Source organism: Pseudoxanthomonas sp. GW835-FHT14C01 (genome assembly GCF_058793715.1).
This window is the reverse complement of sequence record NZ_JBXAGB010000001.1, coordinates 1-113,815: the sequence shown is the minus strand read 5'-3', so window position 1 is coordinate 113,815 and position 113,815 is coordinate 1. Positions and strand designations below refer to the sequence as shown.

Here is a 113,815-nt window from a genome sequence, read left to right as displayed (position 1 = left end):
CACCGCCGGCGATGATGCCGGGCGGGCGGACGACCGGTGGCAACAACGCCCCGTCGGCCACGCCGACCGTGGCGTCGCCCACCGCGCCCGTGCAGGTGCCCGCCCCGGTCGCCATGCCAGCCCCGTCGGGCACCGCGCCGGCCGCTTCCGCCGCGCCCGCCGCCACGGTGGACGAACAGATGGAAGCCATCCGCCAGCGCATCGAGCAGCGCCGCGCGCAGCTGCGCCAGCAGCAGGCGCAACCCACCACGCCGCCGGCAACGCCCGGCAAGACACAGTAGAGTGCCGGCATGACGTTACGTGCGATCCTGTTTTCCCTTTGCCTGGGCCTGCTGGCCGGCTGCGCCAGCGCGCCGTCGCCCGACGTGCGCCGTACCTCGCCAGGCGCGGGCGCGGTGACGCCCGGCAGTGCGCAGACCGATCCACTGAAGGACAGCGAAGCGCCGGTAACCGGACCGCAGGCGCAGATCCGTCGCGGCAACGGGCAGATGATCAACCGCAGTGCGGCTGCCGCGCCGGTGCCTTCGCTCGGCGGCGCCAGCAGCGGTTCGGCCACCTTCAACTTCGAAGGCGAATCCGTCCATGCCGTCGTCAAGGCGATCCTCGGCGACATGCTCGGACAGAACTACGTCATCGCGCCCGGTGTGCAGGGCACGGTCACGTTGGGCACACCGAAACCGGTGTCGCCCGCCGAGGCGCTGAACCTGCTGGAGATGGTGCTGGGCTGGAACAACGCCCGACTGGTCTACAGCGGCGGGCGCTACAACATCATCCCCGCCGACCAGGCGCTGGCCGGCAGCGTGGCGCCGCGCACCGGTCCGGCCTCCAGTGCGCGCGGCTACGAAGTGCGCGTGGTGCCCCTGCGCTTCATCTCCGCCAGCGAGATGAAGAAGGTCCTGGAGCCGTATGCGCGGCCGAACGCGATCGTCAACGTCGACGGCACCCGCAACGTGATCACGCTCGCGGGCACGCGGACCGAACTGGAGAACTACCTGCGGACGGTGGAGATCTTCGACGTCGACTGGCTGTCCGGCATGTCGGTGGGCGTGTTCCCGCTGCAGACCGGCCGCGCCACACGCGTGGTCGCGGACCTGGAAAAAGTGTTCGGCAACGACAGCAAGACGCCGAGCGCCGGCATGTTCCGCTTCATGCCGCTGGAAGGCGCGAACGCGGTGCTGGTGATCACGCCGCAGGCGGCCTACCTGGACCAGATTCAGCAGTGGCTGGAGCGCATCGATGGCGCAGGCGAGGGCAGCCGGCTGTTCTCGTACGAGTTGAAGTACATCAAGGCGCGCGAACTCGCGCAGCGGCTGGCCGAGGTCTTCGGCTCGTCGGGTGGAAGCAGCGGCGGCGACGGCCGCTCCAGCGGCGGCCCCGGCAATGTATCGCTGATGCCCGGCACGGACCCCGTGCAGATCAACGACGGCGGCATGAACAGCACCGGCGGCAGTGTCGATTTCGGCGGCGGCAACAGCGGCAGCGGTTCGAGCGGCGGAGGCCTCGGCAGCGGCACGCTGTCGCTCAACCAGCGCGACGGCGGCAATGGCGCGGTCACGCTGGAGGTCGACGGCAACCGCGTCGGCGTTGCGGCCGTGGAAGAGACCAACACGCTGCTGGTGCGCGCCAGTCCCAGCGCCTGGCGGTCGATCCGCGAAGTGGTCGAGAAGCTCGACGTGATGCCGATGCAGGTGCACATCGAAGCGCAGGTCGCCGAGGTGTCGCTGACCGGCGACCTGAGCTATGGCGTCAGCTGGTTCCTCGAGCGCGCGATGACCGACAACGGACTGGGTCCGTTCGCAGCGCCGGGCGCTGGAGGCCCCAGCAAGTGGAGCACGCTGGCCGGCAGCATCGGCGGCGTGGGCGGTGCGGGCGCCGTGTGGACGCTCGTCAAGAACGATGCGGCCGCCGTCATCACCGCGCTGGACGAAGTGAGCGACGTGCGCCTGCTGCAGACGCCGTCGATCTTCGTGCGCAATAACGCGGAGGCCACGCTCAACGTCGGCAGCCGCATTCCGATCTCGTCGGTCACCGTCAATCCCGGCCTGGGCGGCGACAGCACCTACAGCCAGGTGCAGTACCTCGATACCGGCATCATCCTCAAGGTGCGTCCGCGCGTGACCAAGGACGGCATCGTGTTCATGGAGATCGTGCAGGAAGTCAGCACGCCCGGCGACGTGCCGGACGAGAACGGCAACGTGCGCATCAACAACCGCCGCTTCAAGACCGAAGCCGCCGTGCAGGCGGGCAACACGGTCATGCTGGCGGGCCTGATCAGCGACACCGCGACGAACGGTTCCGCCGGCATTCCCGGGCTGAGCCGCATCCCGATCATCGGCGGCCTGTTCGGCAGGAAGACCACCAGCTCCGAGCGCAGCGAGGTGATCGTGCTGCTGACGCCGACCATCGTCGCCAACCCGCAGGAAGCGAACGACCTGACCGACGAGTACGGCAAGCGTTTCCGCGCGCTGGAACCCCTGCAGGCGCCGCGTTCCAAGTGACGCCGCCGTCCGCATCGTCGCCCCTGCCCATCGTCCTGTTGCCGATCGGCAGCGACGACGACGCGCTCGATGCCTGTCTCGGCGCACTCGACGCCGGCACGCCCGCCGGCACGCGCCTGTGGCTGGCCGACGACGCGCAGGCCGGTCCGCGCGGACTCGCCATCATCGAGCGTTGGCTGGCGCGCACGCCGCTGCAGGCGGATTACACCCGGCGCCCGCGCATGCTGGGCGAGGTCGCGCACGTCGAGCAGATGCTGGCGGCCTGCGGCGATGCCGACGTGGTCGTCCTCGCGCCGGATGCGCAACCCTTGCCCGGTTGGCTGCAACAGCTCGCCGCGTGCTTCGCCCGCGACGCGTCGATCGCCACCGCGACGCCGTGGTGCAATGCCGGCGAAGCCGCGGCGTGGCCACGGCTCGGCGAGGTCGGCCCGCCGCCGGCCGACGCCGAACGCATCGCGCAGGCCTGCGCGGCGATGTCGCCGCTGCATCCCGAACTGCCGGCGGCCGTCGCGCACGCGGTCGCGCTGCGCGGCAGCGCACGCAAACGCGTCGGTGGCCTGGATGCCGCGAGTTATGCCTCGTGGTACGCCGCCCTGGTCGACCTGTCGTTGCGCCTGGCCGGACTCGGCTGGCGCAATGTGCTGTGCGAGACGGCGTTCGTCGCGCGCGGCGGCGAAGGTGGGCCAGCCGATGGCGACATGGATGCCTTGAATGCGCGCTGGCCCACCTTCACGCCGCGGCTGGCGACGTTCCTGATGGACGATCCGTTGCGCGGGCCACGCGAGCGCTTGCACGCGATGTACGCCGAAGCCGGATCACCGGAGCGCCAGCGTGACCTCTTCGGTTGAGACGTCCGGCATCGCCGCCGTCGTGGTGACGCACGAGAGTGCGTCCAGCATCGACGAGTGCCTGATGCGCCTGCGCGTGGCCCACGGCGTGCACGAGATCCGCGTGGTCGACAACGCCTCGACCGACGGCACGATGGAGATCGTTCAGCGCCACGCCTTGCAGGACGCGCGCCTGCGCTTCATCGCCAACCCGGACAATCCCGGCTTCGCGGTCGGCTGCAACCAGGGCGCACGCGACACGCAGGCCTCCTGGCTGGCGTTCGTGAATCCCGATCTGATGGTGGACGCCGATACGCTCGCCCGGCTGCGCGCGCACGCGGTCGACGCGACAGGCGACACGCTGCTGGGTGTCGACCTGGTGGACGAAAATGGGGTGCGCGATACCGCGGCGCGCCGACGCGACCCGAGGTTCGCCGCGATGCTGCGTTCGCCGGGCGCGGCGTCGAAGCTGGGTGTACCGGTCGAGGACGGCCAGGTGCTGCAGCCGGTCGACATCATTTCCGGCGCGCTGATGCTGATGCCGCGCGCACTGTTCGATCGCATCGGCGGTTTCGACGAGGGGTATCGTCTGCACGCCGAGGACATGGACCTGTGTCGCCGAGCGCGCCAGGCAGGTGCGCATGTCGCCGTCGCCAACGGCATCCGCGTCCTGCACCTCCGTGGCGTGTCGAGCCGTGCGCGACCGGTGTTCGTGGAGTGGCACAAGCACCGTGGTCTGTGGCGCTATTTCCGCAAGTTCGAGGCGGCGCAGCGGGGCATGGTCACGCGGCTGGGCGTGTTCGCGGCCATCTGGCTGCATTTCGGTGCGGTGCTGGCGAGGATCCTCCTGCGCCGGCGTTGATGCGGAAACGCTAGTCGCCCGATACCCGATGTCCGTAGCCGCGCAACGCGTGCAGCGCCACGTCCACCTGCGATGCCTGCACGAGTACATAGTCGGTGTCGAACGTGGACATCGCGAAGATGCCCACGCCGGCCGCCGCGAGCGGATCCAGTACCGCCTTCAGGATGCCGGTCAATGCGAAATCGAACGGCCCCTGCAGCTTGAACATGCGCCAGCCGCGCTGGCAGCGGACGCTGTCGGGAACATACGTTTCCTCGCAGACCAGCGACAGTTCGTCGTCGGTCCAGCCGGCGTGCCGCATGCCGGTGCCCGGCCACCAGACGGGCAGGGGCGAGGTGGGCGCCAGCCGGGCGACGGCGTAGCGCTCGGGCAGCAGGGACAGTGCCAGCGAAGGCGTGGTCATCCCGGGCGCCCGTTCCACCAGAACAGCGCGTTGACGACGACGACCACCACCACGGTGTAGACCAGCGACAGCGGGCCGCCGACGCGCCACAGCTGGCGCGAGGTGTAGTTGGCGGGACCGACGATCATCGAGATCACCGGGTTCGACGCCGTCATCAGGTTGTTGGACGCCGACAGCGCCACGATCAGCGCGAACGCGGTCGGATTGCCGCCCGCCGCCAGCGCCAGGTTGATCGCCATCGGCACCATCACGATGGTCGCGCCGACATGGCTGATCACCAGCGAGAACGCAGTCGTAAGAAGGGCGATGGCGATTTCCAGCACCCACACCGGAATGCCTTCCGGCAACCGTTCGACCGTATGCCCGGCGACCCACGCCGCGGCACCGCTGCTGTCCATCGCCCAGCCGAGCGGGATCAGCCCGGCCATCAGGAACACCGTCTTCCAGTTGATCGCGCTGTAGGCCTCGTCCATGCGCAGCACGCCGGTCAGCAGCATGCCGGCGACGCCGGTCATCAGCGTCAGCGCGACCGGCAGTTTGGAGGTCAGCGCGATGATGATGGTGATGGCGAAGATCGTCATCGCGATCTTGAACTTGTGCGGTCGCTGCTCGCCCTTCGGATAGTCGGTCACCACCACGAAGTCGCGGCTCTCGGCCGCCAGTCCCAGGTCCTGCCAGATGCTGTGGAACACCAGCATGTCGCCGGCGCGCAGCTTTTCGTCGCGCACGTTCTCGCGGATGACCTTCTTGTCGCGGTTGATCGCCAGCAGGCTGATGCCGTTCTGCTTGCGCAGGCGCAGCTCCCGCGCGGTCTTGCCGATGAACCTCGACGTCGGCGGCACCACCGCCTCGGAGATGCCGGCACGACTGGGATTGAACAGGTCGCCGAAGTGGCGAAGGCGCGAGGACATGCGCAGGAACTGGTTCTGCGCGAAATCGCTGATCTCCTGGCGCGCGCCCATCACGCCCAGCACGCTGCCTACCCATATCCGCATGTCCGCCGGCGGCGACAGCCGGGTGTCGTTGCCGGTCTGCAGCGCCAGCATCAGCGGCGCATCGTGCAGGGCTTCGGCCTCGCCCAGCGACATGCCGACCAGGGGGCTTTCCGCGCTGACCACCAGTTCGAACACATCGCCTTCGATGCCGTAGGTGTTGGCGAAGTAGCTCTCGGTGCGCGCGGGCGTCACCGCGCCGTCGCTGCCCTGCGTCTCTTCCTTGAGCTTGCGGTCGCCGTAGTAACGGAAGTACACCAGCGAGGCGATCACCAGCGCCAGGCCGATCGGCCACGGCGCGAACATGCGCAGCGGCTCCAGCGTGGCCATGCCCGAGGGCAGGTTGTTGTTGGCCGAGACGAGCAGGTCGTTGAGCAGGATCAGCGGCGAGTTGCCGACCATGGTGAACGCACCGCCCATGACGATGGCGGCGGCGATCGGCAGCAGCAGCCGCTGCATCGACAGTCCCGTGCGCGAAGACAGGCGCGACGCGACCGGCATGAACAGCGCCATCACCGACGGGTTCTGCATGAAGGAAGAATTGAGGCTGGCGATGGCGGTGGTCATCAGCAGCAGGCGCTGCTCGATGCCGTGTCCGCGCCGCAGCAGCCACGACGCCAGCCGGTTCAGTGCCCCGGTGCGGTCCAGGCCGGCGCCCAGGATCATGGTGGCGATGATGCTCATCACCGCGTTGCCGGAGAAGCCGCCGAAGATCTCCTCCGGCGCGATCAGGCCGGTGATGCCCAGCACCACCAGCACCACGAGCGCGACCAGATCGGCGCGGATGCGTTCGAACAGGAACATCGCCATCGTGAAGCCGACCAGCCCGAGGACGAGCTTCATGTCGTTGGTCAGCGTCAGCGCGTTTTCCATGTCGCGATCGGTTTCCTGGTGCGTGTTGCGGTACTACTCGCGGTCGTACAGAAGATCCCACACGCCGTGGCCGAGCTTCTGGCCGCGGGTCTCGAAATGCGTCTGCGGCCGCCAGTCGGGGCGCGGCACGCTGCCGCGCAGGCCGGCGCGGTTGGCCAGGCCCGGCGTCGCATCCAGCACGTCCCACATATGCTCGGCGTAGGCCTCCCAGTCGGTGGCGCAATGCAGGCGCCCGCCCGGGCGCAGCTTGCGTGCGATCAGCGTAGCGAACGCGGGCTGCACGAGGCGACGCTTGTTGTGGCGCTTCTTGTGCCACGGATCGGGGAAGTAGATGCGGACCTCGTCCAGCGAGGCATCGGCGACTTCGTGCTGCAGCACTTCCACGGCGTCGTGGTGGTAGATGCGCACGTGGTCGCTGCCATCCTCGGCCAGTGCGTTGAGCAGCCGTCCGACGCCCGGCGCATGCACTTCAAGGCCGAGGTAGTCGCGCGCCTTGTCGTTCGCAGCGGCGAAGCGCAGCGCCTCGCCATTGCCGAAGCCGATCTCCAGCACCCGCGGTGCGGTGCGGCCGAACACCGCGTCGTAGTCGCGCGGCGCACCGGTGTAATCCAGTCCGAAGCGCGGCCACTGCGTGTCGAACGCGCGCTGCTGCGCCTCGGTGAAACGGCCCTGGCGCAGCACGAAGCTGCGGACTTCGCGCCGGCCTTCGGTCAGGGTGAAGGGCTTGGGCGGGGTCTTGGCGCCAGGACTGGAGAACGGATCCGTCATCAGCCGATCAGGCCGTCGATCGGACTGGACGCCGAGGCGTTGCGCTTGCGCGGAATGCGGCCGGCCAGGAAGGCCTCGCGGCCGGCCTCCACGGCCTTCTTCATGGCGCTGGCCATCAGCACCGGGTGCCTGGCGCCGGCGATGGCGGTGTTCATCAGCACGCCGTCGCAGCCCAGTTCCATCGCGATGGCCGCGTCGGACGCGGTGCCGACGCCGGCATCGACCAGCACGGGCACCTTCGCGTTCTCGATGATTTCCAGCAGGTTGTACTTGTTCTGCACGCCCAGGCCGGAGCCGATCGGCGCGGCCAGCGGCATCACCGCCACGCAGCCGATCTCTTCCAAGCGGCGGGCCAGAATGGGATCGTCGCTGGTGTAGACCATCACCTGGAATCCGTCGGCCACCAGCGTCTCGGCGGCGGCCAGCGTCTGCACGACATCGGGATAGAGCGTCTTCTGGTCGCCCAGCACTTCCAGCTTCACCAGCGTGTGGCCGTCCAGCAGCTCGCGGGCCAGCCGGCAGGTGCGCACGGCGTCGGCGGCGGTATAGCAGCCGGCGGTGTTGGGCAGGATCGTGTACTTGTCGGGCGGCAGCACGTCGAGCAGGTTGGGCTCGTTGGGCGACTGGCCCAGGTTGGTGCGACGGATGGCGACGGTGACGATTTCGGCGCCGGCGGCCTCGGTGGCCAGGCGGGTTTCCTCGAAATCCTTGAACTTGCCGGTGCCGGTCAGCAGGCGGGAACGGTAGGTCTTGCCCGCGATCACCAGCGGGTCATGGGGGGCGGTGTTGGACATGCGGCGATTATCGCCCATGTGACGCCGGTGCGTCCCGCCTGCGCGGCGCTGGCGATCAGCCGCCGCCGAGCGCGTGGACGATCTCCACGCGGTCGCCGGCCCGCAGCGTGTGCTGCGCGTGCTGGCCGCGCGGGATGATCTCGCCGTTGACCTCGATGGCCACGCGGCGCTCCGCCAGGCCCTGCGACTGAAGGAGGGTGGCGATGCTGCTCTGGTCGGGCAGCGCGTGGGGCTGCCCGTTCAACTGGATGTCCATGCCGCCATTGTCGCCGATGGCATCGCTTGCCGCATTGCAGCGTGTGCGCGAGCGGGCTTGGTGGAACGATGCGCGCCATGCGCAGCCGTACGGCAGAGCCGGCGCGCAGTCCCTCATCCCTTGCCCCGGAGATTCCATGAAGCCTTCCCTTTCGCCCGTCCGTTCCCTGCTGGCCGTTGCGCTGGCGGTGGCGGCGGCCCCCGCCCTTGCGGCAGAGAGCCCGTATTCCCAGACCGTCTTCTTCGGCGACAGCCTCACCGATTCCGGGCACTTCCGCCCGGCGCTGATCCAGGCGGTCGGTCCGAACGGCGCCATCCTCGGCCGCTTCACCACCAATCCGGGCCTGGTGTGGTCCGAATACCTCGCCGAGTACTACGGTACCGGTGCCGTCAGCACCAACCAGGGCGGCACCAATTACGCCGTCGGCGGTGCCCGCGTGGGTACCAATACCTCGGGTGCGCTGGGACCGATCCCGTCGATGACCACGCAGCTGACCAGCTACCTGTCCGCCAACGGTGGCCGCGCCGATCCGAACGCGCTTTACACGGTGTGGGGCGGTGCGAACGACCTGTTCGCGGTGGTCGGCGGCGCCAACCCCACCACCACCATCGGGGGCGCGGTCACGGCCCAGGTCGGCATCATCGGTACGCTGCAGAACGCCGGTGCGCGCTACATCCTCGTCCCGACGATCCCCGACCTGGGCGTGACGCCGCAGTTCCGTGCCGGCGGTGCGACCGCGCAGGCCACCGGCACGCAACTGGCCACGACCTACAACACCTCGCTGTTCGGCGCCCTGAACACCGCCGGCCTGCGCGTGATCCCGCTGGATACCTTCACGCTGCTGCGCGAGATCGTCGCAAGCCCGGCCGAGTACGGTTTCGGCAACGTCACGGGCACGGCCTGCAATCCGCAGATCACGGCGTCTTCCGTCACCTGCAGCCCGCTCAACTACGCAACGCCGAATGCGGCCGACGTGTACGCGTTCGCCGATGGCGTTCATCCCTCGTCGAAGGCCCACGGCATCCTGTCGCAGTACGCGGCGTCCATGCTGGAAGGCCCGCGCCAGATCGCGCTGCTGCCGTACACCGCGTCGGTGCATGGCCGTGCGCGCGCCGATCGCGTGGCGTCGCACGTGGCCGGCAAGCCCGAGGCCGACGGCATGCGCTGGTGGGGCGACGTGCGCGGCGACTTCCTGCGCTATGACGACGGCAACCTGTACGACGGCGCGGGCCCGATGGGCACGTTCGGCGTGGACTGGTCGAGCGGGTCGTGGGTCTACGGTGCCTTCGCGGGCTATGGTCGCGCGAAGTACGACTTCGGCCTGCGCCGCGGCAGTTTCGACGAGTCCGACGCGACGCTCGGCGGCTTCGTCGGCTGGTATGGCGACCACCTGTGGGCGAATGCGCAGGTCAGCTACAGCTGGCTCTCGTACGACGTGGATCGCGACGTGCAGCTGGGCGGCGTGACGCGCCGGCACAGCGGCTCGCCGGACGGCACCAACCTGACCGTCGGTGCGAGCGCCGGCTACGAGTTCGGCGACGGCGCGTTCCGTCATGGCCCGGTGGTGAGCGTGGTGTCGCAAACCATCGAGATGGACGGCTACAGCGAAAGTAACGTCAGCTCGACCGCGCTGGCGTATCCGGACCAGGACTTCGACTCGCTGATCGGCAGCGCCGGCTGGCAGGTCAGCTACGCGATCAACGACCACCTGCAGCCGTACGCGCGCCTGACCGTGGACCGCGAGTTCGAGGATCCGGCGGCGGAAGTGTTCGCGCAGTCGCTGTCGATCACCGGTTCGGCGCCCTATGCGGTGCCCGGCCTGGATACGGACGACAGCTACGGCACGCTGCTACTGGGCGCGCGTACCAAGCTGTTCGGCTTGGACGCCAACCTGGGCGTGAACACCACGGTCAACCAGGGCGGCGGCACCAACACCACGGCCTTCATGACCTTGAGCGGCGGCTTCTGATTGACCACCTGCAATGCGGCGCCATGAGCTGGCGCCGCATTGCCTTGCCGCGCGCCGCGGCATAGACTCGCCCCATCGTGCGGGTGTAGTTCAATGGTAGAACTGCAGCTTCCCAAGCTGCTAGCGTGGGTTCGATTCCCATCACCCGCTCCACTCAAGACCCATCATGCTCCTAAGTGCATGAATTTGCAAGGGTTTTAGTCAAGAAAAACGACTTCTCAAGCGACCCATTTAGGTATCGTTTGAGGTATCGTTTTCGTGCCGAAGCCGCTGCTTCTTTCGCGTCCAAGCGGGCTCTATGCCCGCTTTCTTGTGCCGATGGATTTGCGCCCCGTCGTGGGGTCGCGTTTCCTCGTGCGTCCGCTCCATCTGCCTCCAGGGGACGCGGCGCGACTGGTCGCCGCATGCATGGCCGTGGCACTCTCTCATGCATTCGACGCACTGCGCAGGGGGCAGACCGTGGATTGGAAGAAGGCATTGGAAGCGGCACAGGCGGCAGGCCGGAAGGATCTCATCCTGGAAGGTCTCACTTTCTCCGACGGGACGAAAATCGATCGCGCTCGGCTGGACACGCCCGAAGATGTTGCGATGTTTTCGGCACTGGCTGAGCAGCGCCGCGCTCAAGTGAGCGCCAGCAGCGCCCGCATTGCCGCCGCCGCTGCCGCTCGTCGCTTGCGCCTGTCCATGGCAATCGCGGCACACCTGGGCGACCTGGAGGGCGCTCGGCTACATGCCAAGACCGTCCTGGAAAGCCGCCACACGCTGCGACTGTTCTCCGAAGTGGTAGGCCCATCCACGCCGGTGGCCGAACTGACCCAAGAGCACGTGCGTGCGTTTTTCGCCGCCGTGCGTTGGTGGCCTGCGAACGCGTCCAAGCGCCCCGAGTATCGGGATCTGCCGGTGCTCGAGGTCTTCGAGTTGGCGAAGAAGAACGGCGAACCGGCGCCAGCTGCGTGGACCATTGCGAAACACCGTCAGCGCTTGTCCGTGTTCTTCGTCTCGCTTGTGGCTTCCGGAGACTTGGCCACTAACCCCCTGGCCGGAGTGCGCGCCGTCGCCACGCCCGACAACGAGGACCGGGGTGCGCCGTTCTCGGACGAAGAACTGCGCGCCATTTTTGGGCCGGCGTTCGTGCCCTGGGCCTCGAAGTATCCCCATCGCTGGTTTGGCTCGATGTTGGGCCTGTTCTCCGGTGCGAGGGTCAATGAGGTGGCGCAGCTGCGAGTGGACGACGTGGAAACGGTCGACGGGGTGCCGGGCTTCTACATTCGGGCCGCGGCCAAGGGCCAGAGCGTCAAGAACAAGAACAGTCGGCGATTTGTGCCCCTGGCCCAGCCTGTTCTTGCCGCCGGGTTCCTTACGTATGTCGATGAGGTGAGAGCCGCCGGCCATGCGCAGCTGTTTCCTAACCTACCAAACAGCACAGGCCTAGGATTTGGTCGGCAGCTGTCCCGCCAGTTCTCGGCCTACATCAAGAGCCTGGGCCTTAAAGAGAAGGGGCAGGGCTTCCACGGCTTCCGCCACACCTTGGCCGACCGGCTGGACGCGGCGGGCGCGTCGGCGGCTGCCATCGGTGCGCTGACCGGTCACGCTGCAGGCCAGACAGTCCTGGAGAAGCACTACATCCACCGCAGCACGCTACCGGACCGGGTTGCAACGCTCGCGAAGTTCTTGCCGCCGGTGACGCTGCCGGCTTACACGCCTGGGCAGTTCGCGGGGGCACTGAAAGGGGTGGCGGCTACGAAGCGCAAGCGGTAGGAGAGGGGCCGTCGAAAAATTTCGCCCGTTTGCTTTTCCAGAGCATGCAAAGGCTTTTCTTGAGCAAGGAAAAGCCAGGTATTGCGGTTGCATGGGTCTGGTGTCTGCAACTGCAACAGGGATACGGAGAACGAAAGCGCCCCCTGCTTTGCCCTTCATCGCCGGGTCCGCTTCGCTCCCCCGACGATGAAGGGCAAAGTCTCCCCGGGACCTCCGCCTTAAGGGCGGTCGGGGCGACTTAGCCCCTGCTGGTTACCACCTCGAAGGTGGCCCGACAGTCGGGCACGGTGATAGATGGACTACACCGCTACGACAGGTTCACGCGGTCCAACCGCGCCGGCTCTGGGTCCTGTCACCAGGCTCTCGCCTGGCGTCTCTCCAGTGGGCTCGCCCGCTCCCCAGCCGTCGCTGGGGAATGTCATCCTAGCTTCCGTCCTTGGTCCACACCCCCTTTGGCAGTCGGATCGCGACAGGGCACACGAGCGGGGCCAGATTGAGCACTCCCCGCGCCTCTGCGACGCTTGAACTACCGGGTAGGCGCAGGTTGCAAGGCCAAACAGCGCCTATTGTCCCCCTGCTTCAAAGCCCGCTCACTCCGGTGGTGGTCAACCCAAGCCCCTCAATGGGGCGCCCGTTCCTTGTGCGCGGCCCGGTTTCACCCGGGCACCGTGCTACGGCTACCTAGGGCACCAAGGCAGTGAGAGGAGACGAGGGAAGGGGAGGGGTTGCGGTCGGGCCCTGGCTTGTTATCGTGACCCTAGGGGCCGCGCCTGGGCTCGGCAGTCATCACCTGCCTAGCTCGCCTCCGGGCTTCACTCACCCGGGGGCCTTCCCTTCAAAGTAGCTCGCCCCGGTCATCCGTCAAGGTGGCCGGGGCGTTCTCTTTTCAGTCGCAGCCAGTGCGAGCGCGCCCTCCTAGTCTTTAGTCATGACGCGCTCATTGCCCTTGCCTTTGGCACTCCAGCCAGCGAACATTGAGGATCTTTTTGCTCCCTCAATGCCCCCGCCAGTGTCCAAGAAAAACCTCGCCCAGCAGGCGGCCCAAGAACTCAAGGCCTTGGCCCCGTCGAAGGGCTTTAAGACCGTGATGGCGGATCCGCCGTGGCGCTTCCAGAACCGCACGGGGAAGATGGCCCCGGAGCACAAGCGCTTGAGCCGCTACGGCACCATGGACCTGCCGGAAATCATGGCCCTGCCGGTGTCCGAAATCGTGGCCGACACCGCGCACCTGTATCTGTGGGTGCCCAACGCGCTGCTACCCGAAGGCCTGGAAGTGATGAAGGCGTGGGGGTTCTCCTACAAGTCCAACATCGTGTGGCACAAGATCCGAAAGGACGGCGGGCCAGACGGCCGGGGGGTGGGCTTCTACTTCCGCAACGTCACCGAACTGCTGTTGTTCGGGGTGCGGGGCAAGAACGCGCGCACGCTGGACCCGGGCCGCACGCAGGTGAACTTCCTAGCAACGCAGAAGCGCGAGCACTCCCGCAAGCCCGATGAGCAATACCCGCTGATTGAGGCGTGTAGCCCTGGCCCATTCCTGGAGATGTTCGCGCGTGGCCCGCGCAAGGGCTGGAGCGTGTGGGGCAACCAGTCGGACGACTACGCGCCGACCTGGAACACCTACGCCAATCACTCGCAGGCAGACCGGAGCCCGTCGGTTAGTCCGCGCGCTGCGGCTCCAAAAGGGGAGCCGGTGCGGGCTTCTTCTTCGCCTTCGCTTTCTTCGGCACAGCGGGCGGCTCGGCGTCGGTCAAAAGGGACTTCTTGATACCGATGACCAGCAGGGGGCAGCCGCCCCCGCTGCCACCCTCCACGCGCGGCAGCAGCTTGCCCATGTGGGTGGTGCTGTTCCCGTAAGAAGAGCCGCGACCCATCGCGTCGAACACCTCTTGCAGCTCGTCGGCCCGGGTGAAGATAACCCCGACACTGACCACGCCCAAGTCAAACAACAGGCGAAAGTTGTTGAGGTCACGGTCGTAGAACGGATCCTTGTTGTTCCATTCGACCTCAAGCGCTACCCGATTTCGGAAGCAATCCACTTTGTGGGTTGGGCTGTCCCTGGTGATCTCATCAACCTTGATCTGCGTGTTGAACTTCGTCTCTACCCATCCCCGCTCGCCCAACGTGTGGTCAACCCATGCGGCGAGGTTAGAGCGGTTGCCACCGCCCACCTCAATCCAGCCCTTATAGAGCCTGAAGTCCTCCAGCATTCGCAGGATATCGGCCCACTCGTCTGGGAAGTCCGACTTGAGGATGGCGACAGCGTGCCGCCATTCGTGGAGCTCGTAGTTCGCGCGGATGAAGTCGCTAAAGTCGGTCTCGGCCATGGCCGGATCCTATTCAGCGCCGCCGCCCTTGCATACCCCTAGCGCATGCGCGGCCTTTGTCGTTCCTGGAGGGACGTCCGCCCAGGTGTCGGCTCCACGCCCGGGGCCAACGTGGGCGCGGGCTCGGGCTGCTGCTGGGGTTTCGCGTCGAAGCGGGGCACGGGCAAGCCGAACGCCTCCGCGAACTGCGTGCGGGCCTTCTCGGCGCTGGCTTCCGCTTGCTGACGCCGCCGGCCTGCCGCGTCGCGCTCGGCTTTGGCCTCCGCTTCGGCGGCCTTCGCCCGCCTCACGGCTTCCGCTGCCTCAAGGGCTTGCCTGTCGTGCGCGGTTGGGCGTCCCAAGGCTCTGCGCATTCGGCTGAACGGGTCATCTGCCGGCGGCCCGTAGTGCCCCCGATCGGCACGGGCGCGGCGAACCGCTTCCCGCGCTTGCTTTCGCTCCTCGACCGTTCGGCGCCATGCCTCCCGGGCCTCGCCTGCGGCGTTGTGGGTTTCCAGCAGGGTGCGCGCGGTGGCCCGCTGCCAGGGGGTTGTTGTTTCCGGCTGCCGCAGGGCTTTCCTGGCTCGGGCCAGCATTTCCTCAATCAACGCCTCAAGCTGCTTTGCTGCCTCTTGCATAACCACGTTCTCCACCTGGACCCGGTCTCTACTTCTCGCCACCCGCTCAACGGCTGCCGACCCCTTCCCCTGCTGACCAGCGGCGCCAGCCGCCCGCCGGGGCACGGATGCCCCGGCCTTGGGCGGCTTCTTCGCACGCGCCTGGACGGCGGCCCTTGGTGCTGGGGGTGGGGTCGCCTGTGCCAATCGGGCGCGGCCTTCCTTCGTTCGCTCCAGCAGCGCCCGGGCGTGGGCGGCTTGTTCGTCGATGGGGGCCAGGCGGCCGTCGGCCGCTGCCTTCGCCTTCAGCTCTTCGAAACGGCGAGCGTGGCGATTGAACCGCCGTTCTCCCGCAGCCTTTACCCTGTCATTTCGCTTCGCGCGGGGCAGGCGTTCGCCACGGCGGCGGGCCTGGGTGACGGCCTTGCCCTCGTGTTTAGTCGGCAGCCGGTCGAGTTGGGCCACGGCGCCGAAGTCGCCCCGCTCCAGTGCGTCGGCTTTCTGGTCCACCAGTCGGCGGTGGTCCACGCGCGAGGCAACGCCAGCGGCGGTTAGGGCGGCATTGATACGCGCGCCGATGGCGGCGCGTAGGTCTTTCAGTTCCTGCGCCCCTGCCTTGAATTCGTCCAGGACCTTCGCCGCACTGTTGCCAAAGCGCTCCGGGCCCACCTGGCGCGGGGTGATGAGTATGTGCGCGTGAAAGTTGCGGTTGTCTCCGCCTTTGTCGGGTGCGTGGAGCGCAACCTGGGCGGCGACGCCGTAGCGGTCTACCAGCAATTGCCCCAGGTCTTTAGCCAGGCCGCGCCGCTGCTCGGGCGTGAGTTCGTGGGGTAGGGCTACTAGCACTTCACGCGCAACCCGCGCGTTCTTTCGTGTTTCGTGGCCTTCGACCTTGGCCCACAGCTGGCGCGGATCCGTGGCCCACGCGGGCGCGCCATCGGGCGCGAGCATGTCCACGGAAAGCACGCCGGCCTTCTTGCTGTAGTCGTGGCGCGCGCCGCTGGGGTCGTCCAGGCACAAGCCAGCGCGATAGGCAGCGGCAGCGGTCGCGCTGTCGCCCTTCCCACGGCTGAGACTTTTCACCTGGACCGAGTAAATCGCCACGTAACGAAAACCCCAACAACGACGGAAGCGCAGCCCCCTCTGGGGGCGAGCATTGGGGGCAGGCGTGCGAAGCGCGCCGGGGTGTCGGGGGCGTAGCCCCTGACCGCACGGTTTCGCGGAGCGAAACCATAAGTGCGCTATTGCTGTCGCTCGCTGGCCCCCGGTTTCAGGTTTACATGCACACGAAAGCTGTCAACTTTTTAGCCAAATCAAGAGCGGCGCTCGCTGTCCGCTCGCGCCAACAATTGGGCTTCGCCCCCTTGCGCTCCGCGCGATTTCTGCTTGCATGGTTTATCAAGGCTTTTGTGAGCGTGGGTCGTGTCAGATGTTGAGAAGCGAAAGCTAAAACTGGATCGCATGATTGAAGCGGTGGCGAAGGAGCAAGCCAAACTGCTCCTGGCCGAACGCGAAGAGCAGCGGAAACGCCGCCGCGCCGAACTCAAGCAACGCGAAGCCGACCGACGCGCAGACGCGCACCGCAAGATTGAGCTGGGTGGTCTCGTCATCGCCGCAGGGGTGGACGAGTGGAACGAGGCGGAAATTGTCGGCGCGCTGCTGGCCGTTTCCGAACAACTCGCACAACAACCGCAAAGCCGCGACCGGCTGCGGCGCAAGGGCCTCGACCACCTAGAAGCCCGTGCCGCCGCTCGAAAGAGTGCCAGGTCATGAAGCGTTCTCAGGCCGGCTGGGGCCTGGTTGAGACCATGCTGACCCTGGGCGCGCTGTCTGCGCTTTCGTTGGGGATCTACCTTGTCCTTGCCCCGGCCTCGGCCGCCGCCCAGGCCAAGCGCGAACAGGACAACCTGCGCGACCTGTCCACGGCCGTGGACAGGTCGTTTGGCTTGCTCGGCAGTTTCCAGGGTGTGAGCGCTTCGCGTGTTCTGGAAGATGGCCTAGCGCCCACCCGCATGGTCGAAGGCGACACGCTCCGCACCTCCTGGGGCACGTCGGTGACCATCGCGCCCCACTCGGTCAAAGCCGCGGCGGATGGGTTCGTGGTGGTGTATCCGTTTGCCCCTGCTGACGTGTGTCCCCGCCTGGCGGCCGCGGTCTCGCGCGATGCCTACGACATTCGCGTCGAAGGGGTGAGCGTCTACGATGCTGGTCGGCTCAACCCCGGCGCCACTGCGGCCGCCTGCGGCCAGGCCGACACGGCCACCATGGAGTTCGTCTATCACTCCGGCTTGGTGGCCGGCACGGCCGTGGCCGCCCCGGCTCTCGTTCTGCCGCCTGCTCCTCCGTCGGTTTCGCCTCCAACCTCGCCGCCGACGGGTGGCCCGGTGGGTCCTGCGGGTCCTGTAGGTCCTGCTGGCCCAATTGCTCCTGCGCTGACCGCTCCACCGGTTGCCCCGCCTCCGTCTTTCCTGCCGCCGACGCCCCCGCCGTCAAGCGTGACCACCACGACACCGCCCAGCGTCACACCGCCCCCGATCACGCCCCCCACCACAGTGGCCGCGTGCGTGGTGCCGCCGGCGTGGACGCAATCGGAAGCGCGTAGCGTCGCGTGTGCGGCAGGCCAGTTTGGTGCGGTGATGGAAGGGCGCACCGCCCAGCACACGTTTGATTGCCCCGAAGCGTGGGACGCTCCGCGCGAAACCGTGAGCCCCTGGACCGCCTGGACAGTCACGGGCAGCACGTGCGTGAACTGCCCGGCTCCGTCGACGCAGTCGGAAGCGCAGTGGGTGGCCACGCCCAACAGCTGCGCCGCCGGCCAATACGGCACGCGCAGCTGGGAGCGTGAGCAATCGCGCAGCCGCGGCATTTCCTACAACTGCCCCGCTGGCACCACCACGCTGCCTCCGGCAACGGTGGGCACTTGGTCGGCCTGGACCGACACGGGCGCCACGCGTGCCCAGGTCAACACGTGCGCGACCTGTCCGGCGCCGGTTCCGCAAACTGAAACTCAATGGGTCAATGCCAGCGCCCCCTGCCCCTCGGGCCAGGTCGGATCGCACACGTGGGAAGCTCAGCAGTCGCGCGACCGCACCGGCTCCTACAACTGCCCCGCGGGCACGTCCACGCTGCCTCCGGTCACGTGGAGCACCTGGAGCGCTTGGGCCATCACCGGCGCACGGCGCAACGAAGTGAATACCTGCTCACCACCGGCGGATACCTGCCCGACCAAGGCAATTCCGGATATGAATGGCAGCGAGCTTATGGAGGGCGCCCAGCCGCTTTGCCAGTGGAATTTCCTTTCCCGCTTCTCGACCAGCGTTGCTTCTCCTGGGGGTGCGTGCACGGGGGCCACGTATGACCGTGTGTCCGCCATTCCTGCGGGGCAACCCGTCTTCATGTGCTACACGCATGTCACGGCAGACCAAGGTATGACGTGCAGTTACGAAACCTCATCGAAATGCCGGTAGCTCAAGGGTTCAGCGGACCAAGGTCGCGCACGGCGCGCCGGCCGGCTTGGTGATAAAGCGTCGTGCCGCTGACCATGTAACCTTCGCCACCGGCGAAGTCTTCGGCGCTGAATTGCTCGGGGTTGCCGCCCCGCACCGACTGGCCGGCACGGCGGCGCAGGTGCTTGTCTTGGCCCAGCAGGGCCATGTCCGCTTCGTTGGTCACGTAGGTTTCGGCGGTCGGGTGGGAATGGATCCCCGCTCCGGTGGCAGTCATGCCCTGCGGGCAGAGGTTGGCGACCGGGCAAGCCGTGTGCGCGCCAATGGTCAGCGGCAGCGCGCCCCAGGCACCGGACGGAGCGCGGCAGAGCATGGCGCAGGCTTCGGTTTCCTTTGTAGCGGAATGGTCCCGCAACACGCGGCCCACCTGACGGGCAAAACTGTCTTGGTCTAGCTCAGCCTCCCCACGAACCTCCGGCAGGAAAGTCACCGGGAGCGTGCGTGCTCCGATTTTTACCGTGGTCTGAGCCAGCACTGGCACAGAGAACAGGAAGGCCAGCGCAAACAGCGCAGCGTGGAGGTTGAAACGCATGTCGCCACTCCGGTGCTTGAGTGGCGACCCACGACCCCGCTATGCTTGGGTATCGTTTGAGGTATCGTTTTACCCCCTAGGCCCGAAAACAAACGTTTTTTAGCTCAAGGGGTTAGCTGGTTTTGGATTCTGTTCCCATCACCCGCTCCATCTCGCACCCTCCCGCCCTGTCCTTGTCATCGTCCCGTCCCCCGGGCGTGGCATGCTGTGCCTGCCTCCCGTGACCGACTCCCCATGAAGCTCGCCATCCTGTCGCGCAACGGCAAGCTGTATTCGACGCGCCGCCTGGTCGAGGCCGCCCGGCAGCGTGGCCACACGGTCCGCGTGCTGGATCCGCTGCGCTGTTACATGCGCATCGCCTCGACGGGTTTCCAGCTCCGGTACAAAGGGCGCTCGTTGGCCGGCTATGATGCGGTCATCCCGCGCATCGGCGCCTCGATCACGCGCTACGGCACCGCCGTGCTGCGGCAGTTCGAGCTGATGGGCACCTACAGCCCCAATCCGTCGGACGCCATCCTGCGCGCGCGCGACAAGCTGCGTGCGCACCAGTTGCTGGCGGCACAGGGCATCGACTTGCCGGTCACGGTCTTCGGCGACAATCCGGACGACACCAGCGACCTGTTGTCGATGCTCGGCCCGCCGCCGCACGTCATCAAGTTGAACGAGGGCGCGCAGGGGGCCGGCGTGATGCTGACCGAAAAGCCCTCGGCCTCCCGCAGCGTGGTCGAAGCCCTGCGCGGCCTGTATGCCAGCTTCGTGGTGCAGGAGTTCATCGGCGAAGCCGAGGGGGCGGACCTGCGCTGCTTCGTGGTCGGCGACGAGGTGGTGGCATCGATGCGGCGGCAGGCGCCGGAAGGCGATTTCCGCTCCAACCTCCATCGTGGTGGCACCGCCTTGCAGGCCGTGGCCACGGAAGAGGAGCGGGCCGTGGCGATCCGCGCGGCCCGGGTCCTCGGGCTGGGGGTGGCAGGGGTCGACCTGATCCGCGCCCGGCGTGGCCCCCTGGTCCTGGAAGTGAACTCGACCCCCGGCCTGGAAGGTATCGAGGCCATCTGCGGCGTGGACGTGGCCGGATGCATCGTCGAATACCTTGCGGCGCGGGCTGAATAGGGCAAGAGAAGTCCCGCTGCGACCGCCGCATCGGATTTCACGCAGAATTAACGCGCTCTTTAACGGTGGTTTAATCGAAAACCGCGTAGCCTTGGCCGGACCGCAGCTCTGCGTTCCTCCGGTGGATATCTCTGGAAGCACAGGATTACGGTAATCGGGGCATCAGTTTGGCCCAGGCGGGCGACCACCCGCCTGGGCCTTGTTTTATCCGGCGCCACCAAGCGCATGCCACTTGCCGCCCCGACCTGCGCTGGCTAAATTCGGTAACTCTCACTACGTAAGGACGCATGATGCGCCGCTCGATTCTCGCCGCGTTGGTGGCACTGGCGTTTGTCGCCGCCGCCGATGCCGCCCCCCGCGACAAATCCCAGAAGGCGCAAGCGCTCGATCTGAACAAGCCGCTGCCCGAGCAGGTGGAGCTGATCCAGAAGCAGCTCGACGACGGCGAAACCTATGCCGAGATCGCCGCCGCCGACCGCGCCAATGTCAAGGAATCGCTGGCCAGGCTGGCGACGATCGTCAACGAGAACGGCGGCTCGCTGAACCCGCAGCAGAAGACCCAGCTGTTGAACGAGCAGAACACGATCAACCAGATCCTCTCGCAGGCCGCGGCCGACAGCCGCCTCGTGTGCCGTCGCGAAGCGCAGATCGGCTCGCTGCGCACCACCACCCAGTGCAAGACCGTGGCCGAGCGTCGCCGCGACGCCCAGGAGGCGCAGGAAACGATGCGCCGCAATCCGTCGGGTACATACAATAAAGGCAGTTGATCCGCCGTTTCGAAGCACAGTGGACAACAATCGCATCCGTTGGATTGACGGCGATCGTCGCGGGCATAAGGCCTCTCGCCGCTCTCAAAAGGGCTACTCAGGAGAATGAAGGTATGTACAAGGCAGTCGTATTGGGCTTGATGCTGGTCGGTGCATTCCCGGCGGATGCGAAGATCGATTCGCAGGGAAAATCGTCCGCAGACCCTCTGAACGTCCATTCGCCCTTCGATAGCCAGCGCCAGCAGATACTGAGTGATCTGGAAGGTGGAGAGAAGTACAGCGAGATCAGCAGGCAGGATGCTGAGAAAGTAAAAGGTGCGCTGGGCAGGATGTCACAGCAGTTGACCAGTGTAGATGGCGCTGTATCGAGATTGAGCGCTGACCAGCTTGCTATTGTTTTCAATGATCAGGAATTGATCAATGCGATCCTTACCCAGGCAGGAGAAGACAGTAGGCTTGTCTGCACGCGAGAACGCCCGGTGGGTTCGCGTCGTCCAATCACGCATTGCATGACTGTTGCCGAAAAAAGGCGGCATCGCGACGAGGTGCAAAACGAAATGAACAAGAATTTCCGCTCCCCGCAATTTGATCCCAGTCCTTGAACATGCGCATCCTCGTCATCGAAGACAACAGCGATATCGCCGCCAACCTCGGCGACTACCTGGAGGAGCGCGGACATACCGTCGACTTCGCCGCCGACGGCGTGACCGGCCTGCACCTGGCGGTGGTGCACGAGTTCGATGCGATCGTCCTCGATCTCAACCTGCCCGGGATGGACGGGCTTGAAGTCTGCCGCAAGCTGCGGAACGAAGCGCGCAAGCAGACGCCGGTGCTGATGCTCACGGCCCGCGATTCGCTCGACAACAAGCTGGCGGGCTTCGATTCCGGCGCCGACGACTACCTGATCAAGCCGTTCGCGCTGCAGGAAGTCGAAGTGCGTCTGAATGCGCTGTCGCGCCGCGGCAAGGGCGTGCAGACGCGCGTGCTGGAAGTCGGCGAGCTGGAATACAACCTGGACACGCTGGAAGTGCGCCGCCAGTCCAAGCTGCTGCAGCTGAATCCCACCGCGCTGAAGATCCTGCAGGCCTTGATGGAAGCATCGCCCGCCGTGGTGACGCGACAGGAACTGGAAACCCGGGTCTGGGGCGAGGAACTGCCGGATTCGGATTCGCTGCGCGTGCACATCCATGGCCTGCGTGCCGTGGTCGACAAGCCGTTCGACTCGCCCTACATCCAGACGCGCCACGGCATCGGATACCGCATCGCCGCGCCCGATGCCAGCAGCTGAGTCGCCGAAACCCCGCCGCCACCGCCGCTTCCGGCGGCGGCTGCGCACCCGCATCATCCTGTCGTTCGTGCTGCTGGGCTTCGGCCTGACCCTTCTTCTGGCGTTCTCTGCCAACTGGGTGCGCAACCGGGTGGAGGAAGATCTGGTGGTGGACGCGATCAGCCAGAATATCGCGGAGTATCAGCGCCGTTACGTCGAGAGTGGCGGGCGCGAGCGCGACCTGCGCGTCCAGACGATGAGGGCTTACGCATTCGCCCCCGACAAGTTCGCCCAGCTCAAGATCGACCAGCCCGAGTGGTTCGAGCTTCCTAACGGCATCCATACTGTCAGTGGTACCGACGAGGACGGATCACCGTTCTCCTACTGGCTCGCCGTGCAGAAGACGCCTGAAGCCTGGTTCTTCCTCGCGTACGACAAGACGGAATCCGTCAAGGCGAAAAGCAAGTTCAACAATGCGCTGGTCGGCGTCGTGATCGTATTCACGGGCATCTCGCTGCTGATCGGGTGGTGGTCTGCCGCACGCGTCATGAGTCCCGTCTCCGAACTGGCCGCGCGCCTGCGCGCGTATCGCGGCAGCAGCAATCCGCGCCCTCTCGCGCCGCATTTCCCGCAGGACGAAGTGGGCGAACTGGCCAAGGCGCTGGACGATTATTCCGAACGGCTCACCGAGGTCGTCCAGCGCGACCGCGAGTTCAACGCCGACGTCAGCCACGAGCTGCGCACACCGTTGGCCATCATCCGCGGTTCGGTCGAGCTGATGCTGTCGCGGCCCGACATGGACGAGAAGACGCGTACCCGCATCCAGCGCATCCAGCGTGCCGAGCAGCAATGCACTGACCTGATCAGCGCGCTGCTGCTGCTCTCGCGCAACGAGCGTGGGCACGGCAACACCGATGTCGCGCGCGTGGTCGACCAGTTGCTGGATGCCCATCGCGCCACGCTGGGCGGCAAGCCGCTCGTGCTGCGCGCCGAGGGAGAGGGCGGTGTGACCGTCGATTCGCCCGAGGCGGCGCTGTCCGTGGCGCTGGGCAATCTGATCGGCAATGCCGTGAAGTACACCAAGGAGGGCGAGGTGGTCGTGCGCCTGCTGCCCGATGCGGTGGAGGTGGTCGACTCGGGCCCTGGCCTGAGCAAGGAAGATGCCGCGCGCCTGTTCGAGCGCGGCTACCGCGGCACGCATGCGGGCCACTCGCAGGGCGGCGGCATCGGCCTGTCGATCGTCAGTCGCCTGTGCGCGCTGTACGGCTGGCAAGTGGGTGTGCGCCCGGGCGAGCCGAAGGGCGTCGTGGCGACGCTGCGTTTTTCCCCGGCCCGCGGCGCGAATGCCGAGGAGCCGGTCAACGGATCATCGAACGCCTGAACTCCGGCGGCGTCACAGGGTGATCCAGAAGCAGTTGTAGGCGCGGCGCAAGCCAAAGGTCGTGTCCGCAGGCGTGGCGCTGTTCTTCAGCGTCTGCACCACACGCAGCCCCACCGGACGCTGCCGCTGACTGGCAGTCTGCGGGTAATAGCCGTCCTGGTTCTCATCGACCACCGCGCCTTCCGCATCCAGCACCGGTGCGGGCGCTGGACGGATGGGCACGATGTCGACCAGGGGGCGTTGCACCACCACGTCCAGCCGGTCGAGGATGCGCAACGCGCCGGCGTCCGACGTGCCCGTCCAGTGGTAGACCCCGGCGAGGCGGTTCACGTCCTGCGCCTGGATGGCGGACGATACCTGCATCACCAGATCGCTGAGCGTGCGCGAACAGCCGCCCCGATACAGCGCGCCGGTCGCGGCCGTCGTCGTGGTCGACGGCAGCCGGTCCATCGCGCCGATATCCTCGCAGCGCTTGTCGGTATAGACGGTATCGCCGGACATCGTGGTGCAGCGCTGCACGCCCTGCTGCTGCGCCTGCACAGGGGCGGGCCGCACGCCGGAATACGCGAGCAGGCAGGCGAGGGCGAACAGGGGAAGGGAACGCATGCCGTCAGCCTAATCCGGCGGGCGCCTCCAGGTCATGGCGCATGCGCACGGAATCGGTGTCCGTTCACCTGCCGGACGAGCGGCGTGCCGGGCGCTTCAAGCCGACCAGTTGAGCCGTGACAGCACGGTCTGGGTCGGCTTGGCCAGATTGAGCGTGTAGAAGTGCAGCGACGGCGCACCGCCGCTCACCAGACGCTCGCACAGGTTCGCCACCACGTCGGCGCCGAAATCACGGATGGCGTCGGCATCGTCGCCCAGCGACTGCATGCGCTTGCCGATCCAGCGCGGAATCTCGGCGCCGCAGGCTTCGGAGAAGCGGCGCAGCTGCGCGAAATTCGAGATCGGCATGATGCCCGGGATGATCGGAATCTCCACGCCGAGCTTGCGTACCGCGTCGACGAAGTGGAAGTAGGCGTCGGCGTTGTAGAAATACTGGGTGATCGCCCCGTCCGCGCCGGCGTCGACCTTGGCCTTGAAATGGCGCAGGTCGGTCAGCGCATCGTCCGCCTGCGGGTGCGTCTCGGGATAGGCGCCGACCTCGATGTGGAAGGTGTCGCCGTGCTCGGCGCGGATGAACTCGATCAGTTCCGAGGCGTAGCGCAGGTCGCCGGGGTGGCCCATGCCCGACGGCAGGTCGCCCCGCAGCGCCACGATGCGCTTGCAGCCGAGGGCGCGGTAAAGGCGCAGCAGTTCGCGGATCTCCTCGCGGCTGCCGCCCACGCAGGAGAGGTGCGGTGCCGCGTCGAAGCCATGGTGCTGATTGAGGTGCCGGACGGTTTCCGAGGTGTAGCTGAGCGTTGAACCGCCGGCACCGAACGTGCATGAGACGTAATCCGGCCCGTAGGCTTTCAGCTTGTCCGCCGTGCGGTCGAGCTGGGTGCGCTGCTCGTTGGTCTTGGGGGGATAGAACTCGAAGCTGAGGGAGGGCATGGCCGGCGCCGTTCTGATCGTGGCGGCATTGTATCTCTTCATCCGGATGAATGTTTAGGGTGGCGGCCGTCCTTCCTGCGCCTGCGTGCTGCCGTTCCTTCGAGTCCGGTCCCGGTCCCGGTACCCTGCCGCCTTCCGTCCCCGGCTTGCCGCATGACCATCGTCCTCACCCCGTTCGCCCGCGCGCGCCTGTTTCCGACCGACCGGCGCCGCAATGCCATCCAGGACTGCACGCCGCAGGCCTTCGAACAGCGCCTCAACGCGGAAGCACCGCTGGCGGTGCTCGACGGCTATGCGCCGTTCTGTCGGCTGCATGTGCATCGCAACTGGACATCGACACGATGCCTGACCGTGCCGATCACCGACGACAACCGCGCCCTGCTGCGATCGTCCTACGAAGCACGCTCGTCGGCGGAACTGCCGGTGCTCGTGCGCTGGTTCGAAGGTGTCGAGCCACCGGTGGCCGATTATCTGGTCGTGATCCTCTACAGCGCGGCGCAACTCGCCCGGGAAGGCGCTCCGATCGAGGGCGACTGGGGCATCGTCGGTTGCCTGTACACGCAGACGCCCGAGGAGATACCGATGGCTCCGATCACGATGATGCGCAATGCGCTGGGCGTGGAGGAGGGGGGATCGGGCGTGCCGATCGATCGCGAGGCCTACCGGCGCAGTGTCGCGTTCTGGGAGCGCAACGCCAACTGGCGCCCCTAGGCCGCGCGGTCGCGGCTCACGGCACCGCCAGCGCGGCCAGGGCCCGACGCAGCTGGACGGCGGGCGGATCCGCGACGTCGATCCGCGCCACGTCCGCCTCGGCCGCCGGAGCTTCGAGTGCGGCAAACTGGCTGTCCAGCAGCGAGGCGGGCATGTAGTGGCCGCGACGGTCATGGAGTCGCGTGGCGATCAGCGCTGCGTCGCCCTCCAGGAACAGGAAGCGCATCGGCATGCCGGTCGCGCGCAGCGCGTCGCGATGGCGCCGGCGCAGGCCGGAGAAGGCCAGCACCACCCGCTCGCCCGCCGACACGCGCTGCCGCAGTTCGGTGGCGAGGCGACGCACCCAGGGCGCACGCATCCGGTCGGTGAGGGGGTAGCCGCTGGCCATGCGCGCTTTCGCCGCCACGCTGTGGAAATCGTCCGCGTCCAGGAACGTCGCCCGCCAGGCGTCGGCCAGGGCGCGCGCCAGCGTGGTCTTGCCACTGCCCGACACGCCCATCACCACGACGACGTGGCCGTGCCCGCTCACGCCGGCAGATCCACGCGCACCTGGTAGGTGCGACCGCTGTCGAAGCCGCGCAGCGTGGCGTCTTCCTGCCAGGCGCCATCCACGGCAACCCGCGTCTTGGCGGTGCCCGCCACCCGTTGGATGGCGACTTCGAATATCGCGCCCCGGAAGCAGCGCGTCGCGCGCGCCGACGACCAGTGCGACGGCAACTGCGGCGCGATCCGCAGTGCATCGCCGTCGCCGCGCAGGCCGAACAGCTCCTCCACCAGGCAGCGGTACAGCCACGCGGCCGTGCCGGTGTTGAACAACTGGCTGGAACGGCCGGCGGTACGCGGGTGCAGGCGCCAGGCGCCGCGGTAGTAGTTGGGCACGAACACGGGAAGCTGGCCGCGCCGCATCATGTCTTCCGGCGCCGGCGAGGGCAGCATCGCGCGCAGCACCTGCCATGCGCGGTCGGCTTCGCCGGCCTGGTACAGGCTGTACAGGTAGAACGCCGCCGCATGGTTGTAGATCGCGCCGTTCTCCGCAGACCCGGGGAACTTCTGCGTCACCCTTCCCACGTCCTCGCGCATGCGCGTGTACGGCGGATCGAACATGGCCACGCCATAGGGCGAGACGAGGTGCGTGTCGATGGCGGCGAGCATGCGCGCGCGCTTGCCGGCATCGGCTGCGCCGCTGAGAATCGCCCAGCTCTGCGGATTGAGGAACAGACGGCCCTCGTGGTCGTTGCTGACGCCGAACGCGACCCCGTCGTCCGTGATGCCGCGTCCGTACCAGTCGCCGTCCCACAGGTGGGCGTCCATGGCGGCATTGCAGGCGTCGGTGCCCCGCCGGAACTCGTCGGCAAGCGCGTGGTCGCCGCGGCGTGCACAGAGCCCTGCCCACTGCTGCAGCGCATACGCGGTCGCGGGCGTCAGCCAGCCGGACACGCCGCGTCCGCGCCAGCCGACCATGTTCATCGGATCGCACCAGTCGCCCTGCGCGATATAGCTGAGGCCGCGCGCGTCGCGCGCCTGCAGCAGCCAGCGCATGGCACGGGTGATGCGCGCGGACACCGTCGCGACCTGGCCGTCCCGATCGGTCACCGGGACGTCCAGCAGCGCATCGTCGCCGGTCTCGTCCAGGTAGGCGCGCAGGCAGACCGGCAGCCACACGGCATGGTCGGTGTGCGGGATCTGGTTGATGTACTTCAGTTCGGCGCCTTCCGTCAGCAGGATGCCGTCCGGCATCGCCCCCGACGGCTCCTGCTGCGATAGCGCGTGCAGGAAGGCCGCGCGCGCGACCTCGGGGCGCAGGTAGCCCATGCCCATGTGGTCCTGCAGGTAGTTGCGCGTCTGCGGGTCCGTCGTCAGGCGGTTGACGTCGCCGTGGTAGAACACCTGCCGCGGCAGCCAGTGGTTGGCGAACGCATCCAGCCAGGGGTCTGGCGTTTCGATGCGTAGGCAGGTTCTGCCAGCCTCGACATGCGCCGCGCTGCCGGCGCGCGCCGCAGCGAATCCCTCCGGCGACAGGTGGCGCGCGCGCAGTTGCTCGATCTCGCCGTCGTCGCGCGCGGGCGCGAACACGAAACGGAATTCCTCTGCCTCGTCCTCTTCGAGCGTCACCCGGTACTGCAGCACCGCCGTGGGCATTTCGTACGCGGCGTCGCCACCCCCGAGGCGATCCGTGCCGACGATGCCCTGCGGCGCGTGCAGGCCGCCTTCGCCCTCGAACAGCAACTGGTTCGCCTCCCAGGCATCGGGCGTCCGCTCGTGCAGCAGCACGGTGCGATCCTTGAAGTCGCGCTGGCGGAAGTAGTCCTCGACCTTCTGGTACGGCGCGATGCTGTCGCAGACGATGCCGCCCAGGTCGCCGCGGTAGCGGCCGGACTGGTTCATCCACGACATGTAGCCGACCGGAAAGTACGGATACAGGCTCAACCGTCGTCGTCGACCGGACCGGTTGCGCACGCGCAGCGTCCACAGTTCCGCCACGTCGTCGACGGGCAGCACGACGCTCAATTCGACGTCGATGCCCGCGCACTGAACGTGCCACACCACGTCGCTCAGGCCAACGGAAAACGCAAACGCGTCCGGCAGGCGGCGCACGGGCTCGTGGGGCGCGGAGAACAGGCTGCCGTCCTCCTCGTCCTTCACGTAGCAGAAGCGGCCCGGGTGGTGCGCGTAGTACGGCTGCTCGGGCTGCATGAAGGTTTTCGCCTCCAGCGTCGGCGCATGCGCGTACTTGGCCGGTTCCGGTTGCATGAACTGCGCGGTGGCGAACCCGCGGCAGTTGAGCTGCAGCAGCATCCGCCGGTTCCACAGGAACGTGGACGCGGCCGGCATCGCCGTGGGGCTGGTCAGCACGAAGCGACGACCCTGTTCCTCGAAACCGCAGGTCGAATCCGTCATGCCGATGCCTCCCGTCGTGCGCCCAATTCGGTCTGCACACGCGCCAGCATCGCGTCGTCCAGCGGATAGAAGCGCATCACCCAGGCGGCCAGCAGGGCGACACCTCCGGGAATCAGGGTCAGCAGCAGCACGATGCCGAGCCGCGAGGCGTCGGACTGCGCTTCGTTGGCCACATACCCCATTCCCGCGAGGATCCACGCGATCGTCGCCGAGGCGAGCGCGCCGCCGAGTTTCTGCGAGAACGTCGCGGCGGCGAACGTCATCGCCGTCGCGCGGCGTCCTGTTTTCCATTCGGTGTAATCGGCGCAGTCCGCGTACATGGAGAACGCGAGCGGCGACTTGGGGCCCAGCATCAGGCCGACCAGCAGGTTGAGCGCGAACAGGGTCCAGAGCGCATCGGCGGGAACGAAGAACATCGCACCGCTCGTGACGCCCACGCCCGCCATCAGCCAAGCCATCAGGCGCCGTTTGTCCACGTAGCGCGTCAGCAGCGGCGTCAGTCCGGCGCCCACCGCCAGGGCCAGCGCATAGGTGCCGAGGAACAGGCCGGTCAGCTCGGGCCGTCCGAGGTGGTACTTGAGGTAATACGCCAGCGAACCCCCGCGCATCACGATGGTCACCATGATGATCAGGGCGAGCGCGAACAGCACCATCCACGGCCGGTTGTGCAGCAGGTCCATCACGTCCTGGCGCACCGCGCTGCGCTGCTGCGGCAGTGGCGCGACCCGTTCGCGCGTGGTCAGCGCGACGGTGACGAACGCGGCCGTGGCGATCACGCCGTACAGCGACAGCGTCAACTGCCAGCCCAGCGCCGCATCGCCCCGACCCAGCCACCGCACCAGGTCCAGGGTCAGCCAGTTCACCGCCATCGTGCCGGCGAACGCGGCGATGAAGCGGAAGCTGATCAGCTGCGTGCGGTGCTGGCTGTCGCCGGTAATCACGCCGGAGAGCGCGGAGTAGGGAATGCTCGCAACGGTGTAGGCCAGCATCATCAGGGTGAAGGTCGCATAGGCCCACACCAGTTTTCCGCCGTCGCCCAGGTCGGGCACGGTCCAGGTCAGCACGCCGGTGAACGCCAGCGGCAGCGCGCCGTAAAGCAGGTACGGACGGAAACGGCCGAAGCGGCTGCGCGTGCGGTCGGCCAGCGCGCCCATCAGCGGGTCGGTGATGGCATCCACGACCTTGGTGACCAGCATCATGGTGCCGACGGCGGCGGCCGCCAGCCCCATCACGTCGGTGTAGAAGATCAGCAGGAAGGCCGAGATGTTGGCCCAGTAGAGATTGAAGCCGAAGTCGCCGACGCCGTAGCCGATCTTCTCGCCCAGGCGCGGTTCCGCGGCCACCGTCGTACGTCTGCCGGCGCGCGCGGTATCCGCGCTTCCTTCATCGCGTGGCATGTCCACTCCCGGAATGTTCCGCGATGCGACAGGCCGGGAAGCACTGGCCGGTGGCGATTCGGAACGGCGGCCAAGCTTGCGATGATCGCGCCGGCGAGGCAAGCGTGGACGCGCGCCGGGGCCGCGGATCGCCGTCACGTAACGAAGAACGGGCGCCGCGAGGCGCCCGTTCTGGGAGTGACACGCGACCGCCGCGTCGATCAGTAGCGGTAGTGGTCCGGCTTGTACGGACCTTCGACCGCCACGCCCAGGTAGTCGGCCTGGTCCTTGGTAAGCGTGGTCAGCTTCACGCCGATCTTCTCCAGGTGCAGGCGCGCCACTTCCTCGTCGAGCTGCTTGGGCAGGATGTAGACCTTCGACTCGTACGCGTCCTTGTTCGCCCACAGGTCGATCTGTGCGAGCGTCTGGTTCGAGAACGAGTTCGACATCACGAAGCTCGGGTGGCCGGTGGCGCAGCCCAGGTTCACCAGGCGGCCTTCGGCGAGCAGGAAGATCGCGTTGCCGTTGTCGAAGGTGAACTTGTCGACCTGCGGCTTGATGTTGGTGCGCGTGGCGCCCGACGCGTACAGCGCATCGACCTGGATCTCGTTGTCGAAGTGGCCGATGTTGCAGACGATGGCCTGGTCCTTCATCGCCTTCATGTGGGCCAGGGTGATGATGTCCTTGTTGCCCGTCGTGGTGACGTAGATGTCGGCGCGGCCGAGGGTGTCCTCGACGGTCGTGACTTCATAGCCTTCCATCGCCGCCTGCAGCGCGCAGATCGGATCGATCTCGGTGACGATGACGCGGGCGCCGTAGGCGCGCAGCGATGCCGCCGAACCCTTGCCGACGTCGCCGTAGCCGCAGACCACCGCGACCTTGCCGGCCAGCATCACGTCGAGCGCGCGCTTGAGGCCGTCGGCCAGCGACTCGCGGCAGCCGTAGAGGTTGTCGAACTTGGACTTGGTGACCGAGTCGTTGACGTTGATCGCCGGGATCAGCAGCTTGCCCTGTTCGGCCAGCTGGTAGAGACGATGCACGCCGGTGGTGGTCTCTTCCGAGACGCCCTTCCAGTCGGCCACGACCTGGGTCCAGTAGCCCGGCCGTTCCTTGGCGACGCGCTTGAGCAGGTCCTTGATGACCTGTTCCTCGTGGCTGCCCGAGGCCGAGTTCACCCAGCTCTCGTCGCCCTGTTCCAGCTCGTAACCCTTGTGGATCAGCAGCGTCACGTCGCCGCCGTCATCGACGACGAGCTGCGGGCCCAGGAAGCCGCCCTTGCCGTCGGGGAAGGACAGCGCGTCGAGCGTGCAGTCCCAGTACTCCTCCAGCGACTCGCCCTTCCAGGCGAACACCGGCGTGCCGGTGGCGGCGATCGCGGCGGCGGCGTGGTCCTGGGTCGAGAAGATGTTGCACGAGGCCCAGCGCACATCGGCGCCGATGTCCTTCAGCGTCTCGATCAGCACGGCGGTCTGGATCGTCATGTGCAGCGAGCCGGTCACGCGCACGCCCTTCAGCGGCGTGGTGGCGGCGTGCTTGCGGCGGATCGACATCAGGCCGGGCATCTCGTGCTCGGCGATGTCCAGTTCCTTGCGGCCCCAGTCGGCCAGCGAGATGTCGGCGACCTTGTAGTCGCCCTCGGTCGAAAACGTGCGTACTGCATTCATGGCTCTTGCTCCGGTCTGTGCGATCGGGATCGCAGGGTGTCCGGGCGCCGTTGCAGGATCATTCCACCGAGCCTGGCCGGACTATGTGGAGCGTCTGCACAAGGAAGTGCAGGCTCTTGCGGAAGGATCCGCACATGTCACGGTCGCAGCGCCCCTCGGCGAAGGGCGGGCATTATATCGCTTGTTCCGGATGAAACGATGGCGCACGGCCCAGACGATTCGGTTAGGCTTCGGATTGTTGCCCTGCAGCAGACCAGTTCTCCCCAGGGACAATACCAATCACGACCAAACGAACGACGGGAACCACGCCGCGCGCATGAACAGCCCCCGCAGTCTCGAATTCGCTCCACCCGATGTCCCCCTGCGCGAGGACGTGCGCCGGCTCGGCGCCCTGGTCGGCGACATGCTGGCCGAGCAGGTGTCGCCCGCGTTCCTGGCCGAGGTGGAGCGGGTACGCACCACCGCCATCGCCCGCCGCCAGACCGGCGAGCCGCCCCAGTCGCTGGCGGGCCTGCTGGACGGGCTTGCGCCGGAACGGGCCGAGTCGCTGATCCGTGCGTTCGGCACCTACTTCCAGGTGGTCAACATCGCCGAGCGCGTGCACCGCATCCGCCGCCGCCGCGATTACCAGCGTGCCGGCAGTGCCCGTCCGCAGCCCGATGGCCTGCACGACACGCTGTCCAAGCTGAAGGCGCAGGGCGTGACGCTGGAAGAACTGGCGCAGTGGCTGCCGCGCATCGACGTGGAGCCCGTGTTCACCGCGCATCCGACCGAGGCGGTGCGTCGCGCGCTGCTCGAGAAGGAGCAACTGATGGTGGCCAGCCTGATCAACGGGCTGGACGGCACGCGCACGCCCGGCGAACTGGCCACCGACACGGCCCGTTTCCGCATGGCGCTGACCTCGGCGTGGCAGACCGCCGATTCGTCGCCGGTGCGGCCAGGGGTGGAAGACGAACGGGAGCATGTCGGCTTCTACCTGATCGAGGTGCTCTACCGCGTCATCCCGGTGCTGTACGAGACTTTCGAGAACGCAATCACCGACGTCTACGGCGCCGCACCGCAGGTCACCGCGCACCTGCCGCGGGTCCTGCGGTTCGGCACATGGGTGGGTGGCGACATGGACGGCAACCCGAACGTGGATGCAGGCACGATCACCGCCACCTTGAATGCGCAGCGGCGCTCCATCCTCGCGCGCTACCTGAAGGAACTGCGCCAGCTCACCACGCTGCTGAGCCAGTCCACGTCGGTCATCGGCGTATCGCCCGAGGTGCTGGCACGCGTGGAGGAGTACCGCGCGCTGATGCCCGAGGCCGCGGAGAAGTCGCGTCCGCGCCACGGCGACATGCCGTATCGCCTGCTCAACGACCTGATGCGCGCGCGCCTGCAGGCCACGCTGGAAGACAGGCCGGAGGCATACGCGTCGCCCGACGAACTCGCCGGCGATGTCGATCTGATCCTGCACAGCCTCGAGTCGAATCGCGGCATCCACGCGGGCTGGTTCGCGATCCGCCGGTTGGCCTGGCGCGTGCGCACGTTCGGCTTCCACCTCGCGCGCCTGGACGTGCGGCAGGAGTCCAGCGTGCACGCGCGCGCCGTCGCCAGCGCGCTCGGCGATGAGGGCTGGGAGGACCGCGACGCCGTCGAGCGTGCGGCGCTGCTCGGTCCCTACGCCAGCGGCGAGGCCGTGCTGCCGGCATCGGAGCAGGAAGGCAACGGGCGGCTGGATGCCGTCTTCCGCGCCCTGGCCGATGCGCGTGCGCGTCATGGCACCGATGCGCTGGGCACCTACATCATCAGCATGGCGCACAGCCGCGCCGACGTGCTGACCGTGCTGGCGCTCGCGCGCCGGGGCGGGCTGGTCGACGATGCGGGACAGGTGCCGCTCGACATCGCGCCGCTGTTCGAGACCATCGACGATCTCGGCCACGGCACCGAGGTGCTGCGCGACCTGCTGGCCGATCCGGTCTACCGCGCGCATCTGGCGGCCCGCGGCAACGTGCAGATGGTGATGCTCGGCTATTCCGACAGCGGCAAGGACGGCGGTATCGCCGCCTCGCGCTGGGGCCTGCAGCGGGCCCAGGTCGATCTGGTGGATGCCGCCCAAGCGCTGGGCATCAAGCTGACGTTCTTCCACGGGCGCGGCGGCTCGATCGTCCGCGGCGGCGGCAAGACCACGCGCGCGCTGGAAGCGGCACCGCGCGGCAGCGTCGACGGCCGCCTGCGCGTGACCGAGCAGGGTGAAGTCATCCATCGCAAGTACGGCATCCGCGCGCTGGCGCTGCGTTCGCTCGAGCAGTCGGTCGGTGCGGTACTGCTGTCCAGCCTGCGTCCGCGCCCGCCGGAGCCGCGCGAGGCGACATGGCGCGAGATCATGGCGCTGGTCGCGCAGGAGAGTTCGCAGGCCTACCGCGCCTTCGTGCAATCGCCGCGGTTCATGGACTACTTCCGCAGCGCCACGCCGATCGATGTGATCGAACGGATGACGCTGGGCTCGCGACCCTCGCGCCGCCTGGGCCAGGACGCCGCGCTGGGCAACCTGCGGGCGATCCCGTGGGTGTTCGCGTGGAGCCAGGCGCGCGCGGTGATTCCCGGCTGGTACGGCGTGGGCACCGGCCTGCAGGCGGCCGTGGATACGTACGGCGAGGATGCGCTGAAGGAGATGGCGCGCGACTGGCCGTTCTTCAAGACGTTCCTCGACGACATCTCGATGGTGCTGGCCAAGGGCGACCTGAGCATCGCCGAGATGTATTCAAAGATGTCGGGCGACCTGCACGACGAATTCTTCCCGCGCGTGCGGCACGAGCATGCCGCGGCGGCGAAGTGGGTCATGGCGCTCAACGGCAACGACTGGCTGCTGCAGCACGACCAGCGGCTGGCGCTGTCGATCCGCCTGCGCAATCCCTACATCGACCCGATCAGCGTGATGCAGGCCGATCTGCTGAAGCGCTGGCGCGACAGCGACCGGGAGGACGACGCGCTGTTGCATGCGCTGGTTGCCAGTATCAATGGCGTGTCGCAGGGCGTGCAGAACACCGGGTGATCGGATTCGCCTTTGTACGAGCGACGTGAGTCGCGACCGCACGCCATCCGGTCGCGATGGCTCGAAGAAAAAAAAGGGGGGCTCGGTCGGCGTGTGCGGCGACGCCCGTCGGCAGTCACTGCGCGCGGTCGCGACTCACGTCGCTCCTACGACAGGAACCGCGCTTTAGCCATCCAGCTCCGACCAGCGCTGATAGGCGTGGTCCAGCTCCGCCTGTTTCGCGGCCAGTTCGTCGTTCGCGCGCTGCAGGTCGGCGGGCGGCTGCTGGTAGTACGCCGGATCGTTCATGGCCCCGGTGCGCCTGGCCACCTCGGCTTCCAGCGCTTCGATGCGTGCCGGCAGCTGTTCCAACTCGCGCTGTTCCTTGAAACCCAGCTTGCGTTTGGCGGCCACAGGTTCGGGTTGCTTCGACAACGCAGGTTTGACCGGCGAGGTGGCGCTGGCGGAAACAGAGGGCGTGCGGCGCTGGCGCAGCCAGTCCGAGTAGCCGCCGACGTAGTCGCCCAGGCGGCCTTCGCCTTCCAGCACCAGCGTGCTGGTGACCACGTTGTCGAGGAAGTCGCGGTCGTGGCTGACCAGCAACAGCGTGCCCTTGTAGTCCAGCAGCAGCTCCTCCAGCAGCTCCAGCGTTTCCACGTCCAGGTCGTTGGTCGGTTCGTCCATCACCAGCAGGTTGGACGCCTGCGCGAACAGCTTGGCCAGCAACAGGCGGTTGCGCTCGCCGCCGGACAGGCGGGTAATCGGCGCACGCGCGCGCTCGGGCGAGAACAGGAAGTCCTGCAGGTAGCCGATGACGTGCTTGCGGCTGCCGTTGATCTCGACGAAATCGCTGCCCTCGGCGACGTTCTCCAGCGCCGTGCGCGACTCGTCCAGCTGGCTGCGGTGCTGGTCGAAGTAGGCGATCTGCAGGCCGGTGCCCAGCTTCACTTCGCCGTGTTGCGGCGCCAGTTCGCCCAGCAGGATCTTCAGCAGCGTCGACTTGCCCGCCCCGTTCGGGCCGACGATGCCGACGCGGTCGCCGCGCATGATCGTCGCCGACACGTCGTCCAGCAGCGTGCGGCCGTCGTAGGCCTGGGTGATATGGGTGGCTTCGATGACCTTCTTGCCGGAGGCCTGCGCGGCGGCGGCCTCCATCTTCACGTTGCCGGACAGCTCGCGGCGCTGCGCGCGCTCACGGCGCAGCGCCTTCAGCGCGGTGACGCGGCCTTCGTTGCGGGTGCGGCGCGCCTTGATGCCCTGGCGGATCCAGACTTCCTCCTGCGCCAGCAGCTTGTCGAAGCGCGCATTCTCCTGCGCTTCGGCATGCAACCGTTCCTCGCGGCGGCGCAGGTAGTTGTCGTAATCGCCGGGCCAGCTGGTCAGCTGGCCGCGGTCGATCTCGAGGATGCGCGTGGCCAGCGATCGCAGGAAGCTGCGGTCGTGGGTGACGAAGACGATGCTGCCGCCGAAGGACTTCAGGAAGCCTTCCAACCAGGCGATCGCCTCGATGTCGAGGTGGTTGGTCGGTTCGTCCAGCAGCAGGATGTCGGGATCGCGCACCAGCGCCTGCGCCAGCAGCACGCGGCGCTTCATGCCGCCGGACAGCGCGGCGAAGTCGGTCTCTTCCGGCAGCTCGAGCCGCTCCAGCACCTGCTGCACGCGGCGGTCCAGATCCCAGCCGTTGCGCGCCTCGATCTGTGCCTGCGCATCGCCCATCGCATCCATGTCGCCGTCGTGCAGCGCATGGTGATAGCGCGCCAGCAGCTGGCCCAGGTCGCCCAGCCCCTCGGCGACCACGTCGAACACCGTGCCCTGCGTGTCCTGTGGGACTTCCTGCGCCATGCGCGCGACCACCACGCCGTTCTGCACGCGGATCTCACCATCGTCCGGCTTCAGTTCGCCGGCCATCAGCCGCATCAGCGTGGATTTGCCCATGCCGTTGCGGCCGACGATGCAGACGCGCTCGCCGGGTTCGATGGAAAGGTCGACGTGTTCGAGGAGAAGCGGCCCGCCGACGCTGAAGTCGACCCGCTGGAATTGCATCAGGGACATGCGCCCATTGTACCGGGCGCGGGCCGGTCACCGGCGATGTTCAATCGCCCGCAGGCGCTCTTGCGCCGAGCAGGGCCGCATGCCGCTGCTCCATTTCCTCACGCAGCTCACGACGCAGGCGCGCCGCCGCGAAACGGCGGACTTCGTCCGGCGTGCCGGGTTCCAGGGCGGGCACCGGGGTAGGGCGTCCGTCATCGTCCACCGCCACCATGGTGAAGAAGCAACTGTTGGCGTGCCGCACGCTCTGCTTGCGGATGTCTTCGGCGACCACCTTGATGCCGATTTCCATCGACGACGTGCCGGTGTGGTTGACCGAGGCCAGAAAGGTCACCAGTTCGCCCACGTTGATGGCCTGGCGGAACATCACCTGGTCCACCGACAGGGTGACCACGTACTTGCCGGCGTAACGGCTGCCGCAGGCGTAGGCCACCTGGTCGAGCAGCTTGAGGATCGCGCCGCCGTGGACCTTGCCGGAGAAGTTGGCCATGTCCGGGGTCATCAGCACGGTCATGGTGAGCTGGTGGCTTTTTAGCGATTCCATGGCCTGCGTCTACGGGAGAACCTGGGCGAAGGCTAACGCATTCCTGTCATGCCGTTGCGCCGACCTGCGTAGAGCCGAGCTTGCTCGGCTGGCGCGGATCGGGGTCAGGTGGAAAGAGCAGCGGAGCAAGCTCCGCTCTACGACCGGAAAGGAAACGGGCCGCTTGAGCGGCCCGTTCCCGTCGTCGCGATGTTCCGCGGCGGTCACTTCAGCTTGGCATCCTTGCGCAGCGCTTCGGCGCGGTCGGTCTTCTCCCAGGAGAAGGCGGTCGCGGTCTGCTTCTTGCCGGCGCCGTCCACGTAGCTGATCTCGCGCGGCTTGCGGCCGAAGTGGCCGTAGCTGGCGGTCGGCTGGTAGATCGGGTGCTCCAGATCCAGCATCTTCGTGATGCCGTACGGACGCAGGTCGAAGTGCTTGCGGATCAGCTTCTCGATCACGTCGTCGCCGACCTTGCCGGTGCCGAACGTGGTTACGGAGATCGAGGTCGGCTCGGCCACGCCGATGGCGTAGGAGACCTGCACTTCGCACTTGTCGGCCAGGCCGGCGGCCACGATGTTCTTGGCCACGTAGCGCGCGGCGTAGGCGGCCGAACGGTCGACCTTCGACGGATCCTTGCCCGAGAACGCGCCGCCGCCGTGACGGGCCATGCCGCCGTAGCTGTCGACGATGATCTTGCGGCCGGTCAGGCCGCAGTCGCCCACCGGGCCACCGATCACGAACTTGCCGGTCGGGTTGATGTGCACCTTGTTCTTCGGCAGCGCATCCAGCCACTTCTTCGGCAGCACCGGTACCAGGATTTCGGCCCGCACGGCTTCGATCAGGTCCTTCTGCTTGATGTCCGGGTCGTGCTGCGTCGACAGCACCACGGCGTCCAGGCCCAGGACGGTGTTGCCGTCGTAGCGCAGGGTGACCTGCGACTTGGCGTCGGGGCGCAGCCACTTCAGCTTGCCCTTCTTGCGCACCTTGGCCTGCTGTTCCACCAGGCGGTGGCTGTAGTACAGCGGGGCCGGCATGAATTCCGGCGCCTCGTTGCAGGCGTAGCCGAACATCAGGCCCTGGTCGCCGGCGCCCTGTTCTTCCGGCTTCTTGCGGTCCACGCCCTGGTTGATGTCGGGCGACTGCTTGCCGAGCATGTTGATGATGGCGCAGGTGTGGCCGTCGAAGCCGACGTCCGAATTGTCGTAGCCGATGTCGTTGATGACCTTGCGGGCCAGCGACTCGATGTCGACCCACGCAGTGGTGGTGACTTCGCCGGCCACGATGGCGGCGCCCGTCTTCACCAGCGTCTCGCAGGCCACGCGCGCGCGCTTGTCCTGGGCCAGGATGGCGTCCAGCACGGCGTCGGAAATCTGGTCGGCGATCTTGTCCGGATGGCCTTCGGAGACCGATTCGGAGGTGAACAGGTAGCTGGACATCAGGCTTATATCCTTTGATTCGGATGAAAAGATGGGCGCGCATGATACACGCCGCGAGCGGTGCGTGCATTCTGCGCCGTTCAGGGTCGGCGGGGGTTAAGTACGGATCAAGCGTCGGTGTCACCGGACTGCCAGAAAACCGCAACGGGACTGTCGCCGGCCGGGCGCAGGCTGCGCGGCGAAACCCCGCCGCAGGCCGCCGCCATGCACCCGCTGGAACGCCAGATCGCCGAACGCTACCCGCACTGGTTCCGTGGCCGGCGCGCCCGGCTGACCCGGCCGCTGCTGCGCACGCTGGGCCGCTGGTCGAAGCTCGACCAGGCCTACGCCTTCCTCGCCGGGCACGGGCATCTGCAGGGCCTGGATTTCGTCGATGCCGCCATCGACCACCTCAACCTGCGGCCGGCGGTCGAGCCCGGCGGCGAACGCCGCATTCCCGCCCAGGGGCGGTTGCTGATCGTGGCCAACCATCCGTCCGGCGCGCTCGACGCCCTGGCGCTGCTGCAGCTGGTCGGCCGCGTGCGCCGCGATGTACGGATCGTGGCGAACGATTTCCTGATGGACATCGAGCCCCTGGCCGGGCTGTTGTTGCCGGTGCGCATCCTGGGCGGCGGGCCCGGTGCGGACAGCGTGCGCGCGGTCGAGCGGGCGCTGGAAGCCGAGCAGTGCGTGATCGTGTTCCCGGCCGGCGAGGTGTCGCGTCTCGGGCCGCGTGGCGTGCGCGATACGCGCTGGCGCCGCGGCTTCCTGCGCTTTGCCCGGGCGACCGGTGCGCCCGTGCTGCCGATCCGGGTGCAGGCGCGCAACTCGCCGCTGTTCTACGGCGCCTCGGCGCTGTTCAAGCCGGCCGGTACCGCGCTGCTGGCGCGCGAAATGTTCCGCCGCAGCCAGCGGCGTCTGCAGCTGCATGTCGGCCACGTGCTGCATGTGGACGCGGAAGAAGCGGCTGCCATGGTGATCGAGCGGGTGCGCTCGGCGCTGTACGCGCTCGGAAGGCCGGCGACGCCGGAGTCGACGGAGCCGGTCGATACGGCGCAACCGCTGGTGGACGCGTTGGCCCCGGACCTGCTGGAGACCTGCATCGGCGCGCTCGACGTGCTGGGCGAAACCACCGACGGCAAGCGCATCTGCGTGGGCCGGCTGGCCGGCGGTTCGCCGCTGCTGCGCGAGATCGGCCGCTTGCGCGAACTGACCTTCCGCGCGGTGGGCGAGGGTACCGGCAAGCGCATGGACGTCGACGCCTTCGATACCCGGTACGAGCACATCGTGCTGTGGGACGCCGCACAACGGAAGATCGCCGGTGCCTACCGCATCGCCCGCGGCGCGCCGGTGCTGGCGGCGCAGGGGCTGAAGGGTCTCTACACCGCGTCGCTGTTCGACTACGCCGACGATGCGCTGCCCCGGTTGGCCGCCGGCATGGAGCTGGGACGCAGCTTCGTGGCCCCCGAGTACTGGGGCAGCCGCAGCATCGATTACCTGTGGCAGGGCATCGGTGCCTACCTGCGCCGCCATCCGCGCGTGCGCTATCTGTTCGGTGCGGTATCGATGAGCGCCGCACTGCCGCTGGGCGCGCGCGAGCAGATCGTCGCCTACTACGCCCATTACTACGGTGGCCCGACCGGTGAGGCACGCTCCCGCCATCCGTTCCGCTACACCGCGACACCGGCCTGTTTCGATGCGCTGGATGCCGACACGGCGTTTCGCGTGCTGAAGACCAACCTCGACACGCTGGGGGCGACCGTGCCGATGCTCTACAAGCAGTACACCGACCTGTGCGAACCCGGCGGCGCGCGTTTCCTCGCCTTCGGCGTGGACCCGGATTTCAGCGATTCCATCGACGGCCTGATCGAGGTGGACCTGCACCGCATCCGGCCGAAGAAGCGCGAGCGCTATCTGGGCGATGCATGGCGTCCGCAGGAGGCTGCGGCGTGAGCCCGCGGACCGCGCCCCCTCCGATGCGGCGCGCGGTGTTCGTCTCCGACGTCCATCTGGGTTCCAAGCACTGCCACGCGGCGGAGTTCGCGGACTTCCTTACGGGCCTGCGGTGCCGCCGGCTGTACCTGGTCGGCGACATCGTCGACCTGTGGTGGATGGCGCAGCGCCGGGCGTCATGGGATGCCGCCCACAACCGGGTGGTGGAGGCGCTGCACGCGCTGGTGCGCGATGGCACGGAACTGATCTACGTGCCCGGCAACCACGACCGCCCGATCCGTCGCTTCTGCGGCCTGATGCTGCCTGCGATGCAGGTGCGCCGCCGCGCCATCCACACCACGCTGGACGGCCGTCGCCTGCTGGTGACGCATGGCGACGATTACGACGGCATCACCCACTTCGGCGGGCTGCAGGAGAAGTTCGGCGACTGGCTGTACTACCGCATCCTGACCGGCAACCGCCTGACCAACCGGTGGCGCCGCCGGCTCGGCCTGCGCTACTGGTCGCTGGCGGAATACCTCAAGCGCCAAAGCGATGCGGCGGAGCGTTACATCGCGCGCTTCGTGCAGGCGGGGCTGGACGATGCCCAACGCCGCGGTCTGGATGGCATCGTCTGCGGTCATATCCACCGCGCGTCGCTGCTGCAACGCGATGGCCTGCTGTATGCCAACGACGGCGACTGGGTGGAAAGCCTGACCGCGCTCAGTGAAGAGGCCGACGGCACGCTCTGCCTGCTGTCGCACACCGGCAAGGTACTGGCCGACATGGCGCCGCGGCTGCGCCTGGTGGCGCAGGACGCGCAGCGCGCGGCGTGAGGAAATCCGTCGGCGGCTGCTAGGATCGCCGCATGGATTCCCTCAGCCAGATCGTTCTCGGTGGCGCCATCGCCGCCGTCATCGCCCCGGCCGCGCACCGTCGCGCCGCACTGCTCGCCGGTGCCGCCCTCGGTACGCTGCCCGACCTCGACAGCCTGCCGATCGCGCTGTTCTCGGACAACCCGGTCACGCTGATGACCGTGCACCGCAGTTTCAGCCATTCGCTGTTCGTGCTGCCGCTGGTGGGGTGGCTGATCTGGTGGCTGTTCAAACGGTTCGGCAACGGGCGCGTCGCGGCCTCGCCGGCGCGCTGGTTCTGGGCGATCCAGTTGGCCCTGATCACGCATCCGCTGCTGGACGCCTTCACCGTCTACGGCACGCAACTGTGGTGGCCGCTGATGCCGGCGCCGGCCATGTGGTCCAGCATGTTCATCATCGACCCGCTCTATACAGTGTGGCTGCTCGCCGCCTGCATCGCGGCATGGTTCCTGCGGCAACGGGTCACCGCGCAACGCGCGTTGGCAGCGGGCCTGGTGCTGAGCACGGCCTACCTGGGCTGGTCGTTGCTGGCCAAGTCGATGGTGGACCGCGAAGCCGAGCGCACGCTGGCGTCGATGGGGCTCGGCGATGCGCCGTACTTCTCCGTGCCGATGCCGTTCAACACGCTGCTGTGGCGCGTGGTGGCGATGACACCATCGGGGTATGTCGAAGCCGAGCGCTCGGTGCTGGTCGACGAGGGTCCGCTGCACTTCCGCGGTTATCCGTCCAACGTGCAGGCGCTCCGTGAAGCGGCCGGGATACCGGCGGTCCGGCGCCTCACTTGGTTCAACCGCGGCTTCATGCGTGCGCAGGTGCAGGCAGGACAGCTGGTCCTGTCCGACCTGCGCATGGGGATGGAGCCCGACTACAACTTCCGCTTCAACGTGGCCGAGCAGCGCGACGGACGCTGGCAGGCCATCGCGCCCGTGCAGCAGCCATGGTCGATGCCGATTTCCGGTTGGGGCGGCGTACGCCATCTGCTGGGGGCGATGTGGAACCGGATCCGGCACCCCTCCGCGGAACCGGTCCGCGCAGCGCTGGGGTCGGGCGCTGCCTCGCCGGCGCCGCGGCAGGAGTCGCCCTCCGCACCGTAGTCAGTAGACCGTCGCGCGTGCCTGCACGAACGCGTAGAAGAACACGGCATCCGGATCGTTCTGCACGTCATGCATCTCGCGGCGCATGCCGTCCACCACCTCTTGGGTGACGCGCCCGGCATCCACCATCGAATCGGCCGCCGACAGCAGCAGTTCTTCCCAGAACGCGATCATGTCCTTGCGCCGTGCCGGTTCGCGGTTGTCGAAGTGCACGGTCTTGATCTCCGTCACGACATCCCGGTAACCGCCGGCCAGCAGCAGGTTGCCGAGCTTGGCGCCGATGAACGGATCGCCGCCGCTGTCGTACTGGAAGTCGTTGAACGCCATCCAGTAGCGCCAGGTATTGGGCGAGTAGGGATGCAGCAGGAACGAGGAATTCATCACCTCGGTGATGTAGATCGGCGAGCCGGGCGCCAGCACGCGGCGGACCTCGCTCAGTACGCGTGCGGGATTCGGCACGTGCTCGAGGATCCAGCACAGGAAGGCCGCATCGAAGTCGCGCGCGCCGTAGGGCAGGCGGCTCGCGTCCGCCTGCTGCAACGTGTAGCGATCGCGACACCACGGCATCGTCGCGAGGTTCTGCCTCGCCGCCGTCAGCTGCACCTCGTTGAGGTCGACGCAGGTGACGTGGAGCTCCGGAAACCTGCGCAGCAGGATTTCGGTCTGCGCACCGACGCCGCTGCCCACTTCCAGCAGGCGATGCACGCCGGTGTAATCGATGCGGTTGAAGATCGTGCTCTCCATCAGCCGCGCCTGCTTCATCAGCCGGGCCTGCTCCACCGATGAGAATCCATGGAGGTAGGCAGGGCTCTCGTGCGTCTCGGACATGGCGCTTCTCCGTCAGGCGGCGGCAGGCAGTTCCGGCGATACGCCGGCGATGAGTGCATCGAAGTAATCGCGGGTCAGCCGCACCTGTTCGTCCGCGCTCTCCGCGCGATTCACCACGGCACGGAAGGCGAGGTTTTCCGGCCGGTCCTTCGCGTACCAGCCCAAGTGCTTGCGGGCGATGCGCACGCCCTGCGGCGCGCCGTAGAAGTCGTGCAGCGCATGCAGATGGCCGAGCAGGATGTCGCGCGCTTCCGGCAGGGACGGGGGCGGCAGGTGTTCCCCGGTGGCCAGATAATGCGCCACCTCGCGGAAGATCCACGGCCGTCCCTGCGCGGCGCGCCCGATCATGACGGCATCGGCGCCGGTCTTCGCCAGCACGCGCGCCGCCTTCTCCGGCGAATCGATGTCGCCGTTGGCGACGACGGGAATGCGCAGCGCGGCCTTGATCGCGGCGATGGTGTCGTACTCGGCGGTGCCGGTGTAATGCTGGTCGCGGGTGCGGCCATGCACCGCCAGCGAGGCGATGCCGCTTTCCTCCGCGATGCGTGCGATCGCCGGTCCGTTGCGGTGGTCGCAATCCCATCCCGTGCGGATCTTCAGGGTGACCGGTACGTCCACCGCCTTCACCACCGCTGCCAGGATGCGGCCGACCAGGGCTTCATCGCGCATCAGTGCCGAGCCGGCCCAGGCGTTGCATACCTTCTTGGCGGGGCAGCCCATGTTGATGTCGATGATCTGCGCGCCGTGGTCGGCGTTGTAGCGCGCGGCGTGGGCCAGCTGTTCCGGTTCGGTGCCGGCGATCTGCACGCTGATCGGGCTGGGCTCGCCCTCATGGTCCATGCGGCGCAGGGACTTGTTCGTGTTCCAGAAGCGCGGGTCGCTGATCGTCATTTCCGACACCGCCAGTCCCGCGCCCAGCCGCTTGCACAGCAGGCGGAACGGTTTGTCGGTCACGCCGGCCATGGGGGCCAGCATCACCGGCGGGTCGATGCGGTAGGGGCCGATCTGCATGCCGGCATTATCCGCCGCTTGTCCCGATGGGGGAACCGCCGGAACCTACTCGCTGTAACGGGCGACGAGGTCCGTGCGCGACGGCATCGCCAGCGCGGCGCCGGACCGTTCGGTCGACAGCGCCGCGTAGCGGTTGGCGAAGCGCACGTGGTCGGCGAATGCGGGGAGTGCGGCTTCCGCCAGCGACGCGGCCAGCGCGCCGTTGAACGCGTCGCCGGCGCCGGTGGTGTCGACGACCGTCGCCGCTTCGGCCGCGACGCGGTAGTGCGGGCGTGCATCGCCGCGCAGGGCTTCGTCGGGGTGCGACACGTACACGCCGGTGGCGCCGAGCGTCACCACCACGGTGCCGTGCGGAAACAGCTGCCGGCAATGCTGGTGCAGGGTGACGCCATCGAGGGTGGCGACATCGTCGGCACTGACGCGCTCACCCAGGTGACGGGCGAGCAGCGCGGCGAACTCGGTCTCGTTCGGTGTGATGACGTCGGCATGCGCGAGCAGTTCGGTCGTGGTCGCGGCGTTCGCCGGCGCCGGATTCAACAGCGTGGTGGCGCCGCACTGGCGCCCGGCCTGCAGCGCGGCCAGCACCGTGTCGGCGGGCGATTCCAGTTGGGCCAGTACCACGCCCGCCGCTGCCAGCACATCCGCCTGGCCGGTGGCGAAGTCCGCCGACAGGATCGCGTTGGCGCCGGCGCCGATGACGATGGTGTTGCGCCCGTGCGCATCCACGTAGATGCCGGCGGTGCCGGTCGGCTCCTCGCTTGCCTGCACGCGCAGGACCAGCCCGTCGGCGTCGGCCAGGTCGCGTGCCAGCCGCCCACCGGCGTCGTCGCCCAGCGCACAGACGAAGGTGGTGTCCGCACCGGCCCGCACCGCCGCGACGGCCTGGTTGAAGCCCTTGCCGCCGGGGCCGCTCGAGTAGCGGCCTGCGATGGTCGCGCCGGCCACCGGCAGGGCGTCGCAACGCCACACGTGGTCGACATTGAAGGAGCCCACGACGACGACGCGGGACAGGGCGGGGGAAGGCGTGTTCATGCAGCGATACCTGAGGTCCGGGCCACGGCGGCGCCGCGGTCACGGGAGGGGAACGAAAACCAGCGGGGGAAGGCGGCCGTGAAGGGCCGCCCCCGGATTCAGCCGAAGTGCGACAGCACGCCGGCGATGGTGGCCGTCATCAGCGTGGCGATGGTGCCGCCCAGCACGGCGCGCAGGCCGAAGCGCGCCAGGTCCGAACGCCGTTCGGGCGCCAGTCCGCCGATGCCGCCGATCTGGATCGCGATCGAGCTGAAGTTCGCGAAACCGCACAGCGCGTAGGTGGCGATGAGGCGACCTTCGTCGGTCAGGGTGACGCCGGGCGTCTGGCCGTTCACGATGCCGGCCAGTTGCAGATAGGCGACGAACTCGTTGATGACGACCTTCTGGCCGATCAGCGAGCCGACCGTGGTGGCATCCTGCCACGGCACGCCGATCACCCACGCGATCGGGGCCAGGACGTAACCGAAGATCGTGGCCAGATCGGTCGGCTTGCCGATGGCGGCCGCCAGGCCGGTCACGTCGCCGAACCAGGTCAGCGGCGCGTTGATCAGCGCGATCAGCGCAATGAAAGCGAGCAGCATCGCGCCGATGTTCAGCGCCAGCTTCAGGCCATCGCCCGCGCCGGCGGCGGCGGCGTCGATGATGTTGCTGGAGGTCTTCTCGACTTCCATCTTCACCGTGCCACGGGTGAGCGGCGTGCCGGTCTCGGGGATCAGCAGTTTGGCCACCACCAGGGTGGCCGGCGCCGCCATGATGGAGGCGGCCAGCAGGTGCTTGGCGTAGAAGGCCTGCTGCTCCGGATCGCCGCCGCCGAGCATGCCGACATAGGCGGCGAGCACGCCGCCGGCGATGTGGGCCATGCCGCCGATCATCATCGTGATCAGTTCGGACTCGGTCATCTTGGGAATGTACGGGCGCACCGTCAGCGGCGCCTCGGTCTGGCCGATGAACACGCTGGCGCAGACGCTGGTCGTCTCCGCGCCGGACACCTTCATCACCTTGGTGATCGCGAGCGCCATCAGGCGCACGATGAACTGCATCACGCCCAGGTGGTACATCACGCCCATCAGGGCGGCGAAGAAGATGATGGTGGGCAGGACCTGGAAGGCGAAGATGAAACCGAACTTCTCGGTATCCATCAGGCTGCCGAAGATGAAGCTGGAGCCCGCCTTGACGAACTCCAGGATCTTCACGAAGCCGTGGCCGAGCCAGTCGAACACCTCGCGACCGCCCGGCACCAGCAGCACGAGCGCCGCGAAACCGATCTGCAGGGTGAGGCCGGTGGCGACCAGCTTCCAGTCGATGGCCCGCCGGTTGTTGGAAAACAGCCAGACGATGCCGATCAGCACCGCCAGACCGAACAGGCCGAAGCCGATCCGCCCCAAGACATCCAGCATGTATTCCCCCAGACCCTGCATGTTGTTCTGACCGCGCAGTCTAGCAGCCGCGCGGCCAGGTCCCGCCGTTCAGCCTACGCCGCGCCAGGCCACCCACAGGGCGAGGGCGAGGAACACGACGGCGGCCAGGCTGCGGGCCAGTTTCAGCGGCAGCCTGTCGGCGAACCGGTGGCCCAGCCAGACCACCGGCAGGTTCGCCAGCAGCATGCCGATCGTGGTGCCCGCGATCACCTGCCACAGCGGCGAATACTTGGTGGCCAGCAGCACGGTGGCCACCTGGGTCTTGTCGCCGATCTCGGCCAGGAAGAAGGCGATGGTGGTGGCGATGAAGGCGCCGTGGGCCGGGAGCTTCTCGTTCTCGTCCAGGGTGTCCGGCTTCAGCGTCCACAGCGCCACCGCCAGGAAACTGCCCGCCACCACCCAGCGCAGCACCTCGGGCGACAGCCACTCGGTCAGTTCCGCGCCCAACCAGGCGGAAATGGCATGGTTGACCACCGTAGCGGCCAGGATGCCCCAGGCGATGGGCCAGGGCTTGCGGTAGCGCGCCGCCAGCAACAGGGCCAGCAACTGCGTCTTGTCGCCGATTTCGGCCAAGGTGACGGTGCCGGTGGACACCAGCAGGGCATGCAGCGATTGCATCAACAACTCCGGGGCCAGGCATTCGCGGCGGACGCGAAGGCAAACGACGCACTGCCCGGCCCGGGTAAGCGCGACGCCTGCCTTCGGTCTTGCCCGGCGAAGCGGATCGCTTCGTCCTGCGCACCATGGTCGGCGACCAAGTGTGTTGACACGCAGAACCCGTCAGGACGGGTGGGCTACTCCCCGGAGGAGGAAAGTGCGCGCATTGTACGGATGCGGAGGACACGAGGGCGAAGCCATTCTCATTTGGGAGGGGATCGACGAGGGCATGAAGGTGTTGACTCGCAAATAAGAATCATTATCATCGGTGTCGTTCCTGTTCCGGAGCCCGTCATGATTTCGAACGTCACTGCATTGCCCTTGGTCGACACGTCGACGCTGCGTGAGCGCCTTTCCCTGCCGGCGGTCGCCGCCCGCGACCAGGACACCTTCGACAGCGAGGCCCTGCTCAAGGGCCAGCGCGAGGTGCTGATCCGCCATGGTGACCGTGTCTACCGCCTGCGTCACACCAGCAACGACAAGCTGATCCTTACCAAGTAATACGCCTCCCGCCCGATCCGGGCGGGGCATGCCGCCGGCACGCGTTGCGGCGGGAAAACCGATCTCTCCACCGGGCGCCAGCCAAGGATCATCCGGCCGCCAGCCTTCCGGGTTAATTCCAATCCCAGGACTGCTGTAGCCATGATCCGCCCCACGCTGCTGACCGCGGCCGTGTGGATGGCCCTTGCCGGCCATGCCCACGCCGAAACACCCGCCGACGCCTCCGCTGCCTCGACCACCGACGCAAGGGAATTCGACCGCATCCAGGTCACCGCCACCCGCACCGAGCGTGCTGTCGTGGATGTCCCCAACACCGTCAGCGTCATCGATCGGGAACAACTGGACGACCAGCTGATCCGCGACATCAAGGACCTGGTCCGCTACGAGCCGGGCGTCACCGTGACCTCGAGTTTCGGCCGGTTCGGTCTCGGCGGTTTCCGCATCCGAGGACTGGAGGCCAACCGCGTGCGCATCCAGACCGACGGCATCGCCGTGTCGGACGCGTTCTCGATCGGCAGCTTCTCCAACGCGAACCGCAACTTCATCGACCTGGACACGCTCAAGCGCGTCGAGATCGTCCGCGGGCCGTCCAGCTCGCTGTACGGCTCCGACGCACTGGGCGGCGTGGTGTCGTTCATCACCAAGGACCCTTCCGACTATCTGGAAGACGGCAAGGACGCCTACTTCGGCTTCCGTCTCGGCTACGACGGCAGCTGGGACGGTCTGCTCGGCGGCGCAACCGCTGCGTTCGGTGGCGAGCGCTGGAGTGGCCTGGTCAACGTCAGCCACCGCCAGGGCAAGGAAACCGAGAACCAGGGCAGCGTCGGTGGCGTCGGCGCTGCGCGCACGCAGCCCAATCCGCAGGATCGCGATGGCCGCAGCCTGTTGAGCAAGCTGGTGTTCGCGCCGGACCAGAACCAGCAGTTCACCCTGACGGTCGAGGGCAACGAAGACGCGACCGACACCGACCTGCTGACCCAGCGCGGCCTGCAGCCGCTGACGGGTGCCACCAATACGTCGGTGACCGCGCGCGACCATCAGACGCGCGCGCGGGTGGCGTTCTCGCACACGTGGAACGGGTTGGAATCCGCCTTTGCGGACAGTCTCGACTGGCAGGTCTACCGGCAGGACAGTGAGACCACCCAGTACACGCGCGAGGAGCGTACGCTGCCGGCGCCGACGTTGCGCGACATCCGCGAACGAGCGTTCAATTTCGACCAGCGGACCTACGGCCTGCAGGCCAACGTACGCAGGGCGTTCGGCGACGGCGTGCGGCATGAACTGGCGTATGGCATCGACCTTTCGCGCGCCGAAACGCGGCAGAAGCGGGATGGCCTGCGCACGTTCCCGCTGACCGGCGTCCGTACGCCGGTGATGTCGCCGGACGTGTTCCCGGTGCGCGATTTCCCGGTCAGCGAGACCACCACCGCGGCCCTGTACGTGCAGGACGAGATCGGTTTCGCCGACGGCGCGTTCCGCCTGGTGCCCGGCCTGCGCGTGGACCACTACCGCCTCGATCCCGAACAGGATGCGATCTTCGCCGGCGACAACCCGGGTGTCGTGCTGGCCGAGATCCGCGAGACCAGCGTCTCGCCGAAGCTCGGCATGGTGTGGAAGTTCGCCACGGACTGGTCGCTGTACGGCGGTTACGCGCGCGGCTTCCGCTCGCCGCCGTACAACGAAGTCAACATCGGCTTCACCAACGTGCAGTTCGGCTACACCGCCATCGCCAATCCCGACCTGAAGCCGGAGACCAGCGACGGGCTGGAGTTCGGCGTGCGTTATGCCGGGGACGCCGTGTACGCCAGCCTGTCCGGCTACTACAACCGCTACGACGACTTCATCGAGTCGATGCGCTTCATCGGGTTCAACGGCGACGGCCTGATGGTGTACCAGTCGCAGAACGTGGCGGACGCGCGGATCCATGGCGTCGAGCTGAAGGCCGGCGTCGATCTCGGCGCGTGGTCTCCCGCGCTCGACGGCTGGTCGTTGCGCGGTGCGGCGGCCTGGTCGCGCGGCAGGAACCGCACCGACGACGTCCCGCTGGACAGCGTGGATCCGCTCACGGCCACGCTGGGCGTCGCCTACGACGCCGACGCCTGGGGCGCGGAACTGGCGGGCCGGTTTGTCGATCGCAAGAACCGCGTGTCTGCCGATACGTACTACCGGCAGCCCGGTTACGGTGTGCTCGATCTTTACGCGCACTGGACCTTCGCGCCGGGCGCCAGGATGAATGTCGGCGTGCTGAATCTGGCCGACAAAACGTACATCGACGCCGGCGACATCCCGCTGGTGTCCGCTACCAGCACCACGCTGGACCGCTACACCTCGCCCGGCCGCACGCTGTCGGCCAGTGTGTCGGTGAGCTGGTAGCGCCATGGCGACGCTGCGCGCGCTGCCCGGCACGATCACCCCCGCATCCCGGGATGCGTTGCCTGCGGTCGCGCAGCTGGCCGCGTTGGGGCCGGTGCTGTGCCTGTACCGCACGCAGCACGGCAGCGAACTCGCGGGCTGGCAGCAGGCGGTGCGGGTGGAAGCCCACACCGGCGTCGACAGTGACGGGCTGGACGAACGCCTGCTGTTCTTCGACGCCCAGGGACGCTGCTGCTGGCGGCTGTGCCTGTTGCCGGACAGCGACTTCGTCGCCTGGGATCGCCTGGTGGCCTCGCTGCCGGCGGGCGTCGACGGCGAAGTCGCCGGCCTGGCGGATCGCCTGTGGCGGCGGCTCGCCGGGCGTCTGCTCGGCGGCCAGTGGCGCGCGTGCGCCTTGCAGCTGCATGCGACGCCACGACCCGCATCGCTTCCCGTGCTCGCCGCCAGCCTGTCGCTCATGTCCCCGCTTGGCGTCGCCACCGCGCAACGCATCGCGCAGGCGGAAGGTGCCGACCTGGATGGCGGACTGCACGACGGTGGCGGTGAGCACTCCGCGCGGTTCACCCGCGCGCACCCGGAACCGAACAACGCGGCGGTCGACAACGTCGTGCCGCTGGTCCGACTCAAATAAAGAGAGAGCCACCATGAAGAAGCCGGTCGCCATCGCGCTGTCCGCCCTCGTCCTGAGCCTGTCCACTTCCGCCCTGGCGGCGGATCCTGCCCGCGACCGTCAGTCCATCCTGGCGATGCAGGGCGACTACAGCGTCGACTTCGCCTTCGACGAAACCGTCCTGCTGCAGCCCGGCTACGAGCGCCAGGCCGCGATGCGCAGCGGCGGCGACGAGACGGTGATCGTCGTCGAGGAAACGCCGACGCGTATCGTGCTGCAGCACATCCTGGTGGACGCCAAGAGCGGCCACGTCACCAAGCACTGGCGGCAGGACTGGGCCTACGAAGCGCCGACGCGCTTCGAGTTCACTGCCGACCAGACCTGGCACGTGCGCGCCATCCCCGCGGACACGACGCGCGGCGCGTGGACGCAGTGCGTCTACGAAGTCAGCGATGCGCCGCGCTATTGCGGTACCGGACGCTGGCAGTACACCAACGGCGTGGCGACCTGGACCAGCGACCTGGCCTGGCGCCCGCTGCCGCGTCGCGAATACACCCGGCGCAGCGACTACAACGCGCTGTCGGTGGTCAACCGCCACACGCTGACGCCGAACGGCTGGACCCACGAGCAGTTCAACACCAAGGTGCTGCGCAAGCCCGACGGCACCGAGGTCGAACTTGCGCGTGAGTTCGGCTTCAACGATTACCTCAGGACCGCCGAGATCGACTTCAAGCCCGCGCGCGACTACTGGCAGGCCACGGCGGGTTACTGGGCCAAGGTGCGCACGCATTGGGACGGCTTCCTGTCGAAGGCGCCCGGCGTGCATCTGAAGACCAAGGTGGACGGCATGGCGATGATCATCCCGCTGTTCACCCAGGCCGGCGATCTGCAGGCCGGCCGGCCGGTGGCGGATGCCGCCATCGCCAAGGTGTTCGCGGACTGGGTGGAGCCTGCGCCGGCCGAAGCGCCGGCCACCTCGCGCTGAGCGTTCTCTCCGGCACATGGACGTGCCTTCTTCGAAAAAAAGACCCCCGCGCAGGCGGGGGCAGGGGATTCGTACGGTCTCTCTTCTAATAATGGGTGTCAGAGCAGGGCGCCGCCCTTGCCCGCGGGAGGCGCAGGCGGTGCGGGAGGTGCCGGAGGCTGCGGAGCTTCACCGACGCCGTCCTCGAAGGTCTGCACCTTCCCGTCCCGATCGATGATCATCACGCGGCGCTTCTCGACGAGGGTCGGTGCCTGTCCCGCGCCGATGGCGACACGCGGCTTGACGGTGACCCGCGAGGTCACGGGGAAACGGAATGCCGCCGCTTTGGGTATCGACACCGTGCTGGTCCGCGTCTGGCGATCGCGCAGATACTCGACGGCGACCTTCGCGTCTTCCGGCTTGCCGCGCAGCGCCTGCGTGACGTCGCGTGGCGTCGCCACGGACGCGCCATCCACCTTGCGGATCACATCGCCTGCCTGCAGGCCCGCCAGTTCGTCGCCGACGGACAGGACCAGTACGCCTGCATCGGTGCCGAAATAACGCCCGAGCGAAGCGTCCACCGTGGCCAGGTTGAGGTTGCTCCAGCGGAACACCTCGGCCAGGGCAGGCAGGCGGCAATCTTCTCCCTGGCAGTCGCCGAGCCTGCCGAGTTGGCGGAGTTCGCGCTGCACCTCCGGCGAGATGACGTTCACGATCTGGTCGAGTGGCACGGGAACGCCTTCGATCTGCGGCATGCCGCCGTCGCCGCCGTGGAAGAAGGCGGCGCGCGGCCCCTGGCTGGTCAATCCGACGCGGGGCGGGACCTGCGTGGCGACGACATCGGCTTCGTGCGCCTTGCCCTCGCGCTGGTAGGTGACTCGTACGGCGGTATCGGTCTTGAGGTCGGACAGAAGCTTGCGGGCGTGCGCGACGCGTGCCTCGGCGGCGTCGCCTTCGACGGGTGTGCCCGCCACGCGCAGCAGGCGGTCGCCCGCCTTGAGCCCGGCCTTCGCCGCACCGCTGTCCGGCGTTACGCCGGTGATGCGCACCCCCGTGGCGTCGTCGCCGGACAACAGGACGCCCAGGCGTGGCCGGCTGACGATGATCCGGTCGATGTCGACCGGCGCGCGCAGGTGGCCCGCGTCGCGCGAGAGTTCGGCGACGCGCTTGGCCGCGCGCTGCAGGTCGGCGCGGGCATCGTCGAGTTCCTTCTGTTTGCCGGCATCGGCCTGTTGCGCGAGCGCCGGCAAGGACGCGAGCAGCGCGAGGGCCAGCAGCGAGCGTGAAAGGGGTTTGAACATCGTGGATCTCCTCGTTGCGGTTCCGGATCAGTAGATGGCGCTGTAGGCGCCGTCGGCGTTCAGTGCGACCTGCCAGCGCTGGGTGGCTTCCACGCCGGTGAGCTGGCGCAAGGTGTCGACGCGCTGTTCCCATAGCGCGGTGCGGGTGACGTCCGGCAGCGCCGGTTGCGAGAGCGCCAGATCGATGTGGGTCATCTGGTCCTGCAGTTCGGCGCTGACCGCGAGCGCGGCGACGTTGCCGGCGCTGCTGTCGGGCAGCTGCGCGAGGACGGCCTCGAGCCGCGCGGATTCGGTATAGAGCGCATCCAGCCGGCTAGGCGTGGCGCGCTTCACCGAGCGGCGGACCTGCGGTGCTGCGGTCACCGCGCCGGGTGCCGGTGTTTCCGGCGCGATGCGCGGAGCAGGTGCCGGGGCGACGGTCTCGATGGCAGTGGCCGGCGGGATCGTGGAAGCCTCCGTCGTGGCGGCCACGCCGGGGGGGTGCTGCAGCGGCGGCGTGGTCTCCACCGCGCGCCAGTGCATCAGCGGGATCACGGCGGCGAAGAACGTCGTCGCCACCAGCGCCAGCGCAGGACGACGCCAGCGTGCGCGTCGAACCGGCATCTGCGCGGGTGGCAGCGCGGCGGCGACGCGTTGCCAGCGGTCCTCGCCGGGTGCGTCCAGCGGAAGGGCGCCGAACGCTTCGCTCCAGTCGCGCGGCATCGGCTCGCGGGTACGGGAATCAGGCATGGACGGTTTCCTCGATCTTCAGCAGTGCCCGCAGCCGGCGGGTGCCGCGCGAGAGTTGCGATTTGGAGAAGCTGGGCGTGCGCTGCATCAGGGCGGCGATCTCGTCGTGCGTATAGCCCTCGGCGTGGTAGAGCCACAGCACGCTGCGGGTGGCGGAGGGCAGCGCCTCGAGCGCGCGCTGCAGCATTGCGGCATCGGCGGCGGCCGCGGGCGGCAATCCGCGATCCTCCGGCAGGTCGTCCTCGTCCACCGCGATCTCGGCGATCAGGCGCTTCTGCCGGCGCAGGCGCAACAGCGCCTCGTTGACCGCGATCTGGCGCAGCCAGCCCCAGAACGGGCAGTCGGCGCGGTAGTCCGGCAGGTGGTGGAAGAGCTTCAGCATGGTGTCCTGCAGCACGTCGCCGGCCTCTTCGCGGTCGCCGCAGATGCGCAGCGCCAGCGTGAACACCGGCCGCTCGAAGCGCCGGTAGATCTGCTCGAACGCCTCCCGGCAGCCGCCGCGCGCACGGGCGAGCAGGCTGTCGGGGACATCGATGGCGAACTGCGATCGGCTCAAGCGGGGAGGTTCTTCGGGGGTTCTGAAGACAAGGGATGCAGCCGAAGGCAATACCGTCGCAGCGCCGGGGAAGTTCCCGCTGGCCGTCCTATAATCCGGTCAAACATCAAGGGAGGGGCGCAACATGGATTTCGGTCTTTCAACACTCGTGGTGGCGGCGGTGGCGCTGTTCATCGTGGTGACCTTCTTCAAGGGCGTCCGCGTCGTGCCGCAAGGGTACGAGTTCACCGTGGAGCATTTCGGCAAGTACACCCACACCATGTCGCCGGGCCTGCACTTCCTGATCCCGTACATGCAGAGCATCGGCCGCAAGGTCAACATGATGGAGCAGGTGTTCGAAGTGCCGTCGCAGGACGTCATCACCAAGGACAACGCGGTGGTGAAGGTGGACGGCGTGGTGTTCTTCCAGGTACTGGACGCGGCCAAGGCGGCCTATGAAGTGTCCAGCCTGGACCAGGCGATGATCGCCCTGGTCCAGACCAACATCCGCACCGTGATCGGTTCGATGGACCTGGACGAATCGCTGAGCCAGCGCGAGACCATCAACGCCAAGCTGCTGGGCGTGGTCGATCACGCCACCAGCCCGTGGGGCGTGAAGGTCAACCGCATCGAGATCAAGGACATCCAGCCGCCGCGCGACCTGGTGGATGCGATGGCCCGGCAGATGAAGGCCGAGCGCGACAAGCGCGCCTCGATCCTGGAGGCCGAGGGCGCGCGCCAGTCCGAGATCCTGCGCGCCGAAGGCGACAAGCAGAGTGCGATCCTGGAAGCCGAGGGCAAGCGCGAGGCCGCCTACCGCGAGGCCGAGGCGCGCGAGCGCCTGGCCGAGGCCGAGGCGAAGGCGACCGAGCTGGTGTCCAACGCCATCGCGCAGGGCGACGTGCAGGCGATCAACTACTTCATCGCGCAGAAGTACGTGGAGGCCTTCAAGGAGCTGGCCACCGCGCCGAACCAGAAGTTCGTGCTGATGCCGATGGAGGCCAGTGGCGTGATCGGCTCGATCGCCGGCATCGCCGAGCTGGCCAGGGAAGCGCTGAACAAGCAGCAGGTCGTCGCGCCCCCGCGTCCGCCGCGCGTCCCGGGAGGCTGACATGAGCTTCAAGTTCGCGTTCTGGGCGATCGGGGCGCTGGTGCTGTTTGCCGCGGAGGCGATGGCGCCCGGCGCCTTCATGCTGTGGTTCGGCTTCGCCGCAGTGGCGATGGCGGTCGTGGTGCTGGTGGCGCCGGGGTTGGGCTGGCTGGCGCAGGCGGTCCTGTTCTCGTTGCTCGCGGTGATCTCGGTGGCGGTCTACCGGAAGTGGTTCCGCGGCAAGGGCCGCCAGAGCGACAAGCCGCTGCTCAATCGCCGCGCCGAGCAGCTGGTCGGCACGGTCGCCACGCTCGACCAGCCCATCGAAGGCGGGCGCGGCCGGGTCAGGATCGACGATGCGTTCTGGACGGTGGAAGGCGCGGACCTGCCACTGGGGACGCGGGTCCGCGTGATCGCGGTGAACGGCATGACGTTGAAGGTGCAGGAGGCGTAGGTGGGCGCGGCGGTGCTGGCGTGGTCGATGTCGTTGCTGGCGGTGACCACGGCTGACTTGGTCGGCAAGGTGATGCCGCCGTATCCCGCCGGTCTCGACGAACTGGGCGGCAGCTGCGTGTCCGACGCCGCGGATCCTGCGCACGTGTGCGACTACTCGATCGGCGTGCTCGCCCTGGCGGCCATCGATGCGGGCGGCGAACCGGTGCCGCGCTTCGTCATCGCCGGCCAGCTTGCCGGCCGTGACGGCGCCCGCGCGCAGTGGCGCATCACCGATGCCCTGCCTTACCCGACCGAACGCTCCGGTTACTACCTGCAGTTCGGCACCTGCCGCGTGAACGGCCGCGACGACGCGCGCGTGGCCGCCATCGTGCGGCAGCACGACACGTCGACGGAATGGCTGAAGGATGTCGCCTGGGCGGGGAGGCTCAAGCTGCCCGATGGCCGCTTCGACGTGCTCGAGGCGCGCTCCGTGGACTGCATCAACGAGGCTTACTACGGCCTGTGACGGCGGCGCACCGCGCTGGTGCGTTCTGGGATAATGCGCTTCTTTGTCCGTCCCGGAACCCGCCATGACCCAGAAGACCATCCTCAACGACACCCATCGCGCGCTCGGCGCCAAGATGGTCGACTTCGGCGGCTGGGACATGCCGATCCACTACGGTTCCCAGATCGAGGAGCACCACCAGGTGCGCCGCGACGCCGGCATGTTCGACGTCAGCCACATGACCGTGGTCGACTTGCGTGGCCCGCGCACGCGGGAGTTCCTGCGCCGGCTGGTCGCCAATTCGGTCGACAAGCTCCAGAAGCCGGGCAAGGCGCTGTACACCGCCATGCTCAACGAACAGGGCGGCGTCATCGACGACCTGATCATCTATTTCCTGGCCGAGGACTTCTTCCGCCTGGTGGTCAATGCCGCCACCCGCGAGAAAGACCTGGCATGGATCACCGAGCAGGCGGCCGCCTTCGACGTGCAGGTCAGCGAGCGTCCCGACTTCGCGATGGTCGCCGTGCAGGGTCCGGCCGCGCGCGAGCGCGTGCACGGCCTGCTGCGCGAGGAGGATCGTGCGAAGGTCGGCAAGCTGACCCGCTTCGCAGCGGCCGACGCCACCAGCGTCGGGGGCGTGCCGCTGTTCGTCGCGCGCACCGGCTACACCGGTGAGGACGGTTACGAGATCGTGCTGCCGCAGGCGCAGGCGGTGGCGTTCTGGAACGCGCTGCTCGATGCAGGCGTCAGGCCCGCCGGCCTGGGCGCGCGCGACACGTTGCGCCTGGAGGCCGGCATGAATCTTTATGGCCAGGACATGGACGACACCGTTTCGCCGTACGAGGCGGCGCTCGCCTGGACCGTGGCGCTGGACGAGGGACGTGCGTTCACCGGCCGCGTCATCCTGGAGGCGCAGAAGGCGTCCGGCGCGCCGCGCCAGATGATCGGCCTGGTGATGGATGAAAAGGGCGTACTGCGCCATGGACAGAAGGTGCTCACGGCGCATGGCGATGGCGAGATCCTGTCCGGCACGTTCTCGCCGACACTCGGCAAGGCCATCGCCTTCGCACGCGTGCCGGCCGGCGACATTCCGCTCGGCGCCGACGGCGGCGTGCGCGTGGACATCCGCGGCAAGGAGGTGCCGGTGCGCGTGGTGAAGTTCCCGTTCGTGCGCGAGGGCCAGGCGCAGCCGGGCGTGCTGGAGTGAGCCGCGCCGGGTTGCATTCACCCGTGCCGTCCTCCGCTAAACTATCTTTCCCTTCCCGACCCAAGCAGCGATCCGGAGCACCCCATGAGTGAGATTCCAGGCGATCTGAAGTTCCTCAAGTCCCATGAGTGGGCCCGCCTCGAAGCCGGCGGCCGTATCACCGTCGGCATTTCCGATCACGCGCAGGGTCTGCTGGGCGACCTGGTCTACGTCGAACTGCCCAACGTCGGCGACCGCATCGAAGCCGGCAATGCCAGTGCCGTGGTCGAGTCCGTGAAGGCGGCGTCCGATGTGTACAGCCCGGTCACCGGCAAGGTGCTGGAGGTCAACACGGCGTTGGCCGACAAACCCGAGACCATCAACGAGGACGCCTACGGCGACGGCTGGATCTTCGTGATCGAAGCCGAGGAGCCGGACCAGCTCAACGACCTGCTGTCGCCCGACGACTACGCCGAACTGATCGAAGACGAAGACCACTGAGGCAATCCCACAGGCGGTCCCTGGCGGGGAACCGGCGACGGCGGAACGAAGATTCCCCGCTGCCGGTTCCCCGCGTCGTTTCCGGCATTGCGCGATGAGCGCGCGGTAGGAAGAAGCGCGTCGGCCGCCACTGCCGTAACCGACGAACGGCAGACCGGCTGCGGGACGCGCGGTGGCCATCGCGGACTGCGCGGCGAAGCGGTCGAAGAGGACGGTGCGCGCATCCGTTTCCGCGTCGGCGAGGTGGCGTGGAAGACGACGATGCATCGCCTCGCGAGGGAAAAAAGTTTGCGCAAATCGGCGCAGTCGGGCTTGTGCGACGCGAAATCCGACACCCCTGCGGAAAGTTTTTTTTAGCCGCCGTTCAAGGCGTTCGCAAGGCGGATGCTGTGCGCCGGATAGCGGTCGCGTCGTCGTCGGCGGCGAAGGCTCGCGCGACGTCGATGAAAAAAAAGCGCGTTTTACCGATGTTTTTTTTCATGCGCATGTCGGCGGGCCGCGTCGGCGGCATCCACTGCCGGCATGAGGGCGTCGTCGTCGATGCCCGCCACCGCCATGCCGTCGGGACGGCCGTTGAAAAAAAGTTGCACGAGGGTGTTGACACCTTGAAAAACCGTGATTAGGTTTCGCCCCAAGCAGCGCTTGCTGCGGAAGCGAGTGAGTCGAATCAACACGATAGCGCGAGAGACAACACAGCCCATCGTCCGCACCGGGATCACGGTGGACGCAGGCCTCGCTTCCCCCGGAAAAATGCAACGCCCCTTCTTCAACGCACCCGTGTCGCCCGGCGACACGGGTGTTTTCGTATTTGTAGGGGGCCGGGTTTCGCACGCCTGGCTCCCTGGGGAATCCGCATCGCCGCGCGTGTCGCGACGACGGCTGCCGACGGGTCCGACTCCCGCGGCGTTTCTTGCAGCTGGGCCTGCCTCCGGGCAGATGTGCTGTAACCAGACGTAAAAATCCATAGTTCACTGACGAGGAGCCATCACATGGCAACGAAGAAAGCTGCGAAGAAGAAACCGGCCGCCAAGAAGGCTGCCAAGAAGGCCACCAAGAAGTCTGCGGCCAAGAAGACCGTGAAGAAGGCAGTGAAGAAGGCTGCCAAGAAGGTCGCCAAGAAGGTCGCCAAGGCCAAGAAGGCGGTGAAGAAGGTCGCGAAGAAGGCCGCCAAGAAGGTCGCCAAGAAGCCGGCGAAGAAGGCTGCCAAGAAGTCCGTCAAGAAGGCCGCCAAGAAGTCCGTGAAGAAGGCCGCCAAGAAGGTCGCCAAGAAGCCGGCGAAGAAGGCTGCCAAGAAGACCGCGAAGAAGGCTGCCAAGAAAGTAGCCAAGAAGCCGGCCAAGAAGGCCGCGAAGAAGGCCGCCAAGAAGCCTGCCAAGAAGTCCAAGAAGAAAGCGGCCCCCGTCGCGCTGCCGGCCACCCCGGCTCCGCTGATCTAAGCCAACCCCGATTACACGTAACACCATGGACTCTCTCCCTGTGCCCAGCGGGGGGAGAGTTTTTTTATGGGCGAACGGCTAGGCTGCCGTTTCCCGAATGCCGAGGAGGCTGCGCATGAAATTCATCAGGTGGGTGCTGGCGGCGATCGCCGTGCTGGGCGTGATCTTCATCGCGGGCGGGCTGCTCCTGCCGTCGACGACCCATGTGGAGCGCAGCATCGTCATCGAACGCAGCCCGGCGCAGGTGTTCGCCACGCTGGATTCGTTCGAGCGCTTCAGTGCGTGGTCGCCGTGGGCCGAGTACGACCCGCAGGCGACGTACACCTTCGAAGGGCCCGCCAGCGGCGTGGGTGCGCGGATGCGCTGGGTGGGCAATCGCGCGGTGGGCAGCGGCAGCCAAGAGATCACCGCCAGCGAACCGCACCGTCGCATCGCAGTGGCGCTGGATTTCGACGGCAGCCAGGCGCAGGCGAGCTATCTGCTGGCGCCTGAGGGCAAGGGGACGCGCGTGACGTGGGCGTTCGACAGCGCGCACGGACTGAACCCGTTCAAGCGTTGGCTGGGCCTGCTGTTCGACCGGATGATCGGGGCGGACTACGAAAAAGGCTTGGCCAGGCTCAAGGCCATGCTCGAGCAGGACGCGCAGACGTAAGGGGACGCGGCGGACCGGAGATCCGACGCAACGGAGAGACGGTGGACGATGCCCCGCAACGCTTCTTCCATCGAGGCGTGCTGGGGCGGTCGCGTGCGCTACCGGCCGCGGAGGGCCTGTCCTGATCCGATCGGCCGCAAGCAGCGTGGTTCGACACGCTCGCCGCGAGCGGGCTCAGGCATTCGTCCTCAGCGCGGCGACGCGGTGCCGCGTTGCGAGGACGTACCGCTGTCCTTGCGGGTGTCGGCAGGCGTGGTTTCGGGCGACTCGGCCAGCAGCAGATCGTAATCCGCAGGCGTTTCCACCCACGGCTGCCCCGGCAGGCCCATCGCGCGGTCGAGGATCGTGGGCAGCAGGCCCGAGGGCAGCGAACTGTCGCTGTTCCAGACCAGGGCCACGCCCAGGTCCTGTCCCGGCACCAGTGCGACCAGGCCGCGATAGCCCTGCACGGCGCCGGCATGGAAGACCACCTGCTGGCCCGCATAGTCGAACACGCGCCAGCCGAGCGCGTAACTGGCGGAATGGACGCGCTCGCGACGCCAGCCGCCACGCATCTCGCCCGGCGTGGTCACCACCGGTGAATGCAGCGTGGCCAGCAGCGGTGCAGGCAGTACGTCAGGACGGTGACCGGTCTGCGCGATCAGCCACTGCGCCAGATCGCTGACGCTGGCGTTGACGCCGGCGGCGGGCGGCAGGCGGTAGTAGGTCGGCTTCGGCGTCAGCGATACCCAGCCGTTGCGGCTGCGCACGTGCGGCCGCGCCCAGCGCGTGCTGCCCTGGATGCCGGCCAGGCCCACGCTCGCGTCGTTCATGCCCAGCGGCTTGAAGATGCGGCGGTCCACTGCCTGGTCGTAGAAGGTGCCGGACGCGGCGAACACCACGTCGCCGATCAGGCTGTAGGCGACGTTCTGGTAGGCGTAGCACTCGCCCGGCGCGCACTTCAGCGGCGCGTAGGCCAGCTTGCGGGCGACGTCGTAATACTCCGCGTTCGCCTCGATGTCGCGGTCGAAGGCGTTGTGCGCCTGCAGGCCGACGCTGTGGCTCAGCACGTCGGCCACGGTCACGCGCGAGGTCGCGTTGGCGTCGCTCAACTGGAAGCCGGGGACGAACTGGTTGACCTTGCTGTCCCAGCGCAGCGAGCCGTCCTGCACCATCAGGCCGGTCAGCGTGCTCGCGAACGCCTTCGACAGCGAGGCAAGCCGGAACACGGTGTGCGAATCGACCTGCTGCGGATTGACCACGTCGGTGACGCCGTAGCCGCGCGCGCTGAGCACGCGACCGTTGTGGACGATGGCCATCGCCAGGCCGGGCACGCGCTGGCCGACGGTCAGGTGCTCGGCCATGGTCTCGAACGACCGCACATCGAAGCCGGCCGCGAGCGGCTGGATGTTCTGTTCCGGCAGCGACGTGCGGTATGGGCGAGGCTGGGTCGGCGATACGTACGCCGCGGCGCTGGCGGACGCCGCCGTGGTATCCGCCCCCGGTTGGGAGGCTGCCGGCCAGCGCAGTGCGGTCTGTGCCGTCGACGACAACGTCAGCGGCAGCAGCAGGCCGACCAGGCCGATCCGGAAAACGTGCAGCGATCGCCGGCGTGTCGTGTGTTTCATCGTGCGTGGGGCCTGCGTGAGCGGTTGCCGTCGAGGGATCATAACGCCGCTTTTTTCGATTGCACAAACAGGGAGAAGTTCTGTGTCCATGTTGTTCATCCTGTTGCCGATTTCAGGTGTGGCGCGCGTCCCGTTTTTGCTGGCATCTGCCGCGTGCGGGGATGTCGACCGCGTGAGTGCGTTCAGGAATGCATTCGCAAGGAGGCATGCAATTTCCACGCCGGATCGGATTGGATGCGATCACGCGTGCCGCGCACGCGCGGGGATCGACGCTGACGCGTATTCAGGGAGATGTTCGCCTGAACGCACGCGCGTTAAGCCGTCGCCATCGGGGTGGATGGCGATGCTTCGCGGGTGGGTGTTGAGGTGATCAGCCCGCCGTGGCGGAGGCGGGCTGTGCGGCAGTGACCTGGAGATGGCCGCCCGACAACACCGGAATGCCGCGGATCAGGTCCGAGGCGCGCTCGGCGATCATGATGGTGGGAGCGTTGGTGTTGCCGCCGATCAGCGACGGCATCACCGAGGCGTCGACGACCCGCAGTCCGTCCACGCCGCGCACGCGGAGCTGTGGATCGACCACGGCCGCCTCGTCGTCACCGATCCGGCAGGTGCCGACCGGGTGGTAGACGGTTTCGGCCTTGGCGCGGATGAAGGCGACCAGTTCCGCGTCGGACAGGTCGGTGCGCGCGGGGTGGATCGGCGCACCGCGGTAGGCGTCGAACGCCGGCTGGGCGAACAGCTCGCGCGACAGCTTGGCGCACTCGACCATCATCTTCAGGTCGAAGCCGTCCGGATCGCTCAGGTAGTTCGCCTCGATGCGTGCATCGGCACGCGGATCCGCGCTGGCCAGCAGGATGCGGCCGCGGCTGCGCGGACGCAGGAAGCAGGCATGCGCGGTGTAGCCGTCGCCGGGCAGCCGGTTGCGGCCGTGGTCGTCGAGCATGGCCGGCACGAAGTGCATCTGGATGTCGGGCCGTTCGTCCGGCGCCAGCGGCGAGCGCACGAAGGCGCCGGCCTCGGCGATGTTGCTGCTGCCCGGGCCGCTGTGCCCGCGCAGGAAGTAGTCGAAGGCGGTCTTCAGTTCGCTGGTGCGGTCGTAGGTCACGCGCCGGGTGCTGTGCTGCAGGGTGCAGATGTCGAGGTGGTCCTGCAGGTTGCCGCCGACGCCGGGCAGTGCATGTCGCACGCTGATGCCGGTCTGCTCCAGGTGCTCCGCAGGGCCGATGCCGGACAGCATCAGCAGCTGCGGGGAATTGATCGCGCCACCGCTCAGCAGCACCTCGCCGCCGCAGCGCACGATGACCTCGTGGCCGCCACGCGCATACGCCACGCCGACGGCGCGTCCTTTCTCCAGCAGGACGCGGCGTACCAGCGCGCCGGTGACGATGTCGAGGTTCTGGCGATCGCGCGCCGGGTCCAGGTAGGCGACCGCCGACGAACAGCGAGCGCCGTCCTTCTGGGTGACCTGGTACAGGCCGAACCCGGCCTGCGAAGGACCGTTGAAGTCGCCGTTGCGCGCGAAGCCGGCCTGCACGCCGGCTTCGATGAAGGCAGCGGAGAGCGGGTTGGTGTAGCGCAGGTCGGAGACATACAAAGGACCTTCGCCGCCATGCAGCGCATCGGCGCCGCGCCCATTGCGCTCGGAACGGCGGAAGTACGGCAGGGTGCTGGCCCAGTCCCAGCCGTCGGCGCCGGCGTTCGCCCAGTCGTCGTAATCCTGCGGTACGCCGCGGATGTAGCACATGGCATTGATCGAGCTGGAACCACCCAGCACCTTGCCGCGCGGCCACCACAGGCGGCGGTTGTCGAGCTGCGGTTCGGGCGCGGTGTCGTAGTTCCAGTTGACGCCCTTCTGGCCGACCAGCTTGGCCAGGCCGGCGGGCATGTGGATGAAGGGATGCCAGTCGCGCGGGCCGGCTTCCAGCAGCAGCACGCGGCATGCGGGATCTTCGCTCAGGCGATGGGCTAGGACGCAGCCGGCGGAGCCGGCGCCCACGATGATGTAGTCGTACACATGCTGCCCTGTTGCGAAGTCCGGCCGAACCTAGCGGCGGGGGATAGAGCAAATGCTCTGCGGGTGCGACCGGATGCCGCATCGCCGGGCATGCGTGCGGTTCCCGCGCCGCGTTTGTCGGGAAAAGGCTGGCGATGTTGCAGTGCATCGGATACCTTGCGCGCCACAGGCGGGCGGTGCCCGCGCCCCGACGATGCGATCGCAGGCCGCGCCCCATGGAACCGTCCTCCCCAGCGACCACCCGGTTCGGCCGACTCGGTGCGGCGATGTCCGAGTCTCCGCCGCTGGTATGGGCCTTCATCTATTTCTTCTGCCTGCTGAGCGGCTACTACGTGCTGCGGCCGGTGCGCGAGGCGATGGCAGCATCCAGCGATATCGAAGCCGTGTTCCCGCCCGCCTTGATCGCGTTCTTCGCCGACCGGGGCATCGCACTGGGCGAGTTCACGCTGCAGTTCATCTTCAGCACCGTGTTCCTGATCATGCTGGTGCTGCAGCCGGTCTATGGCTGGCTGGTGAGCCGTTTCCCGCGACGGGTCTTCCTGCCGGTGATCTACGGGTTCTTCATCGCCACGCTGCTGGCGTTCTACGCCATGTTCGACAGCGGCATCGCAGGCCGCGGCCTGGCGTTCATCCTGTGGATCACCGTGTTCAACCTGTTCGCGGTCGCCGTGTTCTGGAGTTTCATGGCGGACGTCTTCACCAATGCCGAAGCGAAACGCTACTACGGCTACATCGGCGCCGCGGGCACGATGGGCGCGTTCCTGGGGCCCGCGCTGACGAAGGCGCTGGTGGTGCGCGTGGGTATCCCCAACATGATGCTCGTGTCGGCCTTCCTGTTCTCCGTATGCGTGCTGTGCATCGTCAGGCTGAGGACGTGGGCCGTGGCGCGCGAGGCGGAGCGTCGCCAGGCCAGCGGCGAAGTCCCGATGGGCGGCGAGGTGCTGGCGGGACTGAAGCTGATCGTGCGCGAGCCGCTGCTGCGCTGGCTCGCCGTCATGGTGGTCATGGGCGTGGGCGTGGGCACGCTGCTCTACAATGAGCAGAACGCCATCGCGCGCACCATGTTCACGTCGGCCGAGGCCCGCGCCGACTACTTCGCCACGCTGGACCTGGCGGTCAATTCACTGACCCTGGTGGTGCAACTGCTGTTGACCCGCGTGCTGCTGTCCCGCTTCGGTATCGCCCCGGCGCTGCTGATCCCCGGGTGCGCGATCATCGTCGGGTTTTCCATCCTCTCCGCTTCACCATTGCCGATGATGGTGGCGATCGTGCAGGTGGTCACCCGTGCCAGCGAGTTCTCGCTGGCCAAGCCCGCGCGGGAGACCATCTACACCCGCGTCGGTCGCGAGTGGCGCTACAAGGCCGGTGCCGCTATCGACACGGTGGTCTATCGCGGCGGCGACCTCAGCTTCGTCTGGCTGCACAAGCTGCTGTCCGCGTTCGGCTCGAACGTGGTGTTCGGTGCCGGCCTGCTGGTCGCCAGCGCCATGACCTTCAGTGCCTGGAGGTTGCTGCGCGAGGAATCGAAGCTGCCTTCCGAACGTGACCTCGCCGCTGCGCCGCCCGGCACCGCGAAGGCCTGACGCGCGACGGCAGACGTCGCAGCAGGCAGCCGCTATGCTGCCTGCAATACGACGGAAGGGGAAAACGGAATGGGTGCGATCGCGACGGTACTGGTGGTGCTGGTGGCTGTGTTGCACGTGTATTTCCTGGTCCTGGAGATGTTCCTCTGGACCCGCCCGCTGGGACTGAAGACCTTCCGCAACACACCGGAGAAGGCCGAGACCACCCGCGTGCTCGCCGCCAACCAGGGGCTCTACAACGGCTTCCTCGCCGCCGGTCTGCTGTGGGGCCTATGCACCGCGCAATGGAACGTCGTGGTCTTCTTCCTGCTCTGCGTGATCGTGGCGGCGCTGTACGGTGCGTGGAGCGTCAACAAACGCATCTTCTTCGTGCAGGGCCTGCCGGCGATCGCGGCACTGGTCGCGGTGTTGCTCCGCTAGTCCGCACTGCCGACAGCAGGCGTCAACGCATCGCCCAGGCCAGTACCAGCGCGCCTGCGGCGAACAGCACCACCCACGCCAGATGGCGCCCGCGGGTGAACAGCAGCGGCAGCAGGCAAGACAGCAGCAGCGTGATCGCAAGTGTCATGCCGATGCTGCGTCCCGCCGCTTCGGGCAACTCCCCGAGCTGCAGGACGACCGCCGCCAGCCCCCATGCGATCACCGTGGTCAGGTGCCAGGCGAAGCGCAGAGTGCGGGTAGTGAACGCGGTGCCGCCGAACAGCTTCGGCAGATCCTGCCGCCGGAACAGGCGGGTGAGCAGGTAGCGTTCGCCCAGCACCGAGTGCGCCAGACCGAGCAGGAAGATCAGCGTGGCGGCGGCGAGCAGCATGTCAGCCGTCTTTCCGCGGACGCGGCGATACCCACATGTCGATGCGGGCACGGAAGACCGGCTCGCCCTGTGGATTGCTGACCACCACGTCCATCGGCAGCGCGTAGCCTTCCGCGGATTCGCGCGGTTCGAATGCCGGCGTGGCCACCGCGTGCATCTCGCCCACGGCCTTCTTCAAATACTCGACGGTCATGCCCTTGGGAATCCAGCGCATCGAGCGCGGGATGCTGACGTCGGTGGTCAGGCCGCCGACGAACTCGGCCAGGTTGCACAGCGCAATGGCGTGCACCGTGCCCAGGTGGTTGGTGACGGAGCGCCGGTGGCGGATCGTCGCCTCGCCACGGCCCGGCTCCAGCCGCACCATGCGCGGCGCGATGCTGGCGAAGTAGGGCGCCTTGAAGCAGATGAGGCGCGAGAACAGCCAGTGGCCCAGCGGCTTGCGGCTCAGGCTGCGGTAGATCTCGAGGACGTTCGCGCTCATTCGAAGCTTCCGTATCGGTTTCTTCCCCCGCTCGTGGGAGAAGGTCGGGATCGCAGGCGGTGACAGTGAGGCCGGATCACTACAAGCCGCGACGGTCCTTGGATGGTGTCGCGACACACAGAGGGGATGGCGGCTTCGGTCGCCTCCACCCCGGCCCTCCCCGCAGGCGGAGGAGGGCAGGAGATGCCTCAGGCCGCTTCGCGCGGGTGCCGCTTGTGCTGCGGCAGGTCGTAGAAGCTGGCCGCACGCAGTTCGTGGGTGTCGAAGTCGTCCACGGTGATCGTGTCCAGCGTGATCGCGCGCAGCTCTTCCAACTGCTTGCGCTCGTCGGCGGTGATCCAGCCTTCACGCACACCCTCATCCAGCTGCGCGCTGTAGTCCAGCGCCTCGATATCCTTGGTCTTCAGCGCTTTCTGGAACTTGCGCTCGACCGGCTCGGCGGCGACGGCCGCAGCCAGATAGCTATCGATGCGGCCGCCCGGGTTGTTGTCGCACGGGGTCAGGAACACGCCCTGGCCGATACGGTCGCGCGCTTCGTTCGGCGCCATCAGCAGCATGGCGACGCGATGGCTCAGGCGGTCGCCCGGCGCCACGGCACGACGGCCGAACGGGAACACCACCGGCCACAGCAGCCAGCCCAGCGGCTTGATCGGGAAGTTGCGCAGCGCCTGCGACAGTGCGAGTTCGATCTCGTACGCGCTGTTGTGGAACGCCCACGCCAGCAGCGGCTTGTCGGCTTCCGGCGCGCCTTCGTCGTGATGGCGCTTCAGCACCGCGCTCATCATGTACAGGTGGCTCAGCACGTCGCCCAGGCGGCCCGACAGCGATTCCTTGAACTTCAGCTTGCCGCCCAGCGCGCCGAGCGAGATGTCGGTCAGCAGCGCCAGGTTGGCGGCGTAGCGGTCGAGCTTGCGGAAGAACTTCTTCGTGTACGCATCGCCGGGTGCCGCGCCGATCTTCGAGCCGGTGATGCCGAACCAGAACGAGCGCACCGCGTTGGAGATCGCGCCGCCGATGTGCGGATACAGCGCCGCATCGAGCGCGTTGACGCCGGCCTTGGGGTCCGGATCGGTCGCCGCGCGCATCTCCTTCATGATGTACGGATGGCACAGGATCGAGCCCTGGCCGAAGATCAGCAGGCTGCGCGTCATGATGTTCGCGCCTTCCACCGTGATCGCGATCGGCGAGGCCTGCCACGCACGGCCGGCGAAGTTGCGCGGGCCCAGGATGATGCCCTTGCCGCCGACGATGTCCATCACATCCTTGGCGACGTCGCGGCCCATGTTGGTGCAGTGGTACTTGGCGATCGCCGACGGCACCGACGGCACGTCGCCGCGATCCACCGCCGCGGCGGTGGCCTGCGACAGCGCGCTGATCGCATAGGCCTTGCCGCCGATGCGGGCCAGTGCCTCTTCCACGCCTTCGAAGCGGCCGACCGACAGGCCGAACTGCTTGCGGATGCGCGCATACGCGCCAGTGACGCGCGCGCCGGCCTTCGCGCCGCCGCTGGCGGTGGAGGGCAGGGTGATCGAGCGGCCCACGGCGAGGCACTCGTTGAGCATGTTCCAGCCCTTGCCGGCCATCTCCACGCCACCGATCAGCTGGCTGAGCGGAATGAACACGTCCTTGCCGTGGATCGGGCCGTTCTGGAAAGGCGAGTTGAGCGGAAAGTGGCGACGGCCGACGTCGACGCCCTCGGTATCGCGCGGCAGCAGCGCCAGGGTGATGCCGATGTCGCGCGTATCGCCGATCAGGCCGTCCGGGTCGTACATGCGGAACGCCAGGCCGATGATCGTGGCGACCGGCGCCAGCGTGATGTAGCGCTTGTCGAAGGTCAGGCGGATGCCCAGCACGTTGGCGCCGTTCCATTCGCCCTTGCAGACGATGCCGTAGTCCGGGATCGATGTGGCGTCGGAGCCGGCGAACGGACCGGTCAGGCCGAAGCAAGGCACTTCCTGGCCGATCGCCAGGCGCGGCAGGTAATAGTCCTTCTGTTCCTGCGTGCCATAGTGGTTGAGCAGTTCACCCGGACCCAGCGAGTTGGGCACGCCGACGGTGGAACTGACCACGCTGCTGACCGAGGCGATCTTCTGGATGACCTTGTGGTGCGCCAGCGCAGAGAAGCCCAGGCCGCCGTACTGTTTCGGGATGATCATGCCGAAGAACTTGTTCTTCTTGATGAAGTCCCACAGCTCCGGCGGCAGGTCGGCGTGGATATGGGTGATTTCCCAGTCGTTGGTCATCCGGCACAGCTCTTCGACCGGACCGTCCAGGAATGCCTGCTCTTCTTCCGTGAGTTGCGGCTTCGGATAGGCCAGCAGCTTGTTCCAGTCCGGGTCGCCGGTGAACAGGTCGCCTTCGAAACCCACCGAGCCGGTTTCCAGCGCGATGCGCTCGGTCTGCGACAGCGGCGGCAGCGCGCGGCGCAGGAAGCCCAGCGCCGGCGCGGTGATCAGCGGCTTGCGGATCGCCGGGATCAGCAGCGGCACCGCGATCGCCACCACGACCAGCGCCGCGACGACGGTGGCGGTGGGGTTGGCGCCCAGCAGCCAGCACGCGACCAGCAGGCTGGCGGTGATCGCCGCCCAGTAGGCGAGCCGGATCCGGTGGTACGCGGCGAACGCGCCCGCCAGCAGGAAGGCGAGGAAGGGGATGACGATGCTCATGGCGTTGCTCCGGACACGGATTCGGTTACATCGGATTCGGCGTTACCCGGCGTGGCCGACAGGCCTGCCAAGTATTCCAGCACGGTGGCGGTAAATGCGTCGTTGTCGTCGCCGGCCACCATGTGCGTGGCCTGCGGCAGGTGTACGTGGCGCGCATGCGGCACCAGCGTCTTGAACTCTTCGACGGTCTTCTCGGAGACCAGGTCGCTGCGGCCGCCGCTGATCAGCAGCACCGGGCACCGTACGCGGCGCGCCGCGTCGGCGATGGTGTCCTGGTGCCGGGCGCTGTCGCGCGCCAGTTCGTCGACCAGGCGCGGATCCCAGTGCCAGCGCCAGCGTCCGTCGTCGCCCTCGCGCAGCAGTTCGCGCAGGTCGTCGGCGGATTTGCGGGTGCGGCGTTGCGGCTGGTAGGCGGCGATGGTGTCGGCCGCATGTTCCAGTGAATCGAAACCGTCCGGGAAGGCCGTCATGAAGGCGAGGATGCGCTGCAGGCCGGCATGCTCCCAGCGCGGGGTGATGTCGACCAGCACCATCGCGCGGAACAAGCCGGGCCAGCGCGATTCGGCGATCAGGCCGAACAGTCCGCCCATCGACGCGCCGACCAGCACGGGCGGTTCGGGCTGTTCGCCGGCCACGACGATCAGGTCGTCGGCGAACTGGTCGCCGGTATAGGGGACATCGGCGGCGTTGCGGTCCGAGCCGCCATGGCCGCGGGCGTCATAGGCGAGGCCGGCATAGCCCTGTGCGGCCATCCGTTCGCCGGTGCGGCTCCAGGCACCCCCGGTCTGGCCGAAGCCGTGCGCATAGATAAGCGCCGGATGGCTCTGCAGTGCACGGGGCGAGGGGAAGCGGCGGGTCGCCAATGCGACATCCCCCTGTCCGTTCAGCACGCGATCCGCTCCCGCGCCGGTAACGATGGGCGAGGTCGCGAGGGCGGATGAAGTCGGAATGACCATACGGCCTAGTATGGGTTGTCGCATTTAGAGCAGTCAATCGGTTTGAACGCCCGGGTTTCACATGCAACCGATTGATTTGGCTTTATTTGTTGTGCATCGCAACATACATACCGCTACACACCTCGGCGTATGGTTAAATGCGGACCATGAGCACACCCAGCCCGGAAACACCCGCCAGCACGCCCACCCGCAACGCCCGCCTGAGTGCGGACGACTGGGCACAGGCGGCCCTCGACCTGATCGCGGAGCAGGGTGTGTCGGCGGTGGCGGTGGAACCGCTGGCGCGCCGGCTGGGGGTCACCAAGGGCAGCTTCTACTGGCATTTCCCCTCCCGCGATGCGCTGCTGCAGGCAGCGCTGGAGCGCTGGGAAGTGGGGGAGCAGGAGAACATCTTCGGCAGCCTGGAGAAGGTCGCCGATCCGCGCGAGCGCCTGCGTGCGCTGTTCCAGCTGGTCGGCCATGAGGTCAAACCGCACATCATCTACAGCGAGCTGCTGAAGGCGCTGGACCATCCAGCCGTGCAGCCCGTGATCGACCGCATCTCGCAGCGCCGCCTCGATTACCTGGTGGCGATGTTCCGCCAGGCAGGCCTGCAGCGCACCGACGCCACGCATCGCGCGCGCCTGGCCTACGCGGCCTACGTCGGCTTCCTGCAGTTGTCGCTGCAGTTGCAGCAGCCGCGCATGACCTCGGAAGAGTTCGAGACGTATCTCGAACACGTCATCTCGACGTTGATCCCGACCTGAGTTCCGTAGGGTGGGCCTTGGCCCACCGCGCGTGATCTTCGTATCGACGGCAGGCTGAGGACCTCCCTGGGTTGAGACCAGGGTGCTGACTACTGTGATGACGTTGCGCTGCCCGGATCGGCCCACCGCGTGGCCTGCATGTGCGAAGACAGCAGGCCCAGGCCAGCACGTACTTCCAGATCATCGAACTGCGTCGTCGAGGTGACACGCACCGTCGCGTGGACTCTTGGCTCGGCATCCAGAAAGCAATCTGTGCATCGCTGGATCGTCAGGATCTTTACGGTGGATCCTTCCGGGAAACGTGCCGTGGAGATGACCTCCGGTCCATCGAAGCCGGGTGGCGGAACGATCATGTAGGCGCTCGGCGACGGACCATAGTTCTGATCCATGCTTACGCGATAGACCGTCATATCGGCCGTCGTCCTGTATTCGGCACCTACATAGCTCGCGTACTTCGGATCACGGCTGACATCTTCGTAGCTGACCATGTAGCAGCCGGCCAGCAGGAGCGTCGCCAGTAAGGCAACGAATCTGGCAATCATCGATGATCCCCTTGTTCGCGTTGTCCGGGCTGCGCGGCCACGCGCGCCGTGTCGATGGCGGGCCAAGGCCCGCCCTACGGTGTAGCGGACGCTGCCCGCTTCAATTCCGACAATCGCACCATCACGTACGCCAGCAGCGCCACCGCGAAGAACGCCAGCAGCATCCAGGCGATACCCTGAAGCGTCTCGATGACGGTGCGATACACCTCCAGCACCCAGCGTTCGGTGGTCAGGACGATGATCTCCGCCTTGTCCTTGTCCATCCACTGCGGCGCGGTGATATAGCGCTCCAGTTCGTGGATGCGCACGCCGGACGACACGCCGACCACGAGGACGGCGAACTGCATGTAACGCAGCCACGCCTTGCTGATGTCGTCGGCGATGATGCGGGTGAGGATGCGATCGATCGGCTTGGAGAACATCCACGTCACGCTCCAGGCGACGGCGGCGGACAGCAGCAAGGTGACGGCAAGCAGGGTCAGGAACATGTCGATCTCCTCTTGGGATTACGCCGGTCCCATCGCGGACTGCCGCACACCACCCCGCCATTCCCGCTGCTCGCGCACATACCCGCTGCGCTCCAGCCAACGGAAGATCGAACGCACGGTGACGACCGGGTAGTCGCCGGACAGGCGCGTGCTCACGGAGTGGTCGGTGAAGTCGGTGTTGGCCGAGAACAGCCCGCCCAGCACTCGCTTGGAATACGCGATGTGCACGGTGTCGGGGACGAAGCCATCGCCGCGCGCGAACGCATACGCACTGCGGCGGTCGTAGATGCCGCGGTCGGCGAGAGCGGCGGCCATCACTTCCACGATCCACGCGGTGGAATTCTGGTAGTCCTCGCTGCCGGGACGGGCGATCAGGTTGTAGCGTGGGTGATGCAGGCTGTGGCGCGGCATCTGCTGCAGGCGCGCGGCCAGCCGGTCGGCGACGTCCGGCGCGAACCACACGATGCGCAGGTCCTGGTTCACCAGATCGTCGGCGAAGAAATTCACCAGCCCCTGCGTATACAGGCCTGAGCGATCGCTGCCGCATTCGTTGAGCAGGTGCACGACGGTCCAGCGCCCGTGCGCGTGGTCGCGCACCGCGAAGCCGGCGTGGCTGTACACCAGTCCCTGCTTCGACAGGTCGGTGCCGACGCGCGCGATCAGCGCGACCGGCGCATCCACCTCGTCCAGCTGTTGCGCGGCGAGCAGCGCGGTCCGTGCCGCCTCAGCCACCTTGGACGGTGGCATGTCCATCTGCTTGCAGGCATCGCCCGCGCGTGCCGTCCCTGGCAGCGCGAGGACGAAGACGAAACAGAACGCCGCGAGTGCGCGCATCATGCGATTACCCGCCGTAGCGATGGCTGTGGATGTGGGGGCGGGCGGCATCGTTGGCGATGAAGCACAGCGCTTCACCGGCCGCGCTGAGGATCCATCCCGTCGACACCGCCGCCACGCTGATCGCCGCGCCGATGGCGATGCCCAGGCGCTTGACCAGTTCCGCACTCAGGTAGACCACGAAGGACGCGCCGGCCACCACGCCTGCCGCCGCGACGGACACTGTCACCGCCACACTGCCGGCCACCACCGCGACGCCGGCGACCACCGCAGAAGCACCGTGGCCCAGCGCGTGGATCACCGCGACCGGCACCTCGATGGAGGCCGCCAGGCTGGCCTCCGACATCCGGCTGGCGCCGTCGGATTGCGGCGCGGCCGGCGCCGGCAGGGCGAGGCCGCCGGACAGCGCGGCGGCCAGGGCAAGGGTCAGCGAACGGGCGATCAGGCGGGTCATGGCGGGCTCCTGCGGCGTCGGCGCACCTTGGATGCGGCCGGCACCGGTGTTCAACCGCCATCGACGAGGTAAGCTCCGGCGCATCAACCGGTATAGGAATCCGCTACCGATGGCCGTCTCGGTCGATCTGATCGATGCATTGAAGCGTTGCCTGCGCGCGCAGAACCTGACTTACCGCGAACTCGCTGCCCGCATCCGCATGAGCGAGGCGGCGGTGAAGCGCATGTTCTCGCGCCGCGCCATGAGCCTGCAGCGGCTCGAACAGATCTGCGACGTGCTTGATGTGGGCCTGGCCGAACTCAGCGCCGAAGCCTCGCGCGGACGCAAGGCGATGGCGCAGTTGAGCGAGGCGCAGGAACAGGCGCTCGTCGACGATCCGCGATTGCTGATGGCGCTGTTCCTCACCCTCAACCGTTGGCGGCAGGACGATGTGATGGGCCACTTCGGCTTCACGCCCGCGCAGTGGACGGGATTGCTGGTGAAGCTGGACCGGCTGGAGATCATCGAGCTGATGCCTGGCAACCGCGGGCGCGCGCTGACCGCGCGCAACTTCCGCTGGCGCGCCGACGGACCGATGGAGCGCTATTTCCGCCACACCTTGCTGACCGACTACTTCGCCGATCCGTTCGACGGCGAGCAGGATGCACTGCTGCTGCTCAGCGGCAGCCTGAGCATCGACGGGGTGAAGCAGCTGCGGCAGCGGCTGGAAGAAGTGGCGCGCGAGTTCGACGCGCTGCTCGCCCGCGACGCCACGCTGCCCGCGGAAGACCGCGTGGGCGTCAGCCTGGTGCTGGCGCAGAAGCCCTGGCTGCTGCAGCTGTTCAATCCGTACCGGCGTTCGCGCGAGGGGTGAGCGCCACGGGCGCGATCGAGCGCCGACGCCCGAAGGCCGGGCCCGGAACCGCAGTGATGGGGTTCCGGGCTCCATCGATCGCGCGTCGAGCGCCATCTCGCTGGCCCTGACCGCTTCATCGATGGGTTCTGGCGCCCGAATGCGGGCTTCCGGCGCGCGATCGATAGGCGTCGGGGCCCGGTCGATGGCACGGCCGGGGCCATCGATGGGGCTCCAAAAACCATCGACGGGAGCGCAGGGCTTCAGCCTTGGCATTCCGAGGTCGATCGTCCGCCGTCCGCGCACGATGGCGGGGTTTCCGAGCCCGGGAGGCGGCCTGTCGGAGGTCATCGCCGGCTATCCGGAAGCCATCCGCCGGTCGATGAGGCCGATCGTTGGGCCGTTTTGCCCCGGCCGGTCGCCTGTCCTCCCCCTCACCGGATTCCGGGATGCCCTGCTGACCTCTGGCCCCCCCGTCGCCGCCTTGACCTGACCGCCCGCCGACCGCGGCCGCGTTCTCCTCGTCTGAAGGACAGGACATTGGTATCATTTTGGTCTCACTTTTCGAGGGCGGGGCATGAACGCAGCGGTCGATGTTTTCAAACGCAACGAATTTCCGGGCAGTTCGCTGGACGCGTTGAATGCCTGGGTTGCGGAGGTCGCCGCGCTCACCCAACCCGACCGCATCCACTGGTGCGACGGCAGCGATGCCGAGAACGCGGTGCTGACCAGGCAGATGCTGGCCGACGGCACCCTGCTGCCGCTGAACCCGGAAACCCACCCGCACAGCTGGCTGCACCGCTCCAGCCCGAGCGACGTGGCGCGGGTGGAGCATCTGACCTTCGTCTGCACCCCGCAGCAGGAAGACGCCGGCCCCAACAACCACTGGATGGCCCCGGCGGAGGCGCACGCGAAGATGGACGCGCTGTTCGCCGGCTGCATGCGCGGGCGCACGCTGTATGTCATTCCCTACTGCATGGGTCCGATCGATTCGCCGCTGTCGCGCTGCGGCGTGGAGATCACCGATTCGCCGTACGTGGTGGCGAACATGCGCATCATGACCCGCATGGGTGCGCCGGCCCTGGCGCGCATCGAGCGCGAAGGGACGTTCGTGAAGGGCCTGCACTCGACCGGCGAGCTGGATCCGGACCGCCGCTTCATCATGCATTTCCCCGACGAGCTGACCATCCAGAGCTTCGGCTCCGGCTACGGCGGCAACGCGCTGCTGGGCAAGAAGTGCCACGCGCTGCGCATCGCCTCGCACCAGGCGCGCAGCGAAGGCTGGCTGGCCGAGCACATGCTGATCGTCGGCATCGAGAACCCGCAGGGCGAGACGCACTACATCGCCGCCGCGTTCCCGTCGGCCTGCGGCAAGACCAACCTGGCGATGCTGATTCCGCCGGAAGGCTATCGCCAGGCCGGGTGGAAGGTGTGGACCGTCGGTGACGACATCTGCTGGATGCGCCCTGGCGCCGACGACCGCCTGTACGCGATCAATCCGGAAGCCGGCTTCTTCGGCGTGGCGCCCGGCACCTCGGACAACTCCAATCCGAACGCGCTGGCCACGATCAGCCACCACACCATCTTCACCAACGTCGCCGTCACCGACGAGCAGGAGCCGTGGTGGGAAGGCCTGGATTCGCGCACGCCGTCGCTGGACTGGCAGGGCCGCAAGTACGACCCGGCCAACGGCCCGGCCGCGCATCCCAACTCGCGCTTCAGCGTGGCGGCGCGGCAGTGCCCCAGCTACTCGGCCAAGGCCGAGGACCCGCAGGGCGTGCCGATTTCCGCCATTGTCTTCGGTGGCCGTCGCGCCTCGCTGGTGCCATTGGTGTTCGAAGCGCGCGACTGGACGCACGGCGTGCTGGTCGGCGCGGCGATGGGGTCGGAAACCACCGCCGCCGCCACCGGCGCGGTCGGTGTGATGCGCCGCGATCCGATGGCGATGAAGCCGTTCTGCGGCTACAACTTCGCCGACTACTTCGCGCACTGGCTGTCGTTCGATGGCGCCAATGCCAAGCTGCCGAAAATCTTCCACGTGAACTGGTTCCGCAAGGGCGGCGACGGCAAATTCCTGTGGCCCGGTTTCGGCGAGAACCTGCGCGTGCTGGAGTGGATGATCCGCCGCGTTGAGGGCACCGCCGACGCGGTGGAGACACCGATCGGCCACCTGCCGCGCGCCGAGGACCTCAACCTGGACGGCGTGGCCCTGAGCGACGAAGCGCACGACCTGCTGTTCGGGTTCGATCGCGCCGGCTGGCAGGCCGAGTTCGCCAGCATCGGCGACTACCTGCAGGAATTCGGCGCCCGCACCCCGCAGGCGCTGAAGGACGAACAGCAGCGCATCGCCGCCCGCCTGGCACCCTGATTCCCCGCCTCGCGCACCTTTCCTGCGCAAGCCCCGCCGCCTCCACCCCGGAGGTCGCGGGGCTTTTTCTTGGGAGGCAACAGGGGATGAAGGCTTCAAGCCCCTCTCCCGCAGAGAGAGGGGCTTTGTCCGCGCGCGATCCGGGAGGCCCGCTTCAAAAAACGCCGCCGTCGTTCTAAACCTTCGCCCACCCGCCCGCATCCTAGTCAGTATGCTGAATGCCGTGATCGACCCTTTCGCCGACTGCCTCACCCCCGAGGACGCCACCGCCCAGGACACCGTCCTGGCGCGCTCGGCGGCCACGGGGGACATGCGGGCCTTCGAGGCACTGTACCGGCGCCATGCCGGCCGCATCCATGGCGTCATCCAGCGACTGGTGGGCCAGCACGGCGTACGGGCGGAGGACCTGACGCAGGAAGCATTCGTACGAGCCTGGCAGGCACTGCCGGCGTTCCGCTTCGAGAGCGCCTTTGGCACCTGGCTGCACCGGCTGGCAGTGAACACCGCGCTGATGGAGCTGCGCAGCCGCCGTAGCGGCCCACGCTTCGACGACGACGAGGATGCGCTGGACGGAATGGGTCTGGCCGACAGCGCGGGGCAGGGCACGGCGCTGTCGATGGATCTGGAGCGCGCCGTCGCCACGCTGCCGCCCCGCGCCCGCGCCGTGCTGGTGCTGTACGACGTCGAAGGCTGGAAGCATGAAGAGATCGCCGCCGAACTGGGCATGGCGGTCGGCAGTTCGAAAGCCCAGTTGCACCGCGCGCGGCACCTGCTGCGCGAGCGTCTAGGAGCACACGCATGACCCCCCACGATCCCTCCCCGTTGTCCGACGACGCGCTGCGCTGGCAGTTGCGCGGCCTGCGCCAGGACGCGCCGCCCTCGCGCGACCTGTGGCCCGACATTGCCGCCAGGCTCGCCGCAGCCCCGCAGAGGCCCGCTGCGCAGGCGTCGCGCCGCCGCCGGGTGGCCCCGTTCGCCCTGGCGGCTTCCGTCCTGCTGGCCGTCACGATGACCTGGCAGCTGCAGCGTGCGCCCGATGGCGATGCGCTGATCCAGCGCGAAGCCGCGGCGATGACGCGCGACTACACCGGTGCGCTGGCGCAGATGGATGCGCAGGCCAAGGCTTCGCCCGACTACGCGCCGGCGCTGCATGCGCTGGACCAGAGCGCGGCCGAGATCCGCCACGCCATCGCCACCGATCCCCAGGCGCGCTTCCTGCTGGAACAGCTGCGCCGCACCTACGCCCGACGCCTGGCCTTGACCCAGCGCGCGGTCATGACCTGAGGAGTTTCCCCATGCGTACCTATTCCTTCTCCCTGCTGTTGGCCACCGCACTGCTGGCGCCGTCGGCCCTGGCGCAGACCGCCATCGACGAGACGAGACCGCTCGATGCGCGCGGCCGTGTCGACATCAGCAACGTCAAGGGTCGCATCGACGTACGTGGCTGGGAACGCAGCGAGGTGCAGGTGACCGGTACGCTCGGCCAAGGCGTCGAGCGCCTCGCCATCGATGGCTCCGGCAGCCAGGTGAGCATCGAGGTGCGCTATCCCAAGAGCGGTGGCTGGGGCGGCGACCGGACCGGACCGACCAACCTGGTGGTGATGGTGCCGGTGCGTGCGGACCTCGACATCGAATCCGTCGCCGCCGACGTGCACGTCACCGGAGTGGCACCCAGCGAGCTGTCGATCAGCAGCGTCAGCGGCAGCGTCGTCGCGGCCGCCGCGCCGCGCAAGGCGGACGTGGAGACGGTCAGCGGCAACGCCAACCTGACGCTCAACAGTGAGGACGTCGACGTCAGCACGGTCAGCGGGTCCATCGTGCTGCGCGGCCGATTGAACGGCGACATCGATGCGGAGACCGTCTCCGGCCGCATCGAGGTCAACGTCAACGGCGAGCGCATCCGCGATCTCAGCGCCACCACCGTCAGCGGACGGGCCGAAGTGAGTACCGCCCTGGCCCCGGCCGGCGAGATCAGCATGGAATCGGTCAGCGGCAACCTGCTGCTGCGCCTGCCGAAGGATGTCTCCGCGCAGGTCAGCGGCGAGAGTTTCAGCGGCAGCCTCAAGGCCACCGGCGTGACCATCGAGAAGCGCCGCGGGCCCGGTTCCAGCTTCTCCACCACCTACGGCGGCGGCAGCGGCCGGGTGAGTCTGGAGACGTTCTCCGGCAGTGCGGAAGTGCGGGTGGAGTAAGCGCCTCGGCGACGCCGCGATGTCCCGTATCATCGGCGCGTTTCCGATGATCCCGACCGAGGCTACGCCGCATGACCAGCGCCGCATTCCATGTCCAGCAGGCGCGTCGCCATCTGGAAACCGGCAACGCCTCGCAGGCGCTGGCCGATGCGGAACAGGGACTGGCGGCGCACCCGCACGATGACGGTCTGCAACTGGTCGCCGCGCAGGGGTTGATGGCGCTGGGACGATTCGAGGCGGCGACGACGCGTCTGGAGGCGCTGACGTCCGCCTCGCCGGAGATCGGCGAGGCCTGGATGCGGTTGGGCGCCTGTCGCCTGCATCTGGGCGACATCTCTAAGGCGGTCGATGCGCTCGAACGCGGCATGGCGCTGGCGCCGGATTCGTTCATCGTCCGCCTCCAGGTGGCCGAAGCCTTGCAGGGGCTGGGCCGGACCGAGGAGGCCTTGGTCCACTTCTTCCGTGCGGTCAACACGGCGCAGGCGAAGGGACGCTGGCTCAACGACCAGACCACCGCGCCGGACCTGCGCGACCGCGTGCGGCAGGCCATGGCGATCATCGATGCCGGCCGGCATGCGCTGTTCTTCGATGCGATCGCGCCGCTGGTGCGGCAATACGGTGCCGATGAGCTGCAGCGCGTCGCGTACGCGTTGGAGGGTTATCTGGGACTGCGGCCCGCCGGCAGCCCCGATCCGCGCCAGAAGCCGACGTTCCTGCATATCCCCGACCTGCAGCCGGAGCCGTACTTCGATCGCGCGCTGTTTCCCTGGTACGCGGCGCTGGAGCAGTCCGCCGAGGCGATCCGCATGGAACTGCAGCGGGTGCTGTCGGCGCGCGAGGGCCTGCAGCCGTTCCTCGATTTCAGCGGCGGCGCCCGCAAGGGCGATTTCCTCGACAATCCGCGCGACCTGGATACGGCGGCATGGGATGCGTACTTCTTCTACCGCCACGGTGAGGTGTTCGCCGACCACCTGGCGGCATGCTCCGCAACGGCCGCCGCGCTCGCGCAGGTGCCGCTGACGCGCATCGACGGCCATGCGCCGGAGGTGCTGTTCTCGCTGCTCTCGCCCGGCACGGTGATCAAGCCGCACCATGGCGTGACCAACAGCCGCGTGGTCACGCACCTGCCGCTGATCGTGCCGCCGGACTGCGCACTGGAGGTGGGCGGCGTCGAGCACGCTTGGACGGAAGGCCGCTGCGTGACCTTCGACGACACCTTCCTGCATGCCGCGTGGAACCGCAGCGACCGGCTGCGCGTGGTGATGATCCTGGATACCTGGCATCCGCGCCTGCGCGAGGTGGAAGTGCAGGCGCTCAGGCGACTGGTGGAGACCATCGGCCACTTCAATACGCGGGCAGGCGCCGTCTGACGGCGCTACTCGTGCAGGTGGTCCGGTGTCCCCGGCTTGTCGAACAGCAGGTAGGTCGACAGGATGTACTTGTCGTTGGACACCGGCGGCGCGCCGATGTGCTGGAACATCCAGTAGGGCGGAAACATCAGCAGCCGGCCGGCGCGCGGGCGCACTTCGATGCCGAGATCGGTGAAGCGGGTGCCGCCGCCTTCCTGCACGTCGTTGAGGTACCACAGGAAGACCATGTAGCGGCCGGCCACTTCGTCGATCGAGTCGAAATGGGGCTGGAAGGTGTCGCCCGCGTTCGCCCGGTACTTCTTCATCGTCAGTCGGTCGATGCGGGGCCGCAGCGGGATCGGAAGGGTGAGCGAGAGATCGGCGTTGTAGCGGGCCAGGGCCTGCTCGATGCGCGTCATGAAGAAACCCACGAACGCCGGATCCGCAAGGCGTGTCAGGTTCATTTCCGTCCAGCGGCTCTCGTCGAGCGCGGGACGGTAGCCGCGTCCGTTGGGCACCTGGAACTGCGCGGATGCTTCGAAATTGTCGATCAACTGCTGGCAGAACGCGGCCGGCAGGGCGTCGTCGTAGGTGCGAATGCAGTCGGCGAGGGCGTTCATCGGCTTATCGCACCGTCAGGTCGTAGCCCCAGTGGTCGGCCACCGGCTGCAGGATCGGCAATGCCGGCGCCAACCAACGCGCATACGGCTGCCAGCGACCCACCGCGCGGCTGTTGACCGGCTCCACCACCTGTGAATAGCTGGGCGTACTGATGTAGCCCTTGCGCGCGGCGTGCTGGCTGAACTGCGCGAGGAAGTCGCGGTCGTCGATGCCGAGGAAAGCGCCGATGCGGTCGACCTGCGCGGGGAAGTCGCCGACGGTGTCCTCGTAGCGCAGCACCAGCGTGTCGGGCGACAGCAACGCCTGGTGATGGATCCAGAAGCGCATTGCGTTGACGTAGCTCTTCGCCAGCCGCTCCAGGCTGGAGCACAACACCATGAAGGCCGGCGACCGGAAATTCTGCATGTAGCAGCTCAGCAGCACGTCGCAGGGATGGCGCAGGGCCAGGATGATCTTCGCGTTGGGGAACAGCCGCAGGATCATCGGCAGGCGGAGCATGTTGAGCGGATTCTTGTCGACCAGTTGCTGGCCGGGCGTCAGGCTGATCACCTTCGCGACTTCGGCCCAGTACACCGCACGCAGATCGTCGGCCGCGCCCGCATCCAGTCGGTCCAGCCCATGCGGGTACTCGAAGCCGCGCTTCTCCATGTGCTCGATGCAGCGCTGCAGCGTGGCGCGCTCGTCCATCGAGGCGTAACCGGGGTGTGCGTCCAGCATCTGTTCCAGCATGGTGGTGCCGGAGCGCGGGAACCCGACGATGAAGACCGGCGAGGCCTTCTCGCCCGGCGCGCGGGGGTCGTGGCGGAAGCCGCATTCGTTCTCGGCGAGCCACTTGCTGGAGACCTTCAGCGGTTCGGCATCGGAGTGCGCGATTTCCGGGACGACGTCTTCCGCCAGCCTGAAGTGGATCGCGTGCGCCTTTTCGAGGTGCTCCATGGCGGTCTGCGGGTCCTTCAGCTTGTCGGCGATGCTCGCCAAGGTGAAGTGCGCATTGGCTTCGGCCTGCACATGGGGCCGCAGGGCGATGATTTCCGAGGCCGCACTGCGGGCGGCGTCGTAGTCCTTGCGGCGCATCGCCAGCGAGGATTCCAAGTGTAGCAGGTCGATCTTTTCCTGGCGGCCTGCGGTATCGAGTGCGGCGCGTGCGCGTACCAGCAACGCTTCCGCCTGTTCGATCCGGTTGGTTCGCTCGTTGAGCTGCGCGAGCCGGATGATGCCCGAAGCCGATTGCTGCATGCCGGGTGCGAGAAGCAGCGCTTCGGCTTCTTCGGTACGACCCACCTGCATCAGTGCCGTGGCAAGTTCTTCGCGCAGATGGGGTGGCAGGCCCTGCCATACGTTGGCATCGGGAATTAGTACGGCGGCGCGTTGCGCATCGCCGCATTCGAAACAGGCCAGCGAGGCGTAGATGCGCGCCTCGGGGACGTCGGGTTCCAGTTCCACGGCGTCGAGAAAGCGATGCCGCGCTTCGGCGATGCGGCCCATGTCCATCAACAGGAGGCCGTAGTCGACCAGAAAGCCGGTGTTGCGCGGTTCCAGCGCCAGCGCTCGCCGATAAGCGTCGTCCGACTCGCCGTACTCTCCGATCCGGCGAAGCACCAGGCCCAGATTTGCCCAGTGCGCCGAAACCCCGGGACGAGCCTGGGCCAGCTGCCGATAGACAGGCATGGCGTCTTGGTCGCGGCCAAGGTTCTGCAAGCTCATCGCCCACAGTGTTGCCAGGCTCTCGTCTCCCGGCTGGCGGGCCAACGCGAGCTGGCAGAACCGTGCGGTTTCCTGGAAACGGCCGCTCTGGAACAGCGCGATGGCCTGCTGGATCGTGGATGGATTCATCGTTCGATTCTAGCGTGGCAACAAAAAGGTCGCGCGGCGTGCGCCGCGCGACCTCGGGTACAGCGGTTACCGCATCCTGCTTAGAAGTTCATCGTGTAGCGTGCCCACAGGTAGCGGCCGACCGTATCGAAGGTCTGCACGTCCGTGTTGGCATTCAGCACGTTGTTCTGGAACAGGAGCTGTGGCTGCTTGTCGAACGCATTGTCCAGGCCCACTTCTACCTTCGAGTTGAACCACGGCAGCGAGTACGAAGCGCTGAAGCTGTGGATCAGGTAGTCGTCGAAACGCATCGAATAGCACTGCTCGGGACGCAGCAGCGTATTGCAACGCATGTCGACGCTGGTGCCCTGTGCCAGATCGTTGCTGCCGATGTCGAAACCGCTGACATAGCGAGCGCGCCAGCTCAGGCCCAGGTCACCCTTGCTCCAGTTGGCGAACACGCGGCCGCGGGTGCGAGCGTACATGCCGTACGACGGGTTGTAGGTGCCGGCGATGTGCTTGACAGCATCTTCTTCGCTGAGCGGGTTGGTGTCGTTGTCGTAGCGATCGATGTACGTGGCGTCCAGACCGAAACCCCAGCTGCCCCACGCAGTGTCGGGCAGGCGATAGCGGATGGCCAAGTCGTAGCCCTGCGTATCCAGACGGCCCAAGTTGACGATCGGTTCGCGGATGAAGTCCACCTGGCCATCGGGGCGACGGTTGATGAATTCGCAGAACGGGTGGCTGTCATCTGCGTAGCAGGTGTCGACCACGGTCTGCGCGTCGGCGCGGGTGATCGTGTCGTTCAAATACAGGCGCCAGTAGTCCAGGCTGACCGACAGGCCAGGCGCGAACTGCGGGTCATACACGACGCCCCACGAGAACGACTTGCCCGCCTCCGGCTTCAGGTCGAAGCCGGCAGCGACGGCGCCGGACCACACGCCGTTTGACTGGCTGGTGGGTGCCGACGCGATACCCGTGGTGGGAATGCTGGTTGCACCTGCACCTGCACCACACGCATTCTCATGATTGCGTGGCGCGCCGGTGGCACCGTAGCCGGTGCACTTGTCGTTGAGCTGCGGCGCATTGCCCTGCGGGCCGTCGTACAGGTTGCCGATGGTCGGCGCACGGAAGACTTCCGCCACCGTGCCGCGGAACAGCAGGTTCTCGATCGGACGCCATTCCACCTGCAGCTTGCTGTTGGTGGTGTCGCCGAAGGTCGAGTAGTCGGAGTAGCGGCTACCCAGCGTCACCGACAGCAGGTGCGCGAACGGCAGGTCGGCCAGGATCGGCACGTATAGTTCGCCGTAGACTTCCGTTACGTCGTACTTGCCGCCGACCGGAGACGAGCAGGCTTCCTGCGAGATCATGCAGCGGCCAGCTTCATCGGCGATCGCGATGTAGTCGACTTCGCTGCGCTGATACTCTTCACGCCACGCGCCGCCGAACGCAAGCTGCACGGCACCGGCCGGCAGACTGAACAGTTCGCCCGAGGCGTTGGCCTCGAAGCTGCGGGTCTGGTACATGGTCGAGTAGACCGGACGCGCTTCGGCGGCCTGCATCGTGGCAACCGACTGCGGGTCGAAGATGTTGAAGATGTTCAGCGGCGTGCAACCGGCGATGATCGCGCCCGGCGCACCGCATTTCACCACGCCATCGGTGTCCATGAAGGACGGGCCGAGCGCGTCGCCGAGGCTGGCGTAGTCCACGTAGCCGTAGCTGGTGTTTTCGCTGAAGTAATGGCCGTAGTTGAACGCGGCGTCCCACTTCCAGCTTTCGCCCACGAAACCTTCCAGGCCCGCGACGACCTGCGAGGTGGTGGTGTCGTAGTACGAGCGGCGCTGGCCCAGCGACGTCCAGCGGGTGAGGAACAAGTTCTGGCTACCGTCGGCGGCCGGACCGAAGTTCTGATCGAACGGGTTGTAGAAGTTGTCGGCCGAGATCACCACGCCATCCGAGCCCGAGTCGAAGGGCAGGGCGGCAATGGCGAAGTTCGACGAGGTCTTGTTGTGGTAGACCTCGGCGAACGCGTTGAGGTTGTCGGTGATCTGGTAGTTCGCCAGGAAGAACGCATTGGTGCGCTCCTGCGGCGTCATGATCAGGTTGGTCGACTGGTAGTTGTACGAGTCACGCGCGCTGCTGTAGCAACGATAGTCACCTTGCGACTGACCACTGGCGCCCGGCGTCAGTGTGACCGAACCGCAACCATACTGGGCGATAAGCGGACTGCCTTCCGGGAAGAAGATGCGGCCGTTCGGATTACGACTGGAGCCAAACACGGTGACGTAGCCGGAGTACAGGTACGTGGCGTCCTTGGAGAAGTCGCGGTCGGCGGACGAGATGCCGTCGAACTTGTTGTAGCTCAGGCCGGCGATGATGTTGCCCTTGTCACCCACTTGACCGAAGGTGAGCGAACCGCCGCTGCGCTGGCCGTCCTGGTGGCTCGGGGTGATGCCGAAGTCGACCGAAGCGGTCATGCCGTCGAAGTCGCGACGCAGGATGAAGTTGACCACGCCAGCGACGGCGTCGGAACCGTACACGGCGGAGGCGCCGCTGGTCAGGATTTCAATACGCTCCACGGCCGCGGCCGGGATCGAGTTGACGTCGCTGTTGACGACACGGCGGCCGTTCACCAGCAGCAGGGTGCGGGCTGACCCCAGGCCACGCAGGTCGATGGTGGACGCGCCGTCACCGCCGCCGTTGTTGACCTGCGGATTGGTCGGAGCGCCCGACATGGACGGCATTTCCTGGAGCAGATCGCCCAGGGTCAGCTTGCCGGTCTGTTCGATGGCGGCGCGGTCGAGCACGACGACGGGGCTGGCGGTTTCGGTTTCGACGCGGGCCACGCGGGAGCCGGTCACCTGGATCGCATCCAGGGTCTTGGCGCCTTCGTTGGACTCCTGCGCGAACGCGAAGCCGGTGCCGGCGGCGCTGGTCGCACCCACTGCCAGGGCAAAGCCGATGGCTTCGCGCAGCTTGGTGGTCTTGTGGTTCATTCTCTCTCCGGATGACGTTGTTTAAGCCCTAGGGGAACCCTGCTGGCCGCCAAGCAGCGGCGACCAAATAGCGGGGGTGCCCCGATCATAGTCGGGCCAAAGAGAGAATTAAAGAGTCGTTAAGTGCTTTTTGGAGGGGCGAAAAAGGCCAATTGACGCCAGTTCGAATTCACGTAGGTGATGCTGGCGTGAAATCGTCCGGTGGCGGCCATGTCATGCAGGGATGACGTCGAAGGCAAGACTGATGCGTGTGGCCGGTCCACTGTAGGGAACGGTGTGGTGGAAGAAGTACGAAGGGAAAAGCAGTACGTCGCCATCGCGGGGACGGTGTCGTGCGCTGCGGGGTGCCGCGATCAGGGTGAACTCGGGCTGCGGATGTCCGAACACGATGTCCCCTGCGCCCTTTTCCCTGGGCTGGCCTGCTTCTAGATAGAAAACGCCGCTCATCCAGCCTGAGGGATGGATGTGCGGTGTCTGGTGACCGCCGTCTTGGAGAACCGTGGCCCACATCTGCAGGCGCCAGCGGGAAGGTACGGAGCGTGCCCAGGGATGGTGGGTAAGCGCAGGCTGTGCCGCCAGCGTTGCCATGTGCCGCCTAACCTGCCGGGACATCGCCTCGCCGATCACGTGGAAGGGCGACCCTGCCGCGAGGTCCAGCATGACGCTCTGCTGCCCATGGACCGTCGAGCGGCCTGCGGGCTCCCAGTTGAGTTCCGGGTGCGTGATTACCGCGTCCCGTAGTGCCTGACGATCATGGGACAGGAGGACCGAAGTGGCCGTGTGCAGCAGCCGCTCAAAGTCCATCAATGCATCTACCTCATGGTCGCGGCCGAGCTCGTTGGCCGCGATGTAAAGGCCGGCCAGTGCTGTCTGGTCTCGTGCGGCAAGACCGAGTGCGCGGGTGAACCGTTGATGGGCGGCCTCGGGCTGACCGCCCCGCAGCAGGCACAGGGCATGATTGGTGAGGAAGTCGGGTGCGCTCGCGCTCGTCGGTTCCAGCCGTGCATAAAGCTGCAGTGCGGACTGAACATCACCCGCGCCGTCGTAGGCGCTGGCCAGCGCGCGCAGGATTTCCGGCCGCCCGGGCGCACGCTGTTCCGCGGCGCGAAGCGCATCGACGGCGTCCTGCGCGTCGCCCGTGCGCAGCAACAGGATGCCCATGTTGACCCAGGCATCCACCATGTCCGGCTGCAGTCGGGTGGCCTGGCGGAAATCCTCCAAGGCATCGCCGAGCCGGTGCAGGCGGACGCGCGCCAGCGCACGCTGGAACCGGGCGGGCGCGAAGTCCGGACATGCGTCGAGGAAGCGATTGAAATCCACCTCGGCGAGGCCGGATTCGTCCATGGACATCAGCACCAGGCCGCGCTGGAAGAACCAGTCGTCGTGCTCCGGCACGCGCGCGATCGCCGCATCAAGTACGCCACGCGCCGCCGCGAAGTCTCCCCTCTGGAAGTACACGCCGGCCAGTTCGCTGACGACGGGCGCACCCTGATTGAGGCAAAGGCGATAGAGCCGGACCGCGTCGACGACTCGACCTAGCTGCAATGCGGCGCGTGCCGAGGCCACTAACTCCGCAATGGACGTGTGTTCGTTTGTCATGGTGGAGACTTCGATAGGGGCATGCCGGCAAGTCGATCTCGCGGTCAGGCAGTGGCGTACTTTTCCCGCAACATGCGCTCGCAGATCTGCTCAAGGTCTGCCGTTACGCGCCGGGTATCGGAAAAGGCTCCCCGCTCCATGAGGGCCATGACGCGTTGGCGCAGCGCGTGGAGTTCAGCGGGATGATTGGCGAGCGATGCCGCACGCCGTATGTAGTCGTCGGTATCCATGGCCACCAGCTCGTCCATGCCTAGCGCCCGGTTCACGCTCACGCCAAGGCGCGAAGGGGGGGTATCGCCGGCACGGCAGAGCACGGGCAATCCGCTGCCGATCGCATCGAGCGTGGTAGCGCCCCCCTGATAGCGGAATGCGTCCAGCAGGAGGTCGCAACTCGCTGCACGGTCGGCCTGGTCTACGGGGTCCAGTGCGTCGACCACCATCAGCCGCGATCCTTCGCCTCCCAGTTCACGCCAGTGCCGGAGGAAGCCTGCGCGGGCGCTCAGTGGTAGATACACCATCAGGAGGGCGTCGGGTGCCAAAGCGAGGATCCTGATCCACGCAGAAACCAGAGCTAAGTCCAGCTTGTAACTGTTGTTGAAACTGGCTAATACGGCGAACCCTTCCGCCGGCAGACCGAAGCGTGTGCGCTGCCGGCGCCCGCCTGTTATTGGCGAAGGCGGGAACAGGCTCTGCGGAAGGCGGACGATGCGATCGCCGTAGGGCCACGCGCTGTCAAGGGGTTGCACATGTTCGTCGAGCAGGATGGCATCCAGCCAAGGCGCCTGCTGGGCGTGCAGGAAGCCGAGCCAGCCCAGTTGCAGAATCGCAGGCCGTGCCGCCAGGACTTCCAGGCGAGCGCCTGTCGTAGGGCCGTTAAGATCGACCAGGACATGGATGCCGTCTCGCCGGATGCGTTCGACGATGTCCGCTGTACCGAGGGACGTGCAGTCCACGAAGACGTCGCAACTCCCGCGGATCCGGTTGGCGACGGCGTCGTCGTGCCGCCGGAGCGCATAGGCGAAAACCTCGAACCGTTCGCGGTCGTGAGAGCGGAACACATCCGCCACCAACTGGCCGACCGCATGCCTGCCGAAGTCGGCGGACAGGTAGCCGATTCGGATCCGTTGTCCCACCGAAATCATCGCTGACTGGGTGGACAGCGCAGGTGTCGGCGCGCGCGCGATAGCGGCTTCCATGTACCGATCCAAGGCCTGGCGGACCAGTGATGCTTTGAGCGGGAGGTAGGTGAGCGGAAACGCCTCGAGGACCTCTCCCGCCGGGAGGCCGCGTGCAGTCGCGCGACGGAGTTTTTCGAGCGTCGCATATTCGGCAGAAAATTCGCACAGGCGCGCTTCGGTCTGCGCCAGCCGTAGCAGGACGTCGGCGCGATCCGGGAACATGCTGCTCGCCTGCTGGTAGCTGCTGCGCGCGAGCTCGAGATCGCCCGCCTGCTCCGCGCACATGCCGACGTTGTAGATCTCGCCCGGCTGTTCGGCCGACGCCATCCTGTAGGCATGGATGGCCTCTTGCCAACGTTGCTGGTGGTGCAGGCTCTCGCCGAGGAAGTGCCAAGCTTCTCCGAATCGAGGTGCGAGCGACAGCGCGCGCCGCAGGCTCGCTTCGGCATTCGTGTAAAGCCCCGCGCTGACTTCGATGCTTCCCTTCAGCATCCATGCCGTGGCGTCATGGGGCAGGCGCGCCGTGGCTTCCTCAGCCACCTGCATGGCCTCTTCGGTTCCGCCGCCCGTCCTCAGGCATACGGTGAGCGCGAGGAGCACCTGCGTGTCGTCGGGCAGTTTCCGTCTTACTTCACGCAGCAGAGTAGCGGCATCCTGCATGCGGACCATCTGCATCAGCAGGACGGCATGGTCGAACATCAGCGAGGCATCGCCGGGCGCAGCAGCGAGCGCGCGCTCGTAGTGGACAGCGGCGGTGGCGAGATCGCCGGCGGCGTGCGTACGGCGCGCTTGTTCGGCATCCGTCATGGCGATACGACGAGCGTCCAGCCCATGCGGCTGCCTGCGTCCTGGTCCAGAGGGGCGAGCTTAGACGAGGCATAACCTGCAGCAACGCTTTGCCCGTGCAGGTGTTCGAGCTCGGCCAGATCCATGATGGCAGCGGACAGATGCTGCAGCCGGATGCGCTCCGCCTCCAGGTCGTCGCGCGCGCTCGCCAGATACTGCAAAGCGTGTGCGGGTGCGTGCTGCGCCTGTTCGAGCGTGGCATGCAGATAATGGAACGACTTGCGCAGGATGGCGGCTTCCGGGAGCGCGACGGCCCCTGCGACGAGTCGTGCTGATGCCTGCTGGAACCTTTGTTGGATTGTATCGGTTGGGGGCGTCGTGCCGGCAAGGTCTGATACCCATGCGTGCGCGAGGTCGAGAATATGGGTCTCGTCGAACAGCAGGTCGCATGCCTCGAGCTGCTGGCGCGCCGTGAGGGAGATCAGCGAGTCGGCGCTGTGCAGGAGGAAGGCAGCCTTGCCGGCAGGGCCGATGACGCGAAACAGTTCGCGCAGCGTAGCGTCGCGAGGGCGCGAGTACTCAAAGGCATACTGCGACGTCACCAGTGCGACGCTGCCTGGGGCGAAGGGAAGTTTGTCCATGCGTGTCCGGGGATGGAACGCGATTCCTTCGAACGAGGTCGCCGCAGGTGCCCAACGGGGAGGGTCGATGTCCGCCGCGTCCACGCCGTGGATCTCGAAGCCGATGTTCCGTTTCGCCGCATGCTGCTTCGCGAGCAGGGCCAGCGCACCATTGCCGGTGCCGATGTCCACCACGCGCTGCCGCGCGCCGAGTTCTTCGAAGCGCGCATGCCAGAATGCCGCGATCTTGCCGTCGTAGTTGCCATCAATCGCGGTCGAGCAGGAGTGCAGCACGCCGGCACGCCATAGCCTGCTCCAAGCATCGCCACCGTCGGGCACTCGCTCCGTGGACATGGGGTGCTCGGTGCTCACGGCCGAGGCACGTTCTTCCAGCGACACCAAGCGTTCAATGCGACGACAATCCTCGGCCGCGTGCCGGTGTAGGAAAAGACCTCGTGCAGCAGATAAGAGGGGAACGCGATCATCTGGCCCGGCTTGTGGATCAGTTGCCAAGGGCCGATGCGGTAGGGCGACTGCATGCGCTCGGTGGACGGGTCGCGATACATGTCGCAGCCCGTACGCGGATCATGGAACCGTACGGCACCGCTTTCGGGAGAGGACGCATCGCCGGGGTCGACGCAATAGATCGCAGACCAGCTGGCGTTGGGATGGTTGTGCAGACTCTGGAAGCCGCCGTTCCGCGTGACATGGAACCAGGAGTGCATGTCCAGTTCGATGTTTGTCATCTCGGTATCCGAGTATTGGCTCATCCCCTGGATAAAGGTCAGCAACGAGGCCCGCAGGAATCCGAACAACTCCAGGAGGACGGGATCGGTGCGCTGATGAAGGAAGAAGTTGCTTTCGAAGATGCCGTACTGCGTGTCACGGCGTATCGGGTCTCGATGCGTATCGCCTTGGCTTTCGAGGCGCAGGAACAGCGAGGAAAGCTCGGCATTGAGGCGGGACGCGTCGCCGATCTGGCTTTGCAGCATCGGCACCGCATAGAGCGGGAAGACCTGCGCCTGGACCTCGTTGCCGCTCATGCCTTGGATTCCCGGATTGGTGCTGGATGCATGATGCCATGCTGTCCCGATGGCGCAACGCAACAGTCGGAAAGCACGATGCCCCCGTGAGGGGGCATCGTGTGAACCAGGTTCGCCTGGTTCAAGTGCTCGCAGATGCTTCCAAGATCAGAAGTTCTGCTCGTAGCGCATGTACATCATGCGACCGTACATGTTGTACAGGGTGTTGCTGTAGAACGGGAAGCCGAACAGCGCGTTGTTGATCGGTGCATCCTTGTTCGTCACGTTGCGCGCGCCCAGGCTGACCTTTGCCTTCCACGGCAGGCTCACGCCGGCCTGAACGTCGAACGTGGTCCACGACGGCAGCGTGGTGGCGGCCGTACCGTTCGAGCTAGAACCGATGTAGTTGGTGATCACGCCGAAGTTATAGATGCCACCCGACCAGTTGAGCGCCAGCTGACCACGATCTTCCGGGAACGTCGCCGTGCCCGAGCGCTCAATGGTGCCAGCGGCGATCGGGGTGAAGTCGTACTCCAGCTGATGCGACCAGGACAGCTTGGTGTTGAACGTACCGAGGCCGTCGGTCTGCAGGCGCCAGTTGGCTTCGAAGTCCAGGCCCCGCGCGGTCTGCAGCGCACCGTTGTCGGTGGGCAGCAGGATCAGGTTGGGTGCGCCCGGCAGGACGGTGCCATTCGGTGCCGTGATCGGGGTGCCGCGGGTGACGCCATAGCCTGGCACACCGGCATCGCCGTTACGGAAGGCGAGGGCGCGCGGCACGGTTCCGATCACGTTCTCGAGCTCGACGTCGTAGTAGTCCAGCGCGAACGACAAGTCGGCCGACGGGCTCCACACCACGCCTGCGCCCCAGTTGGTGGACTCTTCCGGAGTCAGGTTGGGGTTCGACGAGACCAACCAGGTGTACTGACCCGACGAGGTGCATGGGTTAACCGGGTACGGCTGATAAGCCTGGTTGCCGATCGCCGTGCGGACCGCCGTCAACGCAGCGCAGGCCAGTTCGTCGCCACCGGCGTGGGCCGGGGTGAGCGTGTTGACCGGCGGGCTGTTCAGATTGGTGCTCGAGCTGTCGCCGTACATGTCGACCAAGGTCGGAGCGCGGAAACCCTTACCCCAGGTGCCGCGGAACAGCAGCGAGTCGAGCGGGCGGAACTCCAGCGAAACGCGCGGGGAGAACTTGCTGCCGAGGTCGTTGTAGCTGTCGTAGCGGCCTGCCAGGGTCACGTCCAGGCTTTCCAGAATCGGGACCAGGGTTTCGAAGTAGGCCGCGTAGTACGAGCGCTCGCCCTGACCGCCGGCGCCCGCCGAGCCGAACACGTTGCGTGCGGCACTCTGGGCGTCGTAGATCTGGGTGAAGCGGTCGTCGCGGTATTCGAAGCCGGTGACGAAGCCGACAGCGCCGGCCGGCAGCTCGAACAGGTCGAAGCTGATGTGGCCGTCACCCGTCACCGAACGCATCTGCGACTCAACGAAGACGGTGTGGCCGATACGGCCCGCATTCGCTGCCACGCTCGGGTGGTTCGGGTTGAACGGGTTGAACGAACCGGAGTCGATCAGCTGCTGCAGCGTGCTGCCGATACCGTAGTTGTAGTTGACGCTGTTCTGCGAGTTGATGCCATGGCCGAGGCTGACTTCCCAGTCGGCGCCGCCGAACCAGTCGTTGCTGCCGTTCAGGCCGACCATGTACTCGCGCTGCTTGTCCTGGCGGATCGAGTCGCGCGTACCCAGCGGGGTGAAGCGGTAGTAGATCGTGCCGGCTTCGCCAAAGGGGTTGAACGGGTTGGTCGCCGAGATGGTCGGCAGCACGCCGACGCCACGGCCTGCGTTGTCCACGGGCGCCGAGGCATAAACGCCGAGGCTGCGGGTTTCCGAGTTCAACGCACGGAAGAAGAACTGCGTGGATTCGGTCAGGTTGTAGTTGCCGTTGACGAACAGGGCGTTGCGGCGCAGCGACGATTCATTGGCCGAGGTCGCGCCGTGGTCGAACGAGCAGCGGGTCGGGCTGATGCGGATGCTGTTCTCGAACGTGTCGCAGTTGGCGACGCTCTGCAGGCCAGCGCTACCCAGGAAGGTGGCCGACGAGTTGTAGGTGCTCAGGCCAGCGGTCCACAGTGCCGGCGGGATTTTGCTGCGGATGTCGCGGTTGTACATCATGTCGCGTTCCTGGTGGTCCAGGACGAACGTGATGTTGCCGCGGTCGGACGAGATGCCGCCCGAGACGCTCAGGGTGTTGCCGTCGGGGCCAGCATCGGACGAGGTCTCGTAGCTGGCGGTGACATTCAAGCCCTCATAATCCTTGCGCAGGATGATGTTGACCACACCGCCGATCGCGTCGGAACCGTACACGGCACCGGCGCCTTCGCGCAGGATCTCGATGCGCTCGACCGCGGAGGTCGGGATCATGTTGATGTTGGCCGCGCCGCCGGACAGGGCACCCGAATTGGTCATGCGGCGACCGTCGATCAGGACCAGCGTGTAGGCCGAACCCAGGCCGCGCAGATTGATGGTGGCCTGCGAACCCGTCGCGGAGCCGGACGATTCACGCGTGGAGCCGAACGAGTTGTAGACGTTGTTGCGCAGGAAGTCGGAGACCGACAGTTCGCCTGCCGCTTCGATGTCAGCACGGGTGATCGTGGTGATCGGGGCCGCGGTCTCGATGTCGGTGCGCTTGATGCGCGAGCCGGTCACCTCGATGCGGTTCAGCGTGGTGGTGCTTGCGTCGCCGCTGGACTCTTGGGCAAAAGCGACGCCCATGCCGGAGGCCGATACCGTACCCACCGCGAGCGCGAACGAGATCGCCTCACGGAGCTTCGTGGTTTTGCAGTTCATTCTCTCTCTCTCCCATTAAGGGGCTATCCCAAGGTGTCCCTCGTGGCGGTCAAAAAGGGCGACCACGAAACGAGGGGGTGACCGGATACTAGTCGGGTTTTAACAAGAATTAAACCCGCGTGAAGATAGAACAGGGAGAGACGTAGGTCTGGTTACGTAATTGTGACGTTCCGCACACCTGCGGCCGGGCTTGCCGGAAGTGGTGGGCAAAGAAAGGAATTCGAGGGCAAAGCGCACGCAAGACGCCGCGCTGCGAGGCAGCGCGGGTGCATTACCAGGAGGTAGAAAGCTAGAGGTCCTGCTCGTACCGCACGTAAGGCACTGTGCCTTCGTCGGCGTTTTCGTTCGTGAGCGAGAAGGGGTTCTTGCCGCGGGTGACGACGTTCTCCGCCCCGACGGTGAGCTGTCCGCTCCACGGGGTGCGCCAGGTCAGGCCGAGTCCCAGGCCCTCGAATTTGCCGGGCTGGCCGGGCACGTCGATGACGCGCCCGATGATGTTGGCGCTGAAGGGGCCATAGCCGCCGCCCACGGTCAGGCTTCGGCTGTTCCAGCGGTCGGCCAGGGCGGGCAGGTCGGAGGCGGGCACCAGGGTGGCCTTGGCCACGGCGCCGCCGATCGACACGAAACCCTCGCGCCCTATGTTCTTCTGGCCGAATACGGTCAAATCGTTCTGTTCGACGCGGCCGGTGCCACGCCCCGAAGACAGCCAGGCGGGAAGCGTGTCGCGGCCGGTGCCGGCGGAGAGCCCGAGCTTGCCGCCGGGGCGGCTCAGTACCGCCGATGCGCTGACACGCTGGCTGGTGGTCGCATCGTCGTCGTCGCCCAGGGTCGCCAGCATGCAATGGCTGGCCAGGTTGCCGATGTTGCCGACCACGCCGGCCTTGCGGTTGCAGACGAGGCCCAGTTCATCGCCGCTTTCCAGCCCGAAGGCCGTGGTCAGCGAATTACGGCCCAGACGCCAGCGGGCGCCGGCTTCGGCTTGGCCGGTGGGTTCCAGAAGCAGCACCGCCTCGACCTTGCCGTCGTTGTTCCAGATCGGCAGGGCGGTGGATTGGGGGTTGGGGGCGGGCTTGCGCGTGGCCTTCTGCGCATGCGCGTCCGTCGCCACGCCGGAGGCGAGCAACAGGGCAAGCGACAGTGACAGGCTACGCAGATTCATGGCTCGCTTCAGACTCCTGGGTCTACCCGGAGTTCCCCTCCCGAAGGGGAACCGATGCTATGCCGTTTATGATTCTTTAACAAGTCCCCGGGCGGCCAACCGACCGCCGGATTACTGCAGGCGGCTGGGCGCGTCCACATCGACCCGCGGCTGGCTGAAAAGTTCCGCGATCTGCAGGGGCGAAAACCGGTACTCCTGCCCACAGAACTCGCAACGGACTTCGGCCACCCCGTCGGCCAGCGCGGCCGTCGCCTCTTCCTCCCCCAACGACTGCAGCATGCTCTCGACCCGCTCGCGCGAACAAGAGCAGCCGAAGCGAATTGGGCGCTGGGTCAGGATTTGCGGTGATTCCTCGTGGAACAGGCGGTGCAGCAGGTCCAGGACGGGGGTCGCCAGCAGTTCCACTTCGCCCAGGGTGTCGAACAGGGCGCCGACCCGGTTCCAGCCGTCCTCGTCGCCCTCGTCGCCGGGCAGCTTCTGCAGCATCAGGCCACAGGCCCGCTCCCCGTCCGCCGAGAGCAGCAGACGCGTGGGCAACTGCTCCGACTGGCGGAAATAGTCTTCGAACGCTTCCGCCAGGCGGCTGGCCTGCAGGCCGACCAGACTCTGGTAGCGCTGCGGTTCGCGCGGGTCCAACCCCGGATTTTCGATGGTGATGGCGAGCAGCGCGTCGTCGCCCAGATCCCGCAGGTCGCGGGGCGCGTCCTGGTCCGGGGTGACCTGCGCGATGCCGCGCACGGTGCCCGCCGCGGTGCATTCGGCGAACACGCCGCGCAGGCTGCCCTGGCTGCGCAGTTGGATCGACAGGCGGCCATCGACCTTGGTGTGGCCGGTGAACAGCACCGCCGCCGCGATGGCCTCGCCCAGCAGTTCGCGTGCGGCGACCGGGTAGTCGGCGCGGCCGGCGACTGTTCTCCATGTCGCGTCCAGCCGCACGGCGACGCCGCGGACGCCGGCGGCGGGAAGCAGGAAGCGGGTCAGGGCGTCGGTAGCGCTGTCGGCGGTCATGGGAATCCGTGGTAGGCATGCGTGGCAGGCGGGCGTCTCGGCATAATGCCGACCACACATGCCGAAGGGGAAACGCCACGATGGGGGCAACCAACACCATCCTCAAGATGCGGCGGGCGCGATGAGTGCAACGATGGGCGCCGCGACGCCGCGTCGGCGCCGCTGGTTCCGCTGGCTGCTGGCGCTGCCCTTCCTGTTCGCTGCGGCGAGCATCCTGCAGGTCGCCGTGCTCCGTTTCGTCGATCCGCCGTTCACCGCGTTCATGGCGGCGCGGGTGTTCGAGGCGTGGGGACAGGGCGACTTCGGATTCCGCATCGCCTACGACTGGCGCGATCTGGATCGCATGGCGCCCAGCCTGCCGCTGGCGATGGTCGCGGCGGAGGACCAGAACTTCGCCACCCACCATGGCTTCGACCTGGAAGCGATCGAAAAGGCGCGCGTGCACAACCGCAAGATGGTCGAACGTGCGGAGGAGCGCGGACGGCCGGTGACGCGTATCCGCGGCGCGAGCACCATCAGCCAGCAGGTCGCCAAGAACGTATTCCTCTGGCAGGGCAGCCACCGGGTCACGCGCTGGGCGCGCAAGGGGCTGGAGGCCTGGTACACGGTGCTGATCGAGACGCTGTGGCCGAAGCGCCGCATCCTGGAGGTCTATGCCAACGTCGCCGAGTTCGGCGATGGCGTATACGGCGGGCAGGCGGCGGCGCGGCGCTACTGGGGCAAGGACGCCGTGCGGCTGACATCGAACGAAAGTGCGCGTCTGGCGGCCGTGTTGCCGTCGCCGCGCCGGTACAGCGCGCAACGGCCCGGTCCCTACGTGCAGCGACGCGCGACGCGGATCGAGCGTCAGGTCCGGCAGATCGGTGGCAGTGCCTATCTGGAGGCGTTGCCTTGAACGTTGCCGGACCCTGGCAGGTCACCGTGGTGGTGGCCGCCTACAACGAAGCCCCATCTCTGCCGCTGCTGCACCCGCGCATCATGGCGGCACTGGATGCGCTGGACGACGTGCAGGGCCGTGTGCTGTACGTCGACGACGGTAGCCGCGATGCCACCTGGGCGGTGATGCGCGGGCTCGCAGCGGACGATCCACGCGTGTCGGTGCTGCGGTTGTCCCGCAACTTCGGCAAGGAGGCGGCGCTGACGGCGGGACTGGATCGCGTGGATACCGGCGCGGCGCTGATCCTGGACGCCGACGGTCAGGATCCGCCGGAACTGATCGGCGACTTCGTGCGCGAATGGCGCGCGGGGTACGACAACGTGCACGGCACGCGCGTCGAGCGCGATGGCGAGGGCTGGCTGAAGCGCGCCACCGCGCATGCGTTCTACCGCGTGATCGGCCGGTTGTCGAAGACGCCCATCCCGGCCGACACCGGCGACTTCCGCCTGTTGTCGCCGCGCGCGCTGGCCGCGTTGCGCGAGCTGCGCGAGCGCCACCGTTTCATGAAGGGCCTGTTCGGCTGGGTGGGCTTCAACCAGAAGTCGCTTCCCTACCATCGCGAGGCGCGCGTGGCCGGCAGCAGCAGTTTCGGGTTCTGGAAACTGTGGAACTTCGCGCTGGAAGGCATCACCAGTTTCACCACCGCGCCGTTGCGCGTGGCGACCTACCTCGGCGTGCTGACCGCGCTGCTGGCGTTCGCGTTCGCGATCTACATCGTAGGCAAGGCCTTCCTGTTCGGCGATCCGGTGGCAGGCTGGCCGACGATGATGACGGTCATCCTGTTCCTCGGCGGTATGCAACTGGTGGCGCTGGGCCTGATCGGCGAATACCTCGGCCGCCTGTACGAGGAATCCAAGCAGCGGCCGCTCTACCTGGTGGACGCATGGCAACCCGCGTCGGCAGGAGTATCCTTGGCCGCACCAGATCGACCCGCTCCCTACCCAGGAGATCGCCATGCGCACGGTTCGTCAGTTGCTGGGGGCCAAGACCCCTGACGTCTTCGCGGTATCCCCCGACGCCTCCGTGCTCGATGCCATCAAGCTGATGGCCGAGAAAGGCGTCGGCGCGGTGCTCGCCATGCAGGGCCCGCGGCTGTGCGGCATCGTGTCCGAGCGCGATTACGCCCGGAAGGTCGTGTTGCAGGGGCGGTCTTCTTCCAATACGCCGGTGCGCGACATCATGACTTCGAAGGTCGTGACGGTGCGGCCGGACGACAGCGTCGACCATTGCATGCAGGTCGTCACCGAGCACCGCATCCGCCATTTGCCGGTAGCGGACGGCGAGACCATCGTCGGCGTCATTTCGATCGGCGACTTGGTCAAGGCGGTGATCGAGGACCAGCAGGTGGAACTGGACCAGCTGCAGCGCTATATCGCCAGCTAGCCCTTCACTTCGCGTACTGGCCACCACAGGCGCTGTCCTCGCCCGGACCGACCTCGATCGTCGCCAGCAGCGCGGCCGGCGGCGTGATGGTGCCGAGCGCGACCGCCACGGCGCCGCGCAGGCCCAGTCGCTTGAAGTCGGGGCGGAACGACGGATCCTTGAACGTGCCGCCGACCACGAGCGGAGAGCGCAGCGCAAGGATGCTGCGGTCCTTCGGGCGCGGCCGCATCTCCAGGTCCAAGGTCTCGTCCTTCAGGCTGATCTGGCCCTTGCCGACGATGATGGTGTCGCTGGTATCGAACGCGAGCGTGCGCGTCTGCATCAGGCCGTCCTTCACGGCGAAGTCGCCGAACGCGCAGCGCACCGGCACCGTCTTGTCCTTGGTGATGAGGAATTTCAGCGCTTCGGCGATATCCAGCCCAGCGAGTTCCATCAGCAGGTTGCTGATCTGGCCGCGCCCCATGCCGACGGCGATGTCGCCATCCGCCGTACCGAGGATGCCGGCAATCGAATTGCCGGTGCCTGCCAGCGTCATGTCGCCGCCGATGCGGCCGACCGCGCTCTTCGTCAGCTCGGCCTGCGGGAACAGTTCGCCCAGATCCAGCCCGCGCACCGCGATCTTGGCCTGCGTGCGGATGGTGTCGTTGCGCGCATCCATCCGGATCTGCGAACGGATATCGCCCCGCGCCACGCCGAAGTTGAGCGGTTCCAGGCGCAACACGCCGGTGTCGAGCAGCAGGTGCGCATCCATGTCGTCGATGGGCAGGCCGGGCGCATTGATGCGATGCGCCTTCCAGCGCACGTCGGCGTCCATCGCGCGCAGCTTGGTCAGATCGTACGGCGTGTCCGGCAGCAAGCGCGCATCCGCCGCCCGCGCCGCGGCTTCCGCGCGTTGCTCGGCGTTGCTGGCCTCGCTGCCGCCGGTCTGCGGCGGCGCGCCGACGAAGCCGGCCAGGTCGTCGAAATCGAGCCGCTTCGACACGAGGTTCGCCTGGAGGAGCGGTCGTTCACGCCCTACGGTCACGCTCGCCGATCCGGCGAGGTCGCTGTCGCCCACGACGCCCGTGAAGCCGTCGTAGCGCCACGTGTCGCCGTCGCGGGTGAAGCGTCCATCCAGCCGATACGGTGGCGTGGGGGGCGTGGCGATGCCGATCAGCGGGAACAGGTCCTCCATGTCCTCGCCGGACAGCATCAGCTGCAGATCGAAATCGCGCAGACGGAATGGATCGAGCAGCGTGCCGCGCGCATGGGCGCGGGTCGGGCCCGCGGTCGCCCGCAGGTCGATGCGGTAGGGCTTGCCGGTGTCGCGCAGCGCCAGCGGCGATGCCACCTGGCCGGCCAGCGTGAAGCGGTTGCCCGCCCAGTGACCCTTGCCTTCCACATTGACCGCCGACGCCACTTCCGAGGTGGGGGACGGTGCGCTGTCCAGCGTGATGTCGACATCCGTCCTGCGCGTCGGATCAAGGAACAGCAGGCGGCCTTCGTCGATCCAGAGATCGCGGAAGATCGTGCGGCGCTCGCCGCGCGTGTCGCCGAACACCCAGTTGCCCGTGCCGTCGGGCCCGCTTTCCAGCCGCAGCTGCGGGCGCGTCAGGTGGATGCGGGGGATGCGCGTCTCGCGTTTGAAGACGAAAGGCAGCACTTCCACGCTCACCTCGGCGCGGTCGGCCGCCGCCATCGTCGGTACCCTGGACCATGCGGCGTTGCCGAACGTCAGCGCATCCGCACGCATCGTGGTCACGCGTCCCAGATCGACGTCCAGATTGCCCGCGATGTGGAAGCTGCGGCCCGTCTGCCGTTCCACGACCCATTCGATCGGCCGGCGGAGCCAGTTCCATTCGAACAGGATCGCGACCACCACGATCACCGCGGCCAGGATGCCCAGCACGATCGCGCCGGTACGCGACAGCGGGCGCAGGGCGAAGCGGCGACGTGGGGTGGGCGCGGCATTCATGGCCCCATGGTTGGGGAACGCGTGTTCACGTGCCGCGAAACAGAGATCGACGGTTCATGTCAGGGACACGAACGTCGATGCGGATTCACACCAAGCGCGGCAACAGTACCTGCTGGGTGACCGCGACGAAATGGCAGACGCTGCCGGCGATCACGAACAGATGCCAGATCGCGTGCGAATAGCGGATAGACTCGCGGTGGTAGAAGAAGGTGCCCAGCGTGTAGAACAGGCCGCCGGCCAGGAGCCAGCCCAGTGTCCACGGATCCACCGAGGTCAGCAGTGGCTTGATCGCGACGACCACCAGCCAGCCCATCGCGATGTAGAGGATCGTCGACAGCAGCTTGAAGCGGCCGGTGTAGAACAACTTGAAGATCACGCCCGCGATGGCGATCGTCCAGATCGCGGTGAACAGGCCCCAGCCCCAGGGGCCGCGCAGGCCGATCAGGGTGAACGGCGTGTAGGTGCCGGCGATCAGCAGGTAGATCGCGCAGTGGTCGAACACCTTCAGCCGTCCCTTCGCCACCGGATGCTGGATGGCGTGGTACAGCGTGGAGGCGGTGTAGAGCAGCAGCAGGGTGATGCCAAAGACGATCGACGCACCGAGCTGCCAGCCGTCGCCATGGATGGCGGCGAGCGTGATCAGCACCGCGCCGCCGGCCAGTGCGGCCACCGCGCCGAGGCCGTGCGTCAGCGCACTGGCGAGTTCGTCACGCAGGTCGACCAGATGGTCGGCGCGCTTGCGGGCGCGCAGGGCTTCGAAGGAGGTCGGCTCGCTCATGCGCGCACGTTACCGCAATGCAGCACGGGATGCATGGGGTGGCCGTCGAGGGATCGACGGCCGGTTCATGGGCGCGCGTTCAGCCCAGGTCGACGCTGTGCGCATGCTCGCGCGTGGCCAGGAACTGCACGTCCGGTGCGCGTTCCTGCGCCAGCTGCAGGTTCACCCGCGTCGGTGCCAGATAGACCAGTTCGCCGGCGGCGTCCAGGGCCAGGTTCATCGCGTTCTTGTCGCGGAACTCTTCCAGCTTCTTCGCGTTGTCGCAACGGATCCAGCGCGCGGTGGCGACGCTGACGTTCTCGAAGGACGCGTCCACGCCGTACTCGTCCTTCAGGCGATAGGCCACCACGTCGAACTGCAGCACGCCGACCGCGCCGAGGATCAGGTCGTTGCTCATCAGCGGGCGGAAGAACTGGGTGGCGCCTTCCTCGGACAGCTGCGCCAGGCCCTTCTGCAACTGCTTGAGCTTGAGCGGATCGCGCAGGCGGGCGCGGCGGAAAAGTTCCGGCGCGAAATTCGGGATGCCGGTGAACGACAGCGCCTCGCCCTCGGTGAAGGTGTCGCCGATGGAGATGGTGCCGTGGTTGTGGATGCCGATGACGTCGCCGGGATACGCCTCGGCGGCGATCTCGCGGTCGCTGGCCATGAAGGTCAGTGCGTTGGCCAGCTTCATTTCCTTGCCGCTGCGCACGTGGAAAGTCTTCATCCCGGCCTCGAAGCGACCCGAGCAGACCCGCATGAACGCGACGCGGTCGCGGTGCTGCGGATCCATGTTGGCCTGGATCTTGAAGACGAAGCCGGTCAGCTTGCCTTCGTCCGGCTGCACCTGGCGGCCGGTGGTCTCGCGCGCCTGCGGCGACGGCGCATGCTCGACGAAGAAGTCCAGCAGCGGCTGCACGCCGAAGTTGTTGACGCCCGAGCCGAAGAACACCGGCGTCTGCTTGCCGTCCAGGTAGGCCTGCTTGTCGAACGGATGGCTGGCGCCCTGCACCAGTTCCAGTTCGTCGCGCAGCGCGGACAGCATCTCGGCGCCGATACGCGCTTCCAGTTGCGGGTCGTCGAGCGAGGCGAAGATGGTGGAATCCTGGCGGGTGAAGTTGCGGCCGGGTTCGTACAGGTGCACTTCGCCGGTCAGCAGATGCACCACGCCCTTCAGGCGCTGGCCCATGCCGATCGGCCAGGTCACCGGCGCGCACTGGATGCCGAGCACGCTTTCGACTTCGTCGAGCAGTTCGATCGGGTCCTTGCCTTCGCGGTCCAGCTTGTTGATGAAGGTCATGATGGGCGTGTCGCGCAGGCGGCAGACTTCCATCAGCTTGATCGTCCGTTCCTCGACGCCCTTGGCGACGTCGATGACCATCAGCGCACTGTCCACCGCAGTGAGCACGCGATAGGTGTCCTCGCCGAAGTCGGCGTGGCCCGGCGTGTCGAGCAGGTTGACGATCTTGCCTTCGTACGGGAACTGCATCACCGACGAGGTGACCGAAATGCCGCGTTCCTTTTCCAGCGCCATCCAGTCCGAGGTCGCGTGGCGCGCGGCCTTGCGGCCCTTCACCGAGCCGGCCATCTGGATCGCGCCACCGAACAGCAGCAGCTTTTCGGTCAGCGTGGTCTTGCCGGCGTCGGGGTGGGAAATGATGGCGAAGGTGCGGCGGCGCGCGGCTTCGTCGGCCACGGCGCTGGTCGGATTGGACATGGGGCGGGCGCCCGGGCGGGCGCTGAAGGAGCGGGAAGGCGGCGATTATACCGGCCGGGACCGGGCCGGACCCCGCCGGCTCAGCGGGCGGACGGGAACTGCAGCTGGCCCAGCGGGCCGAACATCCGGAACGGTACCGACTCCAGCCGCATGCCACGGTTGGCCTGCACCACGAAGTGCAGGTGCGGCGCGGTCGAAAAGCCGGTATTGCCTGACAGGCCGATGTACTGGCCCTTGGTGACGTACTGGCCCACGCGTACCTGCACGCCTTCGGCCTTCAGGTGCGCGTACAGCGCCATGCTGCCGTCGCTGTGCAGGATGCGGATGAAGTTGGCGCGGCCGCCGTACTTCTCGCGGTTCAGGCCGGCCTTGTCGAAATCCGACTCCACCTGCATGACCAGGCCCTCGCGCGAGGCCACGATCCGGGTGCCCTCGGGCACGGCGAAGTCGACGGCATGGAGGTTCTGCACGTCGCTGTGGCTGAAGCGCCCGCCCGGCCCCTGGTCCACGCGCACGCGCCCGTAGTCGAACGGCAGGCGGTACTCGTAGTCCTGCGGCTTGCTGGCCGGATCGCCCGGCATGCCGTCCAGGGTCAGCTCGAAATCGCCGCCGCGCAGTGGATCGGTCACGCTGATGTCGGCGACCAGCACGCTGCTGCGGGCGGGTACCACGGCGCGGGCGGGCAGGGCGGGCGCACTGCGGACATCGCGCTGGCGGCGGAAGCCGAGCTGCACTTCCACCGGGCCGTGCATCAGGTTGTCGGCCCAGGCCTGGTAGCGCAGGCCCTGTTTCTCCAGCCGCAGCCGCACCAGCGCGCTGGGCGGGTTGCGGAAGCGCATGACGTCCACCCCGCTGCCGGCCAACTGGTCCGGCGGGGGTGGCTGGTCGCCGTACTGGGTGTAGCCCTGCTTGTCTTTCCAGCGGTACAGGCGGGCGGCGTCCGCATCGCCAAGGCTGCCGACCAGCACGGCGATGCCGCAGGCCAGGGCCACCAGGCGCGCATTCACCGCGGGCAACCGCCTTGCAGGTCGAGCGCGCGGGCGATGTCGCGCAGGTCGAAGGCGGCCAGCGATACGTCGTTGTGCAGGGCGAACAGCGCGCCGGCAGGGAAGCGCCTGGTCGGGATCGCGTAGACGGTTTCGCCATCGGTGTTGGATGTGACCTGGCCGGAGAACACGCCGGCCGGCGCCAACGTCGCACGGTCGAACACGCGGAAGCGCGTCGGCGTCAGCTGATCCACCGCCACCCAGTAGCCGCTGTCCGCATTGCACGACCACAGGGCGATGCCCTCGGCGTCGGCATCGAACGTGGGCAGGCTGTGGCCGTTGTAGGTGCCGGAGGCCAGCCGGTAATCGCGCAGGGTAGAGCCAACGCGGCGGTCCTCCTCGGCGATCAGCAGGCGCCCGTGCGCCGGGTCGCCCGCGATCGACTCGACCATGCGCAGCGCGCCGGCCGGGCCGGTATCGCCGAACTGGCCCAGCAGTTCGGTTTCCAGCTTGCCGCCGTCCTCCGCCCGTACCCGGAACCGCTTCACCCGCCCATCCAGTTCCGCCATCGGCGGCAGGGTCATGGTGCGGAAATCGGCCATGTAGCTGTCGGTGACGAACAGCTCCAGTTCGCCCGGGGCGGTCTCGTGCACCCACAGACCGTAGGGCGAGCGCAGCACCTCGGCGCCGAACGCGCCCAGCGGGGCGAACTCCGGCAGGCGGAATGCCTGGATCCGGTGGTTGTCGCGTTCGGCCACGAACAGCAGGTCGCCGAACACCGCGATGCCGTTGGGCCGGTTGAACTGGCCCACCGCGCTGCCGGGGCCGCCGACGGTACGCAGTCGCCGGCCACTGTCGGCGTCGTAGAGGACCAGCCGGTGGGTGGCCTTGGCGGTGGCGATCAGCCAGACCTGGCCGTCTTCGGTGGGCCAGGCGACCAGCGAATCCAGTTCGTCGCCGGCCACCGGCTCCGATACCCAGGCCTCCGCGATGATGGCGTCGGCCGCGGTCTTCGGTGGTGGGGCGGGGGGCGTGGAGGTGTGCAGGGGGGCGGTGGAGCAGGCGGCCAACAACGCCGCGCAGAGACCGCCCAGAAGGTGATTCCGGGTCATGTCATGAATTATGCGGCATCGCCGCACCCACCGGCAGGGCGACGACCGTCAAGCTTCATCGCTTCATCCGAATAAAGCGATTGACATTCGGAAAGAGGGTGGGCACAGTACATCCACCATCGAGACCGGCAGAGGGACAGGCCCGAAGAAGCCGGGGCAGCCAGCGACGCGCAAGCGCCGTGGTGGTGCCAAATCCTGCGGGGACCTCAGCGTCTGCCGGAAGATGGTTCGTACCGTGCCTCGCACGGCGAACGCGAGCTCCGCGAAGCTCGGTGGTGCAGTCCCGTCCCGTCAGGGACACCGCCACCGGATGCCGCCATGAGTTATGCAAGCCCCGCCCTGAACCGCCTGCCCGAGCCGTCGTCGATCGAAGGCTTTCCGTTGCCCTCGTCGCAGGACGACGGTCCGCGCGCGCTGCGCGGCGAAGTGGTGGTGGAACTGGCGATGCGCCACGCCGGCACGCGTGCGGTGACCCTGCGCTACGAACTGCAGGGACCGGTCGGCGCGCCCGTCGTGTTCGTCGCCGGCGGCATCTCCGCGCACCGCCACCTGACCGCCAGCGGCGTGTTTCCCGAGAGCGGCTGGCTGAACGAACTGGTCGGTGCCGATCGCGCGCTGGATCCGTCGCAACGGCAGTTGCTCGCGTTCGACTTCATCGGCGCCGACGGCCGCCTCGACGCGCCCATCGATACCGCCGACCAGGCCGACGCCATCGCCAAGCTGCTCTCTGCGCTGGGCATCGCGCGGCTGGAAGCGTTCGTCGGCTATTCGTACGGCGCGCTGGTCGGTCTGCAGTTCGCCGTCCGCCATGCCGAGCGGTTGAAGAAGCTGGTCGCGGTCAGTGGCGCGCATCGCGCGCATCCGTATGCGGCCGCCTGGCGCGCGCTGCAGCGTCGCGCGGTGACGCTGGGCCAGTTGCAGTGCGCCGATGCGCAGGGCCTGTCGCTGGCGCGCCAGTTCGCCATGCTCAGCTACCGCACGCCGGAAGAGTTCGGCGAACGTTTCGACACTGCGCCGGAGATCGTCAACGGCCGCGTGCGCGTGGCCGCCGAGGACTACCTGGACGCCGCCGGCGCGCAGTACGTGGCGCGCACGCCGGTGACCGCCTATGTGCGCCTGTCCGAATCCATCGACCTGCACCGCGTCGATCCCGCCGATGTCCGCGTGCCCACGCTGGTGGTCGCGGTGGAAGGCGACCGGCTGGTGCCGCTGTCCGATTCCGTCTCGCTGGTCGAAGGCCTCGGCACGCTGGGCCAGCTGCGCGTGCTGCGCTCGCCCTACGGCCACGACGCCTTCCTGAAAGAAACCGATCGCATCGATTCCATCCTCACCTCGGCCCTGCGCGCCGCCGGAGACCTCGCATGAGCAGCTTCATCCCCACCGACGCCGACGCCCCCTGTCGTCCCGCCACCGCTGCTGTCCGTGCCGGCATCGACCGCGACACCGCCTACGGCGCGGTCACGCCCCCGATCGTGCTGTCGTCGAACTTCAGCTTCGCCGGCTTCGCGCAGAAGCGCGAGTACGACTACACCCGCAGCGGCAATCCCACGCGCGACCTGCTGGCCGAGGCGCTGGCCGAACTGGAAGGCGGTGCCGGCGCCGTCATCACCGCCACCGGCATGGGTGCCATCACGCTGGTACTGAACGCGCTGCTGGAGCCGGGCGACCGCCTGGTGGTGCCACACGACGCCTACGGCGGCAGCTGGCGCCTGTTCAACGCGCTGGCGAAGAAGGGCCACTTCGAACTGATCACCGCCGACCTGACCGACCCGCGCTCGCTGGCCGATGCGCTGGCGCAGTCGCCGAAGCTGGTGCTGATTGAAACGCCGTCCAACCCGCTGCTGCGCATCACCGACCTGCGCTTCGTCATCGAGGCGGCGCACAAGGCGGGTGCGCGCACGGTGGTGGACAACACCTTCCTGTCGCCCGCGCTGCAGACGCCGATCGCGTTCGGCGCCGACCTCGTGTTGCATTCGACTACCAAGTACATCAACGGCCACAGCGACGTGGTGGGCGGTGCGGTGATCGCGCGCGATGCGGATACGCACCAGCAGCTGGTCTGGTGGGCGAACGCGCTGGGCCTGACCGGTTCGCCGTTCGACAGCTTCCTGACCCTGCGCGGCCTGCGTACGCTCGATGCGCGCCTGCGCGCGCACCAGGAGAACGCCAACGCCATCGCCGCGCTGCTGGACGCGCACCCGGTGGTGTCGAAGGTCTACTTTCCCGGTCTGGCCTCGCATCCCGGCCATGCGGTCGCGGCGCGCCAGCAGAAGGGTTTCGGCGCGATGCTGAGCGTCGAGCTGGACGGTGGTGAGGAAGCGGTGCGCGCCTTCGTCGAAGGCCTGCGCTACTTCACCCTGGCCGAGTCGCTGGGCGGCGTGGAAAGCCTGGTCGCGCATCCGGCCACCATGACGCACGCGGCGATGACGCCGGAAGCGCGCGCCAAGGCGGGCATTTCCGACGGTCTGCTGCGTCTGTCCGTCGGTATCGAGGCCACCGACGACCTGCTGGCCGACCTCGGCGCTGCGCTGGCGCGTGCCGAAGCGGTGGCTGCGGAGTCCAAACGCAAACTCGCCGACGCATGAGCACCGTCGTCCGGCTCGCGACCGCGCCGCGCACCGCGCCGAAGCTGGCGCTGCTCGGCACCGGCGTGGTGGGCAGCGCTTTCGTCGCGCGCCATCAGCGCCTGCAGGCGCAGGGCCTGCCGGTGCCGGCGCTGGCATGGCTGGCCAATTCGCGCGTGCTGCATGCCTGCGGAAGCACGGCGCAGCAGGCGCTGGAAGACGCCAATCTGGCCGGCCCCTCCCGCAACGACATGCCGCCATGGGCGGAAGGCGAAGCGTTGCGGGCCGGCGACATCGTGGTCGATGCGACGGCCAGCGAGAGCGTGGCCGACTGGCACGTGGAATGGCTGTCGCGCGGCGTGCATGTGGTGACGGCCAACAAGCTCGGCGTGGGTGGCCCGTTGCCGCGTGCGCAGGCGATCGGCCACGCGCGCGCGGATTCCGGTGCCCGCTACGGCGATGCCGCCACCGTCGGTGCGGGCCTGCCGCTGTTGCGCAGCCTGCGCGCCCTCGTCGCCGGCGGCGACCGCATCCACCGTGTCGAGGGCGTGCTGTCGGGTTCGCTGGCGTGGCTGTTCAACCACTACGACGGCATGCGCGCGTTCTCGGGCTTCGTCCGCCAGGCGCGCCAGGCCGGTTATACCGAACCTGATCCGCGCCTCGACCTGTCCGGCGAGGATGTGCGCCGCAAGCTGCTGATCCTCGCCCGCGCCGCCGGCCTGCCGCTGCAGTCCGAAGACGTGCGCGTGGATTCGCTGGTACCGGAGGAACTCGCCGCGTTGCCGCTGTCCGCACTGGATGCGTCGCTGACGCACCTGGATGCTCCGCTGGCGGCGCGTTTCAAGGACGCCTACCGCAATGGCGCGCGGTTGCGCTTCCTCGGCCGCTTCGACCACGCGCGCGCCAGCGTGGGGCTGCAGGCGTTGCCGCTGGACCACCCACTGTGCGGCGGGGGCGGCACCGACAACCGTGTGGCGATCTACAGCGACCGTTACCCCGAACAGCCTCTGGTCATCCAGGGACCGGGGGCGGGTGCCGACGTCACCGCCGCCGCGTTGCTGGACGATGTGCTGGCGATAAGCGGGCGCGCGTAGCGCCCGCGGTGCGCCCTCTCAGCGCAACGCGTCGAGCAGCGCCGTGTTGAAACGCGCCGGGTCCTCGACCTGCGGCGAGTGCCCCAGGTCGGCGAACTCCACCAGCGTCGCGCCCGGAATCGCCGCGGCAGCGCGCTTGCCGAGCGCGGGATAGTCGCCCAGGCGTTTCGCGACCTCCGGCGGCGCGAGATCCTTGCCGATGGCGGTGCGGTCCTTCTGGCCGATGAAGAGAATGGTCGGCACGGCGATCCTGGGGAATTCGTACAGCACCGGCTGGTTGAACACCATGTCCGAGGTCAGCGCCTGGCTCCACGCCACGGCCTCGCGTCCGTCGCCGGCATACATCCCGCCGAGCATCCGCACCCATCGCTCGTAACCGGGCTTCCATGCTCCGTCGTAATACACCGTGCGCTGGTAGTCGCGGATGCTGTCGAACGTGGTCTTCTGCTCGCGCGCGTTCCAGGCATCGACGCTGCGCCACGGCACGCCTTCCGCCTTCCAGTCCTCCAGACCGATCGGGTTCACCAGCAGCAACCGTTCCGTCGCCGCCGGATACTGCAGCGCATAGCGCGCCGCCAGCATGCCGCCCATGGAGTGCCCCACGATCACCGCGCGCTCGATGCCCCGCGACGCGAGCAGCGCCTGCGTGTTGGCCGCGAGTTGCCCGAACGAATACTGGTAACGGAGCGGCTTGCTCGACTTGCAGAATCCCACCTGGTCGGGCACGACGACGCGGTAACCGGCCTCGGCCAGCGCGGCGATCGCCGATTCCCAGGTGGCGGCGCAGAAGTTCTTGCCGTGCAGCAGTACGACGGTGCGGCCATTCGGCGTCGCGGGCGCAACGTCGAGATAGGCCATTTCCAGCGGCTGCCCCTGCGAGGTGAAGGCGAAGGTCTCGACCGGATGCGGGTACGCGAAGCCTTCGAGGCGTGCGCCGTAGTGGGGCAGGGGTTCGGCTTGCGCGGCGGTGGCCAGCAGCATCGCGGCGGCAAGCAGCGAGGAGGCGGTCTTCATGCAGGATCTTCCGCGACGTGGCGTGCCAGCGTAACGCGGATGGGGTGCGGCGACGTCAATCCTGCCGTATGGAGGTGCCGTCAGGCCGGATGATGCGGGCCCCGCAGCGCCAGATGGCCATTGCGTACCAGTTCGCCCGGGTCGCGCCGTATCTGGTCCACGTCGAGGGGGGGCAGCGGCAACGATGTGGCCTCGTACAGTGCCCAGCCGTTGCGCCCATGTCCTTTGACCGCGTACAGCGCGCGGTCCGCGAGCGAGACCAGTTGTTCCCAGCCGAGCAACTCGGGCGCGCTGGCGAACGGGGGATAGCCGATCAATCCCAGCGAGGCTGTCACCTGCAGGCGCGTACCCGATACGTCCATCGGCTCCGCGGCGATCGCCGTGCAGATGCGGCGCCCCAGTGCATGCAGTTCGTGGCGCGGCATCGGCCGGAACACCATCAGGAATTCCTCGCCGCCCCAACGGATCACGTAGTCGCCATCGCGCGACAGCGTGCGCAGGCGGTGCGCCACCGTCTGCAGCACATGGTCGCCCGCCTGGTGGCCGTGGCCGTCGTTGATCGACTTGAAGTGGTCGATGTCGAGCAACGCGAACGCCAGCACGTCCACGCCTGCCGCGAAGCCGGGCATGCGCTGGTAGTAGGCGATGTCGGCCGGCAGCTGGCGGGTCAGGTAGCGCCGGTTGTGCAGGCCGGTCAACGGGTCGGTGAGGCTGATCGCTTCCAGCTGGCGGTTGGCCTGCTGCAGGTCGCGCGTGCGCTGCTCGACCAGGCGTTCGAGTGCGACGCGACGATTGTGGTGCCGTCGCAGCACCCAGCGGTTCGACAGCAACACCAGCACGCCGAGCGCGAAGGCCAGCAGTACGTAGAACCAGGGACTTTCGTAGAAGTACGGCGCGATCGCGAACGCCTGCGTGGCGGCGACGCGCCCGGACACGCCACTGTTGTTGGTGCCGAGCACTTCGAACACATAGCGTCCGGCCGGCAGGTTGGTGTAGGTGGCGCTGCGCTGGTGCGGATCGTCGAGCAGTTTCCAGTCGTCGTCGTAGCCCTTCAGGCGATAGCGGATGTCGATATGGTCCGACGCCTGGAAGCTCAGCGTGGTGAATTCGAAGCGCAGGTCGCGCGCGGCGCTCGGCAGCGTCCATTCGGTCGCGCGTTCCGCCGGCCGCCACTGGCCCTGCACCTGCACGCGTTCGATCACCGACTCGGGCAGGTAGTCGTTGGCGAGCGACTGGTCGGTCGCCATCACCACCACGCCGTCGCGGGTCGGCAGCCACAGCGCGTTGTCGGCCATGAAGCCGCGGCTGTTGCCGGCACCGTTGCAGCAATCGCCCTTCTGGCCGCCATGACGGTCGCCGCGCTCGTTGAGCAGGGTTCGCGCCGTCACCTTGAAGGCGGGATCGTCGGCGGCATTGAGCAGGTCCGACACGGGTACGCGATAGATGCCGCGCAGGCCGGCCGCCCACAGGAAGCCACCGGTGTCCTCGGCGAAGAAGAACGGCGCGTTCGCGGGTACGCCACGCGCCTTGTCCAGCCGCGTCCAGCGATGGCCGTCGAACAGCAGCATCATCTCTTCCGACAGGGCGCCGGCCAGCCACTGGCCACCCGCCAGTTCGTACAGGGAGACGATGTGCGGCGCATCCAGCCCCGTGCCGGTCAGCGGCACGGCGATCAGGTGTTCGTCGACGAATTCGTACAGGCCGCTTTGCGTACCGGCCAGCAGCCGCCCGTCGCGCGTCTCCATCAATACGCGGACACGCACGTCGCGCAGGCCGGCGCGCTCGCCGTAGTGGTGCAGGCGGTCGTCGCCCTCGGTCCACCGGTACAGGCCGGTGCTGGTGGCGAACCACACCCGCCCCCTGCGATCGCGGAGGATGCCGTTCACCTGAGCGGCGTCCATCGCCGCCAGCATGCGTGGCCGCAGCACGCGGCCGTCGCGGTACAGCGCGGCGCCGTCGCGCGTGCCGATCCAGGTCTGTCCGTTTTCCGGCAGCAGGCTGTAGGCGGCCGGATGCGGCAGGTCGCGTCCGGCGACGACGGTGCGGAAGCGGCCGTTCTCCAGCACGCTGACTCCGTCGTCGCTGCCGACCCAGGCGCGTCCGTCGGGTGCCTGCGCGATGGACCAGAGCAGCGGCTGGTGCAAGCCCTCTGCGCGGCTGTAGCGCCGCGTCCAGCCGTTCCACGCCCGGCTGACGCCTTCGTTGTTGCTGCCCAGCCACAGGTTCGATTCGCGGTCCTCGTAGAAGGCGCGGATTTCCACCAGCGGTCCGGCAGCGGCGATCCGTTCCAGCAGGCGGCCGTTCTGCAGCCGGTACAGGGAGTCGCGGGTACTGGCCCAGAGGATGTTGTCGCGGTCCTGATGCAACGCCAGCACGCCGCCGCTGACGGGGACCACGCTGCGCTCGCGCTGCCAGTGTGATCCGTCGAGCACGAACAGGCCGGCATCGCAACCGGCCCACAGGCGCCCGGCATGCCGTTCCAGCGAGGTGACCATCGCCAGCGACGCGCCGGCAGGAAGTGCCAGGACGCGCTCGCCCGCGCCGTCGAAGACGTGCACGCGTCCGCGTCCGCCCACCCACAGCGTGCCGTCGTCGTCGGCATGCAGCGCCAGCGCGCCGCCATCGTTGATCGGATGCAGCGTCTGCAGGCGGTCGGCCACCACCACCATCACGCCGCGGGGCGTGGCGACCAGCAGGCGCCCGCGCATGTCGCGGGCCAGCGCCCGCACGTCGACGACGCCCGCAGGCTCGCCTGGCGCGACCGACAGCGTCTTCATGCGGTTGCCGTCCCGGACCGCCAGTCCTTGCGGCGTGCCGATCCACAGCCGGCCTTCGCGATCGGTATGCAGGGCCTGGATCCAGGTGCTGGGCAGTTCGGGGGTGTTGTCGAGGTCGAAGTTGGTGAAGCGGACGCCGTCGAAGCGGCTCAGGCCGGCCTGCGTGCCGAACCAGAGATAGCCGGGCCGGTCCTGGGCGATCGCCAGCACGCTGAGCTGGGGCAGGCCCTGTTCCAAGCTCCAGTGGTTGCGCACGTAGTGATGGAATGACTTGGAGGGGTCCAGTGCGTGCGCCGACGGGCAAAGCGCCGCCATCCCGCCCAGCAGGGGCAGGCACCAGACCGCCAGCCGGCGTCGCCAGGAAGGCGCGCCGCCGCGGATCTTGTCGACGGGGTCGGACAGGACGCGTCTCCGGTAAGTCGGTTTACCAGGAAAGGTATCGGCGTAAGTCCGTGCGCCTAAAGGGCCACGGACCCGGTGTCGTGCTGCTGTCGTCTCCTTGTCGTGGCGGTCCGGCCGGCACGGAGGGAGGCTGGGGCCGAACGTACACTGGCCGGGACAAGACCGACAACGATGGACATGAAACTGAACGCCAATAGGATCCGGACCCTGAGAGAGCAGCGCGCGTGGTCGCAGGAACATCTGGCGGCCGTCGCCGGGCTGAGCACGCGGACCCTCCAACGGATCGAGTCCGGCGCGGCAGCGTCCCAGGAGAGCTGCCTGGCGCTGGCGGCGGCGCTGGAGGTGCCAGTGGGTGAACTGACCGGTGACGCGCCCGCGGATGGGATCGGCGGAGGTCCGGCGACGGCTAGGGCGACGTCGAGGCTGCCGTCGTGGATGATGATGGGACTGCTGTTGGTGCTGCTCGTGGTGTGGTTCGGCTACACGATCGGGAAGGACGCCGCTCTGCGCGACAACCGTGCGGAAGACGCGTGCGAGCAGGACGCAGGCGACTGCCGTTGATTGGCCCAGATCATCAGCATTCGCCGAGGACAGCCGTCGGAGTGGCCAGTTTGGCCATCGTCAGCTCAGTTGCAGTAGCAGGTAGGCATCGATGGCCGATGTTGGTACGGGGAGCGCATGTACAGCCCAGGTCCGGCAAGCATCCACCTCTGCATTGGGCGCGAACGGCGACCATGGTGCGAGCGCGCCGTGGAACACGCGGCCCCGACGTGAGGCGCCGTCGGGCAGTTTGATCAGGATGTCTGCCGCCTCGATCGCGGAAACCATGCGTTGGCCAGACTCCTCCAGGAGTTCACGTTGCGCACAGGCATCAGGGCTCTCACCCGGATCGACGAACCCGCCAGGAAGTTCCCACAAACCGCGCGTGCGGTTGTGCACCAACACTATCTCGTTCGCCAGCAATGCGATGACCAGTACGAAGTCGACGGTCGCAGCAATGTCTACGGGAACGACCGCCAATAGACGCTCACCGCGCTCGTTGACGACAGGTTGATTCAACACTCGATGACGTTGACGGCCAGCCCGCCGCGGCTGGTTTCCTTGTACTTGTCCTGCATGTCGCGGCCGGTGTCGCGCATGGTCTTGATCACCTTGTCCAGGCTGACCTTGTGCTTGCCATCGCCGCGCATGGCCATGCGGCTGGCGTT

General features: G+C 67.5%; 101 protein-coding genes, 1 tRNA gene and 2 riboswitches (1 of these 104 cut by a window edge). Of the genes, 48 read left to right on the top strand and 54 right to left on the bottom strand.

Annotated elements, in window-relative coordinates:
- The 4 genes in view from AC1Q5B_RS00510 to AC1Q5B_RS00495 are tightly spaced (at most 9 nt apart) and all read left to right on the top strand, a layout consistent with a single transcriptional unit that may run on beyond the window.
- A protein-coding gene (locus AC1Q5B_RS00510; protein WP_492629796.1) for a type II secretion system protein, XpsN-like crosses the window boundary here: on the top strand, positions 1-281 show its final stretch. The gene continues 562 nt to the left of window position 1, outside the view; only the last 281 of its 843 coding nucleotides appear in the window; its start codon lies beyond the left edge, outside the window; it ends in the stop codon at positions 279-281.
- Between the two features lie 9 nt (positions 282-290).
- Complete coding sequence (gene gspD / locus AC1Q5B_RS00505; RefSeq protein ID WP_492629795.1) at positions 291-2,498, top strand: type II secretion system secretin GspD; 2,208 nt, start codon at positions 291-293, stop codon at positions 2,496-2,498.
- On the top strand, positions 2,495-3,346 hold the full coding sequence (locus tag AC1Q5B_RS00500; RefSeq protein WP_492629794.1) for a glycosyltransferase family 2 protein: 852 nt from the start codon (positions 2,495-2,497) through the stop codon (positions 3,344-3,346). Before gspD ends, AC1Q5B_RS00500 begins: the two co-directional genes overlap by 4 nt.
- Entirely contained in the window at positions 3,330-4,187 is an 858-nt protein-coding gene (locus tag AC1Q5B_RS00495; protein ID WP_492629793.1) for a glycosyltransferase family 2 protein, read from the top strand. The genes AC1Q5B_RS00500 and AC1Q5B_RS00495 overlap by 17 nt, the downstream gene beginning before the upstream one ends.
- Before the next feature lie 10 nt (positions 4,188-4,197).
- Here AC1Q5B_RS00495 and AC1Q5B_RS00490 read toward each other — a convergent pair whose 3' ends face one another.
- Genes AC1Q5B_RS00490 through thiS form a run of 5 tightly spaced genes read right to left on the bottom strand, consistent with a single transcriptional unit; the run spans position 4,198 to position 8,273 of the window.
- Positions 4,198-4,590: an ACT domain-containing protein gene (locus tag AC1Q5B_RS00490; protein ID WP_492629792.1), complete on the bottom strand. Its 393-nt coding sequence runs from the start codon at positions 4,588-4,590 to the stop codon at positions 4,198-4,200.
- Positions 4,587-6,455: an SLC13 family permease gene (locus tag AC1Q5B_RS00485; RefSeq protein WP_492629791.1), complete on the bottom strand. Its 1,869-nt coding sequence runs from the start codon at positions 6,453-6,455 to the stop codon at positions 4,587-4,589. The genes AC1Q5B_RS00490 and AC1Q5B_RS00485 overlap by 4 nt, the downstream gene beginning before the upstream one ends.
- 33 nt (positions 6,456-6,488) lie before the next feature.
- Positions 6,489-7,223, bottom strand: a complete 735-nt coding sequence (gene trmB, locus AC1Q5B_RS00480; protein ID WP_492629790.1) for a tRNA (guanosine(46)-N7)-methyltransferase TrmB — start codon at positions 7,221-7,223, stop codon at positions 6,489-6,491.
- Entirely contained in the window at positions 7,223-8,017 is a 795-nt protein-coding gene (locus AC1Q5B_RS00475) for a thiazole synthase (RefSeq protein WP_492629789.1), read from the bottom strand. The genes trmB and AC1Q5B_RS00475 overlap by 1 nt, the downstream gene beginning before the upstream one ends.
- Before the next feature lie 55 nt (positions 8,018-8,072).
- Positions 8,073-8,273, bottom strand: coding sequence for a sulfur carrier protein ThiS (thiS, locus tag AC1Q5B_RS00470; protein WP_492629788.1), 201 nt, complete (start codon positions 8,271-8,273; stop codon positions 8,073-8,075).
- Between the two features lie 169 nt (positions 8,274-8,442).
- Here thiS and AC1Q5B_RS00465 point away from each other — a divergent pair, with 169 nt between their 5' ends.
- From AC1Q5B_RS00465 to AC1Q5B_RS00450, 4 genes are all read left to right on the top strand, one after another.
- On the top strand, positions 8,443-10,242 hold the full coding sequence (locus AC1Q5B_RS00465) for an autotransporter domain-containing protein (RefSeq protein WP_492630923.1): 1,800 nt from the start codon (positions 8,443-8,445) through the stop codon (positions 10,240-10,242).
- Positions 10,243-10,321: 79 nt separating this feature from the next.
- Positions 10,322-10,395 (top strand) — tRNA-Gly (locus tag AC1Q5B_RS00460).
- A 105-nt stretch (positions 10,396-10,500) separates the two neighbouring features.
- Entirely contained in the window at positions 10,501-12,000 is a 1,500-nt protein-coding gene (locus AC1Q5B_RS00455; protein WP_492629787.1) for a tyrosine-type recombinase/integrase, read from the top strand.
- A 1,009-nt stretch (positions 12,001-13,009) separates the two neighbouring features.
- On the top strand, positions 13,010-13,768 hold the full coding sequence (locus tag AC1Q5B_RS00450) for an MT-A70 family methyltransferase (RefSeq protein ID WP_202935632.1): 759 nt from the start codon (positions 13,010-13,012) through the stop codon (positions 13,766-13,768).
- Here AC1Q5B_RS00450 and AC1Q5B_RS00445 read toward each other — a convergent pair.
- On the bottom strand, positions 13,659-14,327 hold the full coding sequence (locus AC1Q5B_RS00445) for a BglII/BstYI family type II restriction endonuclease (protein WP_162377373.1): 669 nt from the start codon (positions 14,325-14,327) through the stop codon (positions 13,659-13,661). The two genes, AC1Q5B_RS00450 and AC1Q5B_RS00445, sit on opposite strands and share 110 nt — an antisense overlap.
- Before the next feature lie 38 nt (positions 14,328-14,365).
- Complete coding sequence (locus AC1Q5B_RS00440; RefSeq protein WP_492629786.1) at positions 14,366-16,027, bottom strand: MobA/MobL family protein; 1,662 nt, start codon at positions 16,025-16,027, stop codon at positions 14,366-14,368.
- Between the two features lie 357 nt (positions 16,028-16,384).
- Between AC1Q5B_RS00440 and AC1Q5B_RS00435 the strand changes: the two genes are divergently transcribed.
- Complete coding sequence (locus tag AC1Q5B_RS00435) at positions 16,385-16,696, top strand: conjugal transfer protein TraD (RefSeq protein WP_492629785.1); 312 nt, start codon at positions 16,385-16,387, stop codon at positions 16,694-16,696.
- Positions 16,693-18,390: a type 4 pilus major pilin gene (locus tag AC1Q5B_RS00430; protein ID WP_492629784.1), complete on the top strand. Its 1,698-nt coding sequence runs from the start codon at positions 16,693-16,695 to the stop codon at positions 18,388-18,390. Before AC1Q5B_RS00435 ends, AC1Q5B_RS00430 begins: the two co-directional genes overlap by 4 nt.
- 1 nt (position 18,391) lies before the next feature.
- Here AC1Q5B_RS00430 and AC1Q5B_RS00425 read toward each other — a convergent pair whose 3' ends face one another.
- The gene (locus tag AC1Q5B_RS00425) at positions 18,392-18,961 is read right to left on the bottom strand and encodes a hypothetical protein (protein WP_492629783.1); all 570 of its coding nucleotides are present in this window, start codon (positions 18,959-18,961) and stop codon (positions 18,392-18,394) included.
- Between the two features lie 234 nt (positions 18,962-19,195).
- Between AC1Q5B_RS00425 and rimK the strand changes: the two genes are divergently transcribed.
- From rimK to AC1Q5B_RS00400, 5 genes are all read left to right on the top strand, one after another.
- Positions 19,196-20,071 (top strand): 30S ribosomal protein S6--L-glutamate ligase, encoded by an 876-nt coding sequence (rimK, locus tag AC1Q5B_RS00420; protein ID WP_492629782.1) that lies wholly within the window; start codon positions 19,196-19,198, stop codon positions 20,069-20,071.
- Between the two features lie 287 nt (positions 20,072-20,358).
- The gene (locus AC1Q5B_RS00415; protein ID WP_492629781.1) at positions 20,359-20,838 is read left to right on the top strand and encodes a hypothetical protein; all 480 of its coding nucleotides are present in this window, start codon (positions 20,359-20,361) and stop codon (positions 20,836-20,838) included.
- A complete protein-coding gene (locus AC1Q5B_RS00410; RefSeq protein ID WP_492629780.1) occupies positions 20,835-21,440 on the top strand; it encodes a hypothetical protein in 606 nt (201 codons plus the stop codon). The genes AC1Q5B_RS00415 and AC1Q5B_RS00410 overlap by 4 nt, the downstream gene beginning before the upstream one ends.
- Positions 21,441-21,442: 2 nt before the next feature.
- Positions 21,443-22,126, top strand: a complete 684-nt coding sequence (locus AC1Q5B_RS00405; RefSeq protein WP_492629779.1) for a response regulator transcription factor — start codon at positions 21,443-21,445, stop codon at positions 22,124-22,126.
- Positions 22,113-23,486: a sensor histidine kinase gene (locus AC1Q5B_RS00400; protein WP_492629778.1), complete on the top strand. Its 1,374-nt coding sequence runs from the start codon at positions 22,113-22,115 to the stop codon at positions 23,484-23,486. Before AC1Q5B_RS00405 ends, AC1Q5B_RS00400 begins: the two co-directional genes overlap by 14 nt.
- 12 nt (positions 23,487-23,498) lie before the next feature.
- Here the strand turns inward: AC1Q5B_RS00400 and AC1Q5B_RS00395 are convergent, their stop codons facing one another.
- Both AC1Q5B_RS00395 and metF read right to left on the bottom strand, forming a co-directional pair.
- The gene (locus AC1Q5B_RS00395; protein ID WP_492629777.1) at positions 23,499-24,092 is read right to left on the bottom strand and encodes a hypothetical protein; all 594 of its coding nucleotides are present in this window, start codon (positions 24,090-24,092) and stop codon (positions 23,499-23,501) included.
- Between the two features lie 96 nt (positions 24,093-24,188).
- Positions 24,189-25,022, bottom strand: coding sequence for a methylenetetrahydrofolate reductase [NAD(P)H] (gene metF, locus AC1Q5B_RS00390; protein WP_492629776.1), 834 nt, complete (start codon positions 25,020-25,022; stop codon positions 24,189-24,191).
- A gap of 153 nt (positions 25,023-25,175) precedes the next feature.
- On the opposite strand from metF, the gene AC1Q5B_RS00385 reads away from it, so the two are divergent.
- Positions 25,176-25,733, top strand: coding sequence for a DUF3228 family protein (locus tag AC1Q5B_RS00385; protein WP_492629775.1), 558 nt, complete (start codon positions 25,176-25,178; stop codon positions 25,731-25,733).
- A gap of 16 nt (positions 25,734-25,749) precedes the next feature.
- Here AC1Q5B_RS00385 and AC1Q5B_RS00380 read toward each other — a convergent pair whose 3' ends face one another.
- The 4 genes from AC1Q5B_RS00380 to ahcY all read right to left on the bottom strand — a co-directional run bounded on the left by AC1Q5B_RS00380 (position 25,750) and on the right by ahcY (position 31,671).
- On the bottom strand, positions 25,750-26,232 hold the full coding sequence (locus AC1Q5B_RS00380; protein ID WP_492630922.1) for a gluconokinase: 483 nt from the start codon (positions 26,230-26,232) through the stop codon (positions 25,750-25,752).
- A 26-nt stretch (positions 26,233-26,258) separates the two neighbouring features.
- Positions 26,259-28,631, bottom strand: a complete 2,373-nt coding sequence (locus tag AC1Q5B_RS00375) for a GH36-type glycosyl hydrolase domain-containing protein (protein ID WP_492629774.1) — start codon at positions 28,629-28,631, stop codon at positions 26,259-26,261.
- Positions 28,628-30,028: an MFS transporter gene (locus tag AC1Q5B_RS00370; RefSeq protein WP_492629773.1), complete on the bottom strand. Its 1,401-nt coding sequence runs from the start codon at positions 30,026-30,028 to the stop codon at positions 28,628-28,630. Before AC1Q5B_RS00370 ends, AC1Q5B_RS00375 begins: the two co-directional genes overlap by 4 nt.
- Positions 30,029-30,228: 200 nt before the next feature.
- Positions 30,229-31,671 (bottom strand): adenosylhomocysteinase, encoded by a 1,443-nt coding sequence (gene ahcY / locus AC1Q5B_RS00365; RefSeq protein ID WP_492629772.1) that lies wholly within the window; start codon positions 31,669-31,671, stop codon positions 30,229-30,231.
- Positions 31,672-31,706: 35 nt separating this feature from the next.
- Positions 31,707-31,834, bottom strand: a riboswitch (S-adenosyl-L-homocysteine riboswitch).
- Between the two features lie 153 nt (positions 31,835-31,987).
- Between ahcY and ppc the strand changes: the two genes are divergently transcribed.
- Entirely contained in the window at positions 31,988-34,711 is a 2,724-nt protein-coding gene (gene ppc / locus AC1Q5B_RS00360; RefSeq protein ID WP_492629771.1) for a phosphoenolpyruvate carboxylase, read from the top strand.
- Between the two features lie 165 nt (positions 34,712-34,876).
- On the opposite strand, the gene AC1Q5B_RS00355 is transcribed toward ppc, so the two are convergent.
- The 3 genes from AC1Q5B_RS00355 to metK form a co-directional block, all read right to left on the bottom strand.
- Positions 34,877-36,742, bottom strand: a complete 1,866-nt coding sequence (locus AC1Q5B_RS00355) for an ATP-binding cassette domain-containing protein (RefSeq protein ID WP_492629770.1) — start codon at positions 36,740-36,742, stop codon at positions 34,877-34,879.
- A 40-nt stretch (positions 36,743-36,782) separates the two neighbouring features.
- On the bottom strand, positions 36,783-37,283 hold the full coding sequence (locus AC1Q5B_RS00350) for an acyl-CoA thioesterase (protein ID WP_492629769.1): 501 nt from the start codon (positions 37,281-37,283) through the stop codon (positions 36,783-36,785).
- Positions 37,284-37,486: 203 nt separating this feature from the next.
- A complete protein-coding gene (gene metK / locus AC1Q5B_RS00345; RefSeq protein WP_192200270.1) occupies positions 37,487-38,698 on the bottom strand; it encodes a methionine adenosyltransferase in 1,212 nt (403 codons plus the stop codon).
- 204 nt (positions 38,699-38,902) lie between these two features.
- On the opposite strand from metK, the gene olsF reads away from it, so the two are divergent.
- Genes olsF through AC1Q5B_RS00330 form a run of 3 tightly spaced genes read left to right on the top strand, consistent with a single transcriptional unit; the run spans position 38,903 to position 42,578 of the window.
- The gene (gene olsF / locus AC1Q5B_RS00340; RefSeq protein ID WP_492630921.1) at positions 38,903-40,630 is read left to right on the top strand and encodes a bifunctional ornithine lipid synthase OlsF; all 1,728 of its coding nucleotides are present in this window, start codon (positions 38,903-38,905) and stop codon (positions 40,628-40,630) included.
- A gap of 23 nt (positions 40,631-40,653) precedes the next feature.
- Complete coding sequence (locus tag AC1Q5B_RS00335; protein ID WP_492630920.1) at positions 40,654-41,445, top strand: UDP-2,3-diacylglucosamine diphosphatase; 792 nt, start codon at positions 40,654-40,656, stop codon at positions 41,443-41,445.
- A 32-nt stretch (positions 41,446-41,477) separates the two neighbouring features.
- On the top strand, positions 41,478-42,578 hold the full coding sequence (locus AC1Q5B_RS00330; protein WP_492629768.1) for a metal-dependent hydrolase: 1,101 nt from the start codon (positions 41,478-41,480) through the stop codon (positions 42,576-42,578).
- Here the strand turns inward: AC1Q5B_RS00330 and AC1Q5B_RS00325 are convergent, their stop codons facing one another.
- The 5 genes from AC1Q5B_RS00325 to AC1Q5B_RS00305 all read right to left on the bottom strand — a co-directional run bounded on the left by AC1Q5B_RS00325 (position 42,579) and on the right by AC1Q5B_RS00305 (position 47,485).
- A complete protein-coding gene (locus AC1Q5B_RS00325) occupies positions 42,579-43,406 on the bottom strand; it encodes a class I SAM-dependent methyltransferase (protein ID WP_492629767.1) in 828 nt (275 codons plus the stop codon). It lies immediately after the preceding gene.
- A 12-nt stretch (positions 43,407-43,418) separates the two neighbouring features.
- Complete coding sequence (gene dusB / locus AC1Q5B_RS00320) at positions 43,419-44,417, bottom strand: tRNA dihydrouridine synthase DusB (protein ID WP_492629766.1); 999 nt, start codon at positions 44,415-44,417, stop codon at positions 43,419-43,421.
- A gap of 45 nt (positions 44,418-44,462) precedes the next feature.
- A complete protein-coding gene (locus AC1Q5B_RS00315; protein WP_492630919.1) occupies positions 44,463-45,428 on the bottom strand; it encodes a ribokinase in 966 nt (321 codons plus the stop codon).
- 119 nt (positions 45,429-45,547) lie between these two features.
- A complete protein-coding gene (locus AC1Q5B_RS00310; protein WP_492629765.1) occupies positions 45,548-46,846 on the bottom strand; it encodes a NupC/NupG family nucleoside CNT transporter in 1,299 nt (432 codons plus the stop codon).
- A gap of 69 nt (positions 46,847-46,915) precedes the next feature.
- Positions 46,916-47,485, bottom strand: a complete 570-nt coding sequence (locus AC1Q5B_RS00305; RefSeq protein ID WP_492629764.1) for a TMEM165/GDT1 family protein — start codon at positions 47,483-47,485, stop codon at positions 46,916-46,918.
- A 303-nt stretch (positions 47,486-47,788) separates the two neighbouring features.
- On the opposite strand from AC1Q5B_RS00305, the gene hemP reads away from it, so the two are divergent.
- The 4 genes from hemP (at position 47,789) to AC1Q5B_RS00285 (ending at position 51,993) form a co-directional block, all read left to right on the top strand.
- The gene (gene hemP / locus AC1Q5B_RS00300; RefSeq protein ID WP_492630918.1) at positions 47,789-48,025 is read left to right on the top strand and encodes a hemin uptake protein HemP; all 237 of its coding nucleotides are present in this window, start codon (positions 47,789-47,791) and stop codon (positions 48,023-48,025) included.
- Between the two features lie 141 nt (positions 48,026-48,166).
- A complete protein-coding gene (locus tag AC1Q5B_RS00295) occupies positions 48,167-50,398 on the top strand; it encodes a TonB-dependent hemoglobin/transferrin/lactoferrin family receptor (protein ID WP_492629763.1) in 2,232 nt (743 codons plus the stop codon).
- 4 nt (positions 50,399-50,402) lie between these two features.
- Entirely contained in the window at positions 50,403-51,029 is a 627-nt protein-coding gene (locus AC1Q5B_RS00290) for a Hemin transport protein (RefSeq protein ID WP_492629762.1), read from the top strand.
- 13 nt (positions 51,030-51,042) lie between these two features.
- Entirely contained in the window at positions 51,043-51,993 is a 951-nt protein-coding gene (locus AC1Q5B_RS00285; protein WP_492629761.1) for a DUF6607 family protein, read from the top strand.
- Between the two features lie 98 nt (positions 51,994-52,091).
- Here AC1Q5B_RS00285 and AC1Q5B_RS00280 read toward each other — a convergent pair whose 3' ends face one another.
- The 3 genes from AC1Q5B_RS00280 to AC1Q5B_RS00270 are packed head-to-tail and all read right to left on the bottom strand — an operon-like array spanning position 52,092 to position 54,558.
- Positions 52,092-53,273, bottom strand: coding sequence for a PDZ domain-containing protein (locus AC1Q5B_RS00280; protein WP_492629760.1), 1,182 nt, complete (start codon positions 53,271-53,273; stop codon positions 52,092-52,094).
- A gap of 27 nt (positions 53,274-53,300) precedes the next feature.
- Complete coding sequence (locus AC1Q5B_RS00275) at positions 53,301-54,002, bottom strand: hypothetical protein (protein ID WP_492629759.1); 702 nt, start codon at positions 54,000-54,002, stop codon at positions 53,301-53,303.
- Entirely contained in the window at positions 53,995-54,558 is a 564-nt protein-coding gene (locus tag AC1Q5B_RS00270; protein WP_492629758.1) for an RNA polymerase sigma factor, read from the bottom strand. Before AC1Q5B_RS00270 ends, AC1Q5B_RS00275 begins: the two co-directional genes overlap by 8 nt.
- Positions 54,559-54,682: 124 nt before the next feature.
- Here AC1Q5B_RS00270 and AC1Q5B_RS00265 point away from each other — a divergent pair, with 124 nt between their 5' ends.
- The 8 genes from AC1Q5B_RS00265 (at position 54,683) to AC1Q5B_RS00230 (ending at position 60,342) form a co-directional block, all read left to right on the top strand.
- On the top strand, positions 54,683-55,648 hold the full coding sequence (locus tag AC1Q5B_RS00265) for an SPFH domain-containing protein (RefSeq protein ID WP_492629757.1): 966 nt from the start codon (positions 54,683-54,685) through the stop codon (positions 55,646-55,648).
- A 1-nt stretch (position 55,649) separates the two neighbouring features.
- Positions 55,650-56,081 (top strand): NfeD family protein, encoded by a 432-nt coding sequence (locus AC1Q5B_RS00260; RefSeq protein WP_492629756.1) that lies wholly within the window; start codon positions 55,650-55,652, stop codon positions 56,079-56,081.
- The gene (locus AC1Q5B_RS00255) at positions 56,082-56,588 is read left to right on the top strand and encodes a hypothetical protein (RefSeq protein ID WP_492629755.1); all 507 of its coding nucleotides are present in this window, start codon (positions 56,082-56,084) and stop codon (positions 56,586-56,588) included. It begins immediately after the preceding gene.
- 64 nt (positions 56,589-56,652) lie between these two features.
- Positions 56,653-57,774 (top strand): glycine cleavage system aminomethyltransferase GcvT, encoded by a 1,122-nt coding sequence (gcvT, locus tag AC1Q5B_RS00250; protein WP_492629754.1) that lies wholly within the window; start codon positions 56,653-56,655, stop codon positions 57,772-57,774.
- Between the two features lie 84 nt (positions 57,775-57,858).
- Positions 57,859-58,254, top strand: coding sequence for a glycine cleavage system protein GcvH (gene gcvH / locus AC1Q5B_RS00245; RefSeq protein ID WP_492629753.1), 396 nt, complete (start codon positions 57,859-57,861; stop codon positions 58,252-58,254).
- Positions 58,255-58,502: 248 nt separating this feature from the next.
- Positions 58,503-58,877, top strand: coding sequence for a hypothetical protein (locus AC1Q5B_RS00240; RefSeq protein WP_492629752.1), 375 nt, complete (start codon positions 58,503-58,505; stop codon positions 58,875-58,877).
- Positions 58,878-59,243: 366 nt separating this feature from the next.
- Positions 59,244-59,690 (top strand): hypothetical protein, encoded by a 447-nt coding sequence (locus tag AC1Q5B_RS00235; RefSeq protein ID WP_492629751.1) that lies wholly within the window; start codon positions 59,244-59,246, stop codon positions 59,688-59,690.
- A gap of 115 nt (positions 59,691-59,805) precedes the next feature.
- Complete coding sequence (locus AC1Q5B_RS00230; RefSeq protein ID WP_492629750.1) at positions 59,806-60,342, top strand: SRPBCC family protein; 537 nt, start codon at positions 59,806-59,808, stop codon at positions 60,340-60,342.
- Positions 60,343-60,530: 188 nt separating this feature from the next.
- Here AC1Q5B_RS00230 and AC1Q5B_RS00225 read toward each other — a convergent pair whose 3' ends face one another.
- A complete protein-coding gene (locus AC1Q5B_RS00225) occupies positions 60,531-61,949 on the bottom strand; it encodes a serine hydrolase domain-containing protein (protein ID WP_492629749.1) in 1,419 nt (472 codons plus the stop codon).
- A 370-nt stretch (positions 61,950-62,319) separates the two neighbouring features.
- Positions 62,320-63,963 (bottom strand): GMC family oxidoreductase, encoded by a 1,644-nt coding sequence (locus tag AC1Q5B_RS00220; protein WP_492629748.1) that lies wholly within the window; start codon positions 63,961-63,963, stop codon positions 62,320-62,322.
- Between the two features lie 215 nt (positions 63,964-64,178).
- Here AC1Q5B_RS00220 and AC1Q5B_RS00215 point away from each other — a divergent pair, with 215 nt between their 5' ends.
- A complete protein-coding gene (locus AC1Q5B_RS00215) occupies positions 64,179-65,546 on the top strand; it encodes an NTP/NDP exchange transporter (RefSeq protein ID WP_492629747.1) in 1,368 nt (455 codons plus the stop codon).
- Between the two features lie 69 nt (positions 65,547-65,615).
- Complete coding sequence (locus AC1Q5B_RS00210) at positions 65,616-65,966, top strand: DUF1304 domain-containing protein (protein ID WP_492629746.1); 351 nt, start codon at positions 65,616-65,618, stop codon at positions 65,964-65,966.
- Positions 65,967-65,988: 22 nt separating this feature from the next.
- On the opposite strand, the gene AC1Q5B_RS00205 is transcribed toward AC1Q5B_RS00210, so the two are convergent.
- The 4 genes from AC1Q5B_RS00205 to AC1Q5B_RS00190 all read right to left on the bottom strand — a co-directional run bounded on the left by AC1Q5B_RS00205 (position 65,989) and on the right by AC1Q5B_RS00190 (position 70,460).
- A complete protein-coding gene (locus AC1Q5B_RS00205; RefSeq protein ID WP_492629745.1) occupies positions 65,989-66,357 on the bottom strand; it encodes a hypothetical protein in 369 nt (122 codons plus the stop codon).
- Between the two features lies 1 nt (position 66,358).
- Complete coding sequence (locus tag AC1Q5B_RS00200) at positions 66,359-66,838, bottom strand: hotdog fold domain-containing protein (RefSeq protein WP_492629744.1); 480 nt, start codon at positions 66,836-66,838, stop codon at positions 66,359-66,361.
- A 188-nt stretch (positions 66,839-67,026) separates the two neighbouring features.
- On the bottom strand, positions 67,027-69,504 hold the full coding sequence (locus AC1Q5B_RS00195; RefSeq protein WP_492629743.1) for an acyl-CoA dehydrogenase: 2,478 nt from the start codon (positions 69,502-69,504) through the stop codon (positions 67,027-67,029).
- Entirely contained in the window at positions 69,501-70,460 is a 960-nt protein-coding gene (locus AC1Q5B_RS00190) for an alpha/beta fold hydrolase (RefSeq protein WP_492629742.1), read from the bottom strand. Before AC1Q5B_RS00190 ends, AC1Q5B_RS00195 begins: the two co-directional genes overlap by 4 nt.
- 146 nt (positions 70,461-70,606) lie before the next feature.
- Here AC1Q5B_RS00190 and AC1Q5B_RS00185 point away from each other — a divergent pair, with 146 nt between their 5' ends.
- The gene (locus AC1Q5B_RS00185) at positions 70,607-71,206 is read left to right on the top strand and encodes a TetR/AcrR family transcriptional regulator (RefSeq protein WP_225589231.1); all 600 of its coding nucleotides are present in this window, start codon (positions 70,607-70,609) and stop codon (positions 71,204-71,206) included.
- Positions 71,207-71,295: 89 nt separating this feature from the next.
- Here AC1Q5B_RS00185 and AC1Q5B_RS00180 read toward each other — a convergent pair whose 3' ends face one another.
- The 4 genes from AC1Q5B_RS00180 to AC1Q5B_RS00165 form a co-directional block, all read right to left on the bottom strand.
- Positions 71,296-71,748: a hypothetical protein gene (locus AC1Q5B_RS00180; RefSeq protein ID WP_492629741.1), complete on the bottom strand. Its 453-nt coding sequence runs from the start codon at positions 71,746-71,748 to the stop codon at positions 71,296-71,298.
- Positions 71,749-71,822: 74 nt separating this feature from the next.
- On the bottom strand, positions 71,823-72,236 hold the full coding sequence (locus AC1Q5B_RS00175) for a hypothetical protein (protein WP_492629740.1): 414 nt from the start codon (positions 72,234-72,236) through the stop codon (positions 71,823-71,825).
- An 18-nt stretch (positions 72,237-72,254) separates the two neighbouring features.
- On the bottom strand, positions 72,255-73,073 hold the full coding sequence (locus AC1Q5B_RS00170) for a DUF2145 domain-containing protein (protein WP_492629739.1): 819 nt from the start codon (positions 73,071-73,073) through the stop codon (positions 72,255-72,257).
- Between the two features lie 4 nt (positions 73,074-73,077).
- The gene (locus tag AC1Q5B_RS00165; protein WP_492629738.1) at positions 73,078-73,524 is read right to left on the bottom strand and encodes a hypothetical protein; all 447 of its coding nucleotides are present in this window, start codon (positions 73,522-73,524) and stop codon (positions 73,078-73,080) included.
- Positions 73,525-73,633: 109 nt separating this feature from the next.
- On the opposite strand from AC1Q5B_RS00165, the gene AC1Q5B_RS00160 reads away from it, so the two are divergent.
- The 6 genes from AC1Q5B_RS00160 to AC1Q5B_RS00135 all read left to right on the top strand — a co-directional run bounded on the left by AC1Q5B_RS00160 (position 73,634) and on the right by AC1Q5B_RS00135 (position 80,286).
- Positions 73,634-74,377 (top strand): helix-turn-helix domain-containing protein, encoded by a 744-nt coding sequence (locus AC1Q5B_RS00160; RefSeq protein WP_492629737.1) that lies wholly within the window; start codon positions 73,634-73,636, stop codon positions 74,375-74,377.
- Between the two features lie 556 nt (positions 74,378-74,933).
- A complete protein-coding gene (locus tag AC1Q5B_RS00155) occupies positions 74,934-76,724 on the top strand; it encodes a phosphoenolpyruvate carboxykinase (GTP) (RefSeq protein ID WP_492629736.1) in 1,791 nt (596 codons plus the stop codon).
- 310 nt (positions 76,725-77,034) lie between these two features.
- Positions 77,035-77,526: an RNA polymerase sigma factor gene (locus tag AC1Q5B_RS00150; RefSeq protein ID WP_492630917.1), complete on the top strand. Its 492-nt coding sequence runs from the start codon at positions 77,035-77,037 to the stop codon at positions 77,524-77,526.
- Positions 77,523-78,008 carry a hypothetical protein gene (locus tag AC1Q5B_RS00145; RefSeq protein WP_492629735.1) on the top strand — a complete coding sequence of 162 codons (486 nt, stop codon included), beginning with the start codon at positions 77,523-77,525 and terminating at the stop codon, positions 78,006-78,008. The genes AC1Q5B_RS00150 and AC1Q5B_RS00145 overlap by 4 nt, the downstream gene beginning before the upstream one ends.
- 11 nt (positions 78,009-78,019) lie before the next feature.
- A complete protein-coding gene (locus tag AC1Q5B_RS00140) occupies positions 78,020-78,916 on the top strand; it encodes a DUF4097 family beta strand repeat-containing protein (protein ID WP_492629734.1) in 897 nt (298 codons plus the stop codon).
- A gap of 71 nt (positions 78,917-78,987) precedes the next feature.
- A complete protein-coding gene (locus tag AC1Q5B_RS00135) occupies positions 78,988-80,286 on the top strand; it encodes an aspartyl/asparaginyl beta-hydroxylase domain-containing protein (protein WP_492629733.1) in 1,299 nt (432 codons plus the stop codon).
- Between the two features lie 5 nt (positions 80,287-80,291).
- On the opposite strand, the gene AC1Q5B_RS00130 is transcribed toward AC1Q5B_RS00135, so the two are convergent.
- From AC1Q5B_RS00130 to hslO, 10 genes are all read right to left on the bottom strand, one after another.
- Entirely contained in the window at positions 80,292-80,885 is a 594-nt protein-coding gene (locus tag AC1Q5B_RS00130) for a 2OG-Fe(II) oxygenase (protein WP_492629732.1), read from the bottom strand.
- A gap of 4 nt (positions 80,886-80,889) precedes the next feature.
- On the bottom strand, positions 80,890-82,719 hold the full coding sequence (locus tag AC1Q5B_RS00125; RefSeq protein WP_492629731.1) for a tetratricopeptide repeat-containing sulfotransferase family protein: 1,830 nt from the start codon (positions 82,717-82,719) through the stop codon (positions 80,890-80,892).
- An 80-nt stretch (positions 82,720-82,799) separates the two neighbouring features.
- Positions 82,800-85,694, bottom strand: a complete 2,895-nt coding sequence (locus tag AC1Q5B_RS00120; protein WP_492629730.1) for a TonB-dependent receptor domain-containing protein — start codon at positions 85,692-85,694, stop codon at positions 82,800-82,802.
- Positions 85,695-85,907: 213 nt separating this feature from the next.
- Positions 85,908-87,293, bottom strand: a complete 1,386-nt coding sequence (locus AC1Q5B_RS00115; protein WP_492629729.1) for a putative 2OG-Fe(II) oxygenase — start codon at positions 87,291-87,293, stop codon at positions 85,908-85,910.
- A gap of 44 nt (positions 87,294-87,337) precedes the next feature.
- On the bottom strand, positions 87,338-89,278 hold the full coding sequence (locus tag AC1Q5B_RS00110) for an O-linked N-acetylglucosamine transferase, SPINDLY family protein (protein ID WP_492629728.1): 1,941 nt from the start codon (positions 89,276-89,278) through the stop codon (positions 87,338-87,340).
- Positions 89,275-90,276 (bottom strand): class I SAM-dependent methyltransferase, encoded by a 1,002-nt coding sequence (locus AC1Q5B_RS00105; protein ID WP_492629727.1) that lies wholly within the window; start codon positions 90,274-90,276, stop codon positions 89,275-89,277. Before AC1Q5B_RS00105 ends, AC1Q5B_RS00110 begins: the two co-directional genes overlap by 4 nt.
- Entirely contained in the window at positions 90,246-90,920 is a 675-nt protein-coding gene (locus tag AC1Q5B_RS00100; protein WP_492629726.1) for a putative 2OG-Fe(II) oxygenase, read from the bottom strand. The genes AC1Q5B_RS00105 and AC1Q5B_RS00100 overlap by 31 nt, the downstream gene beginning before the upstream one ends.
- A gap of 147 nt (positions 90,921-91,067) precedes the next feature.
- A complete protein-coding gene (locus AC1Q5B_RS00095; protein ID WP_492629725.1) occupies positions 91,068-93,743 on the bottom strand; it encodes a TonB-dependent receptor plug domain-containing protein in 2,676 nt (891 codons plus the stop codon).
- Positions 93,744-94,032: 289 nt separating this feature from the next.
- Positions 94,033-94,866, bottom strand: coding sequence for an XOO1806 family protein (locus tag AC1Q5B_RS00090; RefSeq protein ID WP_492630916.1), 834 nt, complete (start codon positions 94,864-94,866; stop codon positions 94,033-94,035).
- Positions 94,867-95,013: 147 nt separating this feature from the next.
- Positions 95,014-95,910: an Hsp33 family molecular chaperone HslO gene (gene hslO / locus AC1Q5B_RS00085; protein WP_492629724.1), complete on the bottom strand. Its 897-nt coding sequence runs from the start codon at positions 95,908-95,910 to the stop codon at positions 95,014-95,016.
- A 121-nt stretch (positions 95,911-96,031) separates the two neighbouring features.
- On the opposite strand from hslO, the gene mtgA reads away from it, so the two are divergent.
- Genes mtgA through AC1Q5B_RS00070 form a run of 3 tightly spaced genes read left to right on the top strand, consistent with a single transcriptional unit; the run spans position 96,032 to position 98,230 of the window.
- The gene (gene mtgA, locus AC1Q5B_RS00080) at positions 96,032-96,805 is read left to right on the top strand and encodes a monofunctional biosynthetic peptidoglycan transglycosylase (RefSeq protein WP_492629723.1); all 774 of its coding nucleotides are present in this window, start codon (positions 96,032-96,034) and stop codon (positions 96,803-96,805) included.
- A complete protein-coding gene (locus AC1Q5B_RS00075; RefSeq protein WP_492629722.1) occupies positions 96,802-97,842 on the top strand; it encodes a glycosyltransferase family 2 protein in 1,041 nt (346 codons plus the stop codon). Before mtgA ends, AC1Q5B_RS00075 begins: the two co-directional genes overlap by 4 nt.
- The gene (locus AC1Q5B_RS00070; RefSeq protein WP_492629721.1) at positions 97,802-98,230 is read left to right on the top strand and encodes a CBS domain-containing protein; all 429 of its coding nucleotides are present in this window, start codon (positions 97,802-97,804) and stop codon (positions 98,228-98,230) included. Before AC1Q5B_RS00075 ends, AC1Q5B_RS00070 begins: the two co-directional genes overlap by 41 nt.
- 4 nt (positions 98,231-98,234) lie before the next feature.
- Here the strand turns inward: AC1Q5B_RS00070 and AC1Q5B_RS00065 are convergent, their stop codons facing one another.
- The 5 genes from AC1Q5B_RS00065 to AC1Q5B_RS00045 form a co-directional block, all read right to left on the bottom strand.
- Positions 98,235-100,184, bottom strand: coding sequence for an AsmA family protein (locus tag AC1Q5B_RS00065; RefSeq protein ID WP_492629720.1), 1,950 nt, complete (start codon positions 100,182-100,184; stop codon positions 98,235-98,237).
- A gap of 85 nt (positions 100,185-100,269) precedes the next feature.
- Positions 100,270-100,962 carry a PAQR family membrane homeostasis protein TrhA gene (gene trhA / locus AC1Q5B_RS00060; protein WP_492629719.1) on the bottom strand — a complete coding sequence of 231 codons (693 nt, stop codon included), beginning with the start codon at positions 100,960-100,962 and terminating at the stop codon, positions 100,270-100,272.
- 79 nt (positions 100,963-101,041) lie between these two features.
- On the bottom strand, positions 101,042-102,658 hold the full coding sequence (locus tag AC1Q5B_RS00055; RefSeq protein ID WP_492629718.1) for a peptide chain release factor 3: 1,617 nt from the start codon (positions 102,656-102,658) through the stop codon (positions 101,042-101,044).
- A gap of 80 nt (positions 102,659-102,738) precedes the next feature.
- Positions 102,739-103,665 carry a peptidoglycan DD-metalloendopeptidase family protein gene (locus AC1Q5B_RS00050; protein ID WP_492629717.1) on the bottom strand — a complete coding sequence of 309 codons (927 nt, stop codon included), beginning with the start codon at positions 103,663-103,665 and terminating at the stop codon, positions 102,739-102,741.
- Positions 103,662-104,756 carry a phytase gene (locus AC1Q5B_RS00045; RefSeq protein WP_492629716.1) on the bottom strand — a complete coding sequence of 365 codons (1,095 nt, stop codon included), beginning with the start codon at positions 104,754-104,756 and terminating at the stop codon, positions 103,662-103,664. Before AC1Q5B_RS00045 ends, AC1Q5B_RS00050 begins: the two co-directional genes overlap by 4 nt.
- A gap of 113 nt (positions 104,757-104,869) precedes the next feature.
- Positions 104,870-104,986, top strand: a riboswitch (SAM riboswitch).
- 88 nt (positions 104,987-105,074) lie between these two features.
- Between AC1Q5B_RS00045 and metX the strand changes: the two genes are divergently transcribed.
- The 3 genes from metX to AC1Q5B_RS00030 are packed head-to-tail and all read left to right on the top strand — an operon-like array spanning position 105,075 to position 108,414.
- On the top strand, positions 105,075-106,121 hold the full coding sequence (gene metX / locus AC1Q5B_RS00040; protein WP_492629715.1) for a homoserine O-succinyltransferase MetX: 1,047 nt from the start codon (positions 105,075-105,077) through the stop codon (positions 106,119-106,121).
- Positions 106,118-107,341 carry an O-succinylhomoserine (thiol)-lyase gene (locus AC1Q5B_RS00035; protein WP_492629714.1) on the top strand — a complete coding sequence of 408 codons (1,224 nt, stop codon included), beginning with the start codon at positions 106,118-106,120 and terminating at the stop codon, positions 107,339-107,341. Before metX ends, AC1Q5B_RS00035 begins: the two co-directional genes overlap by 4 nt.
- A complete protein-coding gene (locus AC1Q5B_RS00030) occupies positions 107,338-108,414 on the top strand; it encodes a homoserine dehydrogenase family protein (RefSeq protein WP_492629713.1) in 1,077 nt (358 codons plus the stop codon). The genes AC1Q5B_RS00035 and AC1Q5B_RS00030 overlap by 4 nt, the downstream gene beginning before the upstream one ends.
- An 18-nt stretch (positions 108,415-108,432) precedes the next feature.
- Here AC1Q5B_RS00030 and AC1Q5B_RS00025 read toward each other — a convergent pair whose 3' ends face one another.
- On the bottom strand, positions 108,433-109,428 hold the full coding sequence (locus AC1Q5B_RS00025) for an alpha/beta fold hydrolase (RefSeq protein ID WP_492629712.1): 996 nt from the start codon (positions 109,426-109,428) through the stop codon (positions 108,433-108,435).
- An 80-nt stretch (positions 109,429-109,508) separates the two neighbouring features.
- On the bottom strand, positions 109,509-112,460 hold the full coding sequence (locus AC1Q5B_RS00020; protein ID WP_492629711.1) for a two-component regulator propeller domain-containing protein: 2,952 nt from the start codon (positions 112,458-112,460) through the stop codon (positions 109,509-109,511).
- 324 nt (positions 112,461-112,784) lie between these two features.
- On the opposite strand from AC1Q5B_RS00020, the gene AC1Q5B_RS00015 reads away from it, so the two are divergent.
- Complete coding sequence (locus tag AC1Q5B_RS00015; RefSeq protein WP_492629710.1) at positions 112,785-113,168, top strand: helix-turn-helix transcriptional regulator; 384 nt, start codon at positions 112,785-112,787, stop codon at positions 113,166-113,168.
- Between the two features lie 60 nt (positions 113,169-113,228).
- Here the strand turns inward: AC1Q5B_RS00015 and AC1Q5B_RS00010 are convergent, their stop codons facing one another.
- Together AC1Q5B_RS00010 and AC1Q5B_RS00005 are read right to left on the bottom strand one after the other, a co-directional pair.
- On the bottom strand, positions 113,229-113,666 hold the full coding sequence (locus tag AC1Q5B_RS00010) for an NUDIX hydrolase (protein ID WP_492629709.1): 438 nt from the start codon (positions 113,664-113,666) through the stop codon (positions 113,229-113,231).
- Positions 113,663-113,815, bottom strand: a 153-nt coding sequence (locus AC1Q5B_RS00005) for an L-serine ammonia-lyase, iron-sulfur-dependent, subunit alpha (protein WP_492630915.1), incomplete at its 5' end; no start/stop codon positions are given. The genes AC1Q5B_RS00010 and AC1Q5B_RS00005, both read right to left, overlap by 4 nt.

Coding starts and splice junctions, on each gene's coding strand:
- gspD (WP_492629795.1), top strand. CDS start 291: ATGACGTTACGTGCGATCCTGTTTTCCCTTTGCCTGGGCCTGCTGGCC.
- AC1Q5B_RS00490 (WP_492629792.1), bottom strand. CDS start 4,590: ATGACCACGCCTTCGCTGGCACTGTCCCTGCTGCCCGAGCGCTACGCC.
- AC1Q5B_RS00485 (WP_492629791.1), bottom strand. CDS start 6,455: ATGGAAAACGCGCTGACGCTGACCAACGACATGAAGCTCGTCCTCGGG.
- trmB (WP_492629790.1), bottom strand. CDS start 7,223: ATGACGGATCCGTTCTCCAGTCCTGGCGCCAAGACCCCGCCCAAGCCC.
- AC1Q5B_RS00475 (WP_492629789.1), bottom strand. CDS start 8,017: ATGTCCAACACCGCCCCCCATGACCCGCTGGTGATCGCGGGCAAGACC.
- thiS (WP_492629788.1), bottom strand. CDS start 8,273: ATGGACATCCAGTTGAACGGGCAGCCCCACGCGCTGCCCGACCAGAGC.
- AC1Q5B_RS00445 (WP_162377373.1), bottom strand. CDS start 14,327: ATGGCCGAGACCGACTTTAGCGACTTCATCCGCGCGAACTACGAGCTC.
- AC1Q5B_RS00435 (WP_492629785.1), top strand. CDS start 16,385: ATGATTGAAGCGGTGGCGAAGGAGCAAGCCAAACTGCTCCTGGCCGAA.
- AC1Q5B_RS00430 (WP_492629784.1), top strand. CDS start 16,693: ATGAAGCGTTCTCAGGCCGGCTGGGGCCTGGTTGAGACCATGCTGACC.
- AC1Q5B_RS00425 (WP_492629783.1), bottom strand. CDS start 18,961: ATGCGTTTCAACCTCCACGCTGCGCTGTTTGCGCTGGCCTTCCTGTTC.
- rimK (WP_492629782.1), top strand. CDS start 19,196: ATGAAGCTCGCCATCCTGTCGCGCAACGGCAAGCTGTATTCGACGCGC.
- AC1Q5B_RS00415 (WP_492629781.1), top strand. CDS start 20,359: ATGATGCGCCGCTCGATTCTCGCCGCGTTGGTGGCACTGGCGTTTGTC.
- AC1Q5B_RS00405 (WP_492629779.1), top strand. CDS start 21,443: ATGCGCATCCTCGTCATCGAAGACAACAGCGATATCGCCGCCAACCTC.
- AC1Q5B_RS00400 (WP_492629778.1), top strand. CDS start 22,113: ATGCCAGCAGCTGAGTCGCCGAAACCCCGCCGCCACCGCCGCTTCCGG.
- AC1Q5B_RS00395 (WP_492629777.1), bottom strand. CDS start 24,092: ATGCGTTCCCTTCCCCTGTTCGCCCTCGCCTGCCTGCTCGCGTATTCC.
- metF (WP_492629776.1), bottom strand. CDS start 25,022: ATGCCCTCCCTCAGCTTCGAGTTCTATCCCCCCAAGACCAACGAGCAG.
- AC1Q5B_RS00385 (WP_492629775.1), top strand. CDS start 25,176: ATGACCATCGTCCTCACCCCGTTCGCCCGCGCGCGCCTGTTTCCGACC.
- AC1Q5B_RS00380 (WP_492630922.1), bottom strand. CDS start 26,232: ATGGGCGTGTCGGGCAGTGGCAAGACCACGCTGGCGCGCGCCCTGGCC.
- AC1Q5B_RS00375 (WP_492629774.1), bottom strand. CDS start 28,631: ATGACGGATTCGACCTGCGGTTTCGAGGAACAGGGTCGTCGCTTCGTG.
- AC1Q5B_RS00370 (WP_492629773.1), bottom strand. CDS start 30,028: ATGCCACGCGATGAAGGAAGCGCGGATACCGCGCGCGCCGGCAGACGT.
- ahcY (WP_492629772.1), bottom strand. CDS start 31,671: ATGAATGCAGTACGCACGTTTTCGACCGAGGGCGACTACAAGGTCGCC.
- ppc (WP_492629771.1), top strand. CDS start 31,988: ATGAACAGCCCCCGCAGTCTCGAATTCGCTCCACCCGATGTCCCCCTG.
- AC1Q5B_RS00355 (WP_492629770.1), bottom strand. CDS start 36,742: ATGTCCCTGATGCAATTCCAGCGGGTCGACTTCAGCGTCGGCGGGCCG.
- AC1Q5B_RS00350 (WP_492629769.1), bottom strand. CDS start 37,283: ATGGAATCGCTAAAAAGCCACCAGCTCACCATGACCGTGCTGATGACC.
- metK (WP_192200270.1), bottom strand. CDS start 38,698: ATGTCCAGCTACCTGTTCACCTCCGAATCGGTCTCCGAAGGCCATCCG.
- olsF (WP_492630921.1), top strand. CDS start 38,903: ATGCACCCGCTGGAACGCCAGATCGCCGAACGCTACCCGCACTGGTTC.
- AC1Q5B_RS00335 (WP_492630920.1), top strand. CDS start 40,654: ATGCGGCGCGCGGTGTTCGTCTCCGACGTCCATCTGGGTTCCAAGCAC.
- AC1Q5B_RS00330 (WP_492629768.1), top strand. CDS start 41,478: ATGGATTCCCTCAGCCAGATCGTTCTCGGTGGCGCCATCGCCGCCGTC.
- AC1Q5B_RS00325 (WP_492629767.1), bottom strand. CDS start 43,406: ATGTCCGAGACGCACGAGAGCCCTGCCTACCTCCATGGATTCTCATCG.
- dusB (WP_492629766.1), bottom strand. CDS start 44,417: ATGCAGATCGGCCCCTACCGCATCGACCCGCCGGTGATGCTGGCCCCC.
- AC1Q5B_RS00310 (WP_492629765.1), bottom strand. CDS start 46,846: ATGCTGGATGTCTTGGGGCGGATCGGCTTCGGCCTGTTCGGTCTGGCG.
- AC1Q5B_RS00305 (WP_492629764.1), bottom strand. CDS start 47,485: ATGCAATCGCTGCATGCCCTGCTGGTGTCCACCGGCACCGTCACCTTG.
- AC1Q5B_RS00295 (WP_492629763.1), top strand. CDS start 48,167: ATGATCCGCCCCACGCTGCTGACCGCGGCCGTGTGGATGGCCCTTGCC.
- AC1Q5B_RS00290 (WP_492629762.1), top strand. CDS start 50,403: ATGGCGACGCTGCGCGCGCTGCCCGGCACGATCACCCCCGCATCCCGG.
- AC1Q5B_RS00285 (WP_492629761.1), top strand. CDS start 51,043: ATGAAGAAGCCGGTCGCCATCGCGCTGTCCGCCCTCGTCCTGAGCCTG.
- AC1Q5B_RS00280 (WP_492629760.1), bottom strand. CDS start 53,273: ATGTTCAAACCCCTTTCACGCTCGCTGCTGGCCCTCGCGCTGCTCGCG.
- AC1Q5B_RS00275 (WP_492629759.1), bottom strand. CDS start 54,002: ATGCCTGATTCCCGTACCCGCGAGCCGATGCCGCGCGACTGGAGCGAA.
- AC1Q5B_RS00265 (WP_492629757.1), top strand. CDS start 54,683: ATGGATTTCGGTCTTTCAACACTCGTGGTGGCGGCGGTGGCGCTGTTC.
- AC1Q5B_RS00260 (WP_492629756.1), top strand. CDS start 55,650: ATGAGCTTCAAGTTCGCGTTCTGGGCGATCGGGGCGCTGGTGCTGTTT.
- gcvT (WP_492629754.1), top strand. CDS start 56,653: ATGACCCAGAAGACCATCCTCAACGACACCCATCGCGCGCTCGGCGCC.
- gcvH (WP_492629753.1), top strand. CDS start 57,859: ATGAGTGAGATTCCAGGCGATCTGAAGTTCCTCAAGTCCCATGAGTGG.
- AC1Q5B_RS00235 (WP_492629751.1), top strand. CDS start 59,244: ATGGCAACGAAGAAAGCTGCGAAGAAGAAACCGGCCGCCAAGAAGGCT.
- AC1Q5B_RS00230 (WP_492629750.1), top strand. CDS start 59,806: ATGAAATTCATCAGGTGGGTGCTGGCGGCGATCGCCGTGCTGGGCGTG.
- AC1Q5B_RS00225 (WP_492629749.1), bottom strand. CDS start 61,949: ATGAAACACACGACACGCCGGCGATCGCTGCACGTTTTCCGGATCGGC.
- AC1Q5B_RS00215 (WP_492629747.1), top strand. CDS start 64,179: ATGGAACCGTCCTCCCCAGCGACCACCCGGTTCGGCCGACTCGGTGCG.
- AC1Q5B_RS00210 (WP_492629746.1), top strand. CDS start 65,616: ATGGGTGCGATCGCGACGGTACTGGTGGTGCTGGTGGCTGTGTTGCAC.
- AC1Q5B_RS00205 (WP_492629745.1), bottom strand. CDS start 66,357: ATGCTGCTCGCCGCCGCCACGCTGATCTTCCTGCTCGGTCTGGCGCAC.
- AC1Q5B_RS00200 (WP_492629744.1), bottom strand. CDS start 66,838: ATGAGCGCGAACGTCCTCGAGATCTACCGCAGCCTGAGCCGCAAGCCG.
- AC1Q5B_RS00195 (WP_492629743.1), bottom strand. CDS start 69,504: ATGAGCATCGTCATCCCCTTCCTCGCCTTCCTGCTGGCGGGCGCGTTC.
- AC1Q5B_RS00190 (WP_492629742.1), bottom strand. CDS start 70,460: ATGGTCATTCCGACTTCATCCGCCCTCGCGACCTCGCCCATCGTTACC.
- AC1Q5B_RS00185 (WP_225589231.1), top strand. CDS start 70,607: ATGAGCACACCCAGCCCGGAAACACCCGCCAGCACGCCCACCCGCAAC.
- AC1Q5B_RS00180 (WP_492629741.1), bottom strand. CDS start 71,748: ATGATTGCCAGATTCGTTGCCTTACTGGCGACGCTCCTGCTGGCCGGC.
- AC1Q5B_RS00175 (WP_492629740.1), bottom strand. CDS start 72,236: ATGTTCCTGACCCTGCTTGCCGTCACCTTGCTGCTGTCCGCCGCCGTC.
- AC1Q5B_RS00170 (WP_492629739.1), bottom strand. CDS start 73,073: ATGATGCGCGCACTCGCGGCGTTCTGTTTCGTCTTCGTCCTCGCGCTG.
- AC1Q5B_RS00165 (WP_492629738.1), bottom strand. CDS start 73,524: ATGACCCGCCTGATCGCCCGTTCGCTGACCCTTGCCCTGGCCGCCGCG.
- AC1Q5B_RS00160 (WP_492629737.1), top strand. CDS start 73,634: ATGGCCGTCTCGGTCGATCTGATCGATGCATTGAAGCGTTGCCTGCGC.
- AC1Q5B_RS00155 (WP_492629736.1), top strand. CDS start 74,934: ATGAACGCAGCGGTCGATGTTTTCAAACGCAACGAATTTCCGGGCAGT.
- AC1Q5B_RS00150 (WP_492630917.1), top strand. CDS start 77,035: ATGCGGGCCTTCGAGGCACTGTACCGGCGCCATGCCGGCCGCATCCAT.
- AC1Q5B_RS00145 (WP_492629735.1), top strand. CDS start 77,523: ATGACCCCCCACGATCCCTCCCCGTTGTCCGACGACGCGCTGCGCTGG.
- AC1Q5B_RS00140 (WP_492629734.1), top strand. CDS start 78,020: ATGCGTACCTATTCCTTCTCCCTGCTGTTGGCCACCGCACTGCTGGCG.
- AC1Q5B_RS00135 (WP_492629733.1), top strand. CDS start 78,988: ATGACCAGCGCCGCATTCCATGTCCAGCAGGCGCGTCGCCATCTGGAA.
- AC1Q5B_RS00130 (WP_492629732.1), bottom strand. CDS start 80,885: ATGAACGCCCTCGCCGACTGCATTCGCACCTACGACGACGCCCTGCCG.
- AC1Q5B_RS00125 (WP_492629731.1), bottom strand. CDS start 82,719: ATGAATCCATCCACGATCCAGCAGGCCATCGCGCTGTTCCAGAGCGGC.
- AC1Q5B_RS00120 (WP_492629730.1), bottom strand. CDS start 85,694: ATGAACCACAAGACCACCAAGCTGCGCGAAGCCATCGGCTTTGCCCTG.
- AC1Q5B_RS00115 (WP_492629729.1), bottom strand. CDS start 87,293: ATGACAAACGAACACACGTCCATTGCGGAGTTAGTGGCCTCGGCACGC.
- AC1Q5B_RS00110 (WP_492629728.1), bottom strand. CDS start 89,278: ATGACGGATGCCGAACAAGCGCGCCGTACGCACGCCGCCGGCGATCTC.
- AC1Q5B_RS00100 (WP_492629726.1), bottom strand. CDS start 90,920: ATGAGCGGCAACGAGGTCCAGGCGCAGGTCTTCCCGCTCTATGCGGTG.
- AC1Q5B_RS00095 (WP_492629725.1), bottom strand. CDS start 93,743: ATGAACTGCAAAACCACGAAGCTCCGTGAGGCGATCTCGTTCGCGCTC.
- hslO (WP_492629724.1), bottom strand. CDS start 95,910: ATGACCGCCGACAGCGCTACCGACGCCCTGACCCGCTTCCTGCTTCCC.
- mtgA (WP_492629723.1), top strand. CDS start 96,032: ATGAGTGCAACGATGGGCGCCGCGACGCCGCGTCGGCGCCGCTGGTTC.
- AC1Q5B_RS00070 (WP_492629721.1), top strand. CDS start 97,802: ATGCGCACGGTTCGTCAGTTGCTGGGGGCCAAGACCCCTGACGTCTTC.
- AC1Q5B_RS00065 (WP_492629720.1), bottom strand. CDS start 100,184: ATGAATGCCGCGCCCACCCCACGTCGCCGCTTCGCCCTGCGCCCGCTG.
- trhA (WP_492629719.1), bottom strand. CDS start 100,962: ATGAGCGAGCCGACCTCCTTCGAAGCCCTGCGCGCCCGCAAGCGCGCC.
- AC1Q5B_RS00055 (WP_492629718.1), bottom strand. CDS start 102,658: ATGTCCAATCCGACCAGCGCCGTGGCCGACGAAGCCGCGCGCCGCCGC.
- AC1Q5B_RS00045 (WP_492629716.1), bottom strand. CDS start 104,756: ATGACCCGGAATCACCTTCTGGGCGGTCTCTGCGCGGCGTTGTTGGCC.
- metX (WP_492629715.1), top strand. CDS start 105,075: ATGAGTTATGCAAGCCCCGCCCTGAACCGCCTGCCCGAGCCGTCGTCG.
- AC1Q5B_RS00035 (WP_492629714.1), top strand. CDS start 106,118: ATGAGCAGCTTCATCCCCACCGACGCCGACGCCCCCTGTCGTCCCGCC.
- AC1Q5B_RS00030 (WP_492629713.1), top strand. CDS start 107,338: ATGAGCACCGTCGTCCGGCTCGCGACCGCGCCGCGCACCGCGCCGAAG.
- AC1Q5B_RS00025 (WP_492629712.1), bottom strand. CDS start 109,428: ATGAAGACCGCCTCCTCGCTGCTTGCCGCCGCGATGCTGCTGGCCACC.
- AC1Q5B_RS00015 (WP_492629710.1), top strand. CDS start 112,785: ATGAAACTGAACGCCAATAGGATCCGGACCCTGAGAGAGCAGCGCGCG.